At 45.3% G+C, this 115,343-nt stretch carries 105 protein-coding genes, 1 tRNA gene and 2 pseudogenes (1 of these 108 running past the window's edge); 21 read left to right on the top strand and 87 right to left on the bottom strand.

Annotated features, from left to right (window positions below; genetic code table 11):
- The 22 genes from LIR34_RS01330 to cysK form a co-directional block, all read right to left on the bottom strand.
- Positions 1–293 (bottom strand): hypothetical protein (locus LIR34_RS01330; RefSeq protein WP_330603581.1); only part of this gene is annotated, 293 nt, incomplete at its 3' end.
- Positions 294–768: 475 nt separating this feature from the next.
- Positions 769–2,460 (bottom strand): sulfate adenylyltransferase subunit 1, encoded by a 1,692-nt coding sequence (locus tag LIR34_RS01335; RefSeq protein WP_173901742.1) that lies wholly within the window; start codon positions 2,458–2,460, stop codon positions 769–771.
- A complete protein-coding gene (gene cysD, locus LIR34_RS01340) occupies positions 2,461–3,363 on the bottom strand; it encodes a sulfate adenylyltransferase subunit CysD (protein WP_173901741.1) in 903 nt (300 codons plus the stop codon).
- A 15-nt stretch (positions 3,364–3,378) separates the two neighbouring features.
- The gene (locus LIR34_RS01345; protein ID WP_161284472.1) at positions 3,379–3,690 is read right to left on the bottom strand and encodes a 4Fe-4S dicluster domain-containing protein; all 312 of its coding nucleotides are present in this window, start codon (positions 3,688–3,690) and stop codon (positions 3,379–3,381) included.
- Positions 3,671–5,365: an adenylyl-sulfate reductase subunit alpha gene (locus LIR34_RS01350; protein ID WP_173901740.1), complete on the bottom strand. Its 1,695-nt coding sequence runs from the start codon at positions 5,363–5,365 to the stop codon at positions 3,671–3,673. Before LIR34_RS01350 ends, LIR34_RS01345 begins: the two co-directional genes overlap by 20 nt.
- A gap of 18 nt (positions 5,366–5,383) precedes the next feature.
- A complete protein-coding gene (locus LIR34_RS01355; RefSeq protein WP_173901739.1) occupies positions 5,384–5,803 on the bottom strand; it encodes a M67 family metallopeptidase in 420 nt (139 codons plus the stop codon).
- A gap of 440 nt (positions 5,804–6,243) precedes the next feature.
- Positions 6,244–7,050: a thiazole biosynthesis adenylyltransferase ThiF gene (gene thiF / locus LIR34_RS01360; RefSeq protein ID WP_173901738.1), complete on the bottom strand. Its 807-nt coding sequence runs from the start codon at positions 7,048–7,050 to the stop codon at positions 6,244–6,246.
- On the bottom strand, positions 7,050–7,259 hold the full coding sequence (gene thiS, locus LIR34_RS01365; protein ID WP_173901737.1) for a sulfur carrier protein ThiS: 210 nt from the start codon (positions 7,257–7,259) through the stop codon (positions 7,050–7,052). Before thiS ends, thiF begins: the two co-directional genes overlap by 1 nt.
- A 46-nt stretch (positions 7,260–7,305) precedes the next feature.
- Positions 7,306–7,623: a thioredoxin family protein gene (locus tag LIR34_RS01370; RefSeq protein ID WP_173901736.1), complete on the bottom strand. Its 318-nt coding sequence runs from the start codon at positions 7,621–7,623 to the stop codon at positions 7,306–7,308.
- Between the two features lies 1 nt (position 7,624).
- Entirely contained in the window at positions 7,625–7,873 is a 249-nt protein-coding gene (locus LIR34_RS01375; protein ID WP_173901735.1) for a sulfurtransferase TusA family protein, read from the bottom strand.
- Positions 7,866–8,729, bottom strand: coding sequence for a 4Fe-4S binding protein (locus tag LIR34_RS01380; RefSeq protein WP_173901734.1), 864 nt, complete (start codon positions 8,727–8,729; stop codon positions 7,866–7,868). Before LIR34_RS01380 ends, LIR34_RS01375 begins: the two co-directional genes overlap by 8 nt.
- 1 nt (position 8,730) lies before the next feature.
- Entirely contained in the window at positions 8,731–9,966 is a 1,236-nt protein-coding gene (locus LIR34_RS01385) for an O-acetylhomoserine aminocarboxypropyltransferase/cysteine synthase family protein (RefSeq protein WP_173901733.1), read from the bottom strand.
- Positions 9,967–10,171: 205 nt separating this feature from the next.
- Positions 10,172–10,603: an RrF2 family transcriptional regulator gene (locus LIR34_RS01390; protein WP_161284463.1), complete on the bottom strand. Its 432-nt coding sequence runs from the start codon at positions 10,601–10,603 to the stop codon at positions 10,172–10,174.
- 60 nt (positions 10,604–10,663) lie between these two features.
- Positions 10,664–11,722, bottom strand: a complete 1,059-nt coding sequence (locus tag LIR34_RS01395; RefSeq protein ID WP_161284462.1) for a sulfate/molybdate ABC transporter ATP-binding protein — start codon at positions 11,720–11,722, stop codon at positions 10,664–10,666.
- Positions 11,722–12,549: a sulfate ABC transporter permease subunit CysW gene (gene cysW / locus LIR34_RS01400; RefSeq protein ID WP_173901732.1), complete on the bottom strand. Its 828-nt coding sequence runs from the start codon at positions 12,547–12,549 to the stop codon at positions 11,722–11,724. Before cysW ends, LIR34_RS01395 begins: the two co-directional genes overlap by 1 nt.
- On the bottom strand, positions 12,549–13,385 hold the full coding sequence (gene cysT / locus LIR34_RS01405) for a sulfate ABC transporter permease subunit CysT (RefSeq protein WP_161284460.1): 837 nt from the start codon (positions 13,383–13,385) through the stop codon (positions 12,549–12,551). The genes cysW and cysT overlap by 1 nt, the downstream gene beginning before the upstream one ends.
- Before the next feature lie 18 nt (positions 13,386–13,403).
- On the bottom strand, positions 13,404–14,426 hold the full coding sequence (locus LIR34_RS01410) for a sulfate ABC transporter substrate-binding protein (protein WP_173901731.1): 1,023 nt from the start codon (positions 14,424–14,426) through the stop codon (positions 13,404–13,406).
- A gap of 186 nt (positions 14,427–14,612) precedes the next feature.
- Complete coding sequence (locus tag LIR34_RS01415; RefSeq protein WP_161284458.1) at positions 14,613–15,764, bottom strand: ATP-binding protein; 1,152 nt, start codon at positions 15,762–15,764, stop codon at positions 14,613–14,615.
- A 40-nt stretch (positions 15,765–15,804) separates the two neighbouring features.
- The gene (locus LIR34_RS01420) at positions 15,805–16,881 is read right to left on the bottom strand and encodes a LacI family DNA-binding transcriptional regulator (RefSeq protein ID WP_161284457.1); all 1,077 of its coding nucleotides are present in this window, start codon (positions 16,879–16,881) and stop codon (positions 15,805–15,807) included.
- A gap of 110 nt (positions 16,882–16,991) precedes the next feature.
- A complete protein-coding gene (locus tag LIR34_RS01425) occupies positions 16,992–17,435 on the bottom strand; it encodes an RrF2 family transcriptional regulator (RefSeq protein WP_161284456.1) in 444 nt (147 codons plus the stop codon).
- Positions 17,436–18,746 carry an O-acetylhomoserine aminocarboxypropyltransferase/cysteine synthase family protein gene (locus LIR34_RS01430; protein ID WP_161284455.1) on the bottom strand — a complete coding sequence of 437 codons (1,311 nt, stop codon included), beginning with the start codon at positions 18,744–18,746 and terminating at the stop codon, positions 17,436–17,438. It lies immediately after the preceding gene.
- Between the two features lie 127 nt (positions 18,747–18,873).
- Positions 18,874–19,806, bottom strand: coding sequence for a cysteine synthase A (gene cysK, locus LIR34_RS01435; RefSeq protein WP_161284454.1), 933 nt, complete (start codon positions 19,804–19,806; stop codon positions 18,874–18,876).
- Positions 19,807–19,990: 184 nt separating this feature from the next.
- Between cysK and LIR34_RS01440 the strand changes: the two genes are divergently transcribed.
- From LIR34_RS01440 to bioA, 5 genes are all read left to right on the top strand, one after another.
- Positions 19,991–20,785 carry a sirohydrochlorin cobaltochelatase gene (locus LIR34_RS01440; protein WP_161284453.1) on the top strand — a complete coding sequence of 265 codons (795 nt, stop codon included), beginning with the start codon at positions 19,991–19,993 and terminating at the stop codon, positions 20,783–20,785.
- 140 nt (positions 20,786–20,925) lie between these two features.
- Positions 20,926–21,516, top strand: a complete 591-nt coding sequence (locus tag LIR34_RS01445; protein ID WP_161284452.1) for a biotin transporter BioY — start codon at positions 20,926–20,928, stop codon at positions 21,514–21,516.
- The gene (gene bioB / locus LIR34_RS01450) at positions 21,513–22,496 is read left to right on the top strand and encodes a biotin synthase BioB (RefSeq protein ID WP_161284451.1); all 984 of its coding nucleotides are present in this window, start codon (positions 21,513–21,515) and stop codon (positions 22,494–22,496) included. The genes LIR34_RS01445 and bioB overlap by 4 nt, the downstream gene beginning before the upstream one ends.
- Positions 22,497–22,499: 3 nt before the next feature.
- The gene (gene bioD / locus LIR34_RS01455; protein ID WP_173901730.1) at positions 22,500–23,198 is read left to right on the top strand and encodes a dethiobiotin synthase; all 699 of its coding nucleotides are present in this window, start codon (positions 22,500–22,502) and stop codon (positions 23,196–23,198) included.
- Entirely contained in the window at positions 23,195–24,379 is a 1,185-nt protein-coding gene (gene bioA / locus LIR34_RS01460; RefSeq protein ID WP_161284449.1) for an adenosylmethionine--8-amino-7-oxononanoate transaminase, read from the top strand. The genes bioD and bioA overlap by 4 nt, the downstream gene beginning before the upstream one ends.
- A 29-nt stretch (positions 24,380–24,408) precedes the next feature.
- On the opposite strand, the gene LIR34_RS01465 is transcribed toward bioA, so the two are convergent.
- The 6 genes from LIR34_RS01465 to LIR34_RS01490 all read right to left on the bottom strand — a co-directional run bounded on the left by LIR34_RS01465 (position 24,409) and on the right by LIR34_RS01490 (position 30,632).
- Positions 24,409–25,419 carry an SGNH/GDSL hydrolase family protein gene (locus LIR34_RS01465; RefSeq protein WP_173901729.1) on the bottom strand — a complete coding sequence of 337 codons (1,011 nt, stop codon included), beginning with the start codon at positions 25,417–25,419 and terminating at the stop codon, positions 24,409–24,411.
- On the bottom strand, positions 25,406–27,001 hold the full coding sequence (locus tag LIR34_RS01470) for an MBOAT family O-acyltransferase (protein ID WP_244092141.1): 1,596 nt from the start codon (positions 26,999–27,001) through the stop codon (positions 25,406–25,408). The genes LIR34_RS01465 and LIR34_RS01470 overlap by 14 nt, the downstream gene beginning before the upstream one ends.
- A 1-nt stretch (position 27,002) precedes the next feature.
- Positions 27,003–27,230: an acyl carrier protein gene (locus LIR34_RS01475; RefSeq protein ID WP_161284447.1), complete on the bottom strand. Its 228-nt coding sequence runs from the start codon at positions 27,228–27,230 to the stop codon at positions 27,003–27,005.
- Between the two features lie 2 nt (positions 27,231–27,232).
- The gene (locus LIR34_RS01480; protein ID WP_173901728.1) at positions 27,233–28,414 is read right to left on the bottom strand and encodes an alanine racemase; all 1,182 of its coding nucleotides are present in this window, start codon (positions 28,412–28,414) and stop codon (positions 27,233–27,235) included.
- The gene (locus tag LIR34_RS01485; RefSeq protein ID WP_173901727.1) at positions 28,414–29,934 is read right to left on the bottom strand and encodes an amino acid adenylation domain-containing protein; all 1,521 of its coding nucleotides are present in this window, start codon (positions 29,932–29,934) and stop codon (positions 28,414–28,416) included. The genes LIR34_RS01480 and LIR34_RS01485 overlap by 1 nt, the downstream gene beginning before the upstream one ends.
- A 146-nt stretch (positions 29,935–30,080) precedes the next feature.
- Positions 30,081–30,632, bottom strand: a complete 552-nt coding sequence (locus LIR34_RS01490; RefSeq protein WP_330585458.1) for a hypothetical protein — start codon at positions 30,630–30,632, stop codon at positions 30,081–30,083.
- Between the two features lie 203 nt (positions 30,633–30,835).
- Here LIR34_RS01490 and cobI point away from each other — a divergent pair, with 203 nt between their 5' ends.
- From cobI to LIR34_RS01505, 3 genes are read left to right on the top strand one after another with little or no spacing between them, the layout of a single operon-like run.
- Entirely contained in the window at positions 30,836–31,522 is a 687-nt protein-coding gene (gene cobI / locus LIR34_RS01495) for a precorrin-2 C(20)-methyltransferase (RefSeq protein ID WP_173901726.1), read from the top strand.
- Positions 31,519–32,364: an ABC transporter ATP-binding protein gene (locus LIR34_RS01500; RefSeq protein WP_161284443.1), complete on the top strand. Its 846-nt coding sequence runs from the start codon at positions 31,519–31,521 to the stop codon at positions 32,362–32,364. The genes cobI and LIR34_RS01500 overlap by 4 nt, the downstream gene beginning before the upstream one ends.
- 11 nt (positions 32,365–32,375) lie before the next feature.
- Positions 32,376–33,107, top strand: a complete 732-nt coding sequence (locus LIR34_RS01505) for an ABC transporter permease (protein ID WP_161284442.1) — start codon at positions 32,376–32,378, stop codon at positions 33,105–33,107.
- Positions 33,108–33,177: 70 nt separating this feature from the next.
- Here LIR34_RS01505 and LIR34_RS01510 read toward each other — a convergent pair whose 3' ends face one another.
- Complete coding sequence (locus LIR34_RS01510) at positions 33,178–34,050, bottom strand: pyridoxamine kinase (protein WP_243149045.1); 873 nt, start codon at positions 34,048–34,050, stop codon at positions 33,178–33,180.
- A 103-nt stretch (positions 34,051–34,153) separates the two neighbouring features.
- On the opposite strand from LIR34_RS01510, the gene pdxR reads away from it, so the two are divergent.
- The gene (gene pdxR, locus LIR34_RS01515) at positions 34,154–35,494 is read left to right on the top strand and encodes a MocR-like pyridoxine biosynthesis transcription factor PdxR (RefSeq protein ID WP_173901725.1); all 1,341 of its coding nucleotides are present in this window, start codon (positions 34,154–34,156) and stop codon (positions 35,492–35,494) included.
- 46 nt (positions 35,495–35,540) lie between these two features.
- Here the strand turns inward: pdxR and LIR34_RS01520 are convergent, their stop codons facing one another.
- The 11 genes from LIR34_RS01520 to LIR34_RS01570 form a co-directional block, all read right to left on the bottom strand.
- Positions 35,541–36,182, bottom strand: a complete 642-nt coding sequence (locus LIR34_RS01520) for a precorrin-8X methylmutase (RefSeq protein ID WP_173901724.1) — start codon at positions 36,180–36,182, stop codon at positions 35,541–35,543.
- Positions 36,182–37,711, bottom strand: coding sequence for a cobyric acid synthase (locus tag LIR34_RS01525; RefSeq protein WP_173901723.1), 1,530 nt, complete (start codon positions 37,709–37,711; stop codon positions 36,182–36,184). The genes LIR34_RS01520 and LIR34_RS01525 overlap by 1 nt, the downstream gene beginning before the upstream one ends.
- Before the next feature lies 1 nt (position 37,712).
- Positions 37,713–38,789: a pyridoxal phosphate-dependent aminotransferase gene (locus tag LIR34_RS01530; RefSeq protein WP_161284437.1), complete on the bottom strand. Its 1,077-nt coding sequence runs from the start codon at positions 38,787–38,789 to the stop codon at positions 37,713–37,715.
- A 30-nt stretch (positions 38,790–38,819) separates the two neighbouring features.
- Positions 38,820–39,800, bottom strand: coding sequence for an adenosylcobinamide-phosphate synthase CbiB (cbiB, locus tag LIR34_RS01535; RefSeq protein WP_295300025.1), 981 nt, complete (start codon positions 39,798–39,800; stop codon positions 38,820–38,822).
- Positions 39,797–41,200 (bottom strand): cobyrinate a,c-diamide synthase, encoded by a 1,404-nt coding sequence (locus LIR34_RS01540; RefSeq protein ID WP_173901721.1) that lies wholly within the window; start codon positions 41,198–41,200, stop codon positions 39,797–39,799. The genes cbiB and LIR34_RS01540 overlap by 4 nt, the downstream gene beginning before the upstream one ends.
- Positions 41,197–43,200, bottom strand: a complete 2,004-nt coding sequence (gene cobK, locus LIR34_RS01545) for a precorrin-6A reductase (protein WP_173901720.1) — start codon at positions 43,198–43,200, stop codon at positions 41,197–41,199. Before cobK ends, LIR34_RS01540 begins: the two co-directional genes overlap by 4 nt.
- Positions 43,193–43,924 carry a precorrin-3B C(17)-methyltransferase gene (gene cobJ, locus LIR34_RS01550; RefSeq protein ID WP_161284433.1) on the bottom strand — a complete coding sequence of 244 codons (732 nt, stop codon included), beginning with the start codon at positions 43,922–43,924 and terminating at the stop codon, positions 43,193–43,195. Before cobJ ends, cobK begins: the two co-directional genes overlap by 8 nt.
- The gene (locus tag LIR34_RS01555; protein WP_173901719.1) at positions 43,917–45,008 is read right to left on the bottom strand and encodes a cobalt-precorrin 5A hydrolase; all 1,092 of its coding nucleotides are present in this window, start codon (positions 45,006–45,008) and stop codon (positions 43,917–43,919) included. The genes cobJ and LIR34_RS01555 overlap by 8 nt, the downstream gene beginning before the upstream one ends.
- Positions 45,009–45,011: 3 nt before the next feature.
- The gene (gene cobM / locus LIR34_RS01560; protein ID WP_161284431.1) at positions 45,012–45,770 is read right to left on the bottom strand and encodes a precorrin-4 C(11)-methyltransferase; all 759 of its coding nucleotides are present in this window, start codon (positions 45,768–45,770) and stop codon (positions 45,012–45,014) included.
- Positions 45,770–46,945 carry a cobalt-precorrin-5B (C(1))-methyltransferase CbiD gene (gene cbiD / locus LIR34_RS01565; RefSeq protein ID WP_173901718.1) on the bottom strand — a complete coding sequence of 392 codons (1,176 nt, stop codon included), beginning with the start codon at positions 46,943–46,945 and terminating at the stop codon, positions 45,770–45,772. Before cbiD ends, cobM begins: the two co-directional genes overlap by 1 nt.
- Positions 46,946–47,092: 147 nt before the next feature.
- A complete protein-coding gene (locus tag LIR34_RS01570; protein ID WP_173901717.1) occupies positions 47,093–48,535 on the bottom strand; it encodes a L,D-transpeptidase family protein in 1,443 nt (480 codons plus the stop codon).
- Positions 48,536–48,749: 214 nt separating this feature from the next.
- Here LIR34_RS01570 and LIR34_RS01575 point away from each other — a divergent pair, with 214 nt between their 5' ends.
- Positions 48,750–49,631, top strand: coding sequence for an RluA family pseudouridine synthase (locus LIR34_RS01575; RefSeq protein WP_173901716.1), 882 nt, complete (start codon positions 48,750–48,752; stop codon positions 49,629–49,631).
- 67 nt (positions 49,632–49,698) lie between these two features.
- On the opposite strand, the gene LIR34_RS01580 is transcribed toward LIR34_RS01575, so the two are convergent.
- The 3 genes from LIR34_RS01580 to coaBC all read right to left on the bottom strand — a co-directional run bounded on the left by LIR34_RS01580 (position 49,699) and on the right by coaBC (position 52,429).
- Entirely contained in the window at positions 49,699–50,463 is a 765-nt protein-coding gene (locus tag LIR34_RS01580) for a type III pantothenate kinase (protein WP_161284427.1), read from the bottom strand.
- Positions 50,464–50,489: 26 nt separating this feature from the next.
- Positions 50,490–51,128: an ECF transporter S component gene (locus tag LIR34_RS01585; RefSeq protein WP_161284426.1), complete on the bottom strand. Its 639-nt coding sequence runs from the start codon at positions 51,126–51,128 to the stop codon at positions 50,490–50,492.
- Positions 51,129–51,223: 95 nt separating this feature from the next.
- A complete protein-coding gene (gene coaBC / locus LIR34_RS01590; protein ID WP_173901715.1) occupies positions 51,224–52,429 on the bottom strand; it encodes a bifunctional phosphopantothenoylcysteine decarboxylase/phosphopantothenate--cysteine ligase CoaBC in 1,206 nt (401 codons plus the stop codon).
- A gap of 188 nt (positions 52,430–52,617) precedes the next feature.
- On the opposite strand from coaBC, the gene LIR34_RS01595 reads away from it, so the two are divergent.
- A complete protein-coding gene (locus LIR34_RS01595; protein ID WP_173901714.1) occupies positions 52,618–53,181 on the top strand; it encodes a tRNA (mnm(5)s(2)U34)-methyltransferase in 564 nt (187 codons plus the stop codon).
- Positions 53,182–53,303: 122 nt separating this feature from the next.
- On the opposite strand, the gene LIR34_RS01600 is transcribed toward LIR34_RS01595, so the two are convergent.
- Positions 53,304–54,035 (bottom strand): peptidylprolyl isomerase, encoded by a 732-nt coding sequence (locus LIR34_RS01600; RefSeq protein WP_173901713.1) that lies wholly within the window; start codon positions 54,033–54,035, stop codon positions 53,304–53,306.
- Between the two features lie 212 nt (positions 54,036–54,247).
- Here LIR34_RS01600 and LIR34_RS01605 point away from each other — a divergent pair, with 212 nt between their 5' ends.
- On the top strand, positions 54,248–54,727 hold the full coding sequence (locus LIR34_RS01605; protein ID WP_173901712.1) for an S-ribosylhomocysteine lyase: 480 nt from the start codon (positions 54,248–54,250) through the stop codon (positions 54,725–54,727).
- Positions 54,728–54,819: 92 nt separating this feature from the next.
- Here LIR34_RS01605 and LIR34_RS01610 read toward each other — a convergent pair whose 3' ends face one another.
- The 3 genes from LIR34_RS01610 to hydA all read right to left on the bottom strand — a co-directional run bounded on the left by LIR34_RS01610 (position 54,820) and on the right by hydA (position 57,820).
- Positions 54,820–55,269 (bottom strand): SH3 domain-containing protein, encoded by a 450-nt coding sequence (locus LIR34_RS01610; protein WP_173901711.1) that lies wholly within the window; start codon positions 55,267–55,269, stop codon positions 54,820–54,822.
- 106 nt (positions 55,270–55,375) lie between these two features.
- Complete coding sequence (hydE, locus tag LIR34_RS01615) at positions 55,376–56,422, bottom strand: [FeFe] hydrogenase H-cluster radical SAM maturase HydE (RefSeq protein WP_173901710.1); 1,047 nt, start codon at positions 56,420–56,422, stop codon at positions 55,376–55,378.
- A 24-nt stretch (positions 56,423–56,446) separates the two neighbouring features.
- Positions 56,447–57,820 (bottom strand): dihydropyrimidinase, encoded by a 1,374-nt coding sequence (gene hydA / locus LIR34_RS01620; protein WP_173901709.1) that lies wholly within the window; start codon positions 57,818–57,820, stop codon positions 56,447–56,449.
- Positions 57,821–58,244: 424 nt separating this feature from the next.
- Between hydA and LIR34_RS01625 the strand changes: the two genes are divergently transcribed.
- A complete protein-coding gene (locus LIR34_RS01625; protein ID WP_161284418.1) occupies positions 58,245–58,889 on the top strand; it encodes a helix-turn-helix transcriptional regulator in 645 nt (214 codons plus the stop codon).
- Between the two features lie 40 nt (positions 58,890–58,929).
- On the opposite strand, the gene LIR34_RS01630 is transcribed toward LIR34_RS01625, so the two are convergent.
- From LIR34_RS01630 to LIR34_RS01660, 7 genes are all read right to left on the bottom strand, one after another.
- On the bottom strand, positions 58,930–59,931 hold the full coding sequence (locus tag LIR34_RS01630) for a cytidylate kinase-like family protein (RefSeq protein WP_173901708.1): 1,002 nt from the start codon (positions 59,929–59,931) through the stop codon (positions 58,930–58,932).
- A 12-nt stretch (positions 59,932–59,943) separates the two neighbouring features.
- Positions 59,944–61,341 carry a sodium:proton antiporter gene (locus LIR34_RS01635; RefSeq protein ID WP_373090500.1) on the bottom strand — a complete coding sequence of 466 codons (1,398 nt, stop codon included), beginning with the start codon at positions 61,339–61,341 and terminating at the stop codon, positions 59,944–59,946.
- 238 nt (positions 61,342–61,579) lie between these two features.
- Complete coding sequence (locus LIR34_RS01640; RefSeq protein WP_264475360.1) at positions 61,580–61,702, bottom strand: hypothetical protein; 123 nt, start codon at positions 61,700–61,702, stop codon at positions 61,580–61,582.
- Entirely contained in the window at positions 61,703–62,542 is an 840-nt protein-coding gene (locus LIR34_RS01645; protein WP_161284415.1) for a TPM domain-containing protein, read from the bottom strand.
- Positions 62,543–63,643: a hypothetical protein gene (locus LIR34_RS01650; protein ID WP_227239683.1), complete on the bottom strand. Its 1,101-nt coding sequence runs from the start codon at positions 63,641–63,643 to the stop codon at positions 62,543–62,545. It lies immediately after the preceding gene.
- Between the two features lie 19 nt (positions 63,644–63,662).
- Entirely contained in the window at positions 63,663–64,877 is a 1,215-nt protein-coding gene (locus LIR34_RS01655) for an SPFH domain-containing protein (protein WP_173901707.1), read from the bottom strand.
- 78 nt (positions 64,878–64,955) lie between these two features.
- The gene (locus LIR34_RS01660; protein ID WP_173901706.1) at positions 64,956–66,200 is read right to left on the bottom strand and encodes a DUF1015 domain-containing protein; all 1,245 of its coding nucleotides are present in this window, start codon (positions 66,198–66,200) and stop codon (positions 64,956–64,958) included.
- Positions 66,201–66,436: 236 nt separating this feature from the next.
- Between LIR34_RS01660 and dpaL the strand changes: the two genes are divergently transcribed.
- The 6 genes from dpaL (at position 66,437) to LIR34_RS01690 (ending at position 72,667) form a co-directional block, all read left to right on the top strand.
- Entirely contained in the window at positions 66,437–67,666 is a 1,230-nt protein-coding gene (gene dpaL / locus LIR34_RS01665; RefSeq protein WP_161284412.1) for a diaminopropionate ammonia-lyase, read from the top strand.
- A gap of 60 nt (positions 67,667–67,726) precedes the next feature.
- Positions 67,727–69,037, top strand: a complete 1,311-nt coding sequence (locus LIR34_RS01670; RefSeq protein WP_161284411.1) for a YgeY family selenium metabolism-linked hydrolase — start codon at positions 67,727–67,729, stop codon at positions 69,035–69,037.
- 379 nt (positions 69,038–69,416) lie between these two features.
- A complete protein-coding gene (gene ygeW / locus LIR34_RS01675) occupies positions 69,417–70,610 on the top strand; it encodes a knotted carbamoyltransferase YgeW (RefSeq protein ID WP_173901705.1) in 1,194 nt (397 codons plus the stop codon).
- Between the two features lie 182 nt (positions 70,611–70,792).
- The gene (gene arcC, locus LIR34_RS01680) at positions 70,793–71,737 is read left to right on the top strand and encodes a carbamate kinase (protein WP_161284409.1); all 945 of its coding nucleotides are present in this window, start codon (positions 70,793–70,795) and stop codon (positions 71,735–71,737) included.
- A 272-nt stretch (positions 71,738–72,009) separates the two neighbouring features.
- Complete coding sequence (locus LIR34_RS01685; protein WP_173901704.1) at positions 72,010–72,309, top strand: BMC domain-containing protein; 300 nt, start codon at positions 72,010–72,012, stop codon at positions 72,307–72,309.
- Between the two features lie 34 nt (positions 72,310–72,343).
- Positions 72,344–72,667: a BMC domain-containing protein gene (locus LIR34_RS01690; RefSeq protein WP_173901703.1), complete on the top strand. Its 324-nt coding sequence runs from the start codon at positions 72,344–72,346 to the stop codon at positions 72,665–72,667.
- Between the two features lie 125 nt (positions 72,668–72,792).
- On the opposite strand, the gene yqeC is transcribed toward LIR34_RS01690, so the two are convergent.
- The 19 genes and pseudogenes from yqeC to LIR34_RS01785 form a co-directional block, all read right to left on the bottom strand.
- Positions 72,793–74,076: a selenium cofactor biosynthesis protein YqeC gene (gene yqeC / locus LIR34_RS01695; protein WP_244092144.1), complete on the bottom strand. Its 1,284-nt coding sequence runs from the start codon at positions 74,074–74,076 to the stop codon at positions 72,793–72,795.
- Positions 74,076–74,879: a selenium-dependent molybdenum cofactor biosynthesis protein YqeB gene (gene yqeB, locus LIR34_RS01700; RefSeq protein WP_161284405.1), complete on the bottom strand. Its 804-nt coding sequence runs from the start codon at positions 74,877–74,879 to the stop codon at positions 74,076–74,078. The genes yqeC and yqeB overlap by 1 nt, the downstream gene beginning before the upstream one ends.
- Before the next feature lie 4 nt (positions 74,880–74,883).
- Positions 74,884–75,372, bottom strand: coding sequence for a xanthine dehydrogenase subunit XdhC (gene xdhC, locus LIR34_RS01705; protein WP_161284404.1), 489 nt, complete (start codon positions 75,370–75,372; stop codon positions 74,884–74,886).
- Positions 75,369–76,274: a xanthine dehydrogenase subunit XdhB gene (gene xdhB, locus LIR34_RS01710; protein WP_161284403.1), complete on the bottom strand. Its 906-nt coding sequence runs from the start codon at positions 76,272–76,274 to the stop codon at positions 75,369–75,371. Before xdhB ends, xdhC begins: the two co-directional genes overlap by 4 nt.
- A 23-nt stretch (positions 76,275–76,297) precedes the next feature.
- Complete coding sequence (xdhA, locus tag LIR34_RS01715) at positions 76,298–78,589, bottom strand: xanthine dehydrogenase subunit XdhA (protein WP_161284402.1); 2,292 nt, start codon at positions 78,587–78,589, stop codon at positions 76,298–76,300.
- Between the two features lie 286 nt (positions 78,590–78,875).
- The gene (locus LIR34_RS01720; RefSeq protein ID WP_173901701.1) at positions 78,876–79,367 is read right to left on the bottom strand and encodes a 4Fe-4S binding protein; all 492 of its coding nucleotides are present in this window, start codon (positions 79,365–79,367) and stop codon (positions 78,876–78,878) included.
- A 2-nt stretch (positions 79,368–79,369) separates the two neighbouring features.
- Positions 79,370–81,952, bottom strand: a complete 2,583-nt coding sequence (gene xdh / locus LIR34_RS01725; RefSeq protein ID WP_265107695.1) for a selenium-dependent xanthine dehydrogenase — start codon at positions 81,950–81,952, stop codon at positions 79,370–79,372.
- Between the two features lie 456 nt (positions 81,953–82,408).
- Positions 82,409–83,785: pseudogene (locus LIR34_RS01730) on the bottom strand (selenate reductase); the annotation flags it as partial.
- 40 nt (positions 83,786–83,825) lie between these two features.
- Positions 83,826–85,157 (bottom strand): putative aminohydrolase SsnA, encoded by a 1,332-nt coding sequence (gene ssnA / locus LIR34_RS01735; protein WP_161284398.1) that lies wholly within the window; start codon positions 85,155–85,157, stop codon positions 83,826–83,828.
- Positions 85,158–85,391: 234 nt separating this feature from the next.
- Positions 85,392–85,997, bottom strand: a complete 606-nt coding sequence (locus LIR34_RS01740) for a histidine phosphatase family protein (RefSeq protein ID WP_173901699.1) — start codon at positions 85,995–85,997, stop codon at positions 85,392–85,394.
- Positions 85,990–86,370, bottom strand: a complete 381-nt coding sequence (locus LIR34_RS01745) for a bifunctional adenosylcobinamide kinase/adenosylcobinamide-phosphate guanylyltransferase (protein ID WP_161284396.1) — start codon at positions 86,368–86,370, stop codon at positions 85,990–85,992. The genes LIR34_RS01740 and LIR34_RS01745 overlap by 8 nt, the downstream gene beginning before the upstream one ends.
- 11 nt (positions 86,371–86,381) lie before the next feature.
- Positions 86,382–87,158 (bottom strand): adenosylcobinamide-GDP ribazoletransferase, encoded by a 777-nt coding sequence (gene cobS / locus LIR34_RS01750; protein ID WP_173901697.1) that lies wholly within the window; start codon positions 87,156–87,158, stop codon positions 86,382–86,384.
- Entirely contained in the window at positions 87,139–87,690 is a 552-nt protein-coding gene (locus LIR34_RS01755) for a bifunctional adenosylcobinamide kinase/adenosylcobinamide-phosphate guanylyltransferase (RefSeq protein ID WP_173901696.1), read from the bottom strand. Before LIR34_RS01755 ends, cobS begins: the two co-directional genes overlap by 20 nt.
- Before the next feature lies 1 nt (position 87,691).
- The gene (gene cobT / locus LIR34_RS01760) at positions 87,692–88,744 is read right to left on the bottom strand and encodes a nicotinate-nucleotide--dimethylbenzimidazole phosphoribosyltransferase (protein ID WP_173901695.1); all 1,053 of its coding nucleotides are present in this window, start codon (positions 88,742–88,744) and stop codon (positions 87,692–87,694) included.
- Positions 88,745–88,768: 24 nt separating this feature from the next.
- Positions 88,769–89,212: a GtrA family protein gene (locus LIR34_RS01765; RefSeq protein WP_161284392.1), complete on the bottom strand. Its 444-nt coding sequence runs from the start codon at positions 89,210–89,212 to the stop codon at positions 88,769–88,771.
- Between the two features lie 12 nt (positions 89,213–89,224).
- Positions 89,225–90,187: a glycosyltransferase family 2 protein gene (locus LIR34_RS01770; protein ID WP_173901694.1), complete on the bottom strand. Its 963-nt coding sequence runs from the start codon at positions 90,185–90,187 to the stop codon at positions 89,225–89,227.
- Positions 90,184–92,940 (bottom strand): YfhO family protein, encoded by a 2,757-nt coding sequence (locus LIR34_RS01775; protein WP_173901693.1) that lies wholly within the window; start codon positions 92,938–92,940, stop codon positions 90,184–90,186. Before LIR34_RS01775 ends, LIR34_RS01770 begins: the two co-directional genes overlap by 4 nt.
- Before the next feature lie 85 nt (positions 92,941–93,025).
- Complete coding sequence (gene nifJ, locus LIR34_RS01780) at positions 93,026–96,562, bottom strand: pyruvate:ferredoxin (flavodoxin) oxidoreductase (protein WP_161284389.1); 3,537 nt, start codon at positions 96,560–96,562, stop codon at positions 93,026–93,028.
- 213 nt (positions 96,563–96,775) lie between these two features.
- The gene (locus LIR34_RS01785) at positions 96,776–97,198 is read right to left on the bottom strand and encodes an RrF2 family transcriptional regulator (RefSeq protein ID WP_161284388.1); all 423 of its coding nucleotides are present in this window, start codon (positions 97,196–97,198) and stop codon (positions 96,776–96,778) included.
- 302 nt (positions 97,199–97,500) lie between these two features.
- On the opposite strand from LIR34_RS01785, the gene LIR34_RS01790 reads away from it, so the two are divergent.
- Positions 97,501–99,141, top strand: coding sequence for an ABC-F family ATP-binding cassette domain-containing protein (locus LIR34_RS01790; RefSeq protein ID WP_161284387.1), 1,641 nt, complete (start codon positions 97,501–97,503; stop codon positions 99,139–99,141).
- A 111-nt stretch (positions 99,142–99,252) separates the two neighbouring features.
- Here LIR34_RS01790 and ybaK read toward each other — a convergent pair whose 3' ends face one another.
- The 11 genes and pseudogenes from ybaK to LIR34_RS01845 all read right to left on the bottom strand — a co-directional run.
- A complete protein-coding gene (ybaK, locus tag LIR34_RS01795) occupies positions 99,253–99,735 on the bottom strand; it encodes a Cys-tRNA(Pro) deacylase (protein ID WP_161284386.1) in 483 nt (160 codons plus the stop codon).
- 21 nt (positions 99,736–99,756) lie between these two features.
- Positions 99,757–100,914 carry a TM7S3/TM198-like domain-containing protein gene (locus tag LIR34_RS01800; protein WP_161284385.1) on the bottom strand — a complete coding sequence of 386 codons (1,158 nt, stop codon included), beginning with the start codon at positions 100,912–100,914 and terminating at the stop codon, positions 99,757–99,759.
- Between the two features lie 10 nt (positions 100,915–100,924).
- Complete coding sequence (locus tag LIR34_RS01805; protein WP_161284384.1) at positions 100,925–102,178, bottom strand: transglutaminase domain-containing protein; 1,254 nt, start codon at positions 102,176–102,178, stop codon at positions 100,925–100,927.
- Between the two features lie 210 nt (positions 102,179–102,388).
- Entirely contained in the window at positions 102,389–104,437 is a 2,049-nt protein-coding gene (locus LIR34_RS01810) for a C40 family peptidase (protein ID WP_173901692.1), read from the bottom strand.
- A 176-nt stretch (positions 104,438–104,613) separates the two neighbouring features.
- The gene (locus LIR34_RS01815; RefSeq protein ID WP_265107696.1) at positions 104,614–105,213 is read right to left on the bottom strand and encodes a zinc dependent phospholipase C family protein; all 600 of its coding nucleotides are present in this window, start codon (positions 105,211–105,213) and stop codon (positions 104,614–104,616) included.
- Between the two features lie 91 nt (positions 105,214–105,304).
- Complete coding sequence (locus LIR34_RS01820; RefSeq protein WP_161284490.1) at positions 105,305–105,913, bottom strand: C39 family peptidase; 609 nt, start codon at positions 105,911–105,913, stop codon at positions 105,305–105,307.
- Positions 105,906–107,450: a Na+/H+ antiporter NhaC family protein gene (locus tag LIR34_RS01825; RefSeq protein ID WP_161284382.1), complete on the bottom strand. Its 1,545-nt coding sequence runs from the start codon at positions 107,448–107,450 to the stop codon at positions 105,906–105,908. The genes LIR34_RS01820 and LIR34_RS01825 overlap by 8 nt, the downstream gene beginning before the upstream one ends.
- Positions 107,451–107,500: 50 nt before the next feature.
- Complete coding sequence (locus LIR34_RS01830; protein ID WP_173901691.1) at positions 107,501–108,532, bottom strand: acyltransferase family protein; 1,032 nt, start codon at positions 108,530–108,532, stop codon at positions 107,501–107,503.
- Positions 108,533–108,741: 209 nt separating this feature from the next.
- Entirely contained in the window at positions 108,742–109,683 is a 942-nt protein-coding gene (gene metA, locus LIR34_RS01835; RefSeq protein ID WP_173901690.1) for a homoserine O-acetyltransferase MetA, read from the bottom strand.
- Between the two features lie 92 nt (positions 109,684–109,775).
- Positions 109,776–111,734 carry an NAD-dependent DNA ligase LigA gene (gene ligA, locus LIR34_RS01840; protein WP_244092140.1) on the bottom strand — a complete coding sequence of 653 codons (1,959 nt, stop codon included), beginning with the start codon at positions 111,732–111,734 and terminating at the stop codon, positions 109,776–109,778.
- A gap of 91 nt (positions 111,735–111,825) precedes the next feature.
- Positions 111,826–112,500, bottom strand: a pseudogene (locus LIR34_RS01845) (pseudouridine synthase); the annotation flags it as partial.
- A gap of 217 nt (positions 112,501–112,717) precedes the next feature.
- Between LIR34_RS01845 and LIR34_RS01850 the strand changes: the two are divergent.
- Positions 112,718–113,977 carry a polysaccharide deacetylase family protein gene (locus tag LIR34_RS01850; protein WP_173901688.1) on the top strand — a complete coding sequence of 420 codons (1,260 nt, stop codon included), beginning with the start codon at positions 112,718–112,720 and terminating at the stop codon, positions 113,975–113,977.
- 101 nt (positions 113,978–114,078) lie between these two features.
- On the opposite strand, the gene LIR34_RS01855 is transcribed toward LIR34_RS01850, so the two are convergent.
- From LIR34_RS01855 to LIR34_RS01865, 3 genes are all read right to left on the bottom strand, one after another.
- Entirely contained in the window at positions 114,079–115,002 is a 924-nt protein-coding gene (locus LIR34_RS01855; protein ID WP_244092139.1) for an SH3 domain-containing protein, read from the bottom strand.
- A 55-nt stretch (positions 115,003–115,057) separates the two neighbouring features.
- Positions 115,058–115,129: transfer RNA gene (locus tag LIR34_RS01860), tRNA-Arg, on the bottom strand.
- Positions 115,130–115,231: 102 nt separating this feature from the next.
- A protein-coding gene (locus LIR34_RS01865) for a hypothetical protein (RefSeq protein ID WP_173901687.1) crosses the window boundary here: on the bottom strand, positions 115,232–115,343 show its final stretch. It continues 698 nt past the right edge of the window; the window shows 112 of its 810 coding nt (coding positions 699–810); its start codon lies beyond the right edge, outside the window; the stop codon is at positions 115,232–115,234.

Raw genomic sequence — 115,343 nt, forward strand, 5'->3', positions numbered from 1 at the left:
TGAGCAAGAAGCCCCCACTTCAAAATCAGAGATTTAAGTGGTGGGAGCATGTCACTTGCACCAGCAATCATGCCTTCTGCTTTAAGTCTTTCAGATTCCAGTTCCAGAACTTTACCTCCCATAATATCACCTATTCCTTTCCGGACATCCTCTTCTTTACGAAAAATGTAGTCCGCAATCTTCACATCTTCCGGGTATGATGTATGAAACACCTCATTAATCAATGGCACGGCCAGATATAGCATCTTCTCGATCATTGTACGGAATACATCATCAAAAATCGTATTATTCATATAACACTCCTTTTTGTACCTACATTATAACATTCTGACGAGTTTTATCAAACACTTAATCTCTTTGAATTCATGTATTTTTATCTTTGGAATCAATGGCAGATATTGCCTGAAAAATTGCTTATTAGAAAATTTAGATTACCGTTTACATTTTATACCATACAATATTTACATTCATATAGCAAGTCCAATTTGGGCAGTTTTTTAATCCGAACTAACGCCAATCACCAAACACTCTCACTATCTTCCCACCACAACAAAAAGAAGCTGACCAGACCCAACATCTAACCAACTTCTTTTTTATCTAACTCTTAATTTATAAGTTTTCTTACTTCACACTTCTCGCTCTGGCGAAACAGCATTTTGCGTGGCCCGGTGGGGAGCGCGAGGGGAGAACGGCCTTCGCAACTTTGAGTGCCCTCCCCTCGCAGGATTTTCTTATTTTTCAAAAGTCGAAGGGTTTCAGGGCAGTACCCTAAATCACCCAGAAATTATCCGTGCAGACAACTTTTCTGTAGGTTTCAAATCTGGACCATTTATTGTGGAGTTCGGAGCGTTCTTCAGCAGAAGCCTCTTCCGATTCCGTAAGGAATTTTTCAAGATCTGCTCTGCTCTTAATAAGCAGTGCCATTCCTCTCTCATCAATGACAGGAAGTCCCATATAACAATAATCCTCGATCTTCTGGATATCCTCCACCTTACCGTCACGGATCAGGACTGCTGCCCCATCGTCAACAGAAAGAATGTCAAAGTATTCCGGATATTTGAAGCTGTCTCCGGCAACCGGCACTGCATCACCGACATGATAGGTTTTCTTGTCGGAACCGGCTTTGGACATCATCGCATTTTCAAGGTTGAAGTAGAATTCTTCAAATACATATCCACCGACTTTGATGTCATCTTTCTGGAAATACGGTTTTTCTCCATCACTTTTTACAGTCTTAAGCACACCGCAGGCGGAAGTCATATGACTTACACGGTCGATCAGGATCATCTCTCCAAGAGTTTTGTGTTTCTTAAATTCATCAAGGACAATCTTCTCTGCCAGCTCGATCTCGCACAGTGCGATCTCATTTTTCTCAATAAAATCTGCCTTGATATGCTCTCCTGTATTGACATCGATCTTATATTTAATACTGCGGATAAATCCGGGGATTTTCTTTGTTCCGAGTTTTACAAGGTATTCTTTTCCAAGAGTCAGTCTGCTGTCATCCATCCAGAGCAGTGTGGCCGTGAAGCTTTTTGCTACGGAGAGCTGTGCCTGATCAGTGAGGACACATCCCCGGCTGACATCCACTTCTTTGTCAAGCTGGATGGTAACTGCCTGTCCTGTCACAGCTTCTTCTACAGAAGTGCTTCCGTTCAGAAGAGATTTCACAGTTGCAGTTTCATTGCTTGGAAGTGTGGTGATCGTCTGTCCGACTTTGATCTTTCCACTTTCAATCTGACCCTGGAAACCACGGAATTCATGGTTCGGACGGCAGACTCTCTGTACCGGCATATAGAATCCTGCTTCGCTTTCTGTCTCTGTCACATCTACGGTTTCCAGATGATTGAGAAGTACTTTTCCTGTATACCATGGCATATTTTCGGATCTTACAGTCACGTTGTCACCTTCTGTCGCACTGACCGGAATGATCACTACATCCTGAAGGCCAAGGCTTTCGGAAAGTTCATTGATATCTTTGACGATCTCATTGAATCTTTCTTCACTGTAACCCACAAGATCCATCTTATTGACTGCAAATACAAAGTGATGGATTCCCATCAGGGCACAGATACGGCTGTGACGTCTTGTCTGTACCAGAACGCCCTGTTTTGCGTCGACAAGGATGATCGCAAGCTGTGCAAAAGAAGCACCGACAGCCATATTTCTTGTATATTCCTCGTGTCCCGGTGTATCTGCAACAATGAAGCTTCTCTTGTCCGTTGTAAAATAACGATAGGCAACATCAATGGTGATGCCCTGTTCTCTCTCTGCCATCAGACCATCCAGAAGTAGAGAATAGTCGATCGCACCGCCTCTGGATCCCACCTTACTATCGAGGATCAGAGCTTTTTCCTGGTCTGCATAAAGCAGCTTGGAATCGTAAAGTATATGTCCGATCAGTGTGGATTTTCCATCATCTACACTGCCGCAGGTAATAAATTTCAGTAAACCACTCATCTAGAAATACCCCTCTCTCTTTCTCTTTTCCATGCTGGCTGCACCGCCGTCAGAATCAATGATCCTGCTGGTTCTCTCAGATTCCACAGAACTCAATGTCTCGTCAATGATCGCATCGAGAGTATCTGCATCGGAAAGAATGCCTCCGGTCAGCGGATAACAGCCCAGTGTACGGAAACGGACTTTTTTCATTTCCGGTTTCTCGCCGGGTTTCAGCCGCATACGGTCATCATCCACCATGATGATGTTTCCGTCACGGTATACCACCGGACGCTCTTTTGCAAAGTAAAGAGGTACGATCGGAATATTTTCTCTTTGTATGTACTGCCAGATGTCTTTTTCTGTCCAGTTGGAGATTGGAAAGACACGGATGCTCTCGCCTTTGTTAATCTCTGTATTGTAAAGTTTCCACATCTCCGGTCTCTGGTTCTTCGGATCCCAGGCATGGTTTTCATTACGGAAAGAAAAGATTCTCTCTTTGGCACGACTCTTTTCTTCATCACGGCGGCCGCCTCCAAAGGCTGCAGTAAATCCGTATTTGTTGAGTGCCTGCTTGAGAGCCTGTGTCTTCATGATATCAGTATAAGCGGATCCATTGTCAAAAGGATTGATTCCCTGTCTCACACCGTCCTCATTGATATATTCCAGCATTTCGATTCCAAGTTCTCTGGCTGTCTTGTCACGAAACTCGATCATTTCGCGAAATTTCCAGGTTGTGTTTACATGTAGAAACGGGAAAGATGGTTTTTCCGGATAAAAGGCCTTCAGTGCGAGATGAAGCATCACTGAGCTGTCTTTTCCGATGGAATAAAGCATAACAGGTTTTTCGCATTCTGCAGCCACTTCCCGGATAATATATATTGCTTCTGCTTCGAGTTCATCTAAATGTGATAATCCGCTCATAGTTCTTCTCCTGTACTAATATTTATTGGAATTTCGCCGGTCAACGCTGATGACCAGCTCACTGCCGTCAGATCTGGTGATGTTCCAGTTAAGAAGATCGCCTTTCTGCGTGACGTTCATGGTTCCGCCCATGCCGCCGATGTCTGCGCCAAGATAAAATTCAATGGCTCCTGCTTTACATTCCTTTACACAGGAAACACAGCCCCAGCAGTTTTTTGGATATTTCATGATTGCTTTTTTATCTGTGATCTGAATCAGGGTACCAGGACATACTTCCTGACATTTACCGCAGCCGACGCATCGGTCCTCACGAATTCGTATGCTCATAAGTATCCCCCTTTACCAGATCCCTGAACAGAATGTGGATCTTGCCGTCTTCCATTCTGGAATTTACATATTTTTCAAATTTCTGGTCCGTTTCCGGATGATCCAGATTTTCATTAAACGAATGCCATCTGGTTTCTTTTCGGCTTTTAAGATGTTCGATCAGCACCTGACAGACAAGAAGTCTTTCTTTTAATTCGTATGCAAAAAGAAGTTCATGCATATCTTCTGCACCGACCTTATCGGCCAGTTCACTTAAGCGTGCGATCTTTTCTTTTGCAAGATTTAACTGCTTTTCATTGAACTGATAATTAACGGCAATTCCGCCTGCATATTCGTCCATGACTTTCTGCATGGCTTCTTCCAGCTCCTCGATCGTGAAACGACCATTCTGTGCGTTGCGGAGCTTTTCGTAATCTTCAATGATCGTCTGTGCCTGTTTTTCGACCTCAGATGTTTCTTCGCTATGCTTTTCTTTTAACTGTTCGATGATCGCAAGAGAGGCGATCTTGCCCTCTGCCAGAGCACCGGTAACATATTTCTGAGGACATCCCCCTGCCACATCCCCGGCTGCATACAGTCCGTGGATGGTAGTCTCTCTTCGGGTATCTACCCAGAATCCGCTGGCTGTGTGACCGCCTACGATGTACGGCTCTGTTCCCTGGATCTCTACGTCCTGTTCGCTCGGCATCTTGCCGCTCTCGATCCATTTAAGGGTCTGACTCGGTGCCATGTTAAGATAGGCTTTGAGAAGATCCTGATCCTGTTCAGCTGTGATGCCAGAAGTTTTAAGGTAACACGGACCATGACCAAGCTGATTTTCTCTGACTGTTCCATAAACTCTCTGGCTGGTAGTCAGTCCGTAAATATGTTCATAGACTTCGCCCTTTGCATTCACCTGTTTTGCCTGCACGCCCTGTGCGATGGTTCCTGTCGGAGCTATGGTGTCCTTACATCGGAGTGCAATAAAACGCATCTCAAAGGTTGTCATCTCTGCACCGGAACGGATTCCCATTGCAAATCCGGCTCCTGTATTGAATGGCGGATACCACATCTTATGTCTGGAAAATCCCGGGTTGTTTGGTTTGTAGAGACCGGCAGCCCCGCCTGTTGCGATCAGGACTGCTTTTGCATGGATCACATAGACGGTTTCTTCCATGATGGAAAAACCGACCGCTCCGTAAACTTTTCCGTTTTCTGTGAGAAGATCTGTGATATTCACATAATTCAGAACGTCTACATTTTCACTCTTATATACGGCATCTGCGAGGAGTGGCTTGAAGTTCTCGCCATTGATCTTAATGTTACGGTTTCCTCTTGCCACGTAATCCCCATTTTCATCCTTGAGAATCACAAGTCCAAGCTTTTCCATATCTGCCGTTACTTCATTAAATTCTTCTGCGGCAGTCAGAAGGAGGTCGTTTCTGACAATTCCTGCCGCATCTTTGGTTGCGTAATCTACATAATCCTGTGGCTTGCGGCCTTTTACAATATAGGCGTTGATCGCATTGACACCTGCTGCGAGGCAGCCGCTTCGTTTGATGTTTGCTTTTTCTGCGACAAGAACGAAAGCGTCAGAATTTCTGCTGATGGTAAGCGCGGCATAGCAGCCTGCGGTGCCGCCGCCTATAATCAGGACATCTGTATGTATGTGTTTTACCTGTAAGGGTTTGCTCATAGTTTTTTCTTCCTGACTTTATTCTGTAATCTCGATCTCGTGGATCGTGACATTCTTTTCTTTGTCAATCCCGAATGCCTTGAGCACTGGATTTCCCTCTTCCATAAGGGAGAGGATCAGATATTCAATCGTCGGGTCAAATGCCAGCCGCTTGTCTTCTTCGGATGGGCGAGAAGGAGACTCCGGATGGGAATGAAAGTTTCCGATGATCTTGTCTCCATTTGCCCTGGCATCTTTAAGTGCCGCAAGCTGTTCTTTGGGATCCATGGAAAAATGTTCTCTGCTGGCATCGATGTTTGTAAGGAGATAAACCTTCGTGACGGTGATCTCCTCGTCTTCTTTCTTTCCTGCAAGGAGGCCGCAGGATTCGTTTGGAAGACCGGTGATGCAATGCGTCAGGATGGTGTTGTAGTGTGATTTTTTTAAATATAATTTCATAAGAGGGCTCCTCGATATTCTTCTCTGACGTGTGTGAATAAACAGTTCAAACGGGGACACGCTCTCGCTGACTTCGACTGGCAACGGTGCTAAGTGACCACAACACGGTCACTAAGTACCGGCCGTCTCAGATCATCCCCTTATGAATCTGTTTATTCATACACTGTGCATTGAAAATATGTTCGTCGTAAAAGGTCGCGTGGGCTACTGGACTCCGCTCCCGAAACATTGTAATATAACTTTTAGTGCAATTGTTATCTCTGCATATCCACAGTGTGCGGATAAATATTTCGAGAGAAGATGCTCTGAGACGGCCGGTACTTAGGGAGTGTTTTTGCTCCCTTAGTATCCGCTGCCAGTCGAAGGCAGCGAGAGCGTATCTTCGATGAAATATTTGATCTCGCACACGTAATGCTATAACCTACAATCTATAATTCATATTATATATGCATATCGCATTCTGCCTGCTCGTAATCAATCAGTTTGGTGATCGTCGGGTGGTCACCGCATACCGGACATTCATGATTCTTTGGAAGCTTCACCGTACGGAAAGTCATAGTCAGAGCATCATAGGTGAGAAGCCTTCCCGTAAGAAGATCACCTTTTCCGATAATGTACTTGATAGCTTCCATCGCCTGAAGACTTCCAATAACTCCTGCCATGGCTCCGATGACTCCTGCCTGCTTACAGGTCGGTACAGCATCCTTCGGCGGCGGATCCTTGAATACACATCTGTAACACGGTCCCTCTCCCGGAACATAAGTCATCAGCTGTCCTTTGAAACGAATGATCCCCGCATGACAAAACGGTTTTCCTGCCATAACACAGGCATCATTGATTAGAAATTTTGCCGGGAAATTATCTGTTCCGTCGATGATAAAGTCATAATCCTTAATGATATCCATGATGTTTTCGGATGTGATGAATTTACGATAAGTATTAACCTTGACATCCGGATTGATCGCCTGCATGGTTTCCTTTGCTGATTTGACTTTAGCTTTGCCAAGATCAGCAGTTGTATGGATGACCTGTCTCTGAAGATTGGAAAGATCAACCTCATCCGCATCTGCAATTCCGATGGTTCCGACACCTGCTGCTGCAAGATACATAGCCACCGGAGCACCAAGTCCGCCTGCACCGATGATCAGCACTTTTGCATTGAGAAGTTTCTTCTGGCCCTTGGCACCAACCTCTTTGAGGATGATGTGGCGGGAATAACGCTCCAGCTGTTCGTTTGTAAATGACATTATCTTGCTCCTCCTCCCATGAAATACAGAAACTCGATTTCATCGCCGTCTTTGACTTCTGTGGAATCGAAAGCTCCGCTTTCCACAAATTCATCATTGATCGTTACTGTAACATACTGTGGAGTTTCCACATCTTCCTTTTCAATCAATTCTTTAACTGTAAGTCCTTCCGGATATTCTTTTTTCTCTCCTGCTACTTTGATGATCATTTCTTTTCTCCTTAATAATCAAATTTTATCTTGTACATGTAAATAATCAGACAAATTCTTCAAACAAGGCTTCGATTTCCTCCGGCTCCTTCAGTCCGACTACCTTGCCTTTCTGCTCTCCGTTTACAAAACAGATAACCGTCGGCACGGACATGACCTTGAATTCTTCTGCCAGTGCCTTATCGTAATTTACATTGACTTTGTAAGTATAAATATCATCTTCATTCTCATCCTCGATATCTCCGAGAACACCTGCCATCTGTTTGCATGGGATACAGGTATCCGAATAAAAGTCAACGAGAACCGGCTTATCTGCCTTTAATACCTTTTCTTCAAAATTCTCTGCGTTGATTCTCAGTGCCATATCATTCGTCCTCCACTTTCCGGACGATCAGGGTAAAGGTATCATCCCCATTGTCGTTAAGCTTCAGAATCTGGTGTCCCTCTTCCTTTATACTTCTCGGTACATTCTGCACCGGCTCGCCGTTGTTCATGCGGACTGCAAGGATCTGTCCGTCATCAAGCTCCTCCAGTGCAACCTTTGCCTTAACAAAGGTTACCGGGCACACAACATCTGTAATATCTATGGTATCATCGATTTTATAATCAGCCATCATAAGCTCCTTTCAGTACTTCGTACAGTTTATCTTCTCCAACCCGGTCAATGGTGAACTTGAAACGCTCACCTGCTTTTGCATGATCTGCAAAGAACTGGATTGCTGCGTCTGTCACACGGAAAAGCTGTTCTTCTGAAGTGATCAGCGGAAGTAATTCCTGTCCCTTACTGATATGATTTCCGAAGGTACCTCCAAAAGATACAAGATATGCTTCCTCCACATTCCAGGCATCTACCGGACAGGATTTTGCACAGCGTCCGCAGTAGTTGCATTTGTCGGTATCGATCACAAGTTTGTCGTCCTTAAAGGAAATTGCTTCCTCTCGACAGGCTTTTTCACAGACACCACAGTGGATACAGGAATCTTCTTTCCATGAAATCTGTGCTGCCCCTTTGATTCCTACGTCATTCTCTTCTGCTTTGAGGCAGTTATTCTGGCATCCTGTCACACCGAACTTGAATTTATGCGGAAGCTCCCTTCCGAAATATCTGTCGTTTAATTTCACTGCGATATCATAGCTGTTGATGTTTCCACTCGGACAGACCGCATTGCCCTGGCAGGCAGTTACTGTTCGTACTCTCGGTCCGCAGACACCCGGTTTGCAGCCGCCTGTGGCAAGGTCTGCTGTTACATCATCAATATCATTTAATTTGATAAACGGGATCTCAACTCCCTGTCTGGAAGTGAGATGTACGTATCCATCTCCGAATTTCTCTGCAACCTCTGCGATCTTCCTGAGATTTTCCGCTGTCAGTGTTCCGCCGACACAGGCAAGACGCAGCGAAAAATTATTCTTCTGTTTCTGACGCATAAAACCGCCTTTTTTTAATGTTGCATAATCTACTTTCGCCATCTTATTCTCCTTCTATCACTCGTCTGAAATCTTCTTTCAGGTCTTCTATATCTTCAATTCCCACGCTGATCCGGATCATATCGTCGTACACACCGGAAAGTTCTTTTTCTTCATCGGAAAGGTGTGCCGTAATAGTGCTTGACGGATGAATCACCAGCGTCTTGGTATCTCCGATGTTGGATACCAGCCAGGGAAGTTTCAATTCATTTAAAATATGAAAAGCTCTTTCCTTACTTCCTGTTCTTAAGGTTATGATCGCTCCAAATCCACCGTGAAACTGTTTCGCCGCAATTTCATGATAAGGATGTTCCTTAAGACCCGGATAGGAAACCGTGATTTCATGTCCCAGTCCCTGAAGGAACTCTGCCAGTTCCATGGCATTGCTGCAATGACGCTGCATTCGAAGTCCCAGGGTTTCAAGTCCCAGGTTATTGAGAAAAGCATTCTGCGGTGCAAGACAGGCTCCCATGCTTCGAAACAGTCCATTTCGCAGCTTTGCAAGATAGGCAAATGGACCAAATTTCTTAAACTCTGCCATTCCCGGAAATTTCTCCGGTTCCCACCGAAACTTGCCTCCGCTTACCAGGATACCACTGATCGCATCACTGCTTCCATTTATGTATTTGGATGAGGAATGAATCACAACATCTGCTCCAAGCTTCAGTGGATTAATGAGATACGGTGTTGCGACCGTATTGTCTACCAGAAACGGAAGTCCTCTCTTATGTGCGATCGCTGCCACTCCCTCAATGTCTGTGACATCCAGCTTTGGATTACCGATCGTCTCTGCAAAAACAACTCTGGTCTCAGGTCTTATTGCTGCTTCAAAAGCCTCCGGGGTATTCTCCTGTACATAGGAGGTCGTAATCCCATATGCCTTAAGCTCATCCAGAAGCTCTACCGTCCCACCGTAAAGTCCTGCTGCCGCCACGACATGATCACCATTTTTAAGAATGTTCATCATTGCCATGGACAGTGCTGCCATTCCGGAGGAACACGCCACGCTTCCAATTCCACCTTCCAGTTTCGTCATCCGCTTCTCAAAAGATTCGATCGTAGGATTATTGATTCTTGTGTAAGAATATCCTGCACATTTATTGGCAAAAATCTTCTCCAATTCCTCTGCCGTATCATGACGGAATGCACTGGACTGGTAGATCGGTACCTGTGTCGCGCCGTGAGGATTACTGTCCTCGCTCCCATGAAGCAAAGTTGTATTAAAACCGTATTCTTTCATTCCTGTGCTCCTTTGTTTTGTTTGGCTGTTTTGATGGTATTACTATATACCTATAAACATACCATGTCAATAGGGTTTATAGGTTTTTTCTATTTTTTTCCATTTTTTATCATAGAAAAGGCAGCAGAACACATCTTTTTCTGCTTTGATATGTTCTGCCGCCTCATTCTTCGGAAGTGTCACAAGGATTCCCCGCAACAAACTGTCAGATCACATAATCTCCCATGTCGTCATTCTGTTCCATAAGATCCTCCAGTGTGATCCCGTCGAAATATTCATTGATCAGCTTATAAAATCCCTCCCACATCTGAAGTGTCCTGCAGGAAGAAGCTCGCTCACACTGGTTCGGATGGTCATCCAGACAGGCAACCGGTGCCATGGAACCCTCCGTGATCCTTAAGATGCTTCCAATCGTGTACTCAGAAGGTGCCTTGGCAAGACGATACCCCCCGCCCTTACCTCTGAGTGCCTTGACAAATTTCTGTTTACTTAATACGGAAACAATAGATTCCAGATATTTCTCTGAAATTTCCTGTCTCTTTGCAATGTCCATTAATGGAATATATTCCCCTGTGTTATGCTCTGCAAGATCCAGAAGAACTCGAATCGCATAGCGTCCTCTTGTTGAAATTTTCATGTAAATCCCTCCATATACCTATTATACTACAAGGTTATAGGGATTTCAAGCACTATCCTGTCAGATTACCAGATAATCTTCTCTTATAGAACTGTTCTCCAGTGCATAAACCTTGTTTTCTTTGATGGCAAAAAGCCTCTGTACAAACACATCCACCTTTTCTCCCTGGTGTACCAGAGGCTCATCCAGGCCTCTTTTGGCGCTTAAGGTGATATCTCCCACTTTCAGACCCAGTTCAAAATAACTGCCGCGAAATGCCACTCTCTCGACTTCTGCCTCTGAAGCGGAACTCTTGTATTTCTGCACCTCATTCTTCCGGGTCACCTTGACAAACTCCGGACGAACGATCGCATAATCTGCTCCCGGAATATTTTCAAAATACCGGAACTTCTGATAATCTTTTACAATGGCTGCCTGTCCAAAGAAAGAGGCACTGAATGCAGTTTCCGGACTCTGGTATACTTCGACCGGACTTCCCTTCTGCTCAATATGTCCCTTGTTTGTAATGATAATCTCGTCTGCCACTTCAATTGCCTCATCCTGGTCATGCGTCACAAAGATACTGGTGATCCCCAGTTTTTCGATCATGTCCTTGAGCCAGGTACGCAGTTCCTGCCGGATCTTGGCATCGATCGCTGCAAACGGCTCATCCAGAAGAAGGAGCTGTGGATTCGGTGCCAGCGCCCTTGCAAAAGCAACCCTCTGTCTCTGTCCGCCGGAGAGCTGACTCGGATATCTTTTTTCCAGTCCTCTAAGCCCGATCAGTTCGATCAGCTCCATGACTCTGCTTTTGATATATTTTTTATCCGCTTTCTGCACCTTCAGCCCAAAGGCAATGTTATCATATACTGTCATATAGCGGAACAGAGCATAGCTTTGAAATACAAATCCAATACCTCTCTCACTGGCAGGAATATTGTTGACAACCTTACCGTCAATAATGATCTCCCCGCTGTCCGGCTGCTCCAGTCCCGCGATCATGCGCAGGATTGTTGTCTTACCACTTCCGCTCGGTCCCAGAAGTCCGATCAGTTTCCCCTTCTCGATTCCAAAGGAAACATGGTCAGACGCTTTATAATCTCCAAAAGTTTTGTTAATATCCTTTAATTCAACGTACATCAGGCTTTGCCCTCCTCTTTTTTGCCTCTGTGCTCCATTACGCTTCGAATGATCAGAAGAATCACTGCCATGATCACCAGGATCGAAGATACCGCAAATGCCGGCACATACTGAAATTCATTAAACAAAACCTCCACATGAAGCGGCAGTGTATTGGTCAGCCCCCGGAGATGTCCTGACAAAACCGATACTGCTCCGAATTCCCCCATGGCTCTGGCTGTACATAATACGATCCCGTACAGAAGAGCCCATCTGATATGTGGAAAAGTGATTTTTGAAAAAATTGTCCATCCTTTTGCACCCATCAGTGCAGCTGCCTCTTCCTCATCCGTTCCGATTGCTTCCAGTACTGGAAGAAGTTCCCGAAAAACAAACGGAAAAGTAACAAATATGGTGGCAAGAACAATTCCCGGAACTGCAAAAACAATCTGAATATCCGCTTTTTGCAGATAAGGATAGAGAATACTCTGCTTTCCAAAGATCAGAAGATAAATAAGACCTGCAATGATCGGTGACACCGTGACCGGGACATCGATCAGAGTCGTGAGCAGTTTTTTCCCTTTGAACTGAAACCTTGTGACTGCCCACGCGGCACACAGACCGAGGATTGTATTGCACAGAACTGCGATCACCGTTGCTTTTAAGGTGAGCATCAGTGCAGCGATCGTGTAGGAATCTGTCACTGCCTCTATATAGACCTCCCAGCCTTTTTTTAAGGCTTCTGTCACAACGACAAATAAGGGAAGTACCAGCATCACAAAAAGAAATAAGACACTGATTCCGATCAGAAGATATTTTACGATTCGTGATTCGCTCCTGTTTTCCATCAGACATTTCCTCCTCTCAGTCTTTTTGAATTACGTGCCTGCATCAGATTCATCAGAAACAGAATAAGAAACGATACAAGCAGCATGACAAGCGCGATCGAGGTTGCACTTTTGTAGTCAAATTCCTGAAGTTCTGACATGATGATCAGTGGTGTTATCTCTGTCTCATAAGGTCTGTTTCCGGCAATAAATACAACGCTTCCATATTCTCCGAGGCATCGGCCGAACGCCAGCCCTGTACCGGTCAGAAGCGGCGGGAGGAGTTCCGGAAGAATGACTCTTCGAAAAATAAGTCCCTGTTTTGCTCCCATGACTTTTGCAGCTTCCTCGTAAGAACCGTCCAGTTTTTCAAGAACCGGCTGCACTGCCCTTGCAACAAAAGGAATTCCCACAAAGATCAGTGCAAAGGTAATTCCCAGTTTTGTATAGGCAATTTTGATCCCGAACTTCGCGAAAAAGCTTCCGATCAGCCCCTGATCTGCTGTCAGTGAAGTCAGCGAAATACCCGCAACTGCCGTCGGCAGTGCAAACGGAAGTTCGATCATGCCATCCATGATCCGCTTGCCCGGAAATTCATAACGCACCAGCACCCAGGCAAGGATCAGTCCCATGACGGCATTGACAAGGGATGCACCCAGTGCGGTAATAAAACTGACATAAAAGCTGGAAAGCACTCTTTTTCTCGTAATGACTTCAAAAAACTCCCCAAGACCAAGCTGTGAAGAATACACGACAAGCGATGCCAGTGGGATCAGTACCACTATACTGAGCATAGTGATCGTCACACCCATTGTCAGTCCAAATCCCGGGATCACTCGTTTTTTACCTTTTTTCATAATCTCTCACCTCGTCTTCTAGTTTCCGTAAATCTGATCAAAGATTCCACCGTCTGCAAAATGCTTTTCCTGCACTTCCTGCCAGCCGCCAAAATCATCGATTGTTTTTAACTCCATCGTAAGATCAAACACATCACTGTATTCTTCCAGAATTTTCTGATCTACCGGACGATAATAGTTATCTGCCGCGATCCTCTGCGCATCATCAGAATACAGATAGCTCAGATATTCCTTTGAGATATCTGCCGTACCGCGGTTCTCTGCCACCTCATCGACCACCGTCACAGACGGCTGTGCCAGCACGCTGATACTTGGATTAATGATTTCAAACTTATCCGGATCATCCTGCACTGAAAGAAAAGCTTCGTTTTCCCAGGCAATCAATACATCTCCCTGTCCATTCTCTACAAAGGAAGTAGTTGCACTTCTTGCGCCGGAATCCAGAACCAGTACATTCTGATATAACTTCTTTATGAATTCTTCCATCCTGTCTTCCTGGCCATTATATTTCTCATCCGCATAAGCCCAGGCTGCCAGATAGTTCCATCTTGCACCTCCGGAGGTCTTTGGGTTCGGTGTGATCACATCGACATCATCTCTGACAAGATCATCCCAGTCCTGAATATCTTTGGGATTTCCTTTTCGTACCAGAAATACAATTGTAGAGGTATAAGGAGCACTATCATCCGGCAGTTCCTCTTTCCAGCCTTCATCGATCATTCCTGCATTCTCGATCGCATCAACATCATATTCCAGTGCCAGTGTCACCACATCTGCCTGCAGGCCGTTGATCACTTCCAGAGCCTGCTTGCCGGAACCACCATGGGACTGGATCACATCTACATCCTGTCCTGTTTTTTCTTTCCAGTGTTCCTGAAAAATTTTGTTGTAGGATTCATACAATTCCCTCGTCGGATCATAGGAAACATTCACAATATGAAGATCTGATCTGGCTCCCGCATCATAGGAACAGACACCTGCGAATGCTGCGATACCAAGTACTGCTGCCAGACAGCTTTTTCCAAATTTCTTTTTCGTCATCTCTGTCACTCCCTGTTGTGTTCTGTGTTAATGGCATTATATACCAACAAACATACTTTTTAAATATGTTTTTTAGAAAACGTTTTCTCGTACTTTTAAAGATACAAAAAGAGCCTCTTCCTATAGTTCTCCCTCCCGACAATTCTTCAGGAAAATCTATATCAGAGACTCTTTCTGTTTCAGTTTTTATTTCTGTTCATCATAGGTATCCAGGAAATTATGTCTCACTCCATCCTGTTTATAGCCAATGACCGTGTTCAGATTGACATTCTCCACGCTCCGGAAAATGTTATATTCGATCACAGGATCTTTCTGTGCAAGTTCATGAATGAGTTCCTTGATCTCTGCCCGCTTGGAACCTTTCTCTGTGCCGCCGCAGGATGCACAGTGCTCGGTAAAACGGCACGCGCACTGGATAAAGTGAAGATCATTATAGTTTGCCCAGTGAATGATGTCCGCCTCGCGGATCAGATACAGTGGACGGATCAGTTCCATCCCCTCAAAATTGGTGCTGTGAAGCTTCGGCATCATAGTCTGAACCTGTGCACCGTAAAGCATTCCCATAAGGATTGTTTCAATAACATCATCGTAATGATGACCCAGTGCGATCTTGTTGCAGCCCAGCTCCTTCGCCTTACTGTAGAGGTATCCTCTTCTCATACGGGCACAGAGATAGCATGGTGACTGTTCTTCCGATGCAACGATGTTAAAAATATCCGATTCAAAGACGGTGATCGGCACATTCAGGATTCTGGCATTATCCCTGATCGTCTGATAGTTGATCTCATTGTAACCAGGATTCATTACCAGAAAGACAACTTCGAAGTTTTTCTTTCCGTGACGTGAAAGCTCCTGGAACAGCTTCGCCATCAGCATGGAATCCTTACCGCCTGAAATACAGACCGCGATCTTGTCACCGTCCTTAACCAGTTCATATTCACGGATTGCTTTGGTAAATCTCCTCCAGATCGGCTTCCGGAATTTCTTGATGATGCTGCGCTCGATATCTCTGGTACGTTGTTCTGCCTCATCATGATCCGACATCAGTTTACTGAGTTTGATGCGAAGCCATGCACGGTAGCCGTTTTTGATGCTGTAAATCTCGTACCCCTGCTCTGTCAGCTCTTCTGCGATCTCATCGCTCTTCTGACCGGTATAACAGATCAGATATACTGGACAGTCCTTACGGATCTCATCCATATGTTCTTCAAATTCTTCCCAGTAGATATTGATGGCACCCGGATAAGTCTCCTTGTCAAAATCCGCTCTGTCACGGATATCAATGATCTGTTTTTCTCTTGTATCTTCCTGTAATTCTTCGATTGTTCTAATACACATACTGTTCTTCCTTAACCAAAAATTTCTTGTTCCTGGTCTCTTATATACAGTAATCACTCCATGTACTCTCAGAAACATGGGAGCAGCTGTTCCGGATCATCAGATGTCCTGACAGTTCCATACGGACAACTCCACTGTGCCCGCCCTTCATACGGTCCAGCAGAAGATGAAGTGCAAATTTGCCCATTTCTGCTCTTGGAAGTCCTACGGTAGTCAGCATCGGTTTCGTATACTGTGCCTCCTCAATATCATCACTCGCTATGATCGATGGTGTGAAATAAAGGTTCCGGCAGCGTCCCAGATATTTCAGCATTCCGACAGCCGTAATATCATTGGCACAGTAGATACCGGTCGGACAGTCATCCGATCTGAGAAGCTTTTCCATGGCTTCAAAGCCTTCTTTCTCCGTCTGATCTGTCTCGACAACATAGTCCGGGACAACATCCAGATCATATTTCTTAAGGGTGTCAAGATACCCCATATATCGTTCTTCATTTCGACAGCTGCCGACATATCCGATGTTTTTGTGACCAAGCGAAATGAGATGTTCCAGTGCCATGGAGGCAATCTTTCTGCCATCGCAGAGCACTTCATCCACCTCATAATTGGTAGAATTTCGGTTGACAGATACTATGCTGCGATATTTCTGATTTAATTTTTTAAGAGCCAGAGGATTACACCGACCGATCACGATCAGTCCATCCTGTTTTCCTTCTGTCTCAGTATACATTCCCTGGATGATCTGGTCAAGATTTTCCCTGCGGCATTTTCGGTCATCCGAAAAAAGCGGCATATACCACACTTTTGAGAGAATACAGTTATGTTCATGGATCTCACTCTCCACCACGCGGAGAAGTTCTGTAAAGAAAGGATCCGTCCTGGACTCATCCGTTCTTGTCATCAGTACATTGATATACCAGATCCGGCTGTCTCTGGACTGTTTTCCTTTCTTTAAGTTTCTCGCCGCCTCATTGGGGACGTAATCCATTTTCATGGCAATCGCCCAGACCTTTTCTCGAAGACCGGGAATGGAGCATTTATAATCCGGTCGGTTTAATATTCTGGAGACAGTAGAGATCGATACTCCCGCCTGTTCTGCAATTTTTTTAATAGACATGGGTATTCCTTCTGACATAGTCATCTTTCTGAAATCAGAAACCGGAGACCAGGACATTGCCTGAAATCTCCGGTTTCTTTCTTATTGTTCGCTCTGTGAACAATTCTGTTTCAGATATAGTACATTTCCTGTTTTTCATAATGATCGGCATAATATCCGCTCATCTGTTCCAAAGTCAGATTTGACAGAATCTGATCGAGTTCCTGGTTGACGGTATCCACCACCAGCTTCTGAATCGTATCCGAGATTCCTTTATAGCTGTTTTCCGCCACGACATCCTCATCTTCAAGATGGTAGTTTCCCTCCAGGGCCTCCACCACGGATGCAACCGTGATCTCGTCAGCAGTCTTCGCCAGATGATAGCCTCCCTGGGAGCCTTTGACACTCTTTACAATGCCGGTTCTTCGAAACGAGGCAAATATGTGTTCCAGAAACTGAAGAGAAATATCATTTCTTTCAGCTATGCTTTTCAGAGATATCGGTGTGTCGGACGGCTGTGCAGCCAGATCCATCAGTGCAGTGAGACCATATCTGGTTTTTTTACAAAATTTCAATTACTGGATTGCCTTAAAAGCTTCATCCAGATCCTGAATGATATCATCGATATTTTCCGTTCCAATAGAAAGACGGATCGTGTTCGGTTTGATACCCTGATCCAGAAGCTCTTCTTCTGTGCACTGGCTGTGGGTGGTGGTTGCCGGATGGATAACCAGTGATTTAACATCTGCTACGTTTGCAAGCAGAGAAAACAGTTCCAGATTATCAATGAAGTCTTTGGCTGTCTGTGCATCTCCCTTGATCTCAAAGGTAAAGATAGAGCCGCCGCCATTCGGGAAATATTTCTTGTACAGAGCTTTCTGGCTCTCATCGTCTGTCACGGACGGATGATGTACTTTCTCCACCTGAGGATGATTATTCAGATACTGAACAACCTTGAGTGCGTTTTCTACATGACGTTCTACACGAAGAGACAGTGTTTCCAGTCCCTGAAGGAAAATAAAGGAACTTACCGGAGAGATTGTTGCACCGGTATCACGGAGAAGGATCGCACGGATCTTTGTAACAAAAGCAGCCGAACCGCAGGCTTTTGTGAAGCTGATTCCATGATAGCTCGGGTTTGGCTCTGTCAGAGACGGGAATTTACCGGAAGCCTCCCAGTCAAATTTACCGCCTTCAATGATCACACCACCGATCGTAGTTCCATGACCGCCGATAAATTTTGTCGCAGAATGAACCACGATATCTGCACCATATTCGATCGGTCTTACAAGGTAAGGTGTTGCAAAGGTATTATCTACAACAAGCGGGATCTGATGTCTGTGAGCGATCTCAGCGCACGCTTCAACATCAACAACATCTGAATTCGGGTTGCCAAGAGTCTCAATGTAAAGGGCCTTGGTGTTATCCTGGATCGCATTCTCTACCTCTTCAAGATTAAAGATATCTACAAATGTTGTTGTGATTCCATATGCCGGAAGAGTATGCTCCAGAAGGTTTGTTGTTCCACCGTAAATGTTCTTCGCTGCTACAATGTGATCTCCCTGCTGTGCAAGATTCTCAATTGTATAAGTAATTGCTGCGGCACCGGAAGCAACTGCCAGAGCTGCTGTACCGCCCTCCAGTGCTGCGATTCTCTTTTCAAACACATCCTCTGTCGGATTGGTCAGACGGCCATAGATATTACCTGCATCTGCCAGTCCGAAACGAGCTGCTGCATGATCACAGTTGCGGAATACGTAGGAAGATGTCTGGTAGATTGGAACTGCTCTTGCATCAGTAACCGGATCCGGCTGTTCCTGTCCTACATGAAGCTGAAGTGTTTCGAATTTAAACTTTCTGTTCTCTCTTGTAATTTTTTCACTCATAATCTGATCCTCTTTTCTGTGTTTTTGATTTTCTGTTGCTATATTATGTACCACGGAGTGTTCCAAACTCAAAAGCCCTATCGTGCAAACACGAACGTCTTTTGCAGTTTTTAATCCTGGTGTTCCTTTATTCTGTAAATAATGCGGTGGAATAATATCTGTCAGCAGTATCAGGAAGCAGTGCTACGATGGTCTTTCCCTTATTCTCAGGACGCTTTGCAAGTTCGATCGCCGCATACAGGGCTGCTCCTGAGGAGATACCTACGAGAACTCCTTCTTTCTTTGCAAGAAGCTTCGCTGTTGTAAAGCATACATCATTATCGATCGGCATGATCTCGTCATAAATCTGTGTATTTAAGACTTCCGGAACAAATCCTGCTCCGATACCCTGGATCTTATGCGGACCGCCTTTTCCCTCGGAAAGTACCGGGGAAGTTGCCGGCTCTACTGCCACGATCTTAATATCCGGGTTCTGTTCTTTCAGATACTCACCGGTTCCTGTAAGAGTTCCGCCTGTGCCGACACCGGCTACAAAGATATCTACCTTTCCGTCTGTGTCATTCCAGATCTCAGGACCTGTAGTTGCTTTGTGTGCAGCCGGGTTTGCAGGGTTTACAAACTGTCCCGGAATATAGCTGTTCGGAATCTCCTTTGCAAGCTCATCTGCTTTGGCGATAGCACCTTTCATTCCCTTGGCTCCTTCTGTCAGAACCAGTTCTGCACCGTATGCCTTAAGAATGTTTCTACGTTCAATACTCATGGTCTCCGGCATGGTAAGGATGATTCGATATCCCTTCGCTGCTGCGATGGAGGCAAGGCCGATACCTGTATTTCCGGAGGTCGGCTCAATGATGACAGATCCTTCCTTGAGAATTCCCCTTGCCTCAGCATCCTCGATCATTGCTTTGGCAATTCTGTCCTTGACACTTCCGGCCGGATTGAAGTATTCCAGTTTCACAAGAACCGTCGCCTCCAGTCCAAGTTCCTTCTCTACATTGGTAATCTCTACCAGTGGAGTATTTCCGATCAGTCCCACTGTTCCTTTATAAATGTTTGACATGGTGTTTACCGCCTTTCTTTATATGATGTATTCCTGTTTTATTAACATACCTCTTTGATATGTTTAGTATGTTATTACTTTTCCGTAAAAAAGTCAATAGCTTTCTGGAAAAAAATTGAACTTTTTGGGGGGCTATAGTATAATCTGAACATACGCGAAAAATATAAAATAGGAGAACATTTTTATGAATCAGCAGACAGACAGGGCAGTTCTGGTCGTGAGCTTCGGCACCAGCTATGAATCCTCCCGGAAAGCCACCATCGAAAAGATCGAGCAGGACATCACGGATGCTTTTAAGGATCGACGGATCTACCGGGCATGGACCAGTAAGTTTATCATCTCTCTTCTTATGAAACGAGATAAGCTTCACATTCCGACCGTAAAAGAAGCCATGGAGCAGATGATCGCAGACGGCATCCAGGAAGTGACCATCCAGCCGACACATATTCTGGATGGCATAGAGAATAATATTATGAAGGAAGAAGTTCTGTCTTATAAAGGAAATTTTGATAAGATCGACTTTGGCACTCCTCTCCTCGCCTGTCCCGAAGATGAAGTCCAGGCGATCGAGGCTGTGGTTTCCGAATTTCCGGAGCTTAAGGAGACAGAAGCTCTGGTGCTTATGGGACACGGAACCACTCATCAGATCAATTCTGTCTATGCCGGACTTGATGAGAAGTTTAAATCCACCGGACACAAGAATATTTTTATCGGCACTGTTGAGGCAGATCCTACCATCCAGGATCTTGTCCGGAAGGTAACTGCATTTCATCCTTCCAGAATCTATGTTACACCATTTATGATCGTTGCCGGTGATCATGCACACAATGATATGGCCGGTGATTCTCCGGATTCCTGGGTCTGTCAGTTTGAGACCGCCGGATTTGAAGTCTGTCCTGTATTGAAGGGACTGGGTGAATATCAGGGAATTCGTGATATATTTGTAAGGCATGCACGAGAGGCGGCTTTGTTGCCGTAAATAGGGAGGACTGCGAATTTTATTCACAGTCCTTTTTATTTTTTATCATTATCGAAATGTAAACTATTTTGTATTTTAAGTTGACATTTTACCTGCTTTACTTTAAAATTGTAAACCATAAAGAATTTGGAGGTTTACAAATGTCAAAAACAAAAACTCTAATTTACTGTAGTCTTTTTACCGCACTGATCGCAGTGGGTGCTTTTATCAAAATTCCTGTACCGGTAGTTCCTTTTACTCTCCAGTATCTGTTTACTATGCTGGCAGGACTTTTGCTCGGTTCCAGACGTGGAACCATTTCTGTTGTTGCCTATATGCTTCTGGGACTCGCAGGACTTCCAATCTTCTCTGAAGGCGGCGGGCTGTGGTATGTCTTCAAGCCAAGCTTCGGCTATATCATCGGTTTCTGTCTCGGAACCTATGTAACAGGCCGTATCGCAGAACATCTTAAGAAAAAGACGGTTTTTCGCTATCTTTTTGCAAACCTGGCAGGACTTATGGTCGTCTATGCCTGCGGCATGATCTACTACTACATCGTCTGCAACTATGTGATCAACACACCGATTGGAATCTGGCCGCTCATCCTTTACTGCTTCCTTCTTGCAGTACCTGGTGACATTGCCTTAAGCATTCTTGGCGCAGTCATTGCAAGACGTGTCCGCCCGGTTGTGATGCAGTATCTCTCTATGCCAAATACACTTTTACCAAATACGGAGGAAACAGCCAAATGAACCCACTTACTTTAGCCGAAGAAATTATTAACGGACGTCGAATCACCCGAGAAGATGATCTTTCCTTCTTTCTCACCTGTGATCTGGATGAATTATGCGAAGGTGCTGACCGTATCCGTGCAGCATGTATCGGAGACAGAGTAGATCTCTGCTCTATCATCAACGGACGCAGCGGCAGATGTCCGGAAGACTGTAAATACTGTGCACAGTCTGCACACCACCACACTTCCTGTGAAGTTTACGATTTTCTTCCGGAAGAAGAAATTCTCGAAGCCTGTAAGATGAATGAATCTGAAGGTGTTGACCGTTTTTCCATCGTCACCGCCGGAAAAGCTCTGACAGGAAAAGAATTTGACCAGGCGATCCACGCCTATGAAACCATGCACAGAGAATGTAAGATCGATCTCTGCGCTTCCATGGGATTTCTTTCTGCTGAACAGCTTCATCGTCTTCATGAGGCAGGCGTAACCAGCTATCACCACAATATCGAAACCTCCCGTAGAAATTTCCCGAACATCTGCACTACCCATACTTACGACATGAAGATTGAAACTCTCAAAAAAGTCAAGGCTGAAGGCATGTGTGCCTGCTCCGGCGGTATCATCGGCATGGGCGAAACCTGGGAAGACCGTCTAGATATGGCAGTGAGCCTTGCCGAGCTTGGAATTGATTCCATCCCGATCAACGCTCTGATGCCGATTCCTGGAACTCCACTGGAACATCTGCCGGAACTTTCCGAGCCTGATATTCTTCGTACCATTGCATTTTTCCGTTATATCAATCCGGAAGCAAATATCCGTCTCGCTGCCGGACGTGCCCTTCTTACCAATGACGGCGAAACTGCATTTAAGGCCGGAGCCTCTGCTTCCATCACCGGCAATATGCTGACTACCGTTGCCTGTGCTACGATCCGCAGTGATCGACAGATGCTCGCCGATCTTGGACGTCAAGTAAAACCTGTATCTCGAAAGGATGTGTAAATCATGAGCAAAGCAATCTTTCTCACCGGCACCGGAACAGATATCGGAAAAACTTTTATTGCCGGACTAATCGTAAAAAAACTTGCCGGGGCTGGCAAAAATCCTGCCTATTATAAAGCTGCCATGAGTGGAAATGACCGCAGAGCAGACGGAAGTCTGATCCCCGGTGATGCACTTTTTGTTCAGCAGATGTCCGGAATCTCACAGCCACTTGATGAAATGTGTCCGTACGTGTATGAGAATGCCTGGTCACCACATCTGGCTTCCCGCGTGGAAGGAAATCCTGTTGATCTTTCAGTTGTGCGAGAAGGTTTTCTGAAGGTCTCAGAAAAATATGATTTTATCACCATGGAAGGAAGTGGCGGAATTCTCTGCCCTCTCTGCTTTGATGAACGCAGGATCCAGCTTGAAGACGTGATCCGGGAATTTAAGCTTTCCAGTATTCTGGTGGCAGATGCAGGACTCGGCACCATCAACAGTGTCGTGCTGACTGCCGAGTACATGAAAGCACATTCTCTTCCTTTAAAGGGAATTATTTTTAATCATTACCATCCTGGTAATATCATGGAAGATGATAATATTTTCATGTGTGAACATATGACAGGGCTTCCTGTGCTTGCAAAGGTACAGGATAATGCCACAGAACTTGAAACAGATGCAGATGTGCTGAGTGCACTTTATGACGAGGTGAAGATCAAATGATATGGTATCCTTATGAACAGATGAAAACTATGAAAGAACCTTACAAAATCCTGGATGCCAAGGGTGTGCATCTCTATACAAAGGATCAGGAACTGATCGATTCCATTTCTTCCTGGTGGTGCATGATCCACGGTTACAAGCATCCGGAACTCACCGCCGCAATCAAAGAGCAGGCCGATCGTTTCTGCCATGTAATGCTTGGCGGACTCACTCATGAGCCTGTAGAAAGACTTTCCGCAAAGCTTCAGGAATTTCTCCCCGGAGATCTGGATTACTGTTTCTTTTCTGATTCCGGAAGTGTCGCTGTAGAGGTTTCCCTGAAAATGGCTCTTCAGTACAATACCAACCAGGGAAGAAAAAGACCTTTGGTACTGGCTCTTCAACATGCCTATCATGGAGATACATTTAAGGCAATGGAAGTTGGAGACGATGAAGATTATCATTTTGCTTTTGACAAAAAAGAAGGTGTTATCCATATTCCAACGGAAATCCCTGCTCTTGAAGAGGCCTTTGAGCTTTATCACGACAAACTGAACTGCTTTATTGTAGAACCGCTTCTTCAGGGCGCCGGTGGAATGAGGATGTATGATATCTCCTTCCTGAAACGTGCCAGAGAACTGTGTGATAAATATGATGTTCTTCTGATCTTTGATGAGGTGGCGACCGGATTTGGACGTACCGGCAACCGCTTCGTAGCAGACCTGGTACTCCCGGACATTCTGGTTCTTGGAAAAGCACTGACCGGCGGTTATATCGGTCATGCAGTCACTGTCGCCAATCACAAGGTCTTTCAGGCATTTTACAGTGATGATGACAGGCTTGCCCTGATGCACGGGCCGACATTCATGGGAAATCCTCTTGCATGTGCAGTCGCACTCAAGGGCATTGAAATCTTTGAGCGGGAAGATTATATGAGCAAGATCCGCCATATTGAACAGATTTCCCGCCAGGAAATGGAGAAATTCAGTGATCCTCGGATCAAAGAGGTTCGTGTCATGGGTGGCTGTACCTGCGTAGAAGTCCATGATCCGAAGACTCTCGAAGGATTTCAGCAGTTTGCCTATGAGCGTGGTGTATTCTGCCGACCATTCCTGAATTATATGTATTCTATGGTTCCTTATGTAATCTCTGATGAGGACCTGATTCAGATCTTTAACGTAATGAAGGACTGGTTTCACTGAAACCAGTCCTTTTGTTTTGCTTTAAAATCTTATTTCTTTTCTCTCAGGTATTTCAAAATAACTTCTATCTTCTTTGCCGCATTTTTTCTGGCTTTCTGATACTGTGCCACCATATCATCAAAAGACTGATATTCAGCCTCCCCACGATGATCTTCCAGCTCATAATTCTGTTTCAGATAACTGCCAAAATATCTGCTCAGCTTTTCTGCCCCGAGAACATTCAGATGATCGCCGTTGTCCAGACTGTCTTTTTCCCAGTCAATACCCAGTTCCTCTGTCATCAGATTGAAATCCACATAAGCCGCACCCATCTGCTCTGCATATTCCGTCAGAGTATTATGCTTTGCATAATTATAGTTATGTGGAGACGGTGCACTGTAAAGAATCACAGAGCATCCTTCCTCTTTGCACATCTTAACGATCCTGTCCATATAAAATCTGACAATTGGCGATATTTCTTCTTTCCTGTCGGTCTTTTCCATGTAGTCTCCGCCGGTGTAAGGTTCCACTATATCACGGACAACAAAACCCTTATAATACACCTGCTGCTTTTCCGGACCCATGACCCAGTTCTGCCACATACTGTGAAGCAGAAATACCGGCAAATAATAATTTGCTGTCTGTGCGATCATTTTCTGTATTCCCTCAGAAACACTCTGTGGCTGAAACATACTGTTTGTCTCAAATACCACGATCTTTGGTTTCTGTGTACGAAGAGCTGTTTTGAGCATATAATAGGTTTCTTCTATTTCCTGTCCTGTCTGTCCGCAGACAAAGGAAGAAATCCCATCCTGCTGCCAGATCTCCATAGGAGAAAACGTTGTATAGCTTTCGCTGTCTCCCAGCACCAGTACATCTATACTGTCATTTCTTTCACTCTGAATATTGACCCAGGGTCTGTTTCTCGACTGTACAAACTCTGGATAGTTTAGAGCCATACTTTTAAAGAAAGCAGACAAAGCAAGAAGCAGAATAAGAAATATCACCAGGTGTACTGCTGCCTTTTTGACAGTTCGCTTTTTTTCTTTAAAATCCTGCATAGATCAAATCAACCTGCTGATAGCCCGTACCATAAGCGCCCAATACTATCACTGCAAAAATCAGAGCATAATAAAGCATCCAGCGCACCGGGAACTTCATTTCCTGCAGTTTATCCCAGTTCAGCAGTTTCCTTTCTTTTAGTATATCTGCCACAGCAACAACAAGGATCCCAAAACCAGCTGCCAGAAGATCCGCTGCGTTCAGACCAAGGCCAAGAAGTGTTCCATCCCAGAGTCTGTAGAATTCAAATCCATGAAAAATACTCCGGAACATATGAAATCCGGCTGCTGCTCCATTTGCCCTGAAAAACATTTCGCCGGTAAAAATGATCACCCATGTCTTCAGAATCTGCGGTACTCTCCAGTACAACGCCTTACAGTCCAGATGAAATCTGTCAAGAACCTTCTCACGAACCGGGGAAACTGCCTCTCCTGCCAGAAGGATCACAAAATAATACATTCCATAAAGAATGTAATTCCACTGTGCCCCATGCCATAAGCCATTGCACATCCATACCGGGAATAATGTCATGGCAAAAATACCCATCTTGGTCAGATATTTCCCGAAATGTTTTCTTGCAAAATGATTCCACTTCTTTACCAGACCGGAAACCGAAACAGGATAAAAGACATAGGCTTTAAGCCATGCACCAAGGGTAATATGCCATCTTCTCCAGAATTCTGAAGCATTTCCTGAAAAAAACGGCTGCCTGAAGTTCTCCGGAAGGTCTACGCCGAATAAATTTCCACTTCCGATAACGATATCCATACAGCCGGAAAACTCCATATAAAGCTGAAGCGTATAGGCGATGGCGGCAACTATGATCATCACGCCATGGTAGTCTGTATAGCTGTCAAAAATCGCTGTCACCACAACAGAAAGTCTGTCTGCAACCACGATCTTTTTGAACATTCCCCATGCAATACGGACAATTCCCTTTACAAGATTCTGGCTCTGAACCGGTCTGCATTCCCAGAGAGCATCTGCTGTATCCTTCCAGCTGCTGATCGGTCCCTCCATAATCTGTGGAAAGAATCCAAGGAAAAGTGCCACCTTCGCCCAGTTATGCTCCGCTTTGATCCTGCCCCAGTATACATCGGCCATATAGCCGATTGCCTCAAGTGTATAAAAGGAAATACCGATAGGAATAAGAAGCTTCTGTGGTTCCAGGTGAAAGTCCTTCCCTGCTGCCATGGCGATTCTGTTCATGTTCTGAATAAAGAAATTGCAGTATTTTAAATAGGCCAGGATTCCAAGTAAAATAATGATCCCGGCCATAAGTACTCTCTTTTCTTTTGCTTTGTACTGTTTTTTTATGGCAGAACGTTCTTTGGAAGGAAACTCCTTAGCCCTGGCTCTGCCAGTTTCCTTCAGGTGCTCCATCCAACGCCCTGCGCCGTAGATCAGTCCTGAAACAGCGATCAGATATAGCACCATCCACCGGCTGAAGGACCAGAAAAAAAGATATCCCGCCAGGATCAGAACTGCTCTGCGCATCTTTTGTGATGAAAAATGATATACGAGAACTACCAGCGGCAAAAATACAAACAGATATAACTCTGTATGATATGCCAGACCCATATTAATTCTCCTGTAATCTCTGGATCATCTTCCACATGGCATCTGCGGAGTTAAAGTTTTCCGGAACGATCTCGGATGCATCAATCTCAACCTCGAACTGATCTTCCAGTTCAGAGATCAGGCTGATCACACCAAAGGAATCCAGAATACGGTCATCGATCAGAGCAGTTTCGTTTTCCCAGTCTACAGTATCATCAATATCATTTAAAATCTCAAGTAAAGTTTCCATTATTAGTTTTCCTCCATATTCCATTTATAAGTCTGATAAGCTTTTCTTATCTGTCTGAATCCTTCTTCTTCATTATACAAAAGGATCCTTGGAAGACTGTGGCTCAGAAACAGCAGCATCCCCTCCATAGAAGAGTAGGCTCCGGTTTTCTTAAATACCAGAATGTCTCCCTCTTTTGGCTCTGTAAGAGCCAGCTTCTGTACCATAATGTCATTCACGGTACAGAGACTTCCGCAGATTGTCCAGTTCTTCTCTTCTCCCTGTCTCTTCTCTGCAAGAATCTCCATCGGCGGCTCATACATTCCTCTGATCTGTCCGTCATAATTAAGCTGGTGGATCCCGCCGTCTGTGATGCAGTAGTTTTTGTCATCACTGGATTTGACATCCATGATCTTTGTAAGATAATATCCGCAGTCTGCCGCAAAGGCTCTTCCCATCTCAAGAGTGACCCTTCCCGAGAATTTCATCTGCTCCAGTGTCTGTACGATCTCCATAAGACCATCCTCACCGACTGCCCTGGACGGATCAAAATAGGAAACCGGCAATCCCGGACCATATTCCAGTTCTTCTGGCTCAAATGCGTATTTCTCTTTCAGTTCACCGAGAAAAACATCCAGCTTTTCCAGTTCTTTCTGGATTTTGCTGACAGAACGCTTCTGTGTGCCGGAGAAATAGTGGATGCCACGGATCCTGAGAAACGGATATTCCGCTCTGTGTTCGATCAGTCCCTCTATCGTCTTCTGATCCATTCCAAACTGGTTTCCACTGGTCAGTCTCGGAAAAACAGAAATTTCCTGTTCATGTTCTATTGCCCATGTTTTCAGAAGTTCAAACTGCTGCAGGGATTCGGCTGTGTACAGACACGCATTTCCATACTTGTCCAGAACCGCATTCAGCTTCCCGGGTTTTTTGAGGACACCGGACACTAATATCTTCTCCGGTGCAATGCCCTGCTCCTCGCAGATTGCAAATTCACCCATGGAACACACCTCGATACGGTCTACAAGCTGCTCCATCACTTTTACAAGAAACGGATTTGCCTTCATTGCATAACAGAGACCTGCCGCCTTTCCCAGTGTATTCTCAAGACGCCTGGTAGTTTCTCTTAATTCTTCTTCATGAAACACATACAAAGGTGTCCCAAATTCTGCTGCCTTGCGCAGCTCTTTTGTCTGCATTTCCATCAGCTCCACTCCTGTGCAAGATATTTACGGTCAATCTTACCATTTTTGTTGAGAGGCATTTCCTCAATCCTGCGGATCTTGGCCGGAATCATATAGATTGGAAGGAAACGCTTGAGTTCCTGATGAACTTCCTTCTCATCCATGTCACCGGTATAAAATCCCAGGAGCTTATTGCGTTTTGTATCGAACAGACAGCAGCATCTTGAAACTCCGTCAAGCTTCTCAAATGCTCTTTCGATTTCCTCAAGTTCGATCCTGTGACCCATATGCTTGATCTGGAAATCTTTTCGTCCGGCAAAATAAAGATTCTCATCCTCGCCAAAATACCCAAGATCACCTGTACGGTAAAATCTTGTGTTTCCTGTTTCGCCCGGAACTGCTCCTGTGACAAATCTTCGAGCTGTTTCCTCTTCGTTGTGATAATAACCATCAGCCAGAGACTCACCGGCAACACAGATTTCACCGGTCTTACCGGATTCTGTGATGTCTGCTCCCGTCTCATCAAGAAGAAATACGGTTCTTCCGTCAAACGCCCTGCCTGCCGGAATCACCTCTCCGTCCTGAAATTCCCGTTCTACCGGATACCAGGTACAGTTACAGGTAATTTCAGATGGCCCGTACAGATTGATGAATTTTGTCTGCGGCAGAGCCTGCTGCCAGAGCCGCATCTGTTTCACCGGCATGACTTCGCCGCTGAACATGATGATCCTGGCATCTTCGGGAATCTTATATTTCAGTCCCTTGAGGGAAGAAATCAGACAAAGTGCAGAAACTGCCCATACCATAACGGTCACCTTCTTATCGCAGAGATAATCCAGAAGCCTCGGCGGAAGAGAAAACAGACGCTTCGGTACCAGTACCAGTGTTGCTCCTGTCGTGATCGCAGAATAAATATCCTTTACAGAAACATCAAAGTCAAACGGTGCCTGATTCGCAATACGATCCTGGTCTGTGATCTCAAACTGCTTTGTAAAATGACCAATGAAATCTATCACGGCCTGCTGGCTGACTGCCACACACTTCGGTTTGCCTGTAGAACCTGAGGTAAAAATTCCATACAGAAGATCTGTACTGTCCGCCGTAGAACGTCTCTCCATCAGCTTCTCGACATCCTGTTCTGTAAGAGATGCCTCTGTACGTTCCTGATCCAGAAGATAAATTTCTCCCTGATAACCGGCATCCTCAAGCTGGTTCTTATATGTACTGTCTGTAAGCACCAGATCCGTCTTGAGGACACTTAAGATATCCTTCAGTCTCTCCAGTGGCTGCTCCGGATCGATCATTACATAAAAGCATCCGGCATAGACTATACCAAACATAGCTGCAAGGACCTCTGAGCTTTTTTCTCTGAGGATCGCAACAGGTCTTCCCGGCATTGTCTTATCCAGAAAAGAAAGGCCAAAGTGTCTCGCCTTATCCAGAAGTTCCTGATAGGTAAACTGTACTGTCCCATCATCCACTGCTGTTTTATCAGGAAATCTCTCAGCTGTCTTTTCCAGATATTTCAATATATTATCCATTACTTATTCACCTGCCTTTACTAAAAACATCTAAAAACATTTTCACATAATAATATTACTATTTTCTGAATAATTTCTTAAATTTCATGATGTTCGGAATTTTTTTATACAGAAAACTCGTTACTGTTCATTCCGTTATCCACGCATCAGCATCTTCTCCGCTTATTGACAAAATAATTCAGAATTCCTCCGCCTACAATGATCGCCATTGCAACTGCGACCACTCTCTTGGCTGCTTCCTGCGGAAGCTGACTCTTGGAACCGATAGAATCCGAATAAAAAGTCAGCGTATAGTCAATCTCATGGGGTGCTCCCATCGCTGTCGTGTCTGCGATCACCGACACTGGCTCATCCAGTGCAAGGATCGGGATCTCAAACACGGAATTCATTCCCTCCTCATTCGTCGGCAAATACTTCTCTCCATCCACGATCATATAATCATAATTGGAACTGCTCCACTGGATCCTGGCATACCCGTGTCCATCCTCCACAGTAAACAGTGTCGGAGACGTCACGCTTGCTTTTCCGCTTCCTCCCTCGAGATCCACCTGGATAGAATATTCTCCATCTTCGCTGTTAAATTCAACAGCCTCTGTTCCCGCGGTATTCTGTGCTGCCAGACAGACAGACGGCATAACATCGGCAGATAAAAGTGCTGCCAGAGAACAGACTGCCAAAATTTTCCTACATTTATGCATTACCCTAAACTCCGTTTCTTTTCGTTAAGAAATACGTTACAACAGTAAGTTACTGTTCACTCCGTTCACAGTAACAGAAATACTATAACACAGCAAATCATACATTGCAAACCCTATGCGATTCTAGTATAATAAAAAGAATGTGACTGATTTACATTTTTACATTATCAAATTTTTTAGTATAAACAGGAGGTTTTTTACCAATGAAAGGAACATTATATGGCGTAGGAGTCGGACCTGGAGATCCGGAATTAATGACACTGAAGGCGATCCGCATGATCCGCGAGAATGAGATCATTGCTGTACCAGGTGCAGATGTCAAAGACACGGTTGCCTACAAGATTGCAGTCCAGGCAGTGCCTGAACTGGCAGACAAGGAACTTCTTCCGATCTATATGCCAATGACACATGATGCAAAAGAACTGGAGGAAAATCATGAAAAGGGAGCCAAAGCACTGGAAGTCTGTCTTGATCAGGGCAAAAACGTTGTTTTCCTGACTCTTGGAGATCCTTGTGTATATTCTACCTTCTCCTATCTCCAGCATCGTGTGGAGGCAGACGGATATCACACAGAGCTTGTAAGCGGAATCACCTCTTTCTGTGCTGCCGCTGCCCGTCTGAACGTTTCTCTTTCTGAATGGAACGAACAGCTTCATATCGTACCGGCTGTACATCGTCTTGACAACGATCTCAGTGAATCCGGAAATTACGTTCTTATGAAATCCGGCAAAAAAATGAATCAGGTCAAGGAAATCCTTGCAAAGAGCGGCCGCGATGTCCTGATGGTCGAAAACTGTGGTATGCCGCAGGAACACATCTACAGAAATGTTGAGGAAATTCCGGATGATGCAGGTTATTATTCCCTGATCATTGCAAAGGAGAAGAAATGATCGAAACCAGAAATCTGACCAAGACCTTTGATGATTTCACTGCTGTGGATTCCCTGAACCTTACGATCGAAACCGGAGAATTTTTTGGTCTCCTCGGTCCAAACGGCGCAGGAAAAACAACAACGATCAGTCTTTTATCCACCCTGCTCCTTCCCACAAAAGGGGAGATCCTGATCGATGGCCAGACACTGAAGAGAAACCGTCCGGATCTGAAACGCAAGATCAGCGTGATCACTCAGGAGTATTCCATGCGCCAGGATATGACCATGGACGAGATCATGGAATATCAGGGAAGGCTTTATTTCATGCCCCGCAAGGAGATCCGGAAGCGAACAGAAGAACTTCTGGAGTTCTGTGACCTGCTTAAATTCCGTAAACGTACCGTCCGCAAACTTTCCGGCGGTATGAAGCGCAAACTGATGGTCTGCCGTGCACTTCTGACGGACCCGGAGATCCTTCTCCTCGATGAGCCGACTGCCGGAATGGACGCGCTTTCCAGACGACAGATGTGGAATCTTCTGCGCAAGCTGAACGGAAAAAACCTGACGATTCTTCTGACCACACACTATATGGAAGAAGCACAAAATCTCTGCAACCGCGTAGCTCTGATGGATCACGGTAAACTGGAAGAAATCAATACTCCTACCGGTCTGATCGAAAGTCTCGGGGCCTACACAGTCGATGAACCGGGTGCTGACGGAAGTACTGTAAGCCATTATTTCCACAGCCGTCAGGAGGCCATCGCCTTTCTGTCCTCCCTTACAGGACAGGCTTCTCTTCGTGAAACCACTCTGGAAGATGTTTTTGTGGAGCGGGCAGGCCGTCATCTGATGCCGTCATAAAGGAGGAGCAAATGGGAATTATAACAATTTTATGGGAAAAATGGGTGGAATTCCGCAGAGATTTCTACAAGATCACACTGGCAGCCATGATCGCACCTCTGATGTATCTTGTTGTGTTCGGAATGGGAATCCAGACAACGTCCCACGGACAGCCGTACCTGAATTTCCTTATCCCGGGTGTCGTATCTCTGACAACGATGAACGGAAGCTTCAATGCCATTGCCCAGAATCTGAATGTCCAGAGATTATATGAGAAGGCCTTTGATCAGGTCATGATCTCACCGACGCCTCTGTGGCAGTTTATCGCAGGGCAGATCATCGGCGGAAGCCTTCGTGGATTCTATGCCGGAGGTGTGATCCTGATCCTGACTCTGCCGATCGATACCGGACTTATTTTTAACGGATGGTCTTTTCTGGTGATGTTTTTAAACGGAGCTGTTTTTTCTGCAATAGGCGTCGTGGTTTCTTTCCTCGCCAAAAACCATGCAGACGTACCGCGTTTTTCCAACTACATCATCATGCCGATGGCTTATCTGTGCAACACCTTCTTCTCCACAGAAAAGCTTCCCGGGTTTATCGGAAAGTTTGTATCTGCACTTCCGCTTTCCCAGACCAGTCATCTGATCCGAAGCATTTCTGCCGGTGAAGGATTTGCATTTTCAGGGATTGTGATCCTGCTTGCCTATCTTCTCGTATTTACAGCGATCGCATCCTGGTTTATCTATAAGAAAAAAAATCTTTAATAAATAACACAAAAGGGAAACTGTACAGAAATCTTCTGTATGGTTTCCCTCTTTTTGTCGTACGATCTGTTTACCGTCTCCTGTCTGCCAGCTCATAAAGATACGTTTCAAAACAGATTCCTTCGTTTCGGTCTGTTCCCTCTTTTACTGCATCATGGATTCCTTTTGCAAGGAAATTGACCGCCTTCTGTACTGATAAAGCGATATCTCTCCCCTTGACCATATCGGCACAGAGTACAGAAGCAAACAGATCTCCCGTTCCGGAATAACTGCCGCCTTCTTTTTTGGTTGTTATCCAGGTCTGACTGTTTTTCTGACAGATCAGATTGCTGATACATTTCTGTCCGTCTTCGCTTTCGTGACTGATGCCTGTGATAACCGTCTCTGCCTGAAATTTTTCTGTAAGCAGCCTTCCTGTCTGCTGAATGTATTCCAGAAGTGCTTCCGTGCTTAAGTCGGCAAGCTTCTGCCATTCTGTATGCATCCCTCTGCTTCCATAAAGAAGCAGAAGTGCTTCCGTGACATTCGGCGTGATCACAGCCGCCTCCTGCACCAGAATCCGCATCTTTTCACATAATTCTTCTGTATAAACGGAATATTCCTCGCCATCATCACCCATGACCGGATCTACCAGAACCTTTGTCTCTGTACTTTTGAATCTCTGTATAAAATCCACTGCCTTCTCTGCCTGTAGTGCATCTGCCAGAAAACCGGTGTAAATGCCATCCGGACGGAAATGCATCTTCTGCCATTCGTCCATCAGAATATCCATGCGGTCTGTATAATCATCACAATAATAAGACGGAAATCCGGTCTGTGCACTCAAAACTGCGGTAGGAAGCGGGCACGCCTGCACTCCCATCACCGAGAGAACCGGTATTGCCGCTGTCAGGGAACATTTTCCCATCCCGGACAGATCATTGAGAACTGCAATTCTTTTCAAAGTATTTCTCCTCATCTTGCATTTTTTGCTATTCTGAATTAGAATAACACCTGAATGTACATCAAAAAAGAACCACTTTTATTCATTTTTTGGGGGACAGTTTATGAGTTTATCTTTACACCAGACTGACAAAAAAGAAAGTTTATATATGCAGGTTTATCATCATTACCGGGAACTGATCATGGAACGCCGTCTTCCTGCCAGAAGTCGTATGCCCTCCCTTCGCAAATGTGCTGAGGAATTGAATCTCAGCCGTACCACGATCGAGAGTGCCTATCTCCAGCTCGCCGCAGACGGCTATATTATTGCCCGGGCACAGAGCGGGTATTATGTGACCGATATCGCATCACTGGAGCCGGTACAGCCCAAACCCAGAAATGCCGCCCTGCCAGAGGTCCGGTACGATTTCGCCTCTGCCGGCGTTGACCGTGAAAGTTTTCGTTTTGATCTGTGGCAGCGGTATATCAAAAGTGCACTGCGCCAGAACGACAGACTTCTCTCCTACGGAGAGCCGCAGGGGGAAGAGGATCTACGACAGGTTCTCGCTGACTATGTCCGACAGCACCGCAATGTGGTCTGTTCGGCAGAGGATATTGTGATCGGAGCCAGTGTGCAGAGTCTTCTGCAGCTTCTCTGTCCTCTTTTGCGTGAAAGACAGACGGTATCCTTTCCAACACCTTCTTTTGTTCAGGGAAGTACTGTTTTTTCTGATTATGGATTTGAAATACATTATCGAAATAAAGACTGTGATATCATCTATGTCTCCCCGGCGCATATGACAAAATGGGGCGAGATCATGCCGGTATCCCGGCGTATGGAGCTGATCCACTATGCCGGAACAAAGGGCAGTCTCATCATTGAAGATGATTTTGAAAATGAATTTGTGTATCTCCAGAAGCCGACGCCTTCTCTTTTCGGTCTCGCAGGCGGACATAATGTAGTCTATCTTGGTTCCTTTTCGCGTCTTCTCCTCCCTTCGATCCGTATCAGTTTTATGGTACTGCCGCCATCTCTTGCGGACGAATACCACAGACGGGCCGACTATTACAGCCAGACTGCATCCAAGGCGGAGCAGATTGCTCTCTGCCAGTTTATCCGCGACGGTCATCTTGGTGCCCAGACAAGGAGGCTGAAACGTCTGTACTCCCAGAAGCTGAAACTGCTTCTCCATGAAGTCCGCGAAGTTTTTGGCAGCAGCTCACAGATACAGATCGGTGCCGCTGGAACCAGCCTTGCGCTCACGCTTTCCAGTCCCGCAGACGGCGCAGAATTAAAAAAGCAGGCACGGACCCGTGGTCTGCGCCTGCAGATATTAAAAGAAGAACCCGGTTTTGTAACCCTTCTTCTTTCCTGTTCTTCAATGCCCGAGGAGGATTTTGCACCTGCCTGCCATCTGTTGTCTCAGATCATGTCTGAACTTTCTTCTCCTGTCCCAAAGGCATAGAAGAAAATTCAGACAGTCCTCTTTTTCATTCTTGAATTTTTGTGCTTCAGTCTCTCCGGTTATCGATCATGTACAGCAGAGCATTACAGATACAGGCGGCAATATTACTTCCACCCTTCCGTCCTCTTGCAACAATATACGGCACATCTGCCTGCATGATCAGTTCCTTTGACTGCACAACATTGACAAACCCAACAGGAACACCGATGATCAGCTCCGGTGATAATTTTCCGTCCTCAATAAGTTCATAGAGGCGTACCAGTGCTGTCGGTGCATTTCCAATCGCAAAGATCAACTTTTTGTCAAGAGCGGCAGCCTTGTCCATGCTCGCTGTTGCTCTTGTGGTTCCATGCTTCTTTGCAAGCTCTGCCACATCCTCATCGGACATAAAACAGTATACTTCGCCTCCGTAACGGGCAAGTGCACGTTTGTTGATACCAGATTTCGCCATCTGTGTATCTGTGACTATACAGGCACCATTTCTGATTGCATCCATTGCTTTCTCTATGACATCCTGTGAAAAACAGAGATTTTTGGCATAGTCAAAATCTGCACTTGTATGGATGCAGCGCTTTACCACAAGTTCAGTTCCCGGGACAAGCGGGGTATCTCCAAGCTCTTCCGTGATGATCTCAAAGCTTCTTTTCTCTATGTCCATCGGCTTTACATTTTCAAGTTCAACCTTCATCAGATCGTCTCCTTTTCCGGTTCTATTCCTTCGTCCAGTATTTCGTAGATTTTTTTCATATCCAGATGTTTCCTCAGTTCTGCCGCCAGGATGTCATATTGTGACTCCTTAAACGCTGCAAAATCCACACCTTCCATCTCAGATACATCAATTCCTTTTTTGTCACCCACTGCCTTCACAAGCCCGAGTGCCACTTCTTCCCTGTCAAAGATCCCGTGTACATAAGTACCGCAGACATTGTGGTAAAAAGTACCTTCTCTTTTTTCCTTTCCGGTCACTGTGTCCTTCGTAAAGGTACTGGCAGCTGCACCTTCCTTCCAGGTGCTCTCTCCCATATGGATCTCATATCCTGTAAATGCAACCTCCCTAAGAGGTGCAAAGTCTCCCTCAAGCGAAAGGAAATGCCCTGTCACCTGTGTTCTCGTCTTCGTCTGGGCAAACACGGTATCCATCGGCAGAAGTCCCATTCCACGCATGGAACCGCCGGCTTCCACGCCGTGCGGATCACTCAGGTTCTCGCCCAGCATCTGATAACCGCCACAGACACCAAAGATCAGGGTTCCTCTTGCAGCTTCTTTGAGGATCAGTGCCTCCATTCCACTTTCGCGCAGCCATTTGAGATCATCCATCGTGTTTTTGGTTCCCGGAAGAAAGATCACATCCGGGTTTTTGAGATCTGACGGGTGCTGTACATAACGAAGCGAAACTCCCGGTATACTCTCCAGTGGGTTAAAGTCCGTAAAATTGGAAATTCTCGGCACACGGATAACCGCCATATCGATCATCCCAACTTCCTGAGGTCTGTCAAAACGCTCGGTAAGGCTGTCCTCATCCTCCACCTGAATATTAAGATATGGTGCAACTCCCACCACTGGAATCCTGCACTTGCTCTCAAGCATCTCCACACCCGGATCAAGAATGGTCTTGTCTCCGCGGAATTTGTTGATGATCAGTCCCTTGATCATATTTCTTTCATCTTCCTCAAGAAGCTCCACCGTTCCATAAAGCTGTGCAAATACACCTCCACGGTCAATATCTCCGACCAGAAGCACCGGTGCCTTTGCCATCTTTGCCATTCCCATATTGACGATGTCTTCTTTTTTGAGGTTGATCTCAGCCGGGCTGCCTGCTCCTTCTATCACAATAATATCATTCTCGGCAGCAAGTGCATCGAATGCCTTCATAATGTCCGGAACCAGTTTTTTCTTGTAGGCAAAATAGTCCCTTGCACTCATTGTGCCAAGAACTTCACCATTTACAATAACCTGAGATCCCACGTCATTCGTCGGCTTGAGAAGAATCGGATTCATAAGAACCGAGGGTTCGATTCCTGCTGCTTCTGCCTGCATGACCTGTGCCCTTCCCATTTCCAGTCCTTCTTTTGTGATAAAAGAATTCAATGCCATATTCTGTGACTTAAAAGGGGCCACCCGGTATCCATCCTGCCTGAAGATACGGCAGAGTCCCGCCGCCAGAAGGCTTTTGCCCGCATTTGACATTGTTCCCTGCACCATGATCGCTTTTGCCATTCTACTGCTCCTCCTCTTCCTGCTGTGCTTTCTTTCGTTCTTCCATAAGTCCGTCATGGATCGTCCGGATCAGCTGTTCATTTTCTTCGTGAGTCCGCACTGCCACACGGTAAAATCCCTTTCCAAGTCCCGGATAGTTGCTGCAGTCCCGAATCAGGACATTCTTTCTGACACAGATTTCAAAAAGATCCTCTGGACCCTTAAAAAACAGATAATTTGCCTGCGAAGGAAAAACAGTCATTCCAAGCTTATACAGTTCCCCGCTTAAATACTCTGCCTCCTCAAAGATCAGATTTCGTGCTCTTTCAACATAATCTGTCTCTTTAAGTGCCGCAATTCCTGCTGCCTGTGCAGGAACAGAAATATTCCATGGCTGTGTGGCCAGTGTCATCTTTTCAAGAAGCTCCTCATTCTCCGTAATCCCATATCCAAGACGGACCCCTGCCATCGCATAACGCTTCGTAAATGCCTTCAGAAGAAACAGGTTATGGTATCTCGGAAGCTGTGCCTTCAGACTGTACTGGCCCGGATCCCGGATAAAATCCTGGAAACATTCATCCACCACCAGAAAAATATCCATTTCCCGGCAGACACGGAGCAGTTTAAACAGAAATTCCCTGTCCGTAAGCATCCCTGTCGGATTATTCGGGTTGCAGAGAAAAACCATATCCAGGTCTTTATGAAGCCAGTCAATAAAACTGTCCTGGACACGGAACTCTTCTTCTTCCTTAAGAAGCACATGCTCCACCTGTGCGCCAACACTTTCCAGTGCCTGCTCATATTCGGCAAAGGTAGGCACCGGGATCAGCGCCCGTTTGGGTCTCAGTGCATGACAAAGTGAAAACACTAATTCAGCCGCACCGTTGCCGCAGATAATATGTTCCGGTTTGACATCCTCATAAGCTGCAATTGCCTCCTTCAGTGGTGCATAGCCCACCTGCGGGTAATCTTTCAGATGATCCAGACTGTCCCGGACTGCCTGTTTTACACTCTCCGGTGTTCCAAGGGGATTACAGTTTGCGGAAAAATCAAGACAGTTTTTGTAAGTATAGATATTTCCCCCGTGTACGTGTTTCATTTATTTTCTCCTTTGCTGCCGTCTAATCCTTTATAAAACCCAGAATCCGACAGCGATCCGAATGAGCAGACAGATCAGAATGCCAAGAATGGCCGTTCCATACATCAGACGGTTTGAGCGTCGGATATCTTCCGGCTCCACTGCACGGATCGGATCTCCTATCGTCGGTTTCTCATATAATTTACCAAAATAATAAGCATTTCCGGCAAGCTGCACATCAAGAGCCCCTGCCATAGCTGCCTCTGTCTGTGCAGAATTTGGACTTGCATGATTTCTTCTGTCCCTGCGATAAATCCTGGCCGCCTGTCTGCCGTCCATGCCGCAGATAAAAGAGGCCGCCACCATCAGCCAGCCGGAAATTCTTGCCGGAAGATAATTTGCCACATCATCAAGCTTTGCACTGCATCTTCCAAAATATAAATATTTATCGTTTTTGTAGCCCAGCATGGAATCCATTGTGTTGATCCCTTTATACAGGAACATAAGTGGAGCACCACCGATCGCCATGTAGATCATCGGAGCAATCACTCCGTCAGAACAGTTTTCTGCCACTGTTTCTACCGCCGCCTTGGTCACACCGGTCTCTGTAAGTTCTTTCGTATCTCTTCCCACGATCATGGAAACTGCATAACGTGCCTCCTCAATCGTTCCATTCACCAGACGGTCATACACCTTCATGCTCTCATCCCTTAAAGATCGCGTTGCAAGAAGCTGATAGCACCAGAAAGTCTCCAGAAGCACGCCTGCTGCCGGGAAATGTCCATACAAAAGATACAGTACGATGCCCGGTACACCAAAAGAAAAAAGACAGACCACTAGGGTTTCCACAAAACCGCCAGCCAGCTCTCCTGCATTTGTTTTGGGGAAGATTTTGCGGATTCCCTTTTCCAGTATGGAGATCAGATTTCCGATCAGACAGACCGGATGATACAGCCATCTGGGATCTCCAAATATCAGATCAAGTAAAAACCCTGCTGCCAGGGCTATCGTATGATAGATCACGTTTGTCACTCTTCCTGATCCTCCTGTCTTAAAAAAGATCTCTGTTTTTTGTATGCGAGACATTTCTCCAGAAAAGCCCTCGGCACTTCAGGATTTCCATAATAGTATAAATGCGGAAAACCAGCCATCATGCTGTCGCTTCCGTGAATACACTCCCAGCCTCTCTGACTCTCTGGTTTCGCCGCGTGAAAATCATCTCCACAGCTTTCAGAATCAAAATAATGGAATTCATGTGCCGGGATCTCTCCAAAATCCTCTCTTCCAAAGACCGGTTTTTTCTGTGTCAGCGTCACATAACCGAATCTCGAGAGCTTCGGTGTACGGTACGCTCTGCCGGGAATAACCCCGACTGTCTGATAAAACCTTCCGTCCATTCCCTCCAGTTCTTCATGGAGATACATAAAACCTCCGCACTCTGCCATACATGGCATTCCTGCTTTCAATTCTTCACGTATCCTGTTTCTCATAGGGATATTTTGTTCCAGTTTTTTTCCGTTTAATTCAGGATAGCCTCCATACAGAAGAAGTCCGTCCAGTTCATCTGGAAAATTCCCGTCCTTTAGAGGCGAAAACGGGATCAGTTCTGCTCCCATTTCTTTCAGAAGTTCAAAATTATCCTCATAGAAAAAACAGAAGGCCTCATCCTCTGCAACTCCGATACGCACCGGCTCCGGAAGACGGAAATCAGATACAGCCTCCGGCTTTGTGTCCGAGATCTCTGGTGCTTTTTGTGCAAGCTTCAGGATCCGGTCAATATCCAGCGTCTTTTCAAGGACGCCGGCCAGCTTATGAAGTCTTTCTTTTAATTCCGGGATTTCATCCGGGAGGACCAGTCCAAGATGTCTGCTCTCGATCACACAGTCCTCCACCTTCGGAACATAACCAAGAACCTCAACTCCCAGTTCTTCCTCCAGAAGTTTCTTCATTCTCGGATACAGCATCGGAGACATCTGATTAAAGATCACACCTCTGATATGGCTGTCTTTTCTGTATTCCATAAAGCCTCTGACATAAGCCGCCAGAGATACACTCATCCCCCGGCTGTTCACGATCAGAATAACCGGTGTATCTGTCACTTTGGCAAGATCATAGGCACTGGCTCTGGTTGTCGTTCCCGCCACGCCGTCATAAAATCCCATAACGCCTTCCATGACTGCAATCTCACAGTCCTTTGCAGTTCTGGCAAGGAGATATCTGGTTACTTCAGACTCTGTAAAAAAGGTGTCCAGGTTTCGGGATTTTGTTCCAATCACCCGGCTGTGGAACATCGGATCGATATAGTCCGGACCACATTTAAAGGATGCCGTTTTGACACCACGTTCCATAAGTGCCTGCAAAAGTCCACAGGTGATCAGGGTCTTACCACTTCCGCTGCTTCCGGCTGCCAGAAGGATTCTTGGTATTTTCATGCCTGTTCCTCCACTTCTTCTGAAGTTTTAAGCATCTGTACCGTGATGATGTAAATAGGATTTTCTCCCATCATCATATGATACCTTCCGATATTTTTGGATCTGGAAACACAGAGCTGGACAATCTCATTCTCACATTCACAGCCTTCCTGTTTCGCAAGCTCACGGATGCAGCCAAGTGCCTCTCCCACCGTCTCCAGTGTAATACAGTTGATCACGATCCGCACCTGCGGATTCTTCTTTATCAGAAGCTCAACGATCTCTTTCATATTTCCTGAAGAACCTCCGATAAAAGCATGCGTCGGAACCGGCAGTTCTTCCAGTGCCTCCGGTGCAGTTCCCGGAATAATGTACATATGATCCAGTGCAAACTTCTTCTTATTCTGTGCAAGAAGTGCAAGTGCGTCTTCCTTTTTCTCGATCGCATAAACCTCGCCCTCGGATGCACGAAGTGCCATCTCCACAGAAACAGATCCGGTTCCTGCGCCAATATCATAACAAACTGCATCCTTCGAAAGTTTCAGCTTTGCAAGCGAAACCGTACGCACTTCTGCCTTGGTCATCGGTGCCTTGCCGCGGATAAATTCTTCGTCTGACAGTCCATGCGTTGCCGGCTCCGGCTCTGCCTTGAGATTGTACGCACAGATCACACTCAACGGATCTCCCTCATAGGAAACAAGTTCTTTTGCCTGTTTTGAAAAAATCTTTTCATTATCGTAGGAAAGATTTTCCCCGACATGGAGGATAACATCACCCATTCCATAAAATGTAAGCTTCTCTGCCAGGTTACGGACTCCGTCATTTGTTCCGAGAATTGCAAAAACCTTACGGTTCTCACGAATCAGCGAAATAAGATTACAGGTCTTGCCGTGTGCACTGACAATCTTTGCATCATCCCAGGAAAGTCCAATCTTCGACATAAAATAAACTACAGAAGAAATCCCGCAGATCATTTTGGTTTCCGGACCAAGAAGTTCCACAAGCTTCTTTGCACCGCTGTAAAATCCGACGTCACCGGACAGTGCAACCACAACTTTCGTATATTCTGGATGCTCTGCAAGATACGCTGCAATCTCCCTGCTTCGGTATTCATACAGGAAATCCTGTCCCGGAAGTCGTACAGCATCAACCATCCTTCTGGCCCCTACAATCAAGTCTGCACTTCTGACAGCTTCTCGCCCTTCCAAAGTCAGAGTTCCAATGCTGCCCATACCTATTCCGAGAAGTGTAACGTTCTGCTCTTTCTTAAGGCCATAACGCTCGATCAGCATATGTCTGCATTCCTTTAAGGAGAGTCCTTCCTCAGCGAGCGGTCTGCCAATGATCACTGCCGTCACGCCCAGGGCCTCTGCCGCCTGGATCTTCTCCAGGAAACCGCCTGCTTTCCCGGAATCCTTGGTAACCAGATACTTACACTGATACTGTTCAAGCATTGCCTGATTCAGTTCTTTTGAAAAAGGTCCCTGCATTGCGATCAGATTTCTGCCCTCAAAGCCAAGTGCCTGACAGGATTCGATCACTGACGGGAGAGAAAGTACTCTGGCAAACAGCCTTTTGTTATAATCTGAAACAGAAGTAAATACTGCCAGTTCCTTACTTCCGGTTGTCAGAAGCACGTTTCCTTCTGTCCCTTCGAGATACTCCGCTGCTTCCTTTGCATCCCGGACATAAACAGCATTCTGCTGCTCACTTCCTGTACGGAGGATTCTTGTATAAGAAACTCCGGTTTCCTCACAGGCTTTCCTGATATTCTGTGTCACCTCCGCCGCATACGGATGGGTCGCATCCAGAACCAGCTCCGGTTTCTCTCTGAAAAAAAGGTCCCTCATCTGCTGCTCATCCAGTCTTCCTGCCTGTACGTGCAGACAGGAATTTTCCTGCAGAGACTTTGAGCCATATTCTGTTGCAACACAGGCAAGCATCGGGAGCTGGTTTTCGCTGAGGAAACGACTGATCTCGTATCCTTCGGTCGTCCCGGCAAATACAATGACTTTATACATTCCTGTATCCTCGTGGTGTTACCATCTTACCGTTTATTTCTTTTGTCTGAGAGTTTCCGATAAATACGGTTGTAAACATATCCACCTGTGTATCACGAAGTTCTCTGAGTGTCATCAGATGATACTCTTCGCCTTCACGTCCGATATTGCATACAGTTCCGCATACAGTGTCCGGAGATTTGTACTGCATCATCAGATCGCAGGCTTTCTGAAGATAATCATGACGTTTTTTGCTGGATGGATTATAAAGACAAATCACAAAGTCTGCCTGAGACGCACCAAGAAGTCTGGCTTCGATCTTTTCCCACGGGGTCAGAAGATCACTTAAGCTGATCAGACAGAAATCATGGATCAGCGGTGCCCCAAGTACTGCCGCCCCTCCAAGAGCTGCTGTGACACCCGGAACGATCTCAAGTTCAACATCCGGATAATTCACTCCAACCTCATACATAAGACCGGCCATACCATAAACACCGGCATCGCCGCTGCAGATCATAGAAACAACCTTACCCTTCTTTGCCTCCTCAAATGCCAGCACACAGCGGTCTACTTCTTTTTTCATCGGTGTGGTAAGAAACTCCTTATCCGGGAATGTATCCTTTACAAGATCTACATAAACGGTATATCCGATGATCGCGTCACTGTTTTTCAGGGCTTCCATAGCGATACCGGTCATCTGGTCACAGCCTCCCGGTCCGATTCCTACAACATATATTTTATTCAAAACGTACCTCCCATTTCCGGAGTGCAAGAGCTGTCGTCACACCCTCTCTTCCGGTCTTTTTTCTGATCAGTCTGCCATTGTCTGAACCCAGGACTGCACTTCGCTCACAGACATTCTCCACACCTGTGATGGTCCTTACAAAAGCAGACGGAGTAAATTCTCCTTCGACATTTTTCAGTTCTTCCTCTGTATAGGTGACAAAAGGAAGCTTCCATTCTTCTGCCAGGGCATTCAGACCCGGCTCATCTTTCTTGATGGAAATACTTGCAAGATTTCTGACTGCCTGACGGTAAATATCCGCCTCCCTGAGACAGTTCTCGGCCTCTTTTTGGATGATGGCAGCTTCTTTGTTCTTCCTGCAGCCCATTCCAAGTGTAACCACCGACGGCACGACCTGTGTCGTAGACGCAAACGGCTGGCAGGAAGGATGGATCGTTACCGCCACTCCAGCTTCCGGTACGGATTCTCCCCCGAGCGGAATTCCCTCTGCATCACATTCTGTCAATCCATTTGGAAGTGCTCCCACGAATGGAAATTCACTGTAAAATCCTACGGTTTTACCCGCCAGCAGTGCCGCTGAAACCTCCTTCGCAGCCTTCATGAACAGAATTTCACAGTCGTTTTTTCTGGAAAAAACATCGACTGCAAACCGCTTATGAAGGTCTGTCGCTGTCGTCACGACCGGCTGTGCCCCCAGGATCTGTGCCGCTTTCAGGCTCAGTTCATTCGCTCCGCCCAGGTGTCCGGACAAAAGTGAGATTACAAACTGTCCGCACTCATCCACGACCAGAACTGCCGGGTCTGACTTCTTACTGGCAACCTGCGGTGCGATGCTGCGCACAGCAATCCCACAGGCTCCGACAAAAATAAGTCCATCCTCCCTGTGGAAGTGCTCTGCTGTCCAGTCTGCTGTACTCTCAGCGATAGAATCTTCCAGGTATCTGCTTTTTTTGTATAACTCTGTATGATAGCCGCACTTCTCCAGCCCATCTTTAAGTTTCTGTGCAGTTTCTTTACCTGTAAGGCTGAAACAGATAATAGAAATCCTGCGGTCATCGTCAGATTCTTTTTCTGCAGTATTCATAATTTATTTTGTCGCTTCACGGAATTCCGTTGTAAATCCCGGATCATAGAGCTTGGAGCGGTCATACTGAGCCGCCTTGACAGAGTCTCCGATGATCATAAGTGCTGTTTTGGTGATATTATTCTCTGCTGCTGTCTGTGCAAGTGTGCCGACTGTGCAGACAAATTTCTTCTCATCCGGCCAGGTTGCCTTGTAAACGATCGCCGCCGGAGTATCCTTTGTATATCCGCCCTCGATCAGTCTTCTGCTCAGTTCCTCAAGCATTCCTGTACTTAAGAATACAACCATAGTTGCCTGATGTGCTGCAAAGGACTGAATGCTCTCCTTGCTCGGAACAGGAGTACGTCCTTCCATTCTGGTGATGATCACGCTCTGTGAAATCTCCGGAAGTGTATATTCCAGATTCAGCGCACTGGCTGCTCCGCAGAATGCACTGACTCCAGGACAATAATCATAAGCAATTCCTTTTTCATCGAGGATATCCATCTGCTCACGGATCGCACCGTAGATGCATGGGTCTCCTGTGTGAAGACGTACTGTTGTCTTTCCTTCTGCCTCTGCATTCTCGATCACACTGATCACTTCTTCCAGTGTCATTTTGGCACTGTTATGGATCGTGCATACATCTTTGCTGTATTCGAGAAGCTGCGGATTCACAAGAGATCCTGCATAGATGATAACGTCAGCCTCCTCAAGATACTGTTTTCCTCTGACTGTGATAAGATCCGGTGCTCCCGGACCTGCTCCTACGAAATGTACCATTACTCTCTATCTCCTTTACTGATTTTGTTGATAAGTTCTGCTGCATGCTCTGTCTGTCCAAGATATCCATATTCATTAGAAAAGATCACCGCACCAAGCAGGATCTGCTGATAGGAACGATGATCCAGATAAAACTGGATCCTGTCTGTGATCTCTTTCATAGTTTCTCTGAGAATATGATTCTCATCGAGGACACGCAGGGCTTCGTCTGTGGTGTTACACTGAAGAATGGATCTGGCGCATGCAAGATCCCCTCCTGCACGGATGGCATTGGCACAAAGTACCTCCATACGTGCATCTGCACTGTGTGAATGGGTATTCATGATACCCGCCGCAACCTTGACAAATTTACCGATATGGGAAATAAAGAGGATTCCCTTCACCCCCATATCAACGGCCATATCAATTGTCTCACCCACATAGTTGCTGCATTTGATGTTTTTTTCGAAGGGAAGTGCCATATGCTCTCTCAGGTAATCGGCTCCATAATTTCCGGGAGTCACCAGCATATACTGCTCTCCCATTGCCGCATGCTGCGACATTTCCACCCGGATACTGTCGATCAGAGCCTTCTCGCTCATAGGCTCTACGATCCCGGATGTACCAAGGATCGAGATACCGCCAACAATTCCCAGACGGGGATTGAAGGTCTTTCTGGCTATTTTTTCCCCTTCCGGAACAGAGATTGTCACCTTGAGTCCGCCCTCATAGTGATACCTGTCCGCGATTTCCTCTACTGCCTGTAAGATCATAGCCCTCGGCACCGGATTGATCGCAGCCTCCCCGATTTTCTGGGAAAGCCCGGGTTTGGTCACCCGTCCGACTCCTGTGCCTCCATCTATTACAATACGATCCTCCATATCCGACCGTATCTGAAATTTCTCAACTTTTGCATAAACCAGGATTCCATTCGTGGTATCCGGATCGTCTCCCGCATCCTTACGGACTGCACAGCTTGCCGCGTTCTCATCCCGCTTTATGTCCAGAAGTTCCAGATGAAGAAGAATCCCCTTCGGGGTCATAAGTTCTGCTTCTTCGATCTCATCTTCTCCCAAAAGGAGCTCCGCTGCTCCTCTGGCTGCTCCTGCCGCGCAGGAACCAGTTGTATAACCAAAGCGTAATTTCTTCTGATTTCTGACTACATAATAGTCTTCCAGTCCGGTTTTATGTACCATAAAATTCCTCCTTGCATCTGCCCATTAATTATATTATTTTGTATAAAAAATGTCAACGAAATGCACTTTTTCCCATATTTTTTCCAAAAAAGGAGACGCGCCGCAGCAATGATTCAAAATCATTACTGCAGTACGTCTCTGTGAAATTTAATAGATAATGATCGGATAGCCGCCATCGATCGTATTATAGATCAACGCCGCCTGATCTTCGGGGAGATTGATGCAACCGTGGCTTCCGGCACCGGATTTATAACGGTTTCCCCCAAAGGAAGACTGCCAGGATGCGTCATGAAGCCCCTGACCATATACGAATGGCATCCAATAGTTTACCTTGACGTTATATCCATACTCTTCGCTTGATAATTCAAACGGACTTGCCTTGTATGCGATCGGCCATGCACCACGATACGTCTCTCTGCCCTTGGTCGGAGCACCGCTTACAATGTCAGTTTCTGTCACAAGTGCACCGTCCTTATAAAGCCACAGATGCTGATTATCCAGACTGACTTCAATATAGCTTCCTGCCAGATCGTCCGTTCCGTTACGCTGCATTCCCTGAATGCTGTATACTGGGTCTCTGGAAACTGCCGTACCGCTCTTTAAGTCCTCAAGGAGCTGTGAAAGTTCCCCATCCTGGTCGATCTGGAAACCATATTCATTCCCGGAGATTGTCACATCGTTTCCGTATGATGTATGGAAGGTTCTCGGCACATAGATCGTATTGTAGGTATTCGCAAGATTCTGAATATATGTCTTCGCGGCTTCCTGATCAATTCCGATATTCTCTCCGTCGATCGTGATCCAGGAATCGATGGTCTGGGAATCCAGAACCTCTGTAGTATTCCCAAAGGTATAGGTGATGGTTGTGCTTCTGTACTTCTTAAGCTGTTCATTCAAAGCGGCCAGTTTATTCTGCATTTCCTCATCAGCAGAAGTCTGCGGAAGCTTATAGCATTCTGTTCCCATTGTGATCCTGGCTTCCTCATCAAGAAGTCCGGAAGTAAAATCTGCATCCAGTGTCTGATCGACGAAACTTAAAAGTCGACTTTCATCAATCTCATCACCCTGGCTTTCACTGGTAAGTGTAAATTCTCTTTTCTGGTCATCGTACTGAATCGATGCATCTGTGGAAGCGGTACGTTCTCTGTCTCCAAAATGCTCTGCAGCAAGGGCTGTTTTTTCCTGCTCTGTATTTCTGTTGACCTTGTAGGAAATATTGACATTTTCCTGCTTTGCAAAGATCTTACGGTTTGCCTCTCTCTTCTTCTGAAGTTCTGTAAGCTGTACCTCAAGATCACTCTCGTCCAGGCTGTAGCCCATGTCTTTCAGTGTCAGGCTGTAAACCTCCTGACCATTCTCCTGAAATACTATTTTCTTATTCTGAAAAGCTGTCAGGATCTTCTGTTTTGCATCTGCTGTGCTCAGCCGGGACACATCCAGGCCATAAATCGAAATCTTACGCCCCAGCGTGTTCGTATCTGCGATATGGATATAGGCAAAAAATCCCACTGTCAGTGCAGCCATGGCCCCGATACACACGCCTAAAATAATCTTTAGTGTCTTCCTGCTGATCTTTTTTTCTTCGCTCATTTGTCTCATTCCCCCGGCCTTATGTATTCTTAGCTTATGTAATAATTTTCCTTTTTATTATAACGGCGAGTCATAAATGCCCTGTAACCACTATTTACCTTATTATATATCAGATTGTGATTCCATTTTCCATTTATTTTTACAAAATCTGTAGAATTTTTCATGTCGTTGTCCTATACTGATGCCAGACCAATCATCAAAACGGAGAATTTTTATGGATAAAATCTTAACATACACAATCACATCACAGGAAGCCGGTATGCAGGTGCTTGAATTTCTGCGCTCAAAGGGATTTTCCCGGCATATCCTGACTTCCATGAAGCCTGATAAAGAGGCACTTCTCGTAAATGGAGTGCGTGCCGGGGGACGAAGCATTCTAAAAGAAGGAGATTTTTTCCGGGTTCGCGTCATGGAAACAGCCACCACGGAAGGAATCGTTCCTGCATCCCTGCCCCTTAACATTCTTTATGAGGATGAGGACATTCTTGTCCTGAATAAACCCGCCGATATGCCGGTCCATCCTTCCATTGGAAATTATACCAACACGCTCGCCAATGCCGCTGCTTTTTATTTCCAGGAAAGAGGAGAATTCTGTCCCTTCCGCTGCATCAACCGTCTGGACCGTGACACCTCCGGAGCCCTGGTTCTTGCCAAGAATGCCCTCAGTGCCGCGATTCTCTCTGCACAGATGCGTAACAGAGAAATCCGGCGCACTTACCTGGCTGTGGTCCGCGGTGTTACTCCACCGTCCGGAACCATCTCAGCTCCCATCGGCCGTGTCTCGGATTCCGTAATCCAGCGTCAGGTCGATCCGGAGTATGGCGAAACTGCGGTCACACATTATGAGCGGCTCGCCGTCCGAAATGATCACTCCCTCCTGGAAATCCATCTGGAAACAGGGCGTACTCACCAGATTCGGGTGCATATGGGATACATTGGACACCCGCTCCCTGCGGATTATCTGTATTGTCCGGTATATGATCATTTTAAACGTCAGCCCCTTCATTCTTACCAATTAAATTTCCGCCATCCTCTGACCGGCAAAGACCTTTGCTTCACTGCCCCCGTCCCACACGATATGACACGGGGATTCTGAAAAGAAAAAGTCATTTCGCTCCGCTGTTTTTATACAGTTGAAAGAAATGACTTTTATTTAATAATTCTTATTTGTTTTTATCGTAGATGACCTGAAGTCCTTTGAGAAGCAGATCGCAGTCGAGGATCATCTCCCGTTTACAGTGCGGAATGATCTTTCTGGACATTCCACCCGTAGCGATCACGGTAACCTTCTGTCCAAGCTCCTCTTCGATCCTGTCCACAATACCGTCCACCGCTGCTGCATTTCCATAAAGGATCCCACTCTTCATACAGTCGACGGTGTTCCGTCCAATGAGTCTCTTTGGCTCTTCAATACTGATCCCACTGAGCTGAGAAGCCCTGGCGGTCAGTGCGTCCAGAGAAATTCTGACTCCCGGCATAATCATACCGCCAATATAACGTTTCCTGTCATCCAGAACGGAAATAGTTGTTGCTGTTCCCATATCCACGATAACAAGCGGTACCGGATACTGTGCCAGTGCTGCAACTGCGTCCGCAACGCGGTCTGCTCCCATCTCTCCAGGATTATCAAGAACAATATTCAGTCCTGTCTTGACTCCGGGTCCCAGGATCATCGGCTGCTTCTTGAGGATTTTTTCGACTGCAAGCTTCACAGCATTCGTAATCTGTGGAACTACAGAAGAAATAATAGCTCCCTCAATATCCGGACGTTTGATATGATGGATATCAAGTATCGTCTTGAGATCGATGGCATATTCCAGTTCTGTCTTGGTATGGTTTGTGGAGATTCTCTCTATAAAATAAATCTTCTTTTCTTCAATACAGCCAACTACAATGTTGGTGTTTCCGATATCAATGGCTAAAATCATATTTCTCATTCCTGTTCTTATGCTTTTTATGCGACAGCATCAGGTTTTGCAATCTGAGATGCCGGAATCAGATGAGCTTTGGAAAGTGCAGTTCCCACTGCCGCTGTGAGGATCGTTGAAGAAACCATCTCACAGATCGCATTGACACCTACCATCAGGCAGCATCCGATAATTACATTTCTTCCACCCATCAGATTCTGAACTACTTCTGTGTTTCCGAACATTACGATCAGTGCACTCATAAAGAATAAAGTATTCAGAAATGCGGAAAAGAATCCGGTTACAGCACAGGACACATATACATTTGTTTTTCTTCTCATTCCTCTGAAAATATATCCGATCAGAAGTCCGTCAAGAATACGTGGTACAAAACACTGAACTGCACTTAAAAACGGATTAATCTGGAATAAAGCTGCTCCCAGTGCACTGGTTCCACCGATTCCCATTGCCTGCAGAAAACTGGTCAGTCCAAAGACAGCTCCAGCCACGGCTCCTCCTGTCGGTCCAAGAACAACCGCACAGATTGCGACCGGAATGACATTAAAGGTAACTGCCAGAGGTCCTATGTTGAGGTATCCAAGTGGTGTGTACGCCATCAGAAAAAGGATTCCTGACATCAGACCAAGAATTGTCAGCTGTGATGTGGTGAATTTGTTGCTTTTCATAATTTTCCTCCTTGTTATCGTTCCCTCCTTAAGGGATACAATACGGTACGGAACTGCGGGTATGTGATTTATTTACCCGCCTCCTGGTGAACGGGTTACTGATTCCTTTCTTTCATAACAGAAAGGATTTTATCCAGGATGACATTGGCTGCATCCTCCTTGCTCATAAGCTGGAGTGATACGTCTTCATCCTGTGTAATCAGAGTCAGTACATTGGTGTCACCCTGGAAGCCTGCACCTTCAACCTTAAGGTTGTTCGCTGCAACCATATCCAGATGCTTCTTTCCAAGTTTGGCTCTGGAATTACCAAGCATATTCTGTGTTTCCATAGAAAATCCGCAGAGGAACTGTTCTTTCGTACGATGCTCGCCAAGATAGTTCAGAATATCGTCTGTCTTCTCCAGGGCAATACTCATCTCTTCATCCTTCTTCTTGACTTTCTCATCAAAGACTTTAAGGGGACGATAGTCTGCCACTGCTGCTGCCTTGATGATAATATCCTGCTCCGCACTTACAGACGTCACGGCATCGAACATATCCTTTGCCGTTACCACCGGAACTACCTTTACAAAAGGTGGTGGTGTGATGCTGCATGGTCCACTGACCAGCGTAACCTCGGCGCCACGGAGCATAGCCGCCTTTGCAAGTGCATATCCCATCTTACCCGAAGAATGATTTGTGATATAACGCACTGGATCAATGGCTTCCTGGGTAGGTCCGGCTGTAACCAGAACCTTCTTTCCCTCAAGATCCTTCTCCTTTGCGATTTCTCTCAAAATATAGGAAAGCAGCGTTTCCGGCTCCGGCATCTTGCCGGCCCCGGTATCCCCACAGGCAAGATAACCACTTGCCGGCTGGATCACTTCGTATCCATAATGCTCAAGCGTTTTGAGATTATCCTGCAGGATCGGATTTTCAAACATATTTGTATTCATGGCAGGGGAAATAAATTTCTTACATTTGCATGCCATAAGAGTTGTTGTCAGCATATCATCTGCGATCCCATGTGCAAGCTTGCCGATCACATTGGCACTGGCCGGTGCGATCATCGCCACATCTGCCTTCTTTGCGATCGAAATATGCTCTACCTGAAACTGGAAGTTTCTGTCAAAGGTATCTACCAGACATTTCGTTCCGATAAGCGATTCAAATGTAATCGGTGTAATGAAGTTCGTTGCATTCTTCGTCATCAGCACATGTACTTCCGCATGAAGCTTCTTCAGTGCACTTGCAAGATATGCAATTTTGTATGCCGCAATGCTTCCGGTGACTCCCAGAAGAACAGTTTTACCCTTTAACATAAATGATCCTTCCTTCTCTGTTCACAGTTTTCATATCTGTTCCATTATAACAGCCTCACTGACAATTGCAATGAATTTTTGCTGTGTTTCTTTTTTTGTACTCATTTTTATATTATAATAAAAACAGGGCAGCACCCTGTCATATACATTCCAAAGTGTCTGCCTGCCAAAGACGAAAGGAGTTACTTATGAAAAATTTTCAGATTACACAATGGTGTGCACGTTTTATAAAAGAACAGGTCTCTCCCGGAGATCTCTGTATCGACGCTACCATGGGAAACGGTAATGATACGCTTCTTCTCAGCACACTCTGCGGCAAAGATGGCAGAGTCATCGCCTTTGATATTCAGGAACAGGCAGTAAAAAGCACAAAGGAACGCCTCTCAAAGGCAGATGCCCCGGACAACTATACTCTGCTGCTTGAATCGCACACACAGATGTCTTCCTATGCAAAAGAAAATTCTGTGAGCTGTATTACCTTTAATCTCGGTTATCTTCCCGGCGGAGACCACACCATGGCAACCAAAAGCGACAGCAGCATTGCGACTCTGACGCAGGGACTCTCTCTTCTCAAAAAAGGCGGTCTGATCTCTCTCTGCATCTACAGTGGAGGAGATTCCGGCTTCGAGGAACGGGATGCAGTTCTTACGTGGCTTGCAACACTTGATCCGCATAAATACCTGGTCATCCGAAGCGATTATTACAACCGTCCCAACCATCCACCCATTCCTGTCCTTATCATCAAACTGTAACCCTGGTTCCCTTTGATATCAGCAAAAACGGCGGCAGACCATACGGATAAAGACTCCTGTAATCCCGGATCTATATCTGTATTTTCTGTCGCCGTTTAATCTGATTCCTGTGAGATCTCCCGTCAGTCCTTGATCGTGATACTCTCGATCACAGGCTGTTTCTCTGACTCGATCGTTCCATTGTCATCCGTCGGAGCTGCATCCTTGCAGATCTTGTCTACCACATCCATACCTTCTGTCACATGACCAAAGGCTGCATAGTCCCCATCCAGGAAGGTACTGTCTGACTGAACAATAAAGAACTGAGAACTTGCACTGTCCGGATCACTGGATCTTGCCATGGAAATAGTTCCTCTTGTGTGGGAGATATCGTTCTTCACACCGTTGCTGGAAAACTCGCCCTTGATCGTCTCATCCGCACCGCCCGTTCCATTGCCTTTCGGGTCACCGCCCTGCATCATAAAACCATCTATGATACGCCAGAAAGTCAGGCCGTCATAAAAACCGTCCTGAGCCAGCTTTACAAAATTGGTCACAGTGATCGGTGCCGTATCTGCGTCGAGTTCTATCTCGATGCTTCCATAATCCTTAATATCAATCCCCGCATGATGGATCCCTGTCAGTTCCTCACTGGTATCCAGTTTTGCACTCTCTCCGTCGCTTCCATCTGTAAAACCGTCGGCTGCTGCCTCCTCCTCACTTACAGGTTCCTGTGTCACTTCCTTATCTGAAGAAGTCTCCTCTTTTGCAGTTTCTGTTTTTGTCGGCTCGGATGTCTTCGCGCTTTCACAGCCCGTAAGTGTACCAGCTGTGAGAACCACTGCAAAAACTGCTGCCAAAAATCTGGATTTCATTGTCAATTCCTCCTCTCATGCTGCTGTTTATTTTATATACAACAGCGCTTCGATGTCTGTTCTAACTCTTTCCTGTGCAACAGTTTAACATTACAGCGATGCAAAGTCAATGCCGACAGCAATACCGGATAACAAGCACTTGTATCCCTTTCAAAGCTCTGTTACAATAAGGAAAGATGCTATATCAAAATACAGGAAAGGATCTGAAATACATGAAAAAAATAGCCAGCTTTACCATAGACCACATCAAGCTCCAGCCGGGCATCTATGTTTCCCGCAAGGACTATCTCGGTGACCAGGTCATTACTACCTTTGATATCCGCATGACCTCACCAAACGAAGAGCCTGTTATGAACACTGCAGAGCTTCATGCCATGGAACATCTCGCAGCCACTTTTCTCCGCAACCATGCAGAATTTGGCGGCAAAGTTATCTACTGGGGGCCAATGGGCTGCCGTACCGGAAACTATCTTCTTCTCGCGGGTGATTATGAATCCGCTGACATTGTTCCTCTCATGACAGAGATGTTTGAATTTATCCGTGATTTCGAGGGTGAAATTCCGGGTGCTTCTGCCAAAGACTGCGGAAACTACCTGGATATGAATCTCGGCATGGCAAAATACCTCGCTGACAAATATCTCCGCGAGGTTCTCTATGACATCAGACCGGAGCGTCTTATTTATCCTGAATGATCTGTCTGTTCCACAAAAATAAAAAACGCTGAGCTTCCTTTTGGGAAATCTTCTCCCTGGAAGTTCAGCGTTTTGTCTGCATATTTTGCTGTTTACTGGGCAGCTGTCTGTGCAGCAGCTCCGGCCGGAGCAGTCGTAGAAACATACTGTGCACTGACATAACCTGTCTGACCATTGATCGTTACTTCAACCCACTGTCCATCCTCACTGACACCCGTACTTGTCAGTTCCTGTCCAGCAGTCGTTCCTGTGATCATCTGTGCTTCTGTACTGCAGTCAGAGCGGACGTTTACGCCCTCTACAACATAGTAAGTCGCATTTTGCTTTATGATATTCACACCGCTTGCTGTCTGCACAACCTCCTGAGCCGGAGTCGGAGTTGCTTCCGGAGTCGGAGTTGCTTCCGGTGTAGGAGTCGCGGTTGGAGTTGGAGTTGCTTCAATCACAGTCACCGTAGAGTCTTCCCCTCCGGTGCTGTAGCCACATCCGGATGCAAATACAGCCAGACCAGCCAGCACAATCAGTAATCTGGATTTTTTCATCTGAAATAATTCCTCCTTTATAGCATACAACCACTATACCCCATATACCATATCTATTGCAAGACTTTTTTGTAATCTCGTTACTGTTCGCTCCGTTCACAGAAACTTACCTGTGAACAGTTCTGTAATCTCCCCTGTCCGTCACGATCTGACAGCCAATTGCCTCCATTCGTCTGCTCAGACAATATCTGCATTCTGCCGCCTCATCACCTGTGCAGATCTTTCCATCGTACAACATATATTTCTTTCTCACAGAAACCGGCGAGAGATTTGGCATGACAACATTTGCGCCTGATCTCACTCCCAGTTCGCGGCCTTTCGGATGAATCGTACCCAGTGCCGTTGTTGCCGGAAGAAGTACATTTGGCAGCATCAGACGTAGAAGTGCCAGATAAAAAAGAGTATCCTCAAGAGTTCCGCTCTCTCTGTCATGAAATGGTGTATCCTGGTGTGCAATAAACGGGCCAATCCCAACCATCTCCGGATCCAGCTCCTTAAGAAACAAAAAATCCTCCACGAGATCATCCACCGTCTGGAAGGGAGAACCTACCATAAAGCCCGCCCCCGTCTGATATCCTAACTTCTTCAGGGTTCGCAGACAGTCCTTTCTCTTCTCACAGGACAGTTCTTTGGGATGAAGTTTCCTGTAATGGTCTTCACATGCCGTTTCATGACGCAGAAGATAACGGTCGGCTCCTGCCTCCTTATATGCACGATAACTCTCCTCGGATTTTTCTCCGACAGAAAGTGTCAGGGCACAGTCCGGATAACTTTTTTTGATCCTGCGAATCAGTCTGACCAGTTTTTCATCGGTGTAATATCCGTCTTCTCCTCCCTGAAGTACAAAGGTCCGAAATCCCAGTTCATATCCTTCCCTGCAGCAGACAAGGATATCCTCTTCTGTCAGACGGTAACGCTGGGCATTTCGGTTGCTGCGGCGGATTCCACAGTAATAGCAGTCATTTTTACAGTAGTTTGTAAACTCGATCAGACCACGTACATAGATTTCATTTCCGTATACCTGCTGCCGCACCTGATCTGCCTGTTCCCGTGCATACAGATCTGTTTCTTTTGAACGTTCTGTCAGAAGCATTCTGAATTCTTCTGCTGATAGATCCTGCTCCCTGCGCAGCTTATCGATTAAATGTTTCATAAGATTTTCTCCGCCCACAGTTCATCAGAACTGTTTTCTGCCTCTGGCAATGTATCTGCCAAGTTTTTCTTTGACAAGCTTTCCATCCTCAACTGCAAGGTTTCCACGAAGAAAGACTTTGTCAATGCTGCATCCCAGCTTGAATCCCTCAAACGGGTTGTTGTCTGTGTTGTATGCAAGAGTTGCTGCCGAGATCACACCTTCTCCGTGCGGATCCAGTACAACAATATCCGCATCACTTCCCGGCGTGATGGCACCTTTATTCGGATATACCCCATAAAGCTTTGCCGGATTCTCACAGAGAAGCCTGCACATCTGCTCTCTGGTGATCTTACCCGTTTTAACTCCATAGGTATACAGAAGTGTTCCCCTTGTCTGAACTCCCGGAAGTCCTCCCGGGATCTTTGTAAAATCATCTTTTCCCAGAGCTTTCTGTTCCAGAGTGAAACTGCACTGATCTGTCGCTACAGTCTGGATTTCTCCATCTGCCAGTGCCTTCCACAGGCAGTCCTGATCTTTTTTCTTGCGGATCGGCGGTGCACATACATAGACAGCACCTTCAAAATCCGGTTTGGAGTAAACACTGTCATCCAGAAGAAGATATTGCGGACAGGTTTCTGCATAAACCTCCTGGCCGTTCTTTCTTGCATTGATCACTTCTTCATAGGCTTTTTTGTTTGTAAGATGAACTATCATGACTGGTGCATTGGCTTCCTTCGCGATTACCAGAAGCCGATGTACAGCCTCTGCTTCCATGGTATCTGGTCTTACAAGCGGATGATTTTCCGGTCCGAGGCGTTCTTCTTTCTTTGCTTCAGAGATCAGGGCATCGATCACGCCCGCATTTTCACAGTGAACTCCGGCAAAGCATCCACATTCGCCTAATTTCTTCAGGATTTTATACATATCGCAGTCGTTTACGATCATCGCAGGATAAGTCATATAAAGCTTAAAGCTTGTAATTCCCTGGTCGATCATATCCTGAACTTCTGATTCTGTCTTATCATTCCACTCTACGATAGACATATGAAAAGAATAATCGCAGGAACATTTGCCATCTGCTTTCTTATGCCATTTATCAAGTCCTTCCTTCAGTGTATGTCCACCCTTATCCTGTGATGCATAATCAATGATCAGTGTAGTTCCTCCCAGAAGTGCTGCTCTTGTTCCCGTCTCAAAATCATCTGCCGTGACAGTTCCTGCCACCTCCAGATCTAAATGTGTGTGTCCGTCAATAAAACCTGGAAACAGAAGCTTACCGGTTACATCGATCACCTGAGCTCCGTCCGCTGTAAGATTCCTTCCTACTTCTGTGATTTTTTCTCCGTCTACCAGAACATCCAGCATCTCCGACTTCTCTCCGGATACCACTGTTCCGTTTTTCAGTAAATATTTCATTCTTTACCACCCTTTCCTTCATAAGTTTATGCACCCCTGCGTTTTAACTGTTGTTTCAACTCACAGTCGGTAATTTCACAGAGTCTGACATGTCAGCAACATGCTGACTGTGAGCTGCCTCATGTCAGTGGGGGATACCGATTTCTCTCCGCCCGCCACTACCGTTCATTTTCTTGTTTGCAATTCATCTCATCACCTATAGAGGCGGGAGAATCCTTGTTATATCTTGTTGAATATCAAATATTACTATAATACAACAAATATATCACCAATTATCTCTGACAGCAACCATTATCTGTAAACAGCAACCAATAATATTTAGGCACCCTAAATTTTGCTCAGTAAAAAAAACTTTATATAAAAACGGTTTTGTGATATAGTATTTAATAAGCAGTTGTACCATTTAACAAAAGGAGGTAAAACAATGGGACGACTTACTGTACTTAAACAGATTGCGCGGGATCTGGCCTCTCAGTTTGGTCCGGAATGCGAGATCGTGATCCATGATCTCAAAACAAACGATCCAGAACATTCCATTGTCCATATAGAAAACGGACATGTGACAGGTCGTGGAATCGGAGACGGACCTTCCAATGCTGTTTTTGATGTAATCCGTCATAACAACAAAAAGAAAGTGAAAGAAGAAGAATTAAAGGATCATTCCGGCTATCTGATGAAAACTGCCGACGGCAAAATCCTGAAATGCAGCACTTCCTATATCCGTGATGATGACGGAAGTCTTCATTATGTCTTCGGTATCAACTATGACATCACCAAACTTACGATGATCGAAAGTGCTCTCCATTCTCTGATCACACCGGTCAACAAAGAAGAAAAGCCAAAAGAGATCACTCACAGTGTGAATGACCTTCTTGATCATCTGATCGAGGAGTCAGTTGCCCTTGTAGGCAAACCGGTTGCCCTGATGAACAAAGAAGACAAAGTCACTGCCATCCAGTTTCTGAATGATTCCGGGGCCTTCCTTATCACAAAATCCGGTGATAAGGTTGCCAACTATTTCGGTATTTCCAAATACACCCTGTACAGCTACATTGACGTGAACAAATAAAAACAGGAGGTTGAGAGCAAAAGTTCTCAACCTCCTGTTTTTATTGTGTCTGCTGATTAAGAAGTCGTTTGATCACATCTATTGTTTCCTTGATGCCATAGTTGGCACTGTTGATGCAGAGATCGTAATTTTCGGGTTTCCCCCACTTCTCACCGCTATAAAATTCATAATATTTCCTGTGCTGCTTATCCATCTTCTTAAGGAACTTCACAGCCTGCTTCATATTCATATTCCGGACATCCATGACGTGTTGAACACGTACCTGGAATGGTGCGCTGATGAAAATGCTGATGTGTGGAATATGGTTATTCTTAAGGATTGCATCGGCACATCGACCCATAATCAGACAGTCTTCTGTTCTGGCAAGGTCACAGATCAAATCACTCATATTGAAGAATACTGCATCCTGCTTGTTCAGGCCATGATAACGATTCAGTTCTTTTAACTTTGCCTTCAGGCCTTCATGTGTTTTCTTTCCATATTTATTGAACTCTGTAAAGTTTTCTTTATCCTGTACCTCTCCCTTTTCGGCTTCCAGACGCTTCATTACCTGATCAAAGATTTCCACATCATAGTAATTGATATGAAGATTATCTGCAAGTTCAAATCCAATGTCGTTTCCTGCACTTCCCTGTGTACGGCTGATACAGATCACAAGGTGGTCATCCTCTGAAAGTTTTTCTCTTCTTGCAGCAAGATTCAAAGCCACACGCTCGGCATCCATAATATCTGTAGAGCCAAACATATTCGGAAGCTGTTCGATTTCTTTAAGAATTTCATCATACTGTGTCATCAGGCGGCTTCTCTCACTGTCATCCTTGATGGTACGAGCCATGTTACTGATAAGAGCAAGTTCACTTCGAAGCAGATGTCCATCCGGCTTTGTATACATCAGCATACTTAAGGTACGGATTGTGGTATCGCGGTTTCCTGTAAAAGTACGTCCAAGAGAAGAACCAAGGACACGATAAACTTCTCCATCCAGATCATAGATCCGGGTCGCAAGCTTTGTATAAATTTCTTTGTTTATTTTTTCTGACATTCTTCTCCCCCCTTACATAAAGAACACAAGCATATCCAGGATAAATACCGGAACAAGAAATACCAGTGACCACAGAATATATCCGAAGAAAGACGGCATATTCACACCGTTCTCGTCAGAAATAGCTTTAACCATAAAGTTCGGTGCATTTCCAATGTAGGTATTTGCACCCATAAATACAGCACCACATGAAATTGCTGAGAGCAGTTTTACCGGAATTGTACCAAGGCTTGTGGTAACTCCGTTCATAAAACCAAGGGTTCCTGCTGTGGTAAGGAATACCAGATAGGTCGGGGTATTATCCAGAAAACTGGACAGTGCACCGGTAGCCCAGAACATTTCCAGCGGTTTATAAAGCCCGATCTTCGGTCCAAGTGCTTTCAGAAGCATAAGTGCCGGCTGCATGGTGATAAAAATACCAATAAATAATACTGCAACCTCCTTTATAGCTCCCCAGGTAAAGTGGTTTCTTCTGCGGATACTCTTGTCTGTTGTCTTAAAGGACAAAAATGCAGCAAGAAGGATCATAATAACTTCAATCAGAGCCGGGAAAGTCAGTGTCACTTCTCCCAGGATACGAATACCCTTTACTGCACCTTCTGCGTTCTGGAATGCAGGAAGTCCCGGAAGAACACCGCTTAAGATAACTGCTGCCACGATCATGATCAGAAAGACAATGTTATGAAGTCCATCGATATGGAATTCGGTACCCGGTTTGGAGATGTCCGGTTTACGACCCTGTGCGATATCTTTACGATATGCAAGCTTATCTACATGATAGAAAACAAACAACAGGATCACCATATTAAAGAGCAGTACCGGGAAAAGATGCAGACTCCAGAAGAATGGTACTCCTCGCATAAATCCCATCAGAAGCGGCGGGTCTCCGATCGGTGTCAGGCAGCCGCCCATATTGGACACCATAAAGATAAAGAACACCATGATATGGCTTTTTCTTTTTCTCCAGGAATTCATCTTGATCACCGGACGTACCATCAGCATACTGGCACCCGTTGTTCCAATACAGCTGGATAACAGCGTACCAAATGCCAGAAGGCATACGTTAACTCGCGGAGAACCGGCAAAGTCGCCCTCCATGGTAATATTTCCTGATACACAGAAAAGTCCAAAAAGAAGTACAATAAAAGTAAGATAGTCATTTATGATACAGTCCAGAACTGTTTCAGCAGCATCACCTGCTCCATAAACAACCGCAAAAGGAATGATCATCAGTACGATCCACATAAGTACCACATGCGGCTGATGTGCCTCCCACCATTCTGCTTTGATCAGCGGCATGATTGCAATGCAGAGCAGAAGTCCTGCAAACGGAATGCAGAGCCAGACCGGCACCTGTGCTGTAGTATCCTCTCCGGCAGCCCATACACCTGTCGGACAGGCAAGCAGCATCGTCAGCAGCATTCCAAAAAATGTTACTACTTTTTTCAAAACTGTCGCCCCCTCGTTTAATTTTTTAAGCAGTTGAATTATATCATACACGCATCAAAATACAATCTCTCATTTCTTCAACAAATACGTATATTTTTTCATGTTTTTTGTGCATTTTCCCCAGTTATTGTATTTTTATTTGTACATTGTCGGATTTTTGACAAGTTTTTTCTCTGTTTGTTGTGCATTTTATTGCATTTTAGATATGTATAACATTTTTTGAAATATTTCCTGCAGCCCATATCTTTCCAAAATGTTTTGCATACTCAAAAAGCAGCCCTTCACGGACTGCTTTTTGAACATCTTCGTTTATTATTTCCAATCAGTAATCACTGCTCGATCCAGAAAAGCTCTCTCCTCCACTGGAGAAACTTCCGGAACTTCCATCATTATTATCATCCTTCTTTGGTTTGGCACTCTGACTGACAGTACTGTACAAAAACAGATCTTTCTGTTCATGAAGTTCCAATCCGCCATCCGCGGTGTAGGCATCTGCATCTGTCTGCTGCACTCTTGTTTTCATTTTGCGAAACTGCCTCCAGGTCATAAGCCCTGTCGGGATCGCCATGATCAGGAAGCACAGGAACAGATCTGACAGAAAAATCCCTGCAAAAGAGCTCTCCTGCATATCCAGCGGACGTACCTTCCTGCCTTCACTGATTCTGTCAAGACCACTTCTCAGATTACGGATCAGCGACTGATAGCCGCCCACCGGATCATCTGCCTTGAGATACACTTTGCAGTTATCTAGCATTTCATCCTGCACACTCGTTGAGAAATCCTTCTGTGTGTCTCCTCGAAATACAATCGTGATATTTCTGGTATCCGGCTGATGAAAAATACACATTCCCTCATGCGTATCACCATAGCCAATGTCGTTTTCCTGCATAAACTCTGCCGCATACTGTCTGTAATCTTCCTCCTCACCGATATCAGGTGAGATCAGCAGTACTGCATCATATCCGTATTCGTCATAAATATCTGCCAGTTCCTGGTTCAGCTGTGTCTGCTCTGTCTCATCCAGAAGCCCGTAATCATCAAATACCCAGGAAATCTCTTCTGTGTCTGCCGTATCCGTCTCCGGGGATGCAGACACAGAAAACGGCATCATAAGCCCCAGACACAAAAGAATTACTGTCAGCATCCATCCCATTCTTCTCATCTACATCACCCCCAGTAATCGCAGAAGTGTAACTGCTGCCACCGCCAGAACGGTCAGTGGAATGTGATGCCTGAACCAGTATTTAACTGCCAGCTTCCCGGCAACAGGAAGGTCACCGATCAGATGCCCTGTCTGTCCATTCATTGCAAAGGAATAATTTTTGCCATTCCACTTTGTATTCAGGAACCAGACCGGGAACAGTGCATACTTAACCTTACCTTTTCCGGTTACGGTGATCTTCTCCTGTTTGGGTACCACTGTCGCATATCCATAAACTGTCTTTTCGAAGCTGTCTTTGACACTCTTCTCCATTCGTTCATAGACACGTTCCGTGAGATCATCCGGTTCCTGGTCATATTTGTCCGCCAGATAACCGGAAAGATAGGAAAAATCGAACTCTGTCAGATCCTTGTAATCATACGGCTCGATCGCTTCCATTGTCGTATCATCAATAGTCCTGGAACCATCTACGGGAATTTTTTCAAATTTCATCTTCCCGGAACGGACAACATGATAGAATTTGGTTTCTGTATATGTATAATCCTCATCATCCCAGATACGGGTCCTGGTCGCTTCGTAGCGGAAACGGCCCGCCGTATCCAGATCAAACAGCCAGAATGGAACATACACTGCCTTTATCTCTTCCAGATGGTTCTGCTCCTTAAATATCTTTGGGAGCAGAGGCTTTCCCTCGTAATGCTTCTTAAGTGCTTCAACAGCTTCTTTCTTAGATTTTTGGAACGGAATGATATAATCCGGGCGGTAACTGTCTTTGAACTGCTCCGGCATGATCATCGGATTATCGCAATAAGGACACACCGTAGCTCCTGTTGTCTTTTCTGCCAGAATCTCAGCACCGCAGGAGGGGCAGCTCCAGACAGCCATATTTGCCTTCTCGTCCGACTGCCACTGCTCCGGCTCAAATCCCTCCCAGTGATCTCCCTTCACTTCCTTTACGTCTTCGGCCTGTTCCTCGATCTTATCCAGTTCATCCAGTGAATACGTCTTCCCGCAGTATTCACATTTCATCTTCTGTGATTTACTGTCAAAGGCAAGGCCCGCCGAACAGTTTGGACATTTATAATTTAAAGTATCGGACATAAACCTGTGCCCCTTTCTCTTATGGTCTCGGTTTGCCGCATTCGGAACAGAATTTACCTGTATTCACTGTTCCGCAGCTACAGGTCCATGGTCCTGCCGGACGCGGACTTCCACATTCAGAACAGAATTTGCCTGTATTCACCGTTCCGCAGCTACAGGTCCACTCTGCCTGCGGCACTGGTGCTGGTGCTGACGGCTGCATTGGCTGTGCCTGGGCAGCCTGCTGCTGTCCCATGGTAAAAAGGTTTTGTGCATTCGCACCTCCGACATTCGCTGCCATATTCATTGCCGCAAAGGCCATCGCAGGCCCTGTCTTTTCGTTTGAGGCAGCAGACTGCATCGCACTCGCCTGGGCACCGACCATCTGTGCTGCCGCCATTGTAGGATTTCGGAAGACAGCATTTCTCTGCAGTTCCTTGATCATAGCTTCGTCTTCCTCGGAAGCTTTCACGCTGGATACACCAAGAGAGACGATGCGGATTCCTCTGAGATTATCCCATTTATCAGAGAGTACTTTATTTAATACGTCAGAAAGTTCCTGTGTATGTCCCGGAAGTGCACTGTATCGGATTCCCATCTCTGAAATTTTTGCAAAAGCAGGCTGCAGAGCTGTCATAAGTTCGCTCTTGAGCTGTCCGTCAATCTCTTCTCTGGTATAATCCTGCTCCACATTACCACATACATTTGTATAGAAAAGAACCGGATTGGCAATCTGATAACTGTATTCTCCGAAGCATCTGATCGTAATATCCATATCCAGACCGATATTCATATCCACCACGCGGAACGGAACCGGATTTGGTGTACCGTATTTGTTTCCGACAAGCTCCTTGGTATTGATAAAATAAACTCTCTGATCCTTCGGTGGTTCTCCGCCAAAGGTAAAACGCTTGCCAACCTGCTGGAAAGCTGCCTTGACACCGGCTCCCAGTCCTCCGCAGAAGATGGATGGCTCTGAGGAAGTATCATATATATATTCTCCGGGTTCTGCACACACATCTACAACCTTGCCCTGCTCCACGATCAGCATACACTGTCCGTCATTGACTGCGATCACTGAACCATTTGAGATGATATTCTCAGAACCATGCTTATTCGATGACCTTCCGGATACCTTCTTGTGCGCCTTGGTCACCAGCACATCCGCCGGCATGGATTCACAGTAAAAATACTCTTTCCACTGGTCCGCCAGAACACCGCCTGCGGAACCTAAAGCTGCTTTGATCAGTCCCATAAAAAAGTCCTCCTCTTTTCTGTTTTATTTTGTTGATATAAATTGGTATTACTTATCCGACTTCTGTTTCAGGCTGTCTCAGGAAAGCTTATGAATAAAAAGGCCGCTTCGAAGCTTTGGCTCGAACCAGGTGGACTTCGGCGGCATCAACTTACCCTCGTCCGCGATCTGCATCAGATCTTCCATTGATGTCGGATACATGGCAAAAGCCACTCCATCTGTCTTATCTGCGATCTCTGCCAGTTCTCTGAGCTTATGACTTCCCCCCACGAAGCGGATCCTCTCATCTGTACGCGGATCCCTGATTCCAAGAATCGGGGAGAGAACTTTTTCCTGAAGGATGGAAACATCCAGCTGACCTACCACATCCTTCTTCGCATAAACATCCTCCCAGGCTTTAAGATGATACCAGTTTCCTCCGACATACATTCCCATACAGTGTTTCTCAACCGGCTTGCACGGAAATCCCGGCATGATCATCAATTCAAAATTAAATTTCAGACTCGCAACAAATGCATGCTCATCCATTCCGTTCAGATCACGGACCACTCTGTTATAAGAAAGAATCGTCAGCTGGTCATACGGAAATACTACAGAGAGGAAGTAGTTAAATTCCTCACTTCCGTCATAATCCGGATGTTCCTGTCTCCTCTTAAGTCCCACCTTGACTGCTGAGGCCGCTCTGTGATGTCCATCAGCTATATATACAGAAGGAATATTTCCAAACTGCTCTTTGATAAGCTTCTTCTCTGCTTCCCCATCAATCACCCAGACACGATGACCAATCTCATCCTCTGCTACAAAATCATAGACTGCATCGTGGGAAGCCTTCCAGTTCTCCATCAGATCAAGCAGCTCCTGCGGATATTTGCAGGCAAGGTAGATCGGGCCGGTATTGGCGTCGCACACATCTACATGGCGGATACGATCCTGCTCCTTATCCTCTCTGGTGAGTTCATGCTTCTTAACCACATCATTCAGATAATCATCAATAGAGCAACAGCCAACCAGACCTGTCTGTGTCCTGCCCTTACGCGTCAGTTCATAAATGTAGTAGCACGGTGTCTCGTCCTGGACCATAACTCCGTTTCTTTCCATATCTGCAAGGTTTTCTCTCGCTTTGTAATAAACCTTCGGATCATAAAGATCTGTGTTCTCCGGAAGATCCATCTCCGCACGGTCTACATGAAGGAAGGAATCCGGGTTCTGATCTCCAATCGCCTTCGCCTCTTCTCGTGTTACTACATCATATGGAAGTGCCGCTACCCGCGCCGCCTTGTCAGGGACTGGTCTGAGTGCACAAAATGCCTGAAAAATAGCCATGTCAATTCTCCTTTGTGCTTTAAAATTTCGTGTGTAAAATATAGGTTTATTTTATCATACACCTGCTTTTATTTCAATGAGCACCACTTTTTTTCTGAATCACTAACTTTTTTTGTAAAAACCTAAAAATTTTTGTATTTCCTATTGCAAAATCTCCAATTTATGATATGATAGAAGCATGAAAAGCAGGCAATAATTATGAGTTCAAAATAAATTTTTTAAGGAGGGTTTTTCTCATGACAGAAGGTTTAAAATGGACTGTCAATCACGTTGCCAAATCAGATGACAAGCATCTTGAGTTAATGTCCGAGGACAACGTGAAGAAAGCTAATGAATTTCACAAAAGTTTCCCGCAGTACACAGTAACTCCTCTTCAGGATCTTGCTGAACTGGCATCCTATCTGGGTGTTAAGAGCATCCACTGTAAGGATGAGTCCTATCGTTTCGGACTGAACGCTTTTAAGGTTCTTGGTGGTTCCTACGCAATGGGACGTTACATCGCCAAAGAAGTTGGTAAAGACATCAGCGAGCTTCCATATGCTGTCCTCTCTTCCGAAGAATTAAGAAAAGAATTCGGACAGGCCACCTTCTTCACAGCAACTGACGGAAACCACGGACGCGGAGTTGCATGGGCTGCCAACCGTCTTGGACAGAAAGCTGTTGTACGTATGCCGAAAGGAACAACCAAAACACGTTTTGACAACATCGCCAAAGAGGGCGCTACAGTTACGATCGAAGAAGTCAACTATGATGACTGCGTAAGAATGGCTGCCGCTGAAGCTGCAAAGACGGAGCATGGTATTATCGTTCAGGATACTGCCTGGGACGGATATGAAGAAATCCCATCATGGATCATGCAGGGATACGGAACTATGGTTATGGAAGCTGATCAGCAGCTTAAAGAAGCCGGAATCGATCATCCGACACATGTATTTGTTCAGGCAGGTGTTGGTTCCCTTGCCGGAGCTGTTGTAGGATATTTTGCTCACAAATACAAAGAAAACCCACCGGTTATGGTTGTCTGCGAAGCAAGTGCTGCTGACTGTCTGTATCGCTCCGCTATGAAAGAATCCGGTGAACTTGTTAACGTAGGCGGCGACCTCGAAACCATCATGGCAGGTCTTGCATGTGGCGAAGCGAACACTATCGGATGGGACATCCTCAGAAATCATGTTTCTGTATTCGCATCCTGCCCGGACTGGATGAGTGCAAAAGCAACCAGAATCTACGCTAATCCGCTCGGTAATGATCCTCGTATTGTTTCCGGTGAATCCGGATCTGTTCCGCTCGGTCTGTGCTACACCGCTCTTCATGATGAAGACGCAAAAGATCTCAAGGAAGCCCTGAAGCTGGATGAGAACTCCAACGTTCTTGTAATTTCCACAGAAGGTGACACCGATCCGGTACGCTACCGTGAAATCGTTTGGGATGGTCTCTACGGAACAGACAAATCCTTAAGCAAATAAAACAAGTATAAAACAACCAGGAACTCAAAAACTATTTTAATACATGGGAGGAACTTTAAAATGGATTACTGTAAAATCAAAGAAGCAGCTCAGAATTATCAGGAGGACATGACCCGATTCTTAAGAGCGATCGTTAAAAATCCTGGCGAAAGCTGCGACGAAAGAAAACACATCGAGACAATCGAAGCTGAAATGAAAAAACTGGGCTTTGACGAAGTTGTGATCGACCCACAGGGTAACGTAATCGGTTATATGGGAACCGGCGACAAGATCATCGCTTTCGACGCTCACATCGACACTGTTGGTATCGGTAATATCGAAAACTGGAACTTTGATCCATACGAAGGATACGAGACTGAAGAAGAGATCGGAGGACGTGGTGTATCTGACCAGTGCGGCGGTATCGTATCTGCTGTATACGGTGCAAAGATCATGAAAGACATGGATCTGATCCCGGAAGGCTGCAAGGTTATGGTAGTCGGAACTGTTCAGGAAGAAGACTGTGATGGTCTCTGCTGGCAGTACATCATCAACGAAGACAAGATCCGTCCGGAATTCGTAGTTTCCACAGAGCCTACAGACGGCGGTATCTACAGAGGACAGCGTGGACGTATGGAAATCCGCATCGATGTTAAGGGTGTTTCCTGCCACGGTTCCGCTCCGGAGCGTGGTGACAACGCAATCTACAAAATGGCTGACATTCTTCAGGACGTACGTTCCCTCAACGAGAACGACGATGCTGATGAGACAGAGATCAAAGGTCTTGTTAAAATGCTCAACCCGAAATTCAATCCGGACTGGGAAGAAGCTCGTTTCCTTGGACGCGGTACTGTAACCGTATCCCAGATCTTCTACACCTCTCCTAGCCGCTGTGCAGTAGCCGACTCCTGTGCAGTATCTCTTGACCGTCGTATGACATTCGGAGAAACATGGGAAAGCTGCCTGGATGAGATCCGTGCTCTTCCAAGCGTTCAGAAATATGGCGATGATGTTGTTGTATCCATGTACAACTATGACCGTCCGTCCTACACAGGATGCAAATACGAGATCGAATGCTACTTCCCGACATGGGCTATCCCGAAAGATCACAAAGTAACAAAAGCTCTTGAAGATGCTTACAAGAACCTGTACGGTGAAACCCGTCTTGGAAACGCTGAGACAGAAGAGATGAGAAAAGCCCGTCCACTTACTGACAAATGGACATTCTCCACAAACGGCGTATCCATCATGGGACGTAACGGAATTCCATGCATCGGCTTCGGACCTGGCGCAGAAGCTCAGGCACACGCTCCGAACGAGAAGACATGGAAGATCGACCTCGTAAGATGCGCTGCTGTTTACGCAGCTCTTCCTGCTTCTTATTGCAAGTAAACCTGCAAAGGGAGCGAAGCCCCGCTCCCTCTGCACACCCTTGGGGCTAAAAGCACAGTAGTAATACACTGTCAGATCAGAAAGTTATCAACTAGACTAATTACGAAACCACAAGACTCTTTGTGTTGCAAATACAACCACAACAAACGAACTACGAAATGTGCTGATTGAGGTATTTTTTCTTCTCAGTGTGGGGTATAAATATTTCATAAGGTGATGATCTGAGACGGCCGGTACTTAGTGACCGTATTCTGGTCACTTATGTACCGCTGCCAGTCGAAGTCAGCGAGAGCGTGTCACCGTTGAAATATTTGATTCCACCACACGTTAAAGAAGAATAATCTTAATCAAACATTTCCCATATAAAAAGGAGAAAAACATGAAAACTTTACAGGATTACATCGACAAACTCAACAGCTTAAACTTCAAAGAAATGTACAACAACGACTTCTTCTGGACATGGGACAAAACAAACGAAGAACTCGAAGCAGTATTCACAGTAGCTGATGCTCTCCGTTTCATGAGAGAAAACAACATCTCCACTAAAGTATTCGAGAGCGGCCTTGGAATCTCCATCTTTCGTGACAACTCCACACGTACCCGCTTCTCTTTCGCTTCTGCCTGCAACCTGCTTGGCCTTGAAGTTCAGGATCTCGACGAGAAAAAATCACAGATCGCTCATGGCGAAACTGTTCGTGAAACAGCTAACATGGTATCCTTCATGGCTGATGTAATCGGTATCCGTGATGATATGTACATCGGTAAAGGACATGCTTACCAGAAAGAATTCATGGACGCAGTTACAGAAGGAAACAACGATGGTATCCTTGAGCAGAGACCTACTCTTGTAAACCTTCAGTGCGACGTTGACCATCCGACACAGTGTATGGCTGATATGCTTCATATCATCCACGAATTCGGCGGTGTTGAAAACCTTAAAGGCAAAAAACTTGCTATGACATGGGCTTACTCTCCATCTTATGGCAAACCACTCTCCGTTCCGCAGGGCGTTATCGGTCTGATGACACGTTTCGGTATGGACGTTGTTCTGGCTCATCCGGAAGGATATGATGTAATGCCGGAAGTTGAAGAAATCGCTAAGAAGAACGCTGAAGCTACAGGCGGATCCTTCACAAAGACAAACAGCATGGAAGAAGCATTCAAAGATGCTGATATCGTATATCCAAAGAGCTGGGCTCCATTTGCAGCTATGGAAAAACGTACAAACCTGTATGCTGACGGTGATTTCGACGGAATCGACAAACTGGAAAAAGAACTTCTTGCTCAGAACGCAGAGCACAAAGACTGGGCTTGCACAGAAGAGCTTATGAAGACAACAAAAGACGGAAAGGCTCTGTATCTGCACTGCCTGCCGGCTGACATCACTGGTGTAAGCTGTGAGACAGGTGAAGTTGATGCATCCGTATTCGATCGTTACAGAATCCCGCTTTACAAAGAAGCAAGCTTCAAACCATATGTGATCGCAGCTATGATCATGCTCTCCAAATTCGAAAAACCACAGGATATCCTGAAAAAACTGGAAGTAAAAGCTGCTCCGAGAATTTTCGAATAAAATACAGGTTGTTTACAACGCCAGGCTATAAATATGAGAAGGTTCTTTCTCATATGAAATAAACAGATTAGGAGCCCTGCGGATATGTTCTGCAAGGCTCTTTCTGTTTTCCAATATATGAGACTATTTCTTGTTTTTTCTTATATTGTTTGTTAATTTATGTATTTCAGGAGGTTTTTACAATGTATAAAAGAAAAAGAATCGTCATTGCTCTCGGCGGAAATGCACTGGGCAACACTCTTCCGGAACAGATGCAGGCAGTAAAAACTACAGCAAAAGCACTGTGTGACCTCATTGAAGAAGGCCATCAGGTAGTTGTAGTTCACGGAAACGGACCACAGGTTGGTATGATCAACAATGCCATGGCTGCTCTTTCCAGAGAAGATGAAAATCAGCCAAATACACCTCTCTCCGTCTGTGTTGCCATGAGCCAGGCATATATCGGATATGACCTGCAGAATGCACTCCGTGAAGAGCTTCGTAAACGTGGATTTATGCGCACACCGGTTGTTACTGTTGTTACACAGGTACGTGTAGACGAAAACGACCCTGCTTTCCAGAACCCAAGCAAGCCAATCGGTCACTTTATGACAAAAGAACAGGCTGAACATGCCGAAAAAGCATATGGCTATGTCATGAAAGAAGATGCAGGACGCGGTTACCGCCGTGTTGTTGCTTCCCCGAAACCGGTTGAGATCGTTGAACAGGATGCGATCAACAGTCTTGTCGATGCAAACAAGATTGTAATCTGCTGCGGCGGCGGCGGAATCCCGGTTACTCTTCAGGGAGACCATCTCAAAGGTGCTTCTGCCGTTATCGACAAAGATTTTGCAAGCTGTCTGCTTGCCAAGGAACTGGATGCAGACATGTTGATCATCCTCACCGCTGTTGAAAAGGTTGCCGTAAACTTCGGCAAGGAAAACGAGAAATGGCTGGACGACATGACTGTAGAAGAAGCTCAGAAATATGTAGAAGAAGGTCAGTTCGCACCAGGTTCCATGCTCCCGAAGGTACAGGCTGCCATGGACTTCGCTTCCTCCAAACCAGAACGCACAGCTATGATCACGCTTCTCGAAAAAGCAAAAGACGGTATCCAGGGCAAAACCGGTACCAAGATTCATATTTAATCCAAAAGGCCAGCGGCCACAGAAGCATTTCCCCTCCAGTCCATTGCTTCTGTGGCCGTTTTGACTTCACCAGAAAAGACTCCCGATTCTGTATATTTCAAAAATCAACACAAATACAGTATTTTTGTTTTATTTTTAATCACAAAACCACACGATAATTAAGAGAAAAACCACAAAAAACATATTTCGACTTGTTTTTTGTCAGGAAAGCAGGTATAATAGATGGTAGCAAATCGAAACAGAACATTCCTTTTAGAATGGATGGAGGTATTATGGGCGAGAATTATAATGGCATGGCAGTAGGGATTTTTGAACTCGACAGTTTTGCTGCCTGCTTCGTAGCACTGGATGCTGCTTCCAAAGCAGCAAATGTAAGGATTCAGAACATTGAGCGTAACCGTCTTGGTGCAGGTGCCTGCGTGAAGATGCGTGGTTCTGTCTCTGATGTAAATGCCGCAATGGACGCTGCTCTCCACACTGCAGAACCAATTGCCAAGATTGTTTCCCACACGATCATCGCATCTCCGGCACATGACACAGAACCGGCTATGTACATGACCGCAAACAAATAAGCACAATACTATATGATGAAATGAGGATTCTGTTATGAGATATGGAGCATTTGGATTAGTGGAAGTTATCGGAAGCAGCAATGCAGTGATCGTGATCGACCAGATGCTGAAGACTGCTGATGTATCCTGCCTTACCCGAAACGGCAAATGCGGCGGACATGAGACAGTTTTTATGACTGGTGATGTATCCGCAGTTACTGCTGCTGTACAGGCAGTTAAGGAAAACCCGCCATGTGAGATTATTTTTTCAGCTATGATCTCCAACCCTTCCGAGGAGACAGTACGTCTCGCTGAGGAGGACGCTGAGAAACACGGATTTCTTAAGAAACCGGCAAAGAAGACCGGAGCAAAGAAATAAGAATTACATAAGAAAAGACCATGTAAGAAGCTTGCAGTATATGTTCGGAATTCTGAAACATTCTGCACTTTTACATGGTCTTTTTATATTCTTACGGTTACTAAGATTTCAACGATCCTGATTTTTCATGGTGTGTCTATATCTACAAGTTCTCTTGCATCTTTCATTTCAAGATACGTCACATCGTCAGGATGTCTGTTTATGATCTGTTTGCCGCCTTTGTCTCCTGTAATCTCCATCAGTTCCTGATAATATTTCCGGGAGAAGATGCAGGGGTTTCCGGTTCTTGCACCAAGAAGGGTGCATGCCATGCCTTTGTGTTCTGCGAGGAACTTGTGAACCAGATCACTGATGGTCTCTGCAGTGAGCCAGGGCTGGTCAGATACGGTAAAGAGGCATGCTGATGATTCTTTTGCGGCGGCAAGTCCGATCTGCATGGAGGAAGAGATACCTCGTTCCGGATGTGGATTAATCAGAACCCGGGCTCCTGATTCTTGTGCTTTGGATGCAATCTCTTCGTACTGGGTAACAACTATGATCTCACAGTTTTTAAATTCTCTGGCTGCTGTCTGAAGCTTCTTAAGTGTCCGCAGATACATCGGCACTCCATCAATTTCGTACAGCAATTTGTTGGAGCCGAAACGGCGGCTGTTTCCTGCAGCAAGCATAATAAGTGAAAGATCACAGGTATGATGATATTCTTTCTTCTTAAGGCTTCCCCAGACTGTGTGGATTCCCTGGCATTCAAGTTCTCCGGCGATCCGTTGTACCGCTTCTGCTTTACCTGAGATATCCGCTTTATTCAGCAGGATTCGATATTTTCGCTTACCCACGCATTTCCTCAGTCCTTCTTCAGAAGCTGCAATTTTCACGATATCATCTTCTGCAACTGTCTCTTCCATTCCTTTTCTGAGGAAAGCTGCGACTTTCTCCGGCCTGTGGCAGGTCTTCCGGATCGGCTCTCCGAGTGCATCCATACCAACGACTCCGATGACCAGATCCACAAACTCCGGGATCACCGGTTCCCACTCTCCCGGTACCTTGAGCGGCAGACGTTTTGCCCCGTCTGCCTCGATCAGAAGAACATCACACAGCCTCTTAATTTTCGGCAATTTCTCTTCCGGAAGACAGCCGATTTTTCCTTTGCTGCGATTCAGACCAGCTGCCACAGTATAGCCGAAATTCTTCAGTTGATCACAGATCTTATCTGTATCTCCATCTTCCGCAAACGGGCGGTCAGGTTCATAAGCCATATGTGTGGTCGTTGTCACGATCACCTTTTTTCCACCGGCAACAAATTCTTCCATCAACCGAAAAATCAGGCTTGTCTTGCCGCCACCGCCGACTACAGCGATTACAGAAGTTGTCTCTGCATCGATTGCCAATGCTTCCAGAAGGTTTTTTTGCATCACGGCAGAACTCCGTTCGCCAGCAATACTTCCACTACGCTTCCGGCAATGCAGCGGGCCTTGTCTGAGATGGTATTGCAGTTTTTCTTCTGTTCCCTGCGCGGATCGATATCCGCAATCTTCATTCCCTCCGGCACCTTATAGCCATCACGGAGGATGCCCCGGAGCACTCCTGTCAGAGAGGCTCTCACCGGTGTTTCATCGACCATCGCAATGATCTGCTCTTTTTGTACAATATCACCGATCTCGGAGTAGTTATGCATGTTCCCTGCTGCCGGGGAGTGGATCACACGCTCTTTGCCATATCCGGCGATCACACCGGGAACTCCTGTATTTGGTGCTGCCGGTCCTGCGGAGATAATTCTTGCAAGATCATGACCTCTCTGCGTTTCTATAACAAAATCTACGTCCTTTCCGGCTTCAAATCCCGGTCCCAGAGCCACGGTAAGAGGAGCCATCTCTCTTGTCGTTCCGAGATTTTTTTTGGCGAGGATCGCATCGATCAGTGCATCCGGTCTTAGTTCTCTCACTGTCTCTCCACTCTCATCGATGAGAACCGGAATCTCGCCATTGTCCCAGACGTTCTGGCATTCGCTGACCTCCGTGATCCGTCTTCCTGTCACGCCTTCCACGCAGGATGTACCATCGTAGACCGCCTCTCCAAAGGAAACCTCTCTGCGGATCGCACTTGGCCTTCTGCATTCCAGCACCAGCACCTGATATCCACATCTGTACAGTCTGTGAATCACCCCGCTGGCAAGATCACCTCCGCCGCGGACGATTAATTTTGTTTTATGTTCCATGTTTTTATATTCCCTTCTCTGCATTCTCATGCATAACTTTTTCTACCGCATTGACAATATTCTGGTAACCGGTACAGCGGCAGAGATTTCCGGACATTTTTTTACGGATTTCTTCTCTGGTCAGTTCTTTTCCCTGCTCAAGAAGCACCGTCGCGGACATGATAAATCCCGGTGTACAGAAACCGCACTGAATGGCACCTTCTTCGATAAAGGCTTCCTGAATCCTGGTGATCTCACCGTTTTTTTCCAGCCCTTCCAGAGTGCGAATGTTTTTGCCCTCTGCCCAGACAGCAAGATAAATACAGGAATCTATGGTTTCGCCATCTATAATGACCGTACAGGCACCACACTCGCCCACCTCACAGCCTTTTTTTACCGAAGTAAGACCCAGACGGTTTCTCAGCATATCGAGAAGTGATTCTCTCGGATCGACGTATTCTGCCACTTCTTTTCCGTTTACAGTACATTCTACCAGTACTTTCTCTCTTTTCATGCTTCCTCACCTCCCTGATCTTTCGCAGGTACACCTGCAAGTTTTACCGTTTGGATCAGTGCCCGGCGTGCGATCTCTCCGCCGATCTGAAGCCTGAAATCCCTCGATGCTCTCCAGGAATCTCTTGGATGGATTTCTTTTCGGATACTGTCTTCCAGCTTCTGATATAACTCCTCTCCAGGCTTCTGCCCCTTAAGCAGTTCCTCAGTTTCCACACAGCGGTACGGAACCGGTGCAGCTACACCAAAGGTGATACGCACATCTTCCAGGATATTTTTGGCAGAATCTATCCTGCTGACTACGCTGCAGCTTAAAGTTGCGATATCCATAGCATTCCTCATCGAATACTTGATGTAATGTCCGTGATATCCCTCATACTCGGCACGCGGAATGATCACATGCGTCAGGACCTCTCCCGGATGAAGGTCAACACGTCCCGGTCCGAGATAAAACTCTCTGACCGGCACTGTCCTTCCTCCCTCGGCATTTGCTATCTTAAGAAGAGCATTATAGGAAAAAACCGTCGGCACACTGTCAGCACTGACCGCGCCATTGCAGATATTTCCTCCGATCGTACCTATGTTTCGGATCTGCGGACCTCCGACCTGATCTACCGCTTCTCCAAGCACAGGAATACACTCCTGAATAACAGGGTCTGCCGTAATATGAGAAAATACAGTTCCTGCACCTATATAAATATCTCCGGAATCTTTCTTTTCGACTCCTTTGATTTCTTCAATGTCACGGATCGACACCAGGGAGGAACCTGCCATTTTTCCCTCACGGATCTTAATCAGAACATCACTTCCTCCCGAGATGATTCTTGCATCCGGATGTTCTGTAAGAAGCGCTATGGCTTCTGAAACGGATTTTGCGTTATAATAATTTTCAATATCATACATAGCAAGCTTTCTCCTCTCAGATATTATCTGCTGTCCGCTGCGATCAGCCCATGTTTCCGAAAACCATCGATCAGTTTCTGCGGTGTCAGTGGATTCTCGTTGAATGCAATTCCTGTCGCATGCAGGACAGCATTTCGGATTGCCGGTGCACACGGAATTGCCGGCGGCTCACCTAAGGCCTTATTTCCATATGGTCCGATCGGATCATTCAGTTCCACAAAATCTACTTTGATCTCCGGAGTATCGAGCATGGTCATCATCTTGTAGTCCAGAAGATTTCCATTCAGCGGACGTCCCGTCTTCTCATCCAGGAGCAGCTGCTCGCTGATGCCATATCCCATACCCATGGACATACCGCCCTGCACCTGCATCTCGGCAAGCTGTGGATTTATAAGTTTCCCGCTGTCATGCACATTGATGATATGAAGGATCTTAATCTTTCCGAGTTTAAGATCTACCTCAACCTCTGCAAAACAGCAGCCGGTCGCAATGGTATTTCTTTTCACCTGTTCCGAGACTTCTGCGGTCAGCACAGAGGAATTCGTCAGGCTGTAATAACTCTCCTCTGCCAGTGCTGAAAGAGAGATCGCTCTCTCCCCTCCTGCCCAGATCCAGTTATCCCTAAGCTCAAGTTCTGTGGTATCAATGTCCGGAAGCAGTGTTTTGGCATAGGCGAGGATCTTATCACGGAGGATCTCTGCACAATGACGGACTGCCGTTCCTGTCACAAACGTCTGTCTGGACGCATATGCACCGGTATCAAATGGCGAAATATCCGTATCCTGCGTGGACATGATATGTACATGCTCCATATCTGTCTGAAGTGTTTCTGCAACCATCTGGGAGAATACGGTATCTGCTCCCTGTCCGATCTCTGTGGCTCCAAGGATCACCTGCACGCTTCCATCCTGGTTCAGCGAAAGTCTTGCTCCTGATATTTCCAGAGAGATCGGCCAGACACCTGTCTTATAAGAGAACAGTGCCATACCGACACCTCTTCGGATAGACCCGCTCTGACCGGCATATTCTTTGCGTTTTTCATCCCAGCGAATATAGTCTGCGCCTTTTTTGAGGCATTCAAATATACCGTTTGAATTTGCCGCGATCGGTTTCAGATAAATATCTTCATAATAGCCCCGGATCAGGTTTTTACGACGAAATTCGAGGGGATCCATATGAATCGCATTTGCAACATCATCCATAAAGCATTCTATCGCAAAGCATACCTGAGGTATTCCATATCCGCGCATTGCACCGGCAACCGGTGTATTGGTGTAGACCGTATAGGCTTCTCCCCGGATGTTCGGACAGGCATACTGCAGACGCCAGGAGGTCAGTCCGTTCGCTGCGATCGCATGACCATGAGAGGCATAAGCACCCTGATTCGAGTAAGAATGCATATCCTTGGCAAGAAGCCTGCCCTCCTTATCCACACCCGCTGCAAGATCAAATTCGATGGAATGACGGGTTCTGGTGTTGCAGAAGGTTTCTTCCCTGCTGATATCCAGTTTGACCGGTCTGCCGCCCACCTGCGTGGTCAAAAAGGCATTCAGAGGCTCATAGAGAACATCCTGCTTATTTCCGAAACCGCCTCCGATGTATGGCTTGATCACACGAACACGGCCCCACGGAATTCCCAGTGCCTGGCCGATCACTCGACGGACGATATGAGGAATCTGTGTGGAAGTCACTACCACAACCCTGCCTTTTTCCATGTAGGCATAGGAGATCGGATTCTCAATATGACAGTGCTGAACAATCGGTGTCTTATAAGTTCCACGCACGATCGTTTCAGATTCTTTCATTCCTTTCTCCACATCCCCGACCATATAATTGGAACGTGCCAGTACATTGTCTTTCTTATCGAAGTGGATCGGCGGATTACTTCCCTGCATGGATTTTCGGGGATGGATCTCTACCGGATATTCCTCATATTCTACCCGGATCAGTTTCAATGCCCGTGATGCCGTGATCTCATCCTCTGCAATAACTGCTGCAATATCATCTCCATAATAACGCACCCGGCCTGTAAGAAGATTTCTGTCTGCCACATCCTGATGTGCCGGCTCTACTGACCATGGATGTCCCGGTGTCGGATAACAATGATCCGGTACGTCTTTGAAGGTCACAACCTTCACGACACCCTCCAGCGCTTCTGCCGCTTTTGTGTCAATAGAGGTTACGATACCATTTCCGATAGATGCATGCAGTATTTTTGCAGTCAGACACCCCTGCGGTATCAGATCCTCTGTAAATTTGGCTCTGCCGGTCACCTTTTCATACGCGTCTACACGCGGAACGCTTTTTCCTATCATAACCTTTCACCTGCCCTCATTTTATTCACAAATCAGAAGCTTTTCCCCTGTTTTCTGAAAAATCAGCTGCTATAAAAAGAGCCGGTTGAGTTCCAAGAAACTTCTCTGTTCCCCTCTGAACTCACGTCCGGCTCCGAACCATGCTATTTTCCACTTCAGGTATTCTGTTTATCAGGATTACTGTTTATTTCATTCACAGCAACCTATCAGATACTCTGATTGTAACATATTCTACAGCATGTTTGCAATCTCTTTTGATAATTTTCAGACTTTTATATCTTAGTATTTACCGTACAGGCGTAAAGATTCCCCGCTGATCATGGATCACGCCACGCGGGCATTTTACAGAACACATACCACAGCTTAAGCAGAGCTCCTCATCTATCACTGCACAATTGTCCGTTACTCTGACTGCTCCTGCAGTACAGGTTTTCTCACAGATCCCGCATCCTATACAGCTTACTTCACACTGCTTTTTCGCCTCTGCCCCCTTACTCTTGTTGGAGCATTTGACTACAATATAGTTTGCACATTCATGGATATGAATGATCTGCTGCGGACAGGCTTTGACACATTTTTTGCAGGCGATACATTTGGATTCATCCACTTCTGCCACTCCATACTCATTGATGGAGATTGCATCTAATTTACATGCTTCGACACAGGCACCACAGCCGATACAGCCGTCACTGCAGCCTGTTTCTCCTTTCACCGCCCTGCATCCACCGTTACAGGCTACAAGGGCTGCCCTGTATGGAAATTTCTTTTTGACTGCCATAATCAACCCTTCCTTTCGTATGGTGTACCGGCAAGCGGAAGCTCATATCTGCGGATTCCATCATATCTGAAATATGCATCAGCAATGGCCGGCGCTGTCTGGATCGACGTGATCTCACCGATACCAATTGCTCCACAGGCCACATTCAGTCCCGGCTTGTCAACAACGATCGCTTTGATCTTCGGAACCTCATGGGAACGGAACAGTCCAAGAGAACCATACTTCTGTATTGGTTTACAGTTTTCGTCGATCGGATACTGTTCTCTCAGTGCAAATCCCATGGACATAACAACTCCGCCCTCGATCTGACCCTCACAGGACAGTGGATTGACAGCCTTGCCTACATCATGTGCGGCAACCAGCTGCTCCAGTTTACCGGTTTTCGGATCCAGAATACACATCTGTGTCGCATATCCATATGCCACATGAGATACCGGATTTGGTACATTTGCTCCAAGCGGATCTGTCTTTGCCAGATACTCTCCGTAATATACGATCCCCTTCATATCCTTAAGCTCTTTGCCCTTTCGCCGGTCTTCCATCAGTTTCTCACAGGCTCTTCGGCAGGCCTCTCCTGTGATCATAGTCTGTCTGGAACCGGAAGTTGTTCCGGAATCTGGAGCGATCCAGGTATTGCTTCTCTCATATACGATGTCCTCATGCGTAAGATCCGTGTTTGTAACCACCATCTGCACAAGAACCGTTCCAAGTCCCTGACCGATACAGGATGCTCCGGAATAGATATGCAGCTTCTCATCATCCTCAACGATCAGCTTCACGCGGCCCGTATCCGGGATACCAACACCTACACCGGCATTTTTCATGGCACAGCCGATTCCGACTGGTTTTCCTGCTGCCATTGCAGCATCATAGTCTTCCTTAACTGCTTCCAGTGTCTCAATAAGTCCGGTCGATTCATCTACGATCTGCCCATTCGGAAGAACCTCTCCCGGACGGATCGCATTACGATAACGAATCTCCCACGGTGTGATGCCAACTTTGTCAGCCATCATATTCAGGAGAGTTTCTGTCGCAAAACAGGTCTGTGTTACACCAAATCCACGGAAAGCTCCTGCCGGTGGATTGTTTGTATAGTACGCGGTTCCCTCAATCTCAAAATTTTCATAATGGTACGGACCTGCCGCATGGGTGCATGCACGTTCCAGTACCGGACCGCCCAGTGAAGCAAAAGCTCCTGTATCTGAAACTACTACTGCTTTTACTCCCATAATATTTCCGTCCTCATCACATCCCATGGTCATATCCATGGAGAACGGATGGCGTTTCGGATGAACAAGGAGGGATTCTGCCCTGGTCAGTTTCATCTTCACAGGTTTCTTCGTTACATAGGTGAGAAGAGATGCCAGATGCTGCACTGTCATATCTTCCTTACCGCCAAAACCGCCGCCTACCAGTGCATTCTGAACTTTTACTTTGTCAGTTCCAAGAAGCAGCGAGCATTCATGGAGTGTCTGATGTGCAGACTGATCTGTAGAATAAACAAAAATATCTCCATCTTCATCATAGAAAGCCACTGCACATTCCGGCTCCAGAAACGCATGCTCCGTCCAGGGTGTCTCAAAATGCTTTGAGAGCACATGTCTTGCATTTCGGATTGCTTCCTCTGCATTTCCTCTGCTGATGTGTTTATGTGCACAGATATTGTTTTCTTCTTCGTCAAAAACCTTTGGTGCATCCGGTGCAGCTGCTTGTGCGGTCGTATGCACATGAGGAAGTACTTCGTACTCTACCTTGATAAGCTTCACAGCCTTTTCTGCCGTTTCACGGTCTTTGGCCGCCACCAGTGCAATCGCATCGCCAAGATAATGCACAAGACCGCCAACCGGGATCAGCGTATACTGGTCATGCTTCAGATGACCGATTTTATTTTCTCCCGGAATATCTTCTGCTGTCACCACTGCTTCCACGCCCGGAAAAGCTTTTGCTTTAGACGTGTCAACGGAAAGAACCCTTGCACGTGCATATTTACTTCTGAGAGCCACGCCGTGAAGCATTCCATCCAGATAATAATCATCCGGATATTTTCCATAACCCAGAACTTTCTCTTCTACATCGATCCTTGCTACGCAGTTTCCAAGTGTCCAGTTCGAATCTCCGTCATCCGGAAGCTCACCTGATCTTAAAATCTTTGCAGCCAGACGAACAGCATCCATGATCTTTACATATCCTGTACAGCGGCAATAGTTATTGCGCAGTGCATATCGGATCTCATCATCGGAAGGTTCCATATTTTCGTCAAGAAGTGCTTTCGTACACATTACCATTCCAGGAATGCAGAATCCACACTGAACTGCTCCGGCCTTTCCATATGCATAGGTGTATACCTTTGCCTCCCATTCTGTCAGGCCTTCTACTGTTATGATTTCTTTCCCATTCAGAGAGTCGGTATCCGGGACACATGCCTTGCAGGTTTTTCCATCGATGATCACTGTACAGGCTCCACATGCTCCCTCACTGCATCCGTCTTTTACAGATGTCAGATGAAGCTCATCTCTTAAGAATCTTATGAGCTTCTGATTTTTTTCCGGGCAGACACTCTGCCCGTTTACTTTAAATACTGCCATAGTGGATTCTCCTTTCCTGTTCTGACGGGTATCAGCCTCCGTCAGCCCTAAGGCAGAAACGGAAGCTGAAATCCCCTGGTATTACCCTAACAGGTAAGCATATTTATTGATTACGGCACAGATAAGCTTTGACAGTCCCTCCGTCAGGATGCCGGATGGCTGATCTGCCTTTACAGTTTCTTCTTTATCTGCAACTCTTACTCTGACTTCTTTCTTCTCTGCATCAAGTACGACAAAGCCGTTGTTTGTACTGTCCTTCATGTCCTCTTCTGTCGCAAATAATGTAAATTTGTCTTTGTATGGTGCTCCTGCATACTGGCAGAAAGAACGACAGTTGCCGCACTCATTGCACATATAATCGACATGAAGGATCTGCAGAAGTTCCATCTCCGGTACTTCGATCAGAACATTCGCACGGTTCGGACATACATCCACGCAGTTTCCGCAGACACGTCTATGTGCTGTAAATTCTTTGTTTTCCGGTGCATCTTTCTTTTTAAGGCAGTCAAGAAGCGGAGATTTCTCTTCCATTCTCTTTCCGGCTTTCTTTGTACCCTTTTTGTAGTTTGCGTTTCCAAGTGCGTCTGCTGCCAGCTTCTTCACTTCTTCTACATTGACCTTTCCACCCTTTTCGGTCTGGCATTCATCTGCCTTTTCTGCGATACGGGTCATCCATTTATAGCCGCCCGGTTTGAGAAGAACGGTTGCCACTGTAACTGGCCAGATGCCGCAGCCCACGATTTGATCAATGTTCTTCTGATCTGCACCGCCTGAGAAGGACATCGGAAGTTCTCCGTCAAAGGATTCTGCAAGACGTGCAGCTACTGTGATAGAAAGCGGGAACAGTGCCTTACCGGACATGTACATCTCTTCTCCCGGAAGTTCCTGTCTCTTGATATCCACCGGGAAGGTATTGGTCAGTTTCACACCGAAGGAAAGTCCTTCCTGTGCAGCCACTTCTTTGAGGCGTCTAAGCATCGGAACTGCGTCCTCATACTGTAGATCGTCCTTGAAATGGAAATCTGTAAATGCCATATAATCATATCCAAGATCATCCATTGCCTTACGCACAAACTCATATCCAAGAAGCGTCGGATTGCATTTTACATAGGTGTTGATGTGTTTTTCCCGAAGGAGATACATAACGATGTTCTCAATCTCCTGTGGAGGACATCCATGCATGGTAGAAAGTGTAATGGAATTACAGATTTCGGATGGAATAGCCTCGATATCCTCTCTGGTCACATGTTCAAAGAGAGCGATATGCTCAAGAAGCCATGTCCTGCATTCTCTGAAAATCTCTGTATCACGGGCATCCTTCATTCCCTCAATAAAATCATCAATCTTCTTATCCTTGATTCCTTCAAGATTGTATCCACAGGACATATTGAACTGGAATCCGTCCGGGCTTCCAAGTCCGAATTCTTTGGAGATTACATGAAGTGCCATCCATCCCTTGATATACTCTTCCATCGCCTGTGGAACATAAAGCTCTGTGGACCATTCGCAGTTATATGCCTCATCTTCTGCCACGATACATGGCTTCGGAATACATGCGGAGAGCTCCGGTCCATCCATCTTCTGTACCGTCTTTAACTCAAAAAATCTAGCTCCTGCATAGTAAGCTGCCACAAGATTCTGTGCAAGCTGTGTATGCGGTCCGGCTGCCGGTCCTACCGGATTCTCCAGTTTTCGTCCAAAAATCTCTGTTGTCTTTTCCAGATCTGCCACATATGCCTTCTGAATACCAAAAACCTGTCCCGTTGCCTTATGTTCTGCCAATATCCATTCCATTAACTGTCCAAATGGAATACTTTTCATAATATCACTCATAGTTATCTTCTCCCTGTAACTTCACAATACGAAATAAGTGTCAGCTGTTGATATCATCTGCGAGTTCCTTTGCAGCCTGACGGCAGTCCGCCATGACCTTTGCCTCATCACATACAAGAACTTCACGGTCTTTCATAAGAATCTTTCCGTTACAGATGGTCGTCTGTACCATGGCACCGTTTACTCCAAACAGCAGATGGCTGTTGATATTGCCCTCATGCATAGGTGTCAGCGGATCATAGTCCACTACGATCACATCTGCCGCCGCGCCTTCTCTGAGAACGCCGAGTTCTTTCTTAAAGTAGCGGTTTGCAATCTTCGCATTTCCTTCAAAAAGCATCTGCGGAACTTCGCCCCATGCAGCATTCGGATCACAGAGATGATGCTTGTGAAGAATATTGGCCACCTTCCAGGATTCCATCATATCATGGGTATAGCCGTCTGTTCCAAGTCCGGTAAGGATTCCCTTATGTACCAGTTCCATGGTAGGCGGACATCCGCAGGCATTTCCCATATTGGATTCCGGATTGTGTACAACCATGGTATCTGTCTCTTTGATCAGATCCATCTCATGTTCATTGATATAGATACAGTGTCCAAGCAGAGTCTTCGGACCAAGGATATCCCAGTCATACAGTCTGTCTACGATTCGTTTGCTGTGTTCCTTAAGGCACTGATGAAGATCATAGATTCCCTCTGCCACATGGATATGATAGCCGACACCTTCCGGCTTCAGTTCCCTGCACAATGCCATTGTCTCATCTGAAATCGTAAAGGAAGCATGCATTCCCATCATGGCTGCCAGCATATCACTGTCATCCTGCTGTGCATATCTGATAAAATCGACATTCTCCATCACGGATTCCTTTGACTTCTCCATCCCGTCTCTGTCTGAGATCTCATAGCACAGACAGGTACGGACACCAAGATCCTTCGCAGCCTCCTCGATCTGATGCAGAGAGCCTGTGATATGTCCGAAACTGGCATGATGATCAAAGACCGTTGTCACACCATTTTTGATCGAATCAATGTAGGTCGCATATGCAGAGAGCTTCGTCTGCTCCAGAGTAAGATGACGGTCGATATTCCACCACATACCATCCAGAATATCCAGAAATCCCTGTGGGTTATATCCGTTTACGCTTAATCCTCTGGCAAATGCACTGTAAATATGCTCATGTGCATTGATAAATGCCGGCATGATGAGTCCACCCCGTGCATCTACAAACTCTGCATCCGGAAATGCTTTCTTTACTTCATCTGTTGTCCCCACCATCTTGATGGTGCCTCCATCCATTGCGACTGCTCCATTCTCAATCAGTGCACAGGATGCATCCCTTGTGATCATTCTTCCGTTTCCAACAATCAGCATGAAAATTTCCCTCCTTATCTTGTGAATTTGTCCCAACGTATAACGTTTATTATCTACACGATTTAGATATTTTATACTATTACTCTAACATACTTTTTTCGTTATTTCAACTATAATATGCAAAATATTTTTTTATATCAAAATCTTTTTGTATATTTCTGTATTTGCACATATACACAAACAGCGACGGAATCCACTGCTCCGTCGCTGTTGTTCTTATCATATCCTCTGTTTTTATTCCAATGATGGATCAATTTTTCTGACACGCCGAAACTTTTTTGCAGTCTTTTGCCACTGCTCCGGTTCCAGTTCCACCTCATAGCCACAGCCATTTCCGACATGCCATTCATAAAAAGCCTTCTCCGGAAGGGCATACGTCTCCATGATGTTCATGATCGTACCGCCGTGGACCACCAGAGCCGCTTCTGTAATTCCTTCATTTCCTAAGACTTCCAGAACCTCCTCAAAGCCTTTAAGATTTCTGGCCGCACATTCCTCCTTGCTCTCTCCTCCCGGGAAAGGAAGGGTTCCATTGCTGTCAATCCATTCCTGATAATGCGGATTGTCCGCCAGTTCTTTGTAATTTTTGTTTTCAAATTCGCCAAAATCACATTCTGCAAGAAGCTCTATAACTCTCTGCTCCTGGTCTCCAAACAAAATCCTCGCTGTTTCCCTGCAGCGCCTGAGAGGACTCACAAACAGCGCCTGCGCTCTGGGATATGTAACGTTTGAAAGAAGATTCCGTCCCTCTTCACAGAGAGGTTCATCCGTCACACCAATGTATCTCTGGTGGCGGTTTCCCTCGGTCATCCCATGACGGATCAGCCATAATTTAAGCATCCTTGATCACCGTCCCAATCCCACAGACAACTCGCGTTACCCGGTGACTGTAATCTGCCAGCTTCGTACAGATCCTTCCCACCGCTTCACGGTAAGCTCTGTCAAATGCATCGATCGGCACAACACCATAGCCAACTTCATCAGATACAAGGATCACATCCGGATTTACACGGATCAGATCTTCGGCAAGCTGATCTACGCTTCTTCCTGCTTTCATTTCTTTTCGGATATACTCATGAAACCCCAGAACACCCTTTGCACAGGAAAGCATCTCCCAGTCTGCATCCGCTCCGTTTATCCAGTTCACCTGCGGGTATCTCTTCTCTGCCAGGGCACTTTTTCCCTGAAAAGCTCCTCCAATCATCATCTCCATAACCAACACTCCTACATCGGACAAACCACGGTCAGGACTGCCAGGACAAGCACCATCCATGCCTCACAGAGACACAGGAAATATCCCGACAGATCTCCGGTCGTTCCTCCAAAATATTTCATCGCCTTGTGTTTATAAAATATAAAGACAAGCACAGCAGTTACAAAAATTACCACGCCATAGACCGGCTGGATCAGGATCATTCCGACAGCCAGAAGCACAAGATACACAATCAGCGTATTTCTTACTGTTTTATCCTGTGCCTTGCGGGAAAATTCCGCCACCGTTCCGCCTGCGCTGGCTTTCGGCAGCATGATCACGCCAATTCCTGAAAAACATCTGGACACCATATATCCAAGCGCCAGGATCTTGATCGCTGTCCGGTTTCCGGCAATCTGGTTGAACCCGCCATATAAAACCAGAAAATACACGCACGCTGTGATCACAGCAAACGCACCTGCATGAGAATCTTTAAGTATCTCCAGACGTTTTTCTCTGTCTCTCCAGGAGCTCAAAGCATCCGAGGTATCCAAAAGTCCATCCACATGGATTCCACCGGTCACAAAAACCGGCACCAGAATCAACGCCATTGCCATAAATCCTGTACCGAAGCCGAAGTACTCGCCCAGCCAGTTCACACCAAGTGTGAGTATGCCGGCTGCCGCTCCTACAAACGGAAAAAAGCACAGCATATACCGCATATTTTCTTCTGTCCATTCTGCCTGAGGCATAGGAATCTTGGAAAACATGGCAAATGCAATCTTAAAACTATTCCACAGACTCTTCACCGGAAGCGCCTCCTTTTTTCTTTTTGTGATAGATTGGAATTCCGTAAACCACTTCCACAACCTCATCCGCAAGCAGGGCAAGCTCCTGATTGATCTTCCCAAGATACTCCTGGTAGGTTCTGGTCTCCCCTTCATAGGAAACCGCCTCAGAAAAAATCTCATTTGTGACGATCACCAGATTTCCTGCCTGCTCGCGAAGAGACTTCACGCCTTTTTGGATTTCCTGAACCGTCCTCTCATGGGCACCATCTTCCTGGAACATCTCATTTGCCGCAAGATTTGACATACATTCCAGAAGAACGGTACTTCCCTCCGGCACCCTCACCCGTTCAAGTCCGGTATAACATTCAATGGTCTCAAAGCCCTTTCCCTTACGCATATTCTGATGACGCTGTACTCTTTTTCTGCTTTCTTCGTCAAAAGGAAACATGGTAGCAATATAGATTCTCTCTGCTTCGCCAAAAGCCACCACCTGATCTTCGGCAAATGCAGATTTCCCGCTCCCGCTTCCTCCCGTTACAAGAATCATCATCTCAGGCAAGCTCCTCATACTGTTCTACATGAATCTCATCAAAAGTACTCATAGACTGATAGACAGCCACGCCCATATCAATGAACGGGAACAATGCCACTGCACCGCTTCCCTCACCAAGGCACATATCCCCATGGAGTACAGCTTCTTTGCCAAGGGATGTAAGAATCAGACGTGCTGCCGGTTCTTTTGACACATGTGAAGCGATCATATAATCTCCTGCCACCGGGCAGATCCTCTGTGCGATCAGTGCTGAAACGCAGGAAATAAAACCATCGATCACAATCGGAACTCCAAGTGCTGCGCCGCCAAGGAAAACGCCTGTCATACCTGCAATGTCAAGCCCTCCGACCTTTGCAAGGACATCGATCGGATCTTCCGGATCCGGCTGATGCTTCTCAATCGCTTTTCCGATCGCTGTGATCTTACGGTTCAGCCCCTCACTGGAGAGTCCGGCTCCGCGTCCTGTCATCTCCTCCACAGGACAGTTAAGAAGAACAGCTGCCACTGCGCTGCTGGTCGTGGTATTTCCGATTCCCATCTCACCGGTTGCAATGAGGCCATATCCTCTGGCTTTGAGTCTTGATACCATCTCGATTCCCGCCTCAATTCCTCTTACTGCCTCTTCTCTTGTCATTGCCGGTTCTTTTACCATGTTTTTTGTTCCCATGGCTACCTTAAGATCTGTCGGAACCTTTGTGTCCACAGCCATTCCGACATCTACCGGATACACATCTGTTCCACACTGACGGCACATGGTACAGGCGGAGGTAGCACCTGAGAGGAAGTTCTCTGCAACAATTGCAGTAACCTCCTGTCCGGTCTGTGTCACTCCCTCTTCTACCACACCATTATCTGCACACATGGCAACCAGTGCACGTTTTGAAAGGTTCATATCCGGACTTCCTGTGATTCCGGCAATCTGAACAATGATATCTTCCATTTTCCCAAGAGAATGCAGAGGCTTGGCGATGCTGTCCCATCTCTTCCTGGAAATCTCCATTGCTTTTTCATCCAGCGGATGAATTTTCTGAAGTGTTTCTTCTAATGTCATTTTAAAATCCCCCGATTTCTGATTCTAATCTGTAAGATCAGATTTTTTACTTTTTCCTGTTGTAAAAACAAAAAATTTACTGAATATGTAATTTAAAGCAAGGACAATAAACTGCGTGATAAATTTTCCTGCCATATCGTTCATTTTGCACACTTCGACAAGAAGCCACACGCCTCCGACCTCTATCACCATTGTCACCAGACGTGCACTGATAAATTTACAGAACGGACGAATATGATCCTTAAATGTTTCACATTTATCCTGAAATACATATCTGGAATTAACGACATAGGCAAACAGGATTGCCGTAATGATCGAGATCAGGTTTGCAATATTCAGTTCCACTCTGCATTTTCGAAGTACAAAGAAGCAGACCAGATTCACAAGGGTCGTACATCCTCCAAAGAACACATAGCGGATCACATCATTCTGATAAAAGTGCAGAATCAACGCTTTTAGTTTCTTCATAATAATAATCTCCTATCTTCCGTCATGTCTGACAGTCTCGGAAACATCCTCACCGCCCCGCACGATTCTGGAAACAATATAACGCGGACGGCGCTTGACTTCCTCATAGATCTTGGCAATATAATATCCTATTATACCAAGGCTCAGCATGATCGCACTTCCAATCAGGAGAAGCACCAGAAGCGTGGTTGTGTATCCCTCCACTGCATGTCCGGTAAAATACTGGATCAGCGAATAAATGATCAGGATCAGCGAACCCAGAAAACAGATTCCTCCTCCGATCGTCACAAACTGGAGCGGCAGAGTTGTAAAAGCCACAATATTTGTAAACGCGTATTTGACAAGAGACCAGGTAGACCATTTCGTCTCTCCCGCCTCTCTTTCGTGAACCTCAAACTCCACGGATGTCGTCTTAAATCCAACCCAGGAGGAAGTTGCACGAAAGAACATATTTCTCTCCGGCATAGCAAGGATATTGTCTACAACCTGACGGTCCATCATCTTGAAATCAGATGCATTCTGCATATCTATTCCTGTCGCTTTGGACATAATTCCATAGAAAAATCCTGCACTTTCCCTGTGAAAAAAGCTTTCTTTTCCACGACTTTTCTTGACACCCTCGATCACCTCATACCCCTGTTTCCAGAGATCGTACATTTCTATCAGTGTTTCCGGCGGATGCTGGAGATCACAGTCCATAACCGCAACAACATCCCCTGATGCCTGTGCCATTCCTGCAAAAACCGCTGCTTCTTTCCCGAAATTTCTGGAGAAACGAACGCCTAACACTGCCGGATCCTTGTGACCTGCCTTGAGGATTTCTTCCCAGGTATTATCACTGGAGCCATCATTTACAAGAACCAGTTCATACGGAATTCCCGCTCCCTTCAGTACTTCCCCAAGGACCCTGCAGGTCTTTCCCACCATAAGGCCTTCATTATAGGCTGGAAGCACAACTGACAGTATATTTTTCATGATTTTTGAAACCTCTTTTTCTTTCTGTTTATTAGCACTAACACAATGTAGCACAATACCCCGATGCAAGTCAAGCACAGACCTGTCTTAAGATATGGCGTACTGTATACCAGGCGGATCTCATGCTCTCCCTTTGGTAATTCCAGTGCCATGTACATGGTATTTGCTTCCTGTATCTCGGTTTTTTCTCCATCAACATACGCTATCCATCCTTCACTGTATGGGATTGAAAACACCAGTGCTTTCCTGTCAGAAAGAGAAATCTTTCCACTGATCTCGTTATTCTGGGTTTTTATATCTGTAAGGACTTCCTCCTTAAGCTTTCTGGTCTGCCTGTCGATCCCTGTCATTGGCTGAGAGTATACCTTAAGGCTGTCAAAGCTGTAAACTCCTGTATTTTCAAAGGTGAGGGTGATCGTATGACGGCCCTTTTCGCTATATCCGGTATTACACAGAAAATTATGCTTGCCGCTGTACGCATTATATTTATCCGTAAAGATCCGGATAGATTTTTTGAGAAAACGCCCTCCGAGCTGGATGGATGCTTTCTGACTTTCTTTCCAGTAACGCCATCTGCCATTTTCTTCCAGAAGCTTATTCTGCTCATAAGTTGTCATTTTTTCCCATTTTTTGTCACTGATCATCTCCCTTGGAGACAATCCGTCGTAATCCAGGCCTTCTGCGACAAGATAAGTTTCTGCGTTCTCTTCACCCTCGAATACCAGCTTAAGCTGTGCATTTTCTGATGTGACAATGATCTTGCCGTTTTTGAGGCGGCATCCCTTTCCCTCTGAAGTATAATAAGGGATTTCCTGATCATTAAAGCTGAGTTCTGCCTTCGGAAGAAAGCTCTCCTTTAAGACCACGCCCTGTAAAAGCGCCTGCTGTTTTTCTGTCACAGACATTTCACTGTAATCTTTTTCTGATATCCAGGAATCATAGGTATATCCAAGCGGCAGGGCATCCTCATTTGCATATGCCAGATAGGTTTTGCTTTTTTTCTCTGCCTGTCCGCAAAGCCTGGAATAGCCATACGGAAGATAGGCTTCTTCTCCTTTTTTGACAACAAAATATTTCACAGAAGCCAGACGGTCCAGGATGGTTCTTCCGTCCAGATTGTCATAATGCTGTTCCCACGGTGTATTCAGATACATTTCATCAAAGAAATTGGCAATGCTTGAACTCGCAACACTGAAATAATAAGCAGTACTGTTCGTTCCCATCTGCATCGAAGAATTTTCACTGGAAGAAGCATCCATCTGGTCATAACGGTATATGGAATCATCCCCGGTGTCCAGAACAGCCAGATCAACACCTGTCTCCAGCTTTTCCAACGCCTCACCGCTGTCAGTAAATTCTGAAAGATAATCCTTTTCGTAGGAATACTGATAAGCAATGTTAAACAAAATACCTGCGATCAGAAAGCCTGCGATCATCAGACAGAGATTTCGTTCTCTCACAAAAATATTTCCATAGGAAAGTACGGTAAACACGGAAAGTGTCAGAAGGATCATTGCCATAAGGTTTCTCTGCGTTCTCGCTGCTTCCGGAAGAAGTGCCAGAACACAGTAGACCAGAAGCATCACGAATACCTTCCGCTTTTCTTTGAGAGTAAGCGAAAACAGTTCCGGATATATTTTTACAAAGATGTATGCGATCAGCATTCCATATGCCCAGATCCATCGATTGGAAACATAGGAAAATCCATTCAGAACATGACCGGCAAACGGAAGCAGCAGAAAGCTATTCAGAAGCACAAACCCGGCTTTGAGCACTGTATATTTCTTTTTCTTTGCGAACAGCACAAAAACACCTGCAAGGGACACTGCCGTATAACCGGCAACTCCCCACTGGATCATATTCTCTCCGATCAGACATCCAAGATATTTTTCGTAATAAATTTTGTCATAAAACAGCGGTACATAATTTTCTGCTCCGAACCGGTCTGTTCCAAACACCGGAATGATCACAGGAAGAAGGATCACCGCAGCGATCATCACTGCAATCACAGAATATACCGCAAAAATCCCCAGCCACTTTCCGATATTCTTAAGGCTCCTGTCTGCAAACAGGTCAAAATATCGAAATGCCGCATAGAGAACCATAAAAATCCCCAGCATATAAAAGAAATAAAAATTAGAAAGGCCTGCCAGGGCAACGGACCAGATGAATGTATAAGGCTTTTCTTTTTTGTAAATCTTATCAATCCCCAGAAGAATCAAAGGCAGATAGATCATCGGATTGGAGAAATACGGATGCTTCATTGCAGCGTAGATCGTCCAGCCCGCAAAAATGTAAATCATCGTTCCCACAAAGGTAGCCTGTTTTGAATTCTTATGGTAAAAGCTGTATCTGCTGAATGCGATTCCAGCCAGATAAATACGCAGAAAGATCAGAAACGCATACAATGTTTCTGTTTTGGATTCAGGAACAAACACCGCCAGCAAGGTCAGAGGATCCCCGATCACATAATAATGCAGAGTAGTCAGTATATCTGAACCATATCCGATATGCATATCCCACAATGGCAGAGATAATTTATGTTCTATGAACAATGTATAAAGGACCTGTCTCAGATATCTCCCGTAATATGCCAGCGAATTCAGATGCTGTGGCACTCCGTCATGACTCCAGACAAGTGATTTCCCGTTTGTAAAAAATCTGAGATACAGTGCCAGGGCAACTGCCAGAAAGGCTGCTGTATACAGCAGATAAAAATCTGTATTTCTTTTTTTGTCCAGTTTCTTATTCATGTCATTCTCTTTCATAAAAATCCATGTTCGATATGAAGAAAAAAGCCGCGGTACATAGAGTACCGCGGCCAACATTAACTCTGAATTATTCTTCTTCGCCGTACATAGCTACGAGCTTATTCAGATAGTCATATCTTGCTTTTGCTTCAGATTCGTTCTTAGCAAACAGTCTTGCTGCTTTCTCAGGATTCTGACGCTGTAAGGAGTTGTAACGAACCTCGCCGTTCAGGAAGTCCATGTAGTTCTCCATATCCGGTGTCTTGGAATCCAGAGCAAACTTCTTGTCTGCTGCCGGGTTGAAGCGGAAGTTGTGCCAGTATCCGCACTTAACTGCCAGTTCTTCTTCTGTCTGAGCTTTTGCCATACCTTTCTTGATACCATGGTTGATACATGGAGCGTATGCAATGATCAGAGACGGTCCCGGATAAGCTTCTGCTTCAGCGATTGCTTTAACAGTCTGGTTGAAGTCAGCACCCATAGAGATCTGTGCTACGTATACATAGCCATAGCTCATTGCGATGGAAGCCATATCTTTCTTCTTGGTCTCTTTACCGCCAGCTGCGAACTGAGCGATAGCACCTGTCGGTGTAGATTTAGAGGACTGTCCGCCTGTGTTGGAGTAAACCTCTGTATCGAATACCATAACGTTGATGTCACGTCCGCTTGCGAGAACATGGTCAACACCACCGAATCCGATATCGTAAGCCCATCCGTCACCACCGAAGATCCACTGGGATTTCTTGGACAGATAATTCTTCTGAGCAAGGATTTCTTTTGCTGCGTCACATCCGCATGCTTCAAGAGCTGCGATCAGTTTGTCTGTTGCTGCACCGTTTGTTGCTCCAACAGAGAATGTATCCAGCCATTCCTGACCAGCTTCTTTCACTGCTTCATCTTTGCCTTCTGCTACAACAGCTTCAACTTTTGCTTTGAGGCCATCACGGATAGCTCTCTGAGCAAGAAGCATACCATAACCGAACTCAGCGTTATCCTCGAACAGTGAGTTAGCCCATGCCGGACCCTGTCCCTTAGCGTTGGTTGTATATGGTGTAGACGGTGAAGAGTTACCCCAGATAGAGGAGCATCCTGTAGCATTTGCAATGTACATTCTGTCACCGAACAGCTGTGTGATCAGTTTAGCGTAAGGTGTTTCACCACAACCTGCACATGCTCCGGAGAACTCGAGCAGAGGCTGTTTGAACTGGCTTCCCTTAACAGTTGTTTCTTTGAATTTAGCAACAACTTCTTCTTTGATCGGAAGTTCTCTTCCGTAATCGAAGAATTTCTGAAGTCCTGCGTTTGCTTCCATGTTTTCCATAGCAAGGGCTTTTGCACCTTTCTTGCCTGGGCAGACATTTGCACAGGAACCACATCCTGTACAGTCATAAGCTGATACAGTCATGGTGAATTTGTATTCTTTCATTCCTGTCATTGGAAGTGTAGCCATTCCCTCAGGAGCGTTAGCTGCTTCTTCTTCTGTCAGTGCTACCGGACGGATTGCTGCGTGTGGGCAGACATAAGCACAACGGTTACACTGGATACAGTTTTCTGGCTGCCATACCGGTACGTTTACAGCAATACCACGTTTTTCGTATGCTGCTGTTCCGGACGGTGTAGTACCATCAACATATTCTGTAAATGCGGATACAGGGAGTGAATTACCTTCCTGAGCATTGATCTTGCACTGGATGTTGTTTACGAAATCCTGAGCATCCTGAGCGCCGTGAGTTGCATGAGCCATGAAGAGTCCCTCATCCTCTGCATCTTTCCAGCTTTCCGGAACCTGAATCTCTACAACCTGTTTTGCACCGGCATCGATAGCTGCCCAGTTTTTCTGAACAATATCATCACCTTTACGTCCGTAAGTAGCTTTAGCAGCTGCTTTCATCAGTTCGATTGCCTGCTCTTCCGGAATGATTCCTGTAAGTTTGAAGAATGCAGACTGAAGGATTGTGTTGATACGTGTTGGTCCCATGCCGGTCTCGATACCGATCTTCACACCGTCGATGGTGTAGAATTTGATACCATGGTTAGCAATGAATGCTTTAACCTGTCCCGGAAGATGTTTCTCAAGACCTTCCATATCCCATGCACAGTTAAGAAGGAATGTACCACCGTCAACAAGTTCCTGAACCATGTTGTATTTGTTTACATAGGACGGATTATGACATGCAACAAAGTTTGCTTTGTGGATCAGGTATGTGGATTTGATCGGTTTCTTACCGAAACGAAGGTGAGACATTGTAACACCGCCGGACTTCTTGGAGTCATAATCGAAGTAAGCCTGAGCGTACATGTCTGTGTTATCACCGATGATCTTGATGGAGTTCTTGTTTGCACCTACAGTACCATCTGCTCCAAGTCCCCAGAACTTACAGTTTGTAGTTCCTTCAGGAGTTGTAACAAGCGGTGCACCTGTTTCCAGGGAAAGGTTTGTAACATCATCAACAATACCGATTGTGAATTTTTCTTTTGTTGTGTTCTCATATACTGCAACGATCTGTGCCGGTGTAGTATCTTTGGAACCAAGACCATAACGTCCTGTAAAGATCTTAACGTCTTTGAATTTGCTGTCCTTTAATGCAGCAACAACGTCAAGGTACAGAGGCTCGCCAAGTGCTCCTGGCTCTTTTGTTCTGTCGAGAACGCTGATCTGTTTAACGGAATCCGGGATAACATCGATCAGGGCCTGAGCGCAGAATGGTCTGTAAAGACGAACTTTAACAACACCGACTTTTTTGCCTGCTGCTGCAAGGTAATCGATTGTCTCCTCGATTGTATCGTTTACGGAACCCATAGCGATGATGATGTGCTCAGCATCTTCTGCTCCGTAGTAGTTGAACAGTTTATAGTCTGTTCCGATCTTTTCGTTTACTTTGTCCATGTATTCCTGAACTACTGCCGGAAGAGCATCGTAGAACGGGTTACATGCTTCTCTTGCCTGGAAGAAGATATCCGGGTTCTGAGCAGAACCTCTCTGACATGGATGGTTCGGGTTGAGTGCATGGTCACGGAATGCCTGGATAGCTTCCATATCTGCCATGTCCTTCAGATCCTCATAATCCCATGTCTCGATCTTCTGGATCTCGTGAGATGTACGGAATCCATCGAAGAAATTGATGAACGGAACTTTACCTTTGATTGCTGCAAGATGAGCAACCGGTGTAAGGTCCATTACTTCCTGTACGGAAGATTCGCAGAGCATTGCACATCCGGTCTGACGACATGCCATAACGTCGGAGTGGTCTCCAAAGATAGAAAGTGCGTGAGAAGCAAGTGCACGAGCGGATACGTTGATAACGCCCGGAAGCTGCTCACCAGCGATTTTGTAAAGGTTCGGGATCATAAGAAGAAGACCCTGGGATGCAGTATAAGTAGTTGTCAGGGCACCTGCTGCCAGAGATCCGTGTACTGCACCTGCAGCACCTGCCTCAGACTGCATCTCTGTAACCTGTACTTCCTGTCCAAAAATGTTCTTTCTTCCCTGAGTAGCCCACTCATCTGTTGCTTCCGCCATAACAGATGAAGGAGTAATCGGGTAAATAGCAGCTACATCTGAGTATGCATAAGAAGCATGAGCGGCTGCATGGTTACCATCCATGGTTTTCATCTTTCTTGCCATAGTTTGTTTTCCTCCTTAAAGGTATGATGAAAATAATTTTTATCTCTAGACCAGTATGTGGTCTAAAAGTCCATTCATTATTATAGCATAAGCCTTTTGGATTGTCCAATCTGGATTGTAATTTTTCTGTATATATTTACATACAAAAAAAGTTGCAGTCCGCTTACTTTTGGTGAACTGCAACAATTTCTGACATCCACTATGGCTGTTCTCTCACAGCCTGTTTCTGTTTTCCAAATGAAAAATATCCTCCAGATTCTTCTCCTGAAGCATTTTGCATAGTTCTTTCTGAACTCTTTGAAGCTCCCTGTGTACCGTACATGCCTGGTTTCCGCTCCCATCACACGTACACTGATATCCCGGCTCCAGACAGTCTATAATAAAGAATTCCGGATCTATCGCCGTATAGACATCATAAAGTGTCAGCTCTTTCGCCACCCGATTCAGTGAGTACCCCCCATGTACTCCCCGGAATCCCTTTACGATCCCCGCTTTCTGAAGCTTCTTGAGAATCTTGTAAGCAAACGGTGCTGTGATAAATTCCTTTTCACAGATTTCACCCACACTCATTCTCCTGCTGTCCGCAAGTGCACGGACGACCCTGACTGCATAATCACATTCCCTGGTAATCAACATAGTTTAAGCCCTCTCCCAACTGTCTCTCAGGCATCCTTCTCCAATATGCCCTTTATTTGTTTTCGTACCTTTTGTTTCTTACTACAGCTCATCCTGTAGATTATATCAACATCTTTGTATAAATTCAACATTTTTTTATATCTTATCATCTTTATTTTAATCAAATTCAACAGCTTCTCTGTTTTTTCGGAAAAATCCGGGATTAAGTCTTGCAAAATCCTCTTTTTACTGTACAATGAGGTGTGAATGCATAAAAAACAAAAAGAATACTAAGAAACCATAATCAAGAAAAGAGGTACTTTATGATTTCAGCAAATAATATTACACTGCGTGTTGGCAAGAAGGCTCTTTTTGAAGATGTCAACATCAAATTCACAGAAGGAAACTGCTATGGTCTGATTGGTGCCAACGGTGCCGGTAAGTCTACTTTCCTTAAAATTCTTTCCGGACAGCTTGAGCCGACCAACGGAGACATTGTGATCACTCCCGGTCAGCGTCTTTCTTTCCTGCAGCAGGATCACTTCAAATACGACTCCTTTCAGGTTCTTGATACCGTCATTATGGGAAATGCCAGACTGTATGAGATTATGAAAGAAAAAGAAGCCATCTATGCCAAGGAAGATTTCACTGACGAAGATGGAATCCGTGCAAGCGAACTCGAAGGTGAATTCGCAGAGATGAACGGCTGGGAAGCAGAATCCGATGCCGCAACTCTTCTTAACGGACTTGGCATCGAATCCGAACTCCACTATACACAGATGGCTGACCTTACCGGAAGCCAGAAGGTCAAGGTTCTTCTGGCACAGGCACTTTTTGGAAACCCGGATATCCTTCTCCTCGATGAGCCTACCAACCATCTTGATCTTCCGGCTATCGAATGGCTCGAAGAATTCCTGATCAACTTTGACAATACCGTCATCGTTGTATCCCATGACCGTTATTTCCTTAATAAAGTCTGCACACATACTGCGGATATTGATTATGGCAAGATTCAGCTGTATGCCGGAAACTATGATTTCTGGTTCGAATCCAGCCAGCTTCTCATCAAACAGATGAAGGAAGCCAACAAGAAAAAAGAAGAAAAAATCAAAGAACTTCAGGAATTTATTTCCCGATTCAGTGCCAACGCATCCAAATCCAAGCAGGCAACTTCCCGTAAGCGTGCCCTGGAAAAAATCCAGCTTGACGATATGCGTCCGTCTAGCCGTAAATATCCTTACATTGATTTCCGTCCAAACCGCGAGATCGGAAATGAAGTCCTCATGGTAGAAAACCTTTCCAAGACTATCGATGGCGTTAAAGTTCTTGACAACATCAGCTTTACACTCGGCCATGATGACAAGGTTGCTTTTGTCGGTGCCAACGAACAGGCAATCACTACTTTCTTCCGCATCCTTACTGGTGAACTGGAACCGGATGAAGGAACTTACAAATGGGGTGTTACTACTTCCCAGGCTTATTTCCCGAAGGACAATACACAGGAATTCGACAATGATCTTACCATTACAGACTGGCTGACACAGTATTCCGAGATCAAGGATGCAACTTATGTGCGTGGTTTCCTCGGAAGAATGCTTTTCCCTGGCGAAGACGGTGTCAAGAAAGTCCGTGTTCTCTCCGGTGGTGAGAAAGTTCGTTGTCTGTTATCCAAGATGATGATCTCCGGTGCCAACATCCTGATCCTTGACGAGCCTACCAACCACCTCGATATGGAAAGCATCACTGCACTCAACAATGGTCTGATCAAATTCCCGGGTGTTATTCTTTTTACCTCACACGACCATCAGTTTGTGCAGACAACTGCAAACCGCATCATGGAAATCCTTCCTGACGGAAAACTGATCGACAAGATCACAACCTACGACGAATATCTGGCAAGCGATGAAATGGCCAAGAAACGTCATGTATTCGAGATCAACGAGGAAGATGCATCCGATAACTAAGGATTGGCGTATATTTTTTGAATATTATAAAGTAACAAAATCCCCTGCTTCTGTCATCAGACAGCACAGGGGATTTTTATATAACTGTTCACTTCAGTACCTTCACAGCTATCAGTCTTTCATTGTAATATCTGCAAGCTTCCCATTTGTAACCTCAAGAAGTGGCTTCAGAGGAACCTTAAGTGTGAGGCCTATCCTTCCTCCGCTCACATAAATCTCAGAAAAATCTCCGGCAGATGCGTCATATACTGTCGGATATGGTTTCTTCATTCCCAGAGGACTGCAGCCACCTCTCACATATCCGCTGATCTTGAGAATATCTTTGACATGTATCATGTCAACTGCTTTCTCTCCGACAGCTCTGGCAGCCGCCTTACGATCAACTTCCTTCTCTATCGGCACTACAAACACATAATATCCTCCGCTTTTTCCCTCCATAATAAGCGTTTTAAACGACTGCTCATAGGGTGCACCGATTAAGTCAGCACTGTGGATTCCATCTATAAACTCATCACATTCATAAGGAAATGCCTCGTATTTGATTTTCTGACGATCCAACATCCTCATTGCATTTGTCTTTGCTTCTTTTGCCATTCTGTCCTTCTTTCCTGCCTCTTACCTGGCATTTTTGTTTCGTCCGGTGTTTTTCTTTGTATTCTTTCTGGAAATCTTATTCCATATTTCTTCTCCCTCGCGGTCATCCTCATCCATCATTTCCTGAATCACCTGCTCATCCAGAAATTCTTCATCGATCGGTTCTCTGTCATAATATCCATCATCATAATCATCATAGTAATCATCATACCGATCCTTCTCATAAATATCATGTCTGGTCTTCCCCGCACTTCTGACATTACCGCTTCTGACATTTACAGTTCTGTCTGCAGATGCCGCAGACCTCTTCGGGCGATATACCACAGTCCCCTCCAAATCCAGTTCCTGTTCGTCCTGTCTGGTCCTGCGTGTTTTTTTATTTTCAAGCGGAACATCTACCACTCGCTTCCGTCTGGCAGGAGCATATTCTTGCGAATTGGTCTCACGACTCTTAGGCTTTCTCTGGCATCCTGATTCTTCTTCTATTGCCGCTCTTCTGTCTGAAGGATACTCAGCGCTGTCCCTGTAGCCGGGATTTCTTTTGACTTTTTTGACCCTTTCCGGCTCATATTCCTCTTCTTCTATTACGACACGGCGATTTGTCGCAAACTGAATCAGCATACCAAGTAAAGCACAGAGTGCACTCAGTCCCAAACCATAGGGAATATCATCCAGTCCTCCAAGCTTTGCCAGCGAAATCCCCGCCATCGCACCTCCAAGAAGACTGGTTCCAACGATCAGAACTTCTCTTGCCCATTTCATGGCAAGTGCACCAAGTCCGACTCCCAGCAGAAGACAGAAGAAAAAGACCAGCGAAGTAGTCGGATGAAACACATAAATTCCAAGTCCCAGTCCAATACCGGCTCCGATCACAAAAATTCCGATCTTGTAACTGAGGAAAGCGATCACTGCAAGCAGAATTCCAACTCCGATCATAATCACCGCATACATATATTTTTCCTGAATTCCCATAGTATAGGCCACACCAAGACCAATACCGCCTCCGATCAGGAATCCGAACAGCATCATCCAGAAACGAAGCAGTCTGTATCCAAGGACACAGTTGATTATTCCCAGAACAAGAAGAGCTGCAAATCCGATCATTGAAACACTGTCCAGGGCCGACATTGTCCGTGTCTGTTCCATGGTACCCATTATCTGTTGTAATATTCCCGTCATAACGCGCCTCCTAAAACATAAAGTACATAGTCTTGAGATTATCCAGAACTCCATAATGATATTCCACCGTGCTGAGTCCGTAAAGTCCCATATAATATCTTGCCACATTCTGAATATCTTCACTGCCGCCGCTCTGGATCCACTCCTGGTAAACCTGGTCAAAATCTTCCTGGTTTTTGAACTTGAAGCGCACAACTGCCGCCCCGTTATCCAGCCGCATACAGCAGTAATCATACAAAGTCTGATAATCATACATATCAAAATATGCCTGATTCAGTACATAAAAATTCTTATCCGTTGCCGTACATTCCGGTAACGAAAATTCTTTCGAAGCAGTATACACCTGCTCATATTCCTGCGGAAACGGACACAGATAGTCATAAATAATGGTCTTATGCTCCGCAAGCTGGACTGCATCTCCCTCAAGAAACCTTGGCTGATCACCATTGGTCGCATCCACATAATAATACTGTCCGTCAATCTGTACAATATTCCATGCATGACCCTCATCGCTGTCTCTGGTATCTCCCTCTACGTAAATACAGGGAACTTCCAATTGTTCCAGAAGATACTGCACTGCTCTCGCATATCCGGCACAAACCGCCTGTTTTCTCCAGAAAATCCCTGCTACATTCTGGTCATCCTCGGAAGAAGCATATTCCGCTGTATCAATGATGTAGGAATAAACCGTCTTAACCTTCTCATAGGTGTCTGCTCCCTCCGGGATCAGACTGCTGACTGCTTCTCTGGCATTGTACATTGCCTGCCGGATCTCTGTTATTTCTTCTTCTGTGTATGTATAACCCGGAGAAAACTCACAGTAATCACTTCCCTGATAGGAAGTTGTATATACCTCCTGACGGTTATGAACCCAGAACAGTTCCGGATGATCCTTAAGAAGTGCATGGTAAACCTTATTAATCTTTGTTTCCTCCGAAGTAGTCAGATAAAAACCATTTTCTCTCTTTCGGATTCCGTTTAACATCTCCCGATAAATTCTTTTCTCAGACTCTTCAAGAAGATGAAAATAATATTCCTGATAGCCTTCCTCATCCGTATCCGCTACGCTTTGCTCCCGCAAATTCTGTACCTCCGAAGGCTCCCTGTCAAAAATCCCCTTCGTCACATCCGTGATCACAGCCTTCTGGTCTGTACTGTCACCGTTATCTGCCAATTTATGGAAGCACGTATTCACGCCCCATCCCAGAATAACAGCCAAAATTATAAACAGGCATACTTTTTGAGGCAACCTGTGTTTTCTCATCTCTTATTCCTCTGTTTTCCTGATATTTTGAGGCCGTTCAGTTCTCTTACTATTATATGACAAAAAATATTCTCATTTTCCCTTTGAACAGTTATGCCTCATCTTTCATTATAGCACAACGAAAAAAGAGTCTGTATTATGGATGTTCAGAAGGCCAAGGAAAAAACCCGCGAAAATCATGCAAAGATCTTCGCGGGTCTCTCTCAGCTGTCAATCCTCAAATTCTATCTGAATATCACTGTTATCCGGCTGCTGCGGATAAATCACCGCATCATTCTTAGAAGAAACTGTCGTTCCTTTTTTGAGGATTTGCTTAAGGCTGTCTGTCATTTCTACGGTTGCACTTTCAACAGTAGTTCCGTCAGACAACATATCTTCTGTATCGTCCTGTCCGATATTAATATCATCTTCAAAACTGATATCAACTCCGGTTGTATCTTCCTTCGTATCCTCTTTGGTTCCTGCTGTACCTGTCAGGAGTGCTGTATCTGATATAAAATCTCCATCTGACGTTTCTAATGTATCTGTACTTACTTCCTGAGCCTGCGCATTGTCTGCTGTCTCACCGTCACTGACCATCTGGGCAAGTTCTTCCTCTGTCGGATAAAATGACGGCTGACGGATATAGCGGAAGCTTGCTCCATATGCCTCACCAACAGTAACTCCGTTTTTGCTGGAAGAACAATGTACTGCGATCCAGTCTCCCGCATCTGTCTTGCCGCAGATGATGCCTACATGATTATCACTTCCGGATTCCGGACCATTCTGAAATACCAGATCTCCCGGCTGTGCATCCTGCTCACTGACTACATTGGCCTTCTCCCATTGATCTGAGGTTCCGTCTCCAACGCTGTTCTGCATATTTGTACTGTCATATCCGTTGATCACAGCCCATGTAACAAAGCCACTGCAGTCCAGTCCATATGCTCTGGTAGTTCCTGTACTCGGACTTCCGGCCGCTGAAACCTTCTCAGCAGTTCCCCAGCTTGAGTCCTTACCGATCACTGTGGATTTACCACCCCAGAAATAACCAACCTCACCGATCAGAGAATATGCAGCTGTGATAACATTAACACGTTCCTCAGAAATATCATCTCCGACACTCTGGCGCACAAAGCCCCTGGCATCCGTAACTATCGCACAGAGAAGCTTACAGTCCGTCTCTACATATTTCTTAAGAGTTCCTCTCTGATCCTGTGCGATATTATTCTGCTTAATGTAAGTATTGATATGATAATTTCCATAGGAAACATGGGTGTTATTCTCTTTGTCGCGTACTATCGGATTCATCTTCTCAAAGATTTTGGCGAGTTCGTCCTTGCTGGAAGAATCCAGCTTAAATTCCTTAACACCCTTCTGGCTCTGCTCGTACACATAAACAGCAAGGATATCCTGCCAGTTACGGACAAGAAGAGAATCTGCTGATGTGGTAAGACCGTCATCTCTGTTGTCACTGGCATCTGTCAGCTTATTCTTTTGCTTATACTCCTTCTCAATCTCATCCATTACAGATGAAAAATCATCAGAGAAACTAAGCTGATAATTTTCTTTCAGGCTGTCCAGATAAAAATCCTTGCCGGCATGAAGATTCGACACATAATAAACCGGTGTACCTGTCTTACCAGTCACATCTGTCTTGGTTCCGTCAGAAATATCTGTATTATTTCCATTATCGCCATTCTGTTTCTTCTTAAGTGCTGTAATCTTCTCTTCCATACTGACCAGCGCCTGGTAATTCGTCACCATTGTCTGCTGATCACTTGTCAGATTGTTGTATGCCTTTCTGAGCGCCTGCACTTTTGCTTCATCCTTCAAGGTAAGCGTCTGATCTGCCAGGGTTCTGATCTGATCGATCAATTTGGCAACTGCCTCCGGAACTGCTGCCGTCGGTGTCTGTGTCACTGTCGGTGCCGGTGTCACTGTTGCAGTAGGATCAGGCACTGTTGTCGGCTCCGGTGTTGTTGTCGGTTCGACGGTAGGATCAGGTGCTGTCGTTGGCTCAGGTGCTGTTGTCGGTTCCGGCGCTGTTGTCGGCTCCGGGGCTGTCGTTGGCTCCGGGGCTGTCGTTGGCTCCGGGGCTGTCGTTGGCTCCGGCGTCGGCGTTTCTGCTTCAGCGCCATCGCCCAGGTCGCTGCCATCACTGAAATCACCAGAGGCTTCTATCTCTTCATCTGCAGCCAGAATAGACATCGGACTGGATAAAACCATTGCTGAAATCATTGTAATGCATAAACACTTTGTCAGATATTTATTTTTCATCCTGCAAAAAAAACTCCCTTCTGCGGCCATATTTCTCTCTTACAGAAAGAAACATGTTAAAATCTTCTAACTTACTTAATAACTGTGCTTATTTTAGCATACTGTTTTTTCAAAATCAACCGCCGGAGTGTAACACTCCGGCGGATTTGGGTAAATTTCATATTTTTTTCATATTTTCAGATATCTGCTGCTGGCACTCCCTGGACAGCTGTCCGAAGACAAAGCTGAAACAATCCCTGAAATACCTGAAAGCACACGCTGAGAATATAATGTATATCCTCATCGATCGAACGTTTCCTGTCAAGATAGACCTTATGTCGCTCTCTGATATAATCAGTCAGCTGATTCAATGAATCAAAACGCAGGTTCTTCTCCACATAAATATCCGCCCTGCCGCTTTCAACAAAATCCTTGAGTTCATTCTTCAGATGTTTCTCATAAGTATTATGCTGACGCAGAGAACCGTCAAATGTCTTATTATGCGGAAATGTAAAATAATCTGCAATATAATGCATGATCTCACCGGCTCTTCTCCAGAACACCCGGTCATTGCATTTACCTGTACTCTTCTCTATCAAATGGTAGATCTTTCCCTGTACCTCATCAAAGGTGCCAAAATATTCATGTCTCTTGGTTACAAAGGATGGCTGAATGTCCGGAAGAATATTTCCAAGACAAAATGCTTTTCTATGTGACTGTAAGCTCTCATTAGCAGGCATCTGGTCTGCCAGATATCTTGCTAAAAGTATGTGTGATTTCTTTCGCAAAATAAACACTTCTTTCTATCTGCAATCATAACGTATTTACTGTAACCAAGATATACTATAGCAGATATCTTTCTGTTTGTAAAATAAGTTTTTGTGAATTTTAATATTTTTCTTCAGTTACACCCAATGCCATACTATGCTGAGCGGCATGTCTTCTTTCAACAATTTCTTTCGGATATCCGATCACACCGTTATTGTCATAGGGATCATTAAAATAATAGTTTTTCTCATCATATCCCACAAGGAGCATACAATGTTCATTCGATGTCCAGCAAAACTTCTCCCCCGAATCCAAAAGCCGCCATTCCGGTCCTGGAATTTCCTCTCTCATATTAATACAGGCCCAGAAAACAACCGGCATATTCTGATCAATATATTTTCTTAAAAGTTCAGATACCGGCGTTCCCGTTTCATCCGGAAATTTGTACCTGTCACCTGCTACTCTTTCAAGAGCTTTCCGAAGTCCCCCTGCATAGATTCCAAATCCATCCTCATCATAAGGATTTCCACAGAAGCATTCATTCGGATCCGGTCCATACAAAACTCCATCCCTCAATTCCATATCCCGACATTCCAGCCCATTCTCAATAAACTCATCAACCGTAATATCATATCCCAGAAATCTGAGCAGCATAACAGCCGATACGCTCTCACATCCTGTAGGATATTTTATACTCTGATCTATATATGGAACTGTTATCTTATGCATGCTTTTTTTCCTGCATATCTGCACATTGTTCTTTTCCATTACTGATTCTCCTGAGTACATTCAGTATAATCAAGAGCAGGACAAGACTGATTCCCAGAACCACCCACCAGATGTGTATAAATCCGGCAATAATATAACCAATAAAAGACACAACAGCAACAACTGCTGCATACTGCATCTGCGTCGTCACATGATTAATATGATTAGACTGCGCTCCTGCCGAAGACATAACAGTTGTATCCGAAATCGGTGAGATATGATCTCCGCAGACTGCCCCTGCCAGAACTGCTGACACAGCAATGATCATCATCTGCACATTCTCTGAACCCGGGAACATGGCTATGGCAATAGGAACAAGAATTGCAAAAGTTCCCCAGCTTGTTCCTGTTGAAAATGAAAGAAATACTGCAACAACAAACAAAACTGCCGGGAGTATAACGCTTGCAGATGCATTATTTCCCACAATATTTTTTACAAAGGTGCTGATCTCCAGGGCATCTCCCATTCCCTTCAATGACCAGGCAAATATCAGAATCGCGATTGCCGGTATCATCATCTTGAATCCCTCTACAAAGCTATCCATAAAGCCTTTGAATGTAATGACTTTTCTCGGAAGATACAAAAGCATCATAAAAAATACTGTTATCATCGTTGCAAAGATCAGACTTGTCTCTGCGTCACAGCCTGAAAATGCAGTTACAATATCTGTCGCTCCGCCAAGGAATCCAGTATAGATCATTGCTCCAATCGCTGAGATGATCAGAACCAGAACCGGCAGTACCAGATCTGTTACCTTTCCTTTCGCAGATATTTCCTCTTCTTTTACCTGTTCAAACTCCTCTCCACCAGAAGTAAAGAGATCTCCTTTTTCTGCATTTTTTTCATGAATCTTCATCAATCCAAAATCCAGACCCGTGGTGATAACAAAGACTACCATTACCAGGGTAAGGATTGCATAGAGATTATACGGAATCGTAGAAAGAAACAGCTGAAATCCAGTGATACCCGCATCATCCGGCACATAGGAATTCACCGCAGCTGCCCAGCTGGAAATCGGTGCTATGATGCAGACTGGTGCTGCTGTAGCATCAATAATGTATGCCAGCTTTGCTCTGGATACCTTATAGCGGTCTGTGACAGGCCGCATAACAGAACCGACGGTCAGACAGTTAAAATAATCATCCACAAAGATCAGCACTCCAAGGCCTGTAGTTGCCAGCAGCGCACTCTTTTTGGATTTAATCTTGCTTCCAGCCCATTTTCCATAGGCTGCTGATCCACCTGATTTTGACATCAGGACAATGATCATTCCAAGCAGAACATCAAAAATCAGAATATTCAGATTCATACTGTTCTTCATTATTTCAAAAAAAGCTACAAACGCCTCCCACGGGTGAAACCCTGTGTACAGCAGCGCGCCTGCTGCCACTCCGATAAAAAGCGAACTATAAACTTCTTTTGTTACCAGTGCCAGTACAATTGCCAGCAGCGGTGGCACAAGTGACCACCAAGTTCCAATAAACATTGAACCATCCATCTCTTTTCCTCCTCATGTGTTATAATTCTAATGTAAATCTCTCAAAACAATTATTGTGTTATATTCGCACTCTTTAACTTTGTTATTTTCCAAAAATCAATACACTTTTTCAAAAGTAAAAAAAGAATAGTATCCACCAATAAGCGCATAATGCAGTTTACATATTCACTTTTATTTACAATCCACAATTTTGCAAACAAAGTGCTGTCCAGTGAGTGAACGATCAGCATATACATAGAATATTTTCCCAAATATACGATCGGCCTTGATATGCTAAGGTTGCACAATAAAACTGAAAGTTCTGAAAGCATCCACGTACCAAAGAACGCCCCAATATAACACAAAGGATACATTGGATACTTTCTCGGAGCTAACTGCAGGTAATCATCTTTCATGTAAAAAATAACAAAAAATATCACTATCCAAATCACAAATGCCACAACAAATTTAAATAAAGGCTTTTCAGATACATTTATTTTTCTAAAATACAATGCTATGTACAAAAACGGTATAACCGCCAGTACAACATCAAATGAAAACGGCAGCCAGACAAACTTGCCTATAAAAACACCAGCTACAGATAATACACACGAAACCAGCATCAACTTTATTTCATCAAGATACAAATGCAGAGTATCTAAAAGTGTTCTGCTGCAAAATAGTACTACGCAAAACCACGGAATGGCCAATGCCGGAACCGATACGGGAAAGCTTTTGGGAGAGTTCCGGCTTCCACTGCAAAACACAATTGTCTTAAATTGTTCTTTCAAAAAAGCTGGTACAAAAGCCAATGACTCCCATTCTTTCATATCCGTCAAAAATCTATACACCAGACATATTAGGAAAATAGATATCACCGGAATAATCAAATGCATAAATGATTTTCTGGTTTTTGCTTTTAATTCTCCTTTATCCAAAGAGAATCTATATGTCACACAACTCAGCATAAAAAAAAGAGGCATATGAAAAGAAAAAATCATCCCCCTTATCAGATCATCTGATATGGTATGACCAATTATAACAAGAAGCATTGTTATACCCTTCGCATAATCGATCCATTTTACTCTTACACATTTTCCCATTTATTCACCTGTCATTTTCAAAATCTCTGTTGCTGATTACAGATACCATCCTGCGCACAGTAACAACTCATTTACTGATGCAATATTATAGAAATTTCATACTACAGAAAGCCCTCGGAATTAACTCCCGAGAACTTTCATACTATTCATATAAATTATGAGCATTCTACTCAGCAACTTATTTTTCTGCTAGATCAACCCTGAGTTTTTCAGCCATTTTCAATACTGTCAAAATCAGGTGTTCCATAGAGGTCGAACGGTGTACTCTGATATACGTAATAATTCAGCCAGTTCGTATACAGATTATTCGCATGGGCTCTCCACATAAGCAGCGGTTTGTTTGTCGGATCATCCTCTCGATAATAATTTTCCGGAATTTCAATCGGAAGCCCTTTGCTCACATCACGTTTATACTCTCCATCCAGTGTAACCCTGTCATATTCCGGATGTCCCATGACAAAAATCTTTCTTCCGCCTTCCGCCATTGCAAGAAAAAGCCCGGCCTCCTCAGATTCCGCCAGAATTGTAATGTCTTTGCAGGCACGGATATCTTCGATCGGCACCTCTGTATGTCTGGAGTGTGGTGCAAGGAACATATCATCAAACCCCCTTACCAGCGGGATTTTGCGATTCAGTACTTTGTGCCAGAATAATCCAAACATTTTATGGTCAAGCTGACGTTTCTTAAGTCCGTAAAAATGATACAGACCTGCCTGTGCTGCCCAGCACAGGAAAATTGTCGAAGTCACATGGCTTTCGGTCCAGTCCATAATCACCTGAAGCTCGTTCCAGTAATCCACTTCCTCAAATTCCATCTGCTCTACCGGTGCTCCTGTTATGATCATTCCATCAAAACGCTTCTCTTTCAGTTCAGAAAAAGTTTCATAAAATTTATTCAGGTGGCTGAGAGACGTATTTTTCGCCTCATGACTTGCCACCGCCATAAATGTCACATCAACCTGAAGCGGTGTATTGGAAAGAGAACGAAGAAGCTGAAGTTCTGTTTCCTCCTTAAGCGGCATCAGGTTCAGGATCAGAATCTGAATCGGACGGATATCCTGATGCACAGCCCTTGTCTCGTCCATAACAAATATGTTTTCTCTTTCCAGAATTTCCTTTACCGGCAGTTCTCCCTGTATCTTGATAGGCATTTTCCCATTCCTCCTCGTGTATATCTTTCTGTTTTGTTCGTTACTGTTCATGGCAAAACACCTCGCGGAATATTACCTGTGAACAGTTACTTTTATTCTTCTGTCATTTTGAGAAAATCCGTTTCTGACAAAATCGGAATTCCAAGTTCTCTCGCTTTTTTGTTTTTTGATGAATTGGAAGCTGTATCATTGTTGATCAGATAATTCGTCTTTCCTGTTACACTTCCTGTTACCTTTCCGCCAAGAGATTCTATCAGATTCTTGGCTTCTCCGCGGTTGCTGAAATGCTCCAGACTTCCTGTGATAACAAAATTCATTCCGGCCAGAGTCTGATTCTTTGAAATATCTTCTTTATTAATATGAAGATATCTGAGCAGATGATCCAGTCTGCGGTTATTATCCGGGTCTTCAAAGTATTTTGTAAGACTTCTCGCAATTACCGGACCAATGCCATCAATCGCACCGACTTCCTCTTCCTTTGCATTCCGGATCTGTGCCAGATCATCCTCGAAATGCCGGCAGATCACCTTCGCATTGGAAAGTCCGATGTTTGCAATGCCAAGACTGTAAAGCACTTTTGCCGGCACTGTCTCCTTTGCTTTCTCTATGCTGGCCATCAGGTTATCAAAGGACTTCTCCCCAAATCCATCCATTCCTACGATCTCATCACGATATTTCGCAATTTCAAAAATATCACCAAAATCATGAATAAATCCTTTGGCAATAAACTTCTCCAGTGTTGCCTCGGACAAACCATCTATGTTCATGGCATCCCTGCTTACAAAAAGCGTAAATGCTTTGATTTTTTTTGCAACACAATCCGGATTCATGCAGTAAAGAGACTCCACCTCATTCTCCTGAATGATCCTTGCTTCCTGTCCGCAGACCGGACAGATATGCGGAATTTCCAGTTTACCGCTTTTTGTCAGATTTTCTGCAATCTGTGGGATGATCATATTTGCCTTGTAGACCTGAATTGTATCACCAATTCCAAGCTGTAACTCTTTTACAATGCTCACATTATGAACACTGGCACGGCTGACTGTCGTTCCCTCCAGTTCCACCGGATCAAAAACTGCGATTGGATTGATCAGTCCTGTCCTGGACGGACTCCATTCGATCTCCCGCAGTATCGTTTCCCGGATCTCGTCTGCCCATTTAAAGGCAAAAGCATTTCGCGGGAATTTTGCTGTGCTTCCAAGCGAATCTCCATAAGCAATGTCATCATAGAGTGCAACCAGACCATCCGACGGAAAATCATTGTTCTCAATTGCATGAGAAAAATAATCCATTGCTTCATCCAACGTCTCGCCCGTGACCATCCGATATTCTACCACCTCAAATCCCTGAGATTTAAGCCACTGCATCTGATAAGCTCTGGAATTATGCATATCAACATCCTGTGCAGACACCAGCGCGAAAGCATAAAATCTTACATTTCTCCGGGCTGTGATCTGATTATTCAGCTGTCTGACTGATCCACTGCAGAGATTTCGAGGATTTTTATATTTTGCGTCCACATCCTCAATCGTTGCATTGATCCTCTCAAAATCAGAATACGTAATGATTGCTTCTCCTCTCAGTACCAGTCTTCCCTGATATGCGATCTTAAGCGGAATATTCTTGAAGGTTCTGGCATTGTTGGTAATAACCTCTCCTACAATACCATTTCCACGGGTAACTGCCTTCACCAGTTCTCCATGATCATAAGTCAGAACAATCGTAAGTCCGTCCATTTTCCAGGAAAGCAGAGATGGATGTGTTCCGATAAAAGCTCTCAGAGTTTCTCTGTCCTTTGTTTTATCCAGAGAAAGCATGGGCGATTCATGGGTTTCTTTCGGCAGTGCATCCACTGCTTCATATCCTACATTAACAGTTGGACTGTCTGCCAGAACGATGCCTGTTTCCGCCTCCATGCTTTCCAGCTGATCGTACAGATCGTCGTACTCTCTGTTGCTCATGATCTCCCGGTCTTCCTGATAGTAAGCCTTTGCTGCCTCGTTCAGTTTTTTTACCAGTTCTTTCATTTGGTTTACGGCTGATATTTCCATTGTGTCCTCCTGTTTCTTTGATTGTTTCGCTGGATGAATTCCTGATCCGGCTGTTTAACTCCACCCTTTCTTCAGCCCTTATATCGCGATATTCTCCAGGTTTCAGTCCGTCAAGAGTCAGATTCATGATCCGCACCCTCTTAAGCGTCTGTACCTGATATCCGAAATATTCACACATTCGGCGTATCTGTCGGTTCAATCCCTGTGTCAGAATGATCTGAAAACTTCTCTTTCCTGTTTTTCTCACAGTGCAGGGTCTTGTCACTGTATCCAGGATTGGAACACCGTTTCGCATTCCCCGTAGAAATTCTTCGTTGATTTCTTTATCTACTGTTACAGCATATTCCTTCTCATGGTAATTTCCGGCACGCATGATACGATTTACCAGATCTCCCTGATTTGTAAGAAGAAGCAGTCCTTCGGAATCTTTGTCCAGCCTTCCCACCGGATATATCCGAAGAGGATAATTCAGATATTCTGTCACCGTAGTCTCATTGCGCTGCTTCCTTGTACTGCAGACAATTCCTCTTGGCTTATAAAAAAGCAGAACAACCTTCTTCTCTTCTTTTATAACCGGTCTGCCGTCCAGACAGACAACTGCATCCGCCGGAATTTTCTCACCGGTTTTTATCATCCGGCCATCAAGTGTAACTCTTCCGGCATCCGTAAACTGATCGGCATCCCGTCTTGAGCATACTCCTGCATTGCTTAAGTATTTATTTATTCTGATCATTTCTGTGTTTTCTGTTTTATTTTTTTTGTCCATTGCTCTATTATATAATTTTTTCTTTTTCACCGCAAGAAAGAGTTTCTAATTATGGCAGCTGTTCACAGGTAATATTCCGCGAGGTGTTTTGCCATGAATATGGCAAAATCTGTCGAACTCTTGTATTTTTGTGTCAGTTATTGTATCATGTATAAAGTCTGGGATTTTCGTTTCACGAAACCCGGTATTATTTTAACAAATGTTAGGAGGAAACGGCATGCCAAGCCGCAAAAAACATACAAATCCGTTTCTGCTGCTCATCGCCATTGCACTGTGTCTCGTTCTTGGTGTCACACTCAGACAGTCCACTGCTGATTTTTCCATTCTTGAGGAAACTTCTTCCAGTATGACTGCCTCTTCTGACAGCCAGAAACAAGATAAGACAGATTCTGACCAGAAGGAAAATTCTGCCCCTTCTGCAACAGCCTCGCCAACTCCTGCCAAAAAGCCATCAGATTCTAAACGTAAGGTTTCTGATGAAGCAGCTTCAGGCGTGTGGACTTCCAGTGGAAGCAACTGGCTCTTTATGGTAGATGGCAAAGCACATACCGGATGGCTCACTGATACAGATGGCAAAACCTACTACTTCAACCAGGATGGCATCATGCAGACCGGTTGGGTAGATGCAGACGGGAAACGTTATTATATGGATCTGGATGGCATTATGCAGACCGGCATCATCACCGTCGATGGTAAGAGCTATGAGCTTCAAAGTGATGGTTCACTGAAGGGCTACTCGCCAAAAGAATCCACTCCAACATCCAAGCCGGAATCAGATTCATCCAACAGCAAAGAAAACAATAAGAAAGATTCTGATAAAAAAAATTCAGGTAAGAAAGATTCCGGTAAAAAGGATTCCAAATCACAGAAGCCTTCTGTCAAATATGCAGCTCTGACATTTGATGACGGTCCGAGTTCTTTTACCGACAGACTTCTTGACTGTCTGGAATCCAACAATGCCAAAGCCACTTTTTTTATGGTAGGAAAGGAAATCGACAGTTTTCCTGATGAGGTGAAACGTATGGAGGCACTGGGCTGTGAACTCGGAAACCATACTTACTCACATGCAGATCTTACAACACTCTCACCGGAAGATATGTCCGCAGAGATTGCCGGCGTAGATGAATCTCTCGTCAATCTGGTTGGACATGGTGCTACTGTACTTCGTCCTCCTTATGGATCGATCAATGATTCCGTAAGATCAACGGTTGGTACTCCTATGATTCTCTGGTCAATTGATACGTTGGACTGGGAAACACAGGATGCGCAGAAGACTGTTGATACCGTTATGTCTCAGGTTCAGGATGGTTCTATTATCCTGATGCACGACATCTTCAGTACCTCTGTTGATGCCGCTGAAATTTTTATTCCAAAACTGATCGAGGAAGGCTATCAGCTGGTCACAATCCACGAGCTCGCCAAGATCAAAGGAACTGAATTACAAACCGGCATTGCATACGGTGATTTTACCGGATAAACCCAAGTCATAAACAGCAGCAGATTCCTTAGAATATAAGGAGCCTGCTGCTATTTACATACAGCAAAAGGCACAGAAACCCTCTGTGCCTTTGTCTTACGTTACTGAAGCAATCCACTGTATACATATCCAGTCTGCCCGTCATATTCAATTTGAATCCAGTCACCTTCCTGACCAAGAACCTGTACTACATCGCCCTCATCCAGTCCACCAATGATGTTGTCATCATAACCATCGGCAGCAGATCGCACATTACAACCCTCTGTAACCGTCATAGTTGTCCCTTCCGATTCCTGAGCTGCTGTAGTAGAATCCACTTCCTCGCCCAGTCCGTTCAAAAATGCGGCAAGTGCGGAGTCATTCTTCTGTGCCTGCTCATAGGCTGTCTGTACTTCTGATGTAAGTTTCTTAATATCCTCATCAGATTTCAATGAATCCATATAATCAGAAACTTCTTTGTTCTGTTCCAGGTCTCCCAGAATCCTGTAACTGCCATCACTTTCCTTCACTATATAAGAACTCCATAATGAAGGCGCCGGCGTATCTATCCCCTTACAAATAAGACTTCCGCGCGTATATACTACATAGGAATCCTCATCCAGGCCTTTCTTTTCATATACATTATCGACCTGATATCCTTCTATATAATCTTTGGCATTTGTAATTCGAGACTCATCAGAAGGCGTCAGATTACTGACCAGTGTTTTTAGTGTGGTAATATCTCTTTCCCCTAAAGCCTGATAATAGCTCTTCATAAGTGCAGTGATCTCAGCACTGCCTTCTTCCAAGGGATTCGTGTCTTCTTCTTTCTTCCCGTCGTTTGTCTCCCCATCATCTTCCGGAGAAGAAGGATCATTTCCCTGGCTGTTGTCCTGCACTGTATTCTGTTCTTTATCTGAAGTACCCTTCCCACTTCCGACACAGGCGCGAACGCCAAAGAACAATACAGCCACGATTAACAGAATTGCTCCGCCAAGCATAAAATAGCGAAGGTTATCTGATAACCATTCTCTGAAATTATCCAAGTTCTTGTCCTCCTTAAATCACAACGCACCGAGGCAGACCCATTACTCAGTGCAACACACCTGAAGGGAATCGAACCCCCGCACATGGTACCGGAAACCACTGCTCTATCCACTGAGCTACAGGTGCAAATGTGTTAAGACGTAATATTCCTAACACATGATATATTATCACATCTTATGTGAAAAGTAAAGTTTTTTATTTTATATACACAATTAGGTGAAATTGTAGTTACGATTCCACATCAAGAAGCGGGCTCCTGTATTCTTGCACAGAATCACCCAGACGATAAACGTTGTACTCTCCTATCACTCCAAGCTCCTGATAACGACAGGCTTCCAGT

Origin of the sequence: Blautia sp. MSK17_66, from assembly GCF_020538025.1 — a bacterium.
Lineage (GTDB): Bacteria > Bacillota > Clostridia > Lachnospirales > Lachnospiraceae > Blautia_A.

What these genes read in the sequence shown, in the direction of transcription:
- LIR34_RS01465 (WP_173901729.1), bottom strand. Translation starts at nt 25,419, where the DNA reads ATGCAGGATTTTAAAGAAAAAAAGCGAACTGTCAAAAAGGCAGCAGTA.
- cobM (WP_161284431.1), bottom strand. Translation starts at nt 45,770, where the DNA reads ATGGTACATTTCGTAGGAGCAGGTCCGGGAGCACCGGATCTTATCACA.
- LIR34_RS01530 (WP_161284437.1), bottom strand. Translation starts at nt 38,789, where the DNA reads ATGAAACACGTACACGGGGGAAATATCTATACTTACAAAAACTGTCTT.
- LIR34_RS01635 (WP_373090500.1), bottom strand. Translation starts at nt 61,341, where the DNA reads ATGCTGCTTGCCTGTCCGACAGGTGTATGGGCTGCCGGAGAGGATACT.
- ssnA (WP_161284398.1), bottom strand. Translation starts at nt 85,157, where the DNA reads ATGCTGATTGTTGGAAACGGAAGAATGATCACAAGGGATGCATCCTGT.
- cysW (WP_173901732.1), bottom strand. Translation starts at nt 12,549, where the DNA reads ATGGAAAACAGGAGCGAATCACGAATCGTAAAATATCTTCTGATCGGA.
- xdh (WP_265107695.1), bottom strand. Translation starts at nt 81,952, where the DNA reads ATGGCAGTATTTAAAGTAAACGGGCAGAGTGTCTGCCCGGAAAAAAAT.
- LIR34_RS01740 (WP_173901699.1), bottom strand. Translation starts at nt 85,997, where the DNA reads ATGCTTAAATTATGGCTGATCCGTCATGGGATGACCGAGGGAAACCGC.
- LIR34_RS01430 (WP_161284455.1), bottom strand. Translation starts at nt 18,746, where the DNA reads ATGAGTGAAAAAATTACAAGAGAGAACAGAAAGTTTAAATTCGAAACA.
- LIR34_RS01600 (WP_173901713.1), bottom strand. Translation starts at nt 54,035, where the DNA reads ATGAAATCCAGATTTTTGGCAGCAGTTTTTGCAGTGGTTCTCACAGCT.
- hydE (WP_173901710.1), bottom strand. Translation starts at nt 56,422, where the DNA reads ATGAAACATTTAATCGATAAGCTGCGCAGGGAGCAGGATCTATCAGCA.
- LIR34_RS01555 (WP_173901719.1), bottom strand. Translation starts at nt 45,008, where the DNA reads ATGAATACTGCAGAAAAAGAATCTGACGATGACCGCAGGATTTCTATT.
- LIR34_RS01625 (WP_161284418.1), top strand. Translation starts at nt 58,245, where the DNA reads ATGGGACGACTTACTGTACTTAAACAGATTGCGCGGGATCTGGCCTCT.
- LIR34_RS01505 (WP_161284442.1), top strand. Translation starts at nt 32,376, where the DNA reads ATGGGAATTATAACAATTTTATGGGAAAAATGGGTGGAATTCCGCAGA.
- LIR34_RS01370 (WP_173901736.1), bottom strand. Translation starts at nt 7,623, where the DNA reads ATGGCACTGAGAATCAACGCAGAGAATTTTGAAGAAAAGGTATTAAAG.
- bioA (WP_161284449.1), top strand. Translation starts at nt 23,195, where the DNA reads ATGATATGGTATCCTTATGAACAGATGAAAACTATGAAAGAACCTTAC.
- LIR34_RS01415 (WP_161284458.1), bottom strand. Translation starts at nt 15,764, where the DNA reads ATGTGTATTAGAACAATCGAAGAATTACAGGAAGATACAAGAGAAAAA.
- LIR34_RS01490 (WP_330585458.1), bottom strand. Translation starts at nt 30,632, where the DNA reads ATGCATAAATGTAGGAAAATTTTGGCAGTCTGTTCTCTGGCAGCACTT.
- pdxR (WP_173901725.1), top strand. Translation starts at nt 34,154, where the DNA reads ATGAGTTTATCTTTACACCAGACTGACAAAAAAGAAAGTTTATATATG.
- dpaL (WP_161284412.1), top strand. Translation starts at nt 66,437, where the DNA reads ATGACAGAAGGTTTAAAATGGACTGTCAATCACGTTGCCAAATCAGAT.
- LIR34_RS01630 (WP_173901708.1), bottom strand. Translation starts at nt 59,931, where the DNA reads ATGTCAGAAAAAATAAACAAAGAAATTTATACAAAGCTTGCGACCCGG.
- cobK (WP_173901720.1), bottom strand. Translation starts at nt 43,200, where the DNA reads ATGTATAAAGTCATTGTATTTGCCGGGACGACCGAAGGATACGAGATC.
- LIR34_RS01650 (WP_227239683.1), bottom strand. Translation starts at nt 63,643, where the DNA reads ATGTCCGATACTTTAAATTATAAATGTCCAAACTGTTCGGCGGGCCTT.
- ybaK (WP_161284386.1), bottom strand. Translation starts at nt 99,735, where the DNA reads ATGGCAAAAGAAGCAAAGACAAATGCAATGAGGATGTTGGATCGTCAG.
- LIR34_RS01525 (WP_173901723.1), bottom strand. Translation starts at nt 37,711, where the DNA reads ATGGCAAAAGCGATCATGGTGCAGGGAACAATGTCAAATGCGGGCAAA.
- metA (WP_173901690.1), bottom strand. Translation starts at nt 109,683, where the DNA reads ATGCCTATCAAGATACAGGGAGAACTGCCGGTAAAGGAAATTCTGGAA.
- LIR34_RS01800 (WP_161284385.1), bottom strand. Translation starts at nt 100,914, where the DNA reads ATGACGGGAATATTACAACAGATAATGGGTACCATGGAACAGACACGG.
- coaBC (WP_173901715.1), bottom strand. Translation starts at nt 52,429, where the DNA reads ATGTTAAAGGGTAAAACTGTTCTTCTGGGAGTCACCGGAAGCATTGCG.
- xdhC (WP_161284404.1), bottom strand. Translation starts at nt 75,372, where the DNA reads ATGAAAAGAGAGAAAGTACTGGTAGAATGTACTGTAAACGGAAAAGAA.
- LIR34_RS01585 (WP_161284426.1), bottom strand. Translation starts at nt 51,128, where the DNA reads ATGAAAAGCAACAAATTCACCACATCACAGCTGACAATTCTTGGTCTG.
- ygeW (WP_173901705.1), top strand. Translation starts at nt 69,417, where the DNA reads ATGAAAACTTTACAGGATTACATCGACAAACTCAACAGCTTAAACTTC.
- LIR34_RS01595 (WP_173901714.1), top strand. Translation starts at nt 52,618, where the DNA reads ATGAAAAATTTTCAGATTACACAATGGTGTGCACGTTTTATAAAAGAA.
- LIR34_RS01385 (WP_173901733.1), bottom strand. Translation starts at nt 9,966, where the DNA reads ATGAAAGAATACGGTTTTAATACAACTTTGCTTCATGGGAGCGAGGAC.
- LIR34_RS01480 (WP_173901728.1), bottom strand. Translation starts at nt 28,414, where the DNA reads ATGGAAATGCAGACAAAAGAGCTGCGCAAGGCAGCAGAATTTGGGACA.
- yqeB (WP_161284405.1), bottom strand. Translation starts at nt 74,879, where the DNA reads ATGGAACATAAAACAAAATTAATCGTCCGCGGCGGAGGTGATCTTGCC.
- LIR34_RS01805 (WP_161284384.1), bottom strand. Translation starts at nt 102,178, where the DNA reads ATGAGAAAACACAGGTTGCCTCAAAAAGTATGCCTGTTTATAATTTTG.
- LIR34_RS01820 (WP_161284490.1), bottom strand. Translation starts at nt 105,913, where the DNA reads ATGCATAAGATAACAGTTCCATATATAGATCAGAGTATAAAATATCCT.
- LIR34_RS01420 (WP_161284457.1), bottom strand. Translation starts at nt 16,881, where the DNA reads ATGTCTATTAAAAAAATTGCAGAACAGGCGGGAGTATCGATCTCTACT.
- LIR34_RS01380 (WP_173901734.1), bottom strand. Translation starts at nt 8,729, where the DNA reads ATGGCGAAAGTAGATTATGCAACATTAAAAAAAGGCGGTTTTATGCGT.
- LIR34_RS01520 (WP_173901724.1), bottom strand. Translation starts at nt 36,182, where the DNA reads ATGAAGGTTGAACTTGAAAATGTAAAGCCGATGGACATAGAGAAAAGA.
- LIR34_RS01345 (WP_161284472.1), bottom strand. Translation starts at nt 3,690, where the DNA reads ATGAGCATACGAATTCGTGAGGACCGATGCGTCGGCTGCGGTAAATGT.
- nifJ (WP_161284389.1), bottom strand. Translation starts at nt 96,562, where the DNA reads ATGGCAAGAAAGATGAAAACCATGGATGGTAACCATGCAGCCGCTCAT.
- LIR34_RS01390 (WP_161284463.1), bottom strand. Translation starts at nt 10,603, where the DNA reads ATGAAAATTTCAACAAGAGGACGCTATGCGATTCGAGTTCTTCTGGAT.
- LIR34_RS01645 (WP_161284415.1), bottom strand. Translation starts at nt 62,542, where the DNA reads ATGAGAAGAATGGGATGGATGCTGACAGTAATTCTTTTGTGTCTGGGG.
- cysD (WP_173901741.1), bottom strand. Translation starts at nt 3,363, where the DNA reads ATGAGCGGATTATCACATTTAGATGAACTCGAAGCAGAAGCAATATAT.
- LIR34_RS01755 (WP_173901696.1), bottom strand. Translation starts at nt 87,690, where the DNA reads ATGATGATTCTTGTAACGGGAGGAAGCGGGAGCGGGAAATCTGCATTT.
- LIR34_RS01410 (WP_173901731.1), bottom strand. Translation starts at nt 14,426, where the DNA reads ATGACGAAAAAGAAATTTGGAAAAAGCTGTCTGGCAGCAGTACTTGGT.
- LIR34_RS01395 (WP_161284462.1), bottom strand. Translation starts at nt 11,722, where the DNA reads ATGTACGTTGAATTAAAGGATATTAACAAAACTTTTGGAGATTATAAA.
- thiF (WP_173901738.1), bottom strand. Translation starts at nt 7,050, where the DNA reads ATGTCATTTACAAACGAACAGCTGGAGCGTTATTCCCGCCACATCATC.
- ligA (WP_244092140.1), bottom strand. Translation starts at nt 111,734, where the DNA reads ATGGAAATATCAGCCGTAAACCAAATGAAAGAACTGGTAAAAAAACTG.
- LIR34_RS01685 (WP_173901704.1), top strand. Translation starts at nt 72,010, where the DNA reads ATGGGCGAGAATTATAATGGCATGGCAGTAGGGATTTTTGAACTCGAC.
- LIR34_RS01610 (WP_173901711.1), bottom strand. Translation starts at nt 55,269, where the DNA reads ATGAAAAAATCCAGATTACTGATTGTGCTGGCTGGTCTGGCTGTATTT.
- LIR34_RS01470 (WP_244092141.1), bottom strand. Translation starts at nt 27,001, where the DNA reads ATGGGTCTGGCATATCATACAGAGTTATATCTGTTTGTATTTTTGCCG.
- LIR34_RS01355 (WP_173901739.1), bottom strand. Translation starts at nt 5,803, where the DNA reads ATGAAATTATATTTAAAAAAATCACACTACAACACCATCCTGACGCAT.
- arcC (WP_161284409.1), top strand. Translation starts at nt 70,793, where the DNA reads ATGTATAAAAGAAAAAGAATCGTCATTGCTCTCGGCGGAAATGCACTG.
- LIR34_RS01785 (WP_161284388.1), bottom strand. Translation starts at nt 97,198, where the DNA reads ATGTTGATTACCAGGGAATGTGATTATGCAGTCAGGGTCGTCCGTGCA.
- cobT (WP_173901695.1), bottom strand. Translation starts at nt 88,744, where the DNA reads ATGACATTAGAAGAAACACTTCAGAAAATTCATCCGCTGGATGAAAAA.
- thiS (WP_173901737.1), bottom strand. Translation starts at nt 7,259, where the DNA reads ATGATCATCAAAGTAGCAGGAGAGAAAAAAGAATATCCGGAAGGACTT.
- LIR34_RS01830 (WP_173901691.1), bottom strand. Translation starts at nt 108,532, where the DNA reads ATGGGAAAATGTGTAAGAGTAAAATGGATCGATTATGCGAAGGGTATA.
- LIR34_RS01440 (WP_161284453.1), top strand. Translation starts at nt 19,991, where the DNA reads ATGAATCAGCAGACAGACAGGGCAGTTCTGGTCGTGAGCTTCGGCACC.
- LIR34_RS01350 (WP_173901740.1), bottom strand. Translation starts at nt 5,365, where the DNA reads ATGAGCAAACCCTTACAGGTAAAACACATACATACAGATGTCCTGATT.
- LIR34_RS01660 (WP_173901706.1), bottom strand. Translation starts at nt 66,200, where the DNA reads ATGGCTATTTTTCAGGCATTTTGTGCACTCAGACCAGTCCCTGACAAG.
- LIR34_RS01790 (WP_161284387.1), top strand. Translation starts at nt 97,501, where the DNA reads ATGATTTCAGCAAATAATATTACACTGCGTGTTGGCAAGAAGGCTCTT.
- cysK (WP_161284454.1), bottom strand. Translation starts at nt 19,806, where the DNA reads ATGTCAAACATTTATAAAGGAACAGTGGGACTGATCGGAAATACTCCA.
- LIR34_RS01445 (WP_161284452.1), top strand. Translation starts at nt 20,926, where the DNA reads ATGTCAAAAACAAAAACTCTAATTTACTGTAGTCTTTTTACCGCACTG.
- LIR34_RS01670 (WP_161284411.1), top strand. Translation starts at nt 67,727, where the DNA reads ATGGATTACTGTAAAATCAAAGAAGCAGCTCAGAATTATCAGGAGGAC.
- LIR34_RS01475 (WP_161284447.1), bottom strand. Translation starts at nt 27,230, where the DNA reads ATGGAAACTTTACTTGAGATTTTAAATGATATTGATGATACTGTAGAC.
- LIR34_RS01825 (WP_161284382.1), bottom strand. Translation starts at nt 107,450, where the DNA reads ATGGATGGTTCAATGTTTATTGGAACTTGGTGGTCACTTGTGCCACCG.
- LIR34_RS01485 (WP_173901727.1), bottom strand. Translation starts at nt 29,934, where the DNA reads ATGGATAATATATTGAAATATCTGGAAAAGACAGCTGAGAGATTTCCT.
- LIR34_RS01540 (WP_173901721.1), bottom strand. Translation starts at nt 41,200, where the DNA reads ATGAAAATACCAAGAATCCTTCTGGCAGCCGGAAGCAGCGGAAGTGGT.
- LIR34_RS01335 (WP_173901742.1), bottom strand. Translation starts at nt 2,460, where the DNA reads ATGAGTGGTTTACTGAAATTTATTACCTGCGGCAGTGTAGATGATGGA.
- LIR34_RS01775 (WP_173901693.1), bottom strand. Translation starts at nt 92,940, where the DNA reads ATGAATAAGAAACTGGACAAAAAAAGAAATACAGATTTTTATCTGCTG.
- LIR34_RS01745 (WP_161284396.1), bottom strand. Translation starts at nt 86,370, where the DNA reads ATGGAGATGATGATTGGAGGAGCTTTTCAGGGAAAAAGTGCCCTGGCA.
- bioB (WP_161284451.1), top strand. Translation starts at nt 21,513, where the DNA reads ATGAACCCACTTACTTTAGCCGAAGAAATTATTAACGGACGTCGAATC.
- xdhB (WP_161284403.1), bottom strand. Translation starts at nt 76,274, where the DNA reads ATGTATGATATTGAAAATTATTATAACGCAAAATCCGTTTCAGAAGCC.
- LIR34_RS01690 (WP_173901703.1), top strand. Translation starts at nt 72,344, where the DNA reads ATGAGATATGGAGCATTTGGATTAGTGGAAGTTATCGGAAGCAGCAAT.
- LIR34_RS01765 (WP_161284392.1), bottom strand. Translation starts at nt 89,212, where the DNA reads ATGAAGAAACTAAAAGCGTTGATTCTGCACTTTTATCAGAATGATGTG.
- LIR34_RS01580 (WP_161284427.1), bottom strand. Translation starts at nt 50,463, where the DNA reads ATGATTTTAGCCATTGATATCGGAAACACCAACATTGTAGTTGGCTGT.
- LIR34_RS01720 (WP_173901701.1), bottom strand. Translation starts at nt 79,367, where the DNA reads ATGGCAGTCAAAAAGAAATTTCCATACAGGGCAGCCCTTGTAGCCTGT.
- cobI (WP_173901726.1), top strand. Translation starts at nt 30,836, where the DNA reads ATGAAAGGAACATTATATGGCGTAGGAGTCGGACCTGGAGATCCGGAA.
- LIR34_RS01850 (WP_173901688.1), top strand. Translation starts at nt 112,718, where the DNA reads ATGCCAAGCCGCAAAAAACATACAAATCCGTTTCTGCTGCTCATCGCC.
- bioD (WP_173901730.1), top strand. Translation starts at nt 22,500, where the DNA reads ATGAGCAAAGCAATCTTTCTCACCGGCACCGGAACAGATATCGGAAAA.
- LIR34_RS01770 (WP_173901694.1), bottom strand. Translation starts at nt 90,187, where the DNA reads ATGAAAAATATACTGTCAGTTGTGCTTCCAGCCTATAATGAAGGCCTT.
- LIR34_RS01375 (WP_173901735.1), bottom strand. Translation starts at nt 7,873, where the DNA reads ATGGCTGATTATAAAATCGATGATACCATAGATATTACAGATGTTGTG.
- hydA (WP_173901709.1), bottom strand. Translation starts at nt 57,820, where the DNA reads ATGAAATATTTACTGAAAAACGGAACAGTGGTATCCGGAGAGAAGTCG.
- LIR34_RS01575 (WP_173901716.1), top strand. Translation starts at nt 48,750, where the DNA reads ATGGATAAAATCTTAACATACACAATCACATCACAGGAAGCCGGTATG.
- cysT (WP_161284460.1), bottom strand. Translation starts at nt 13,385, where the DNA reads ATGAAAAAAGGTAAAAAACGAGTGATCCCGGGATTTGGACTGACAATG.
- LIR34_RS01570 (WP_173901717.1), bottom strand. Translation starts at nt 48,535, where the DNA reads ATGAGCGAAGAAAAAAAGATCAGCAGGAAGACACTAAAGATTATTTTA.
- xdhA (WP_161284402.1), bottom strand. Translation starts at nt 78,589, where the DNA reads ATGATAGGAAAAAGCGTTCCGCGTGTAGACGCGTATGAAAAGGTGACC.
- LIR34_RS01500 (WP_161284443.1), top strand. Translation starts at nt 31,519, where the DNA reads ATGATCGAAACCAGAAATCTGACCAAGACCTTTGATGATTTCACTGCT.
- LIR34_RS01810 (WP_173901692.1), bottom strand. Translation starts at nt 104,437, where the DNA reads ATGAAAAATAAATATCTGACAAAGTGTTTATGCATTACAATGATTTCA.
- LIR34_RS01605 (WP_173901712.1), top strand. Translation starts at nt 54,248, where the DNA reads ATGAAAAAAATAGCCAGCTTTACCATAGACCACATCAAGCTCCAGCCG.
- yqeC (WP_244092144.1), bottom strand. Translation starts at nt 74,076, where the DNA reads ATGCAAAAAAACCTTCTGGAAGCATTGGCAATCGATGCAGAGACAACT.
- cbiD (WP_173901718.1), bottom strand. Translation starts at nt 46,945, where the DNA reads ATGGTACATAAAACCGGACTGGAAGACTATTATGTAGTCAGAAATCAG.
- LIR34_RS01655 (WP_173901707.1), bottom strand. Translation starts at nt 64,877, where the DNA reads ATGGGACTGATCAAAGCAGCTTTAGGTTCCGCAGGCGGTGTTCTGGCG.